Annotated in this window: 114 protein-coding genes, 3 tRNA genes and 1 pseudogene (1 of these 118 only partly in view); 52 read left to right on the top strand and 66 right to left on the bottom strand. The window is 71.4% G+C overall.

The genetic code is table 11. From position 1 onward, the window contains the following. On the top strand, positions 1–98 hold the 3' end of the coding sequence (locus tag PVE36_RS00590) for a sugar-binding domain-containing protein (RefSeq protein WP_277453907.1). Its footprint begins 871 nt before the window's first position; 98 of the gene's 969 nt are visible here — the last part of the coding sequence; the start codon falls outside the window, past its left edge; its stop codon occupies positions 96–98. Positions 99–194: 96 nt separating this feature from the next. Then, the gene (gene ugpC, locus PVE36_RS00585) at positions 195–1289 is read left to right on the top strand and encodes a sn-glycerol-3-phosphate ABC transporter ATP-binding protein UgpC (protein ID WP_277453906.1); all 1095 of its coding nucleotides are present in this window, start codon (positions 195–197) and stop codon (positions 1287–1289) included. Here ugpC and PVE36_RS00580 read toward each other — a convergent pair. Beyond that, positions 1282–2313 carry a hypothetical protein gene (locus PVE36_RS00580; RefSeq protein ID WP_277453905.1) on the bottom strand — a complete coding sequence of 344 codons (1032 nt, stop codon included), beginning with the start codon at positions 2311–2313 and terminating at the stop codon, positions 1282–1284. The two genes, ugpC and PVE36_RS00580, sit on opposite strands and share 8 nt — an antisense overlap. 272 nt (positions 2314–2585) lie before the next feature. Between PVE36_RS00580 and PVE36_RS00575 the strand changes: the two genes are divergently transcribed. Then, on the top strand, positions 2586–3905 hold the full coding sequence (locus PVE36_RS00575) for an HNH endonuclease signature motif containing protein (protein ID WP_277453904.1): 1320 nt from the start codon (positions 2586–2588) through the stop codon (positions 3903–3905). 180 nt (positions 3906–4085) lie between these two features. Here the strand turns inward: PVE36_RS00575 and PVE36_RS00570 are convergent, their stop codons facing one another. After that, a complete protein-coding gene (locus tag PVE36_RS00570) occupies positions 4086–5000 on the bottom strand; it encodes an oxidoreductase (protein WP_277453903.1) in 915 nt (304 codons plus the stop codon). A gap of 203 nt (positions 5001–5203) precedes the next feature. Continuing rightward, positions 5204–6109: a LysR family transcriptional regulator gene (locus PVE36_RS00565; protein WP_277453902.1), complete on the bottom strand. Its 906-nt coding sequence runs from the start codon at positions 6107–6109 to the stop codon at positions 5204–5206. 81 nt (positions 6110–6190) lie between these two features. On the opposite strand from PVE36_RS00565, the gene PVE36_RS00560 reads away from it, so the two are divergent. Next, positions 6191–6388 (top strand): hypothetical protein, encoded by a 198-nt coding sequence (locus tag PVE36_RS00560; RefSeq protein ID WP_277453901.1) that lies wholly within the window; start codon positions 6191–6193, stop codon positions 6386–6388. Positions 6389–6682: 294 nt separating this feature from the next. On the opposite strand, the gene PVE36_RS00555 is transcribed toward PVE36_RS00560, so the two are convergent. After that, on the bottom strand, positions 6683–6868 hold the full coding sequence (locus tag PVE36_RS00555; protein WP_277453900.1) for a PspC domain-containing protein: 186 nt from the start codon (positions 6866–6868) through the stop codon (positions 6683–6685). Between the two features lie 156 nt (positions 6869–7024). Here PVE36_RS00555 and PVE36_RS00550 point away from each other — a divergent pair, with 156 nt between their 5' ends. The 6 genes from PVE36_RS00550 to PVE36_RS00525 all read left to right on the top strand — a co-directional run bounded on the left by PVE36_RS00550 (position 7025) and on the right by PVE36_RS00525 (position 12260). Beyond that, on the top strand, positions 7025–7510 hold the full coding sequence (locus PVE36_RS00550) for a DUF2177 family protein (protein ID WP_277453899.1): 486 nt from the start codon (positions 7025–7027) through the stop codon (positions 7508–7510). A gap of 80 nt (positions 7511–7590) precedes the next feature. Next, positions 7591–9666, top strand: coding sequence for a neutral/alkaline ceramidase (locus PVE36_RS00545; RefSeq protein WP_277453898.1), 2076 nt, complete (start codon positions 7591–7593; stop codon positions 9664–9666). 142 nt (positions 9667–9808) lie between these two features. Then, complete coding sequence (locus tag PVE36_RS00540; RefSeq protein WP_277453897.1) at positions 9809–10396, top strand: 2'-5' RNA ligase family protein; 588 nt, start codon at positions 9809–9811, stop codon at positions 10394–10396. Positions 10397–10413: 17 nt separating this feature from the next. Further along, positions 10414–10824: an Rrf2 family transcriptional regulator gene (locus PVE36_RS00535; protein ID WP_277453896.1), complete on the top strand. Its 411-nt coding sequence runs from the start codon at positions 10414–10416 to the stop codon at positions 10822–10824. Between the two features lie 27 nt (positions 10825–10851). Further along, on the top strand, positions 10852–11559 hold the full coding sequence (gene ric, locus PVE36_RS00530; protein ID WP_277453895.1) for an iron-sulfur cluster repair di-iron protein: 708 nt from the start codon (positions 10852–10854) through the stop codon (positions 11557–11559). 92 nt (positions 11560–11651) lie between these two features. Further along, on the top strand, positions 11652–12260 hold the full coding sequence (locus PVE36_RS00525; RefSeq protein WP_277453893.1) for a class I SAM-dependent methyltransferase: 609 nt from the start codon (positions 11652–11654) through the stop codon (positions 12258–12260). 288 nt (positions 12261–12548) lie between these two features. On the opposite strand, the gene PVE36_RS00520 is transcribed toward PVE36_RS00525, so the two are convergent. Continuing rightward, a complete protein-coding gene (locus PVE36_RS00520) occupies positions 12549–12725 on the bottom strand; it encodes a hypothetical protein (RefSeq protein WP_277453891.1) in 177 nt (58 codons plus the stop codon). 90 nt (positions 12726–12815) lie between these two features. Then, on the bottom strand, positions 12816–13736 hold the full coding sequence (locus tag PVE36_RS00515) for a hypothetical protein (protein WP_277453890.1): 921 nt from the start codon (positions 13734–13736) through the stop codon (positions 12816–12818). 284 nt (positions 13737–14020) lie between these two features. Between PVE36_RS00515 and PVE36_RS00510 the strand changes: the two genes are divergently transcribed. The 7 genes from PVE36_RS00510 to PVE36_RS00480 all read left to right on the top strand — a co-directional run bounded on the left by PVE36_RS00510 (position 14021) and on the right by PVE36_RS00480 (position 20488). Next, positions 14021–15721, top strand: coding sequence for a sodium:solute symporter family protein (locus PVE36_RS00510; RefSeq protein ID WP_277453889.1), 1701 nt, complete (start codon positions 14021–14023; stop codon positions 15719–15721). Positions 15722–15736: 15 nt separating this feature from the next. Further along, entirely contained in the window at positions 15737–15868 is a 132-nt protein-coding gene (locus PVE36_RS00505; RefSeq protein ID WP_277453888.1) for a putative transporter small subunit, read from the top strand. A gap of 205 nt (positions 15869–16073) precedes the next feature. Further along, positions 16074–17258, top strand: a complete 1185-nt coding sequence (locus PVE36_RS00500) for a zinc-dependent alcohol dehydrogenase (RefSeq protein ID WP_277453886.1) — start codon at positions 16074–16076, stop codon at positions 17256–17258. An 89-nt stretch (positions 17259–17347) separates the two neighbouring features. After that, positions 17348–17857, top strand: coding sequence for a GyrI-like domain-containing protein (locus PVE36_RS00495; RefSeq protein WP_277453885.1), 510 nt, complete (start codon positions 17348–17350; stop codon positions 17855–17857). A gap of 96 nt (positions 17858–17953) precedes the next feature. After that, positions 17954–19174, top strand: a complete 1221-nt coding sequence (locus PVE36_RS00490; RefSeq protein WP_277453884.1) for a thiolase family protein — start codon at positions 17954–17956, stop codon at positions 19172–19174. Further along, positions 19174–19923, top strand: coding sequence for an enoyl-CoA hydratase/isomerase family protein (locus PVE36_RS00485; protein ID WP_277453883.1), 750 nt, complete (start codon positions 19174–19176; stop codon positions 19921–19923). Before PVE36_RS00490 ends, PVE36_RS00485 begins: the two co-directional genes overlap by 1 nt. A 97-nt stretch (positions 19924–20020) precedes the next feature. Further along, complete coding sequence (locus PVE36_RS00480) at positions 20021–20488, top strand: YbaK/EbsC family protein (protein ID WP_277453882.1); 468 nt, start codon at positions 20021–20023, stop codon at positions 20486–20488. Positions 20489–20572: 84 nt separating this feature from the next. Here PVE36_RS00480 and PVE36_RS00475 read toward each other — a convergent pair whose 3' ends face one another. After that, positions 20573–21331, bottom strand: a complete 759-nt coding sequence (locus tag PVE36_RS00475) for an SDR family NAD(P)-dependent oxidoreductase (RefSeq protein WP_277453872.1) — start codon at positions 21329–21331, stop codon at positions 20573–20575. 113 nt (positions 21332–21444) lie between these two features. Here PVE36_RS00475 and PVE36_RS00470 point away from each other — a divergent pair, with 113 nt between their 5' ends. The 4 genes from PVE36_RS00470 (at position 21445) to PVE36_RS00455 (ending at position 25138) form a co-directional block, all read left to right on the top strand. Continuing rightward, positions 21445–22392 carry a 5,10-methylenetetrahydrofolate reductase gene (locus PVE36_RS00470; RefSeq protein WP_277453871.1) on the top strand — a complete coding sequence of 316 codons (948 nt, stop codon included), beginning with the start codon at positions 21445–21447 and terminating at the stop codon, positions 22390–22392. 33 nt (positions 22393–22425) lie between these two features. Further along, entirely contained in the window at positions 22426–23265 is an 840-nt protein-coding gene (locus PVE36_RS00465) for an SMP-30/gluconolactonase/LRE family protein (RefSeq protein ID WP_277453870.1), read from the top strand. Between the two features lie 65 nt (positions 23266–23330). Further along, positions 23331–24500 carry an LLM class flavin-dependent oxidoreductase gene (locus PVE36_RS00460; RefSeq protein ID WP_277453867.1) on the top strand — a complete coding sequence of 390 codons (1170 nt, stop codon included), beginning with the start codon at positions 23331–23333 and terminating at the stop codon, positions 24498–24500. After that, the gene (locus PVE36_RS00455) at positions 24497–25138 is read left to right on the top strand and encodes an FMN reductase (RefSeq protein ID WP_277453866.1); all 642 of its coding nucleotides are present in this window, start codon (positions 24497–24499) and stop codon (positions 25136–25138) included. The genes PVE36_RS00460 and PVE36_RS00455 overlap by 4 nt, the downstream gene beginning before the upstream one ends. Positions 25139–25433: 295 nt before the next feature. On the opposite strand, the gene PVE36_RS00450 is transcribed toward PVE36_RS00455, so the two are convergent. Together PVE36_RS00450 and PVE36_RS00445 are read right to left on the bottom strand one after the other, a co-directional pair. After that, positions 25434–26921, bottom strand: coding sequence for a hypothetical protein (locus tag PVE36_RS00450; RefSeq protein ID WP_277453865.1), 1488 nt, complete (start codon positions 26919–26921; stop codon positions 25434–25436). Positions 26922–27091: 170 nt separating this feature from the next. After that, the gene (locus tag PVE36_RS00445) at positions 27092–27997 is read right to left on the bottom strand and encodes a nitronate monooxygenase (RefSeq protein WP_277453863.1); all 906 of its coding nucleotides are present in this window, start codon (positions 27995–27997) and stop codon (positions 27092–27094) included. Between the two features lie 40 nt (positions 27998–28037). On the opposite strand from PVE36_RS00445, the gene PVE36_RS00440 reads away from it, so the two are divergent. Together PVE36_RS00440 and PVE36_RS00435 are read left to right on the top strand one after the other, a co-directional pair. Continuing rightward, complete coding sequence (locus PVE36_RS00440; RefSeq protein WP_277453862.1) at positions 28038–28709, top strand: peptidylprolyl isomerase; 672 nt, start codon at positions 28038–28040, stop codon at positions 28707–28709. A gap of 3 nt (positions 28710–28712) precedes the next feature. Then, a complete protein-coding gene (locus PVE36_RS00435; RefSeq protein WP_277453861.1) occupies positions 28713–29048 on the top strand; it encodes an MGMT family protein in 336 nt (111 codons plus the stop codon). Between the two features lie 157 nt (positions 29049–29205). Here PVE36_RS00435 and PVE36_RS00430 read toward each other — a convergent pair whose 3' ends face one another. Both PVE36_RS00430 and PVE36_RS00425 read right to left on the bottom strand, forming a co-directional pair. Then, the gene (locus tag PVE36_RS00430; protein ID WP_277453860.1) at positions 29206–30711 is read right to left on the bottom strand and encodes a DHA2 family efflux MFS transporter permease subunit; all 1506 of its coding nucleotides are present in this window, start codon (positions 30709–30711) and stop codon (positions 29206–29208) included. A gap of 45 nt (positions 30712–30756) precedes the next feature. Beyond that, positions 30757–31344, bottom strand: coding sequence for a nucleotidyltransferase family protein (locus tag PVE36_RS00425; protein ID WP_277453859.1), 588 nt, complete (start codon positions 31342–31344; stop codon positions 30757–30759). 220 nt (positions 31345–31564) lie between these two features. Between PVE36_RS00425 and PVE36_RS00420 the strand changes: the two genes are divergently transcribed. The 5 genes from PVE36_RS00420 (at position 31565) to PVE36_RS00400 (ending at position 37131) form a co-directional block, all read left to right on the top strand. Further along, a complete protein-coding gene (locus PVE36_RS00420) occupies positions 31565–32218 on the top strand; it encodes a TetR/AcrR family transcriptional regulator (protein ID WP_277453858.1) in 654 nt (217 codons plus the stop codon). Further along, entirely contained in the window at positions 32215–33216 is a 1002-nt protein-coding gene (locus tag PVE36_RS00415) for an ABC transporter ATP-binding protein (RefSeq protein ID WP_277453856.1), read from the top strand. The genes PVE36_RS00420 and PVE36_RS00415 overlap by 4 nt, the downstream gene beginning before the upstream one ends. Beyond that, positions 33213–34811: a hypothetical protein gene (locus PVE36_RS00410; RefSeq protein WP_277453855.1), complete on the top strand. Its 1599-nt coding sequence runs from the start codon at positions 33213–33215 to the stop codon at positions 34809–34811. Before PVE36_RS00415 ends, PVE36_RS00410 begins: the two co-directional genes overlap by 4 nt. Positions 34812–34947: 136 nt before the next feature. Then, complete coding sequence (locus PVE36_RS00405) at positions 34948–36225, top strand: beta-propeller fold lactonase family protein (protein WP_277453853.1); 1278 nt, start codon at positions 34948–34950, stop codon at positions 36223–36225. Then, positions 36226–37131 (top strand): diacylglycerol kinase family protein, encoded by a 906-nt coding sequence (locus PVE36_RS00400; protein WP_277453851.1) that lies wholly within the window; start codon positions 36226–36228, stop codon positions 37129–37131. It begins immediately after the preceding gene. On the opposite strand, the gene PVE36_RS00395 is transcribed toward PVE36_RS00400, so the two are convergent. After that, positions 37128–37403 carry a WhiB family transcriptional regulator gene (locus tag PVE36_RS00395; RefSeq protein ID WP_277453850.1) on the bottom strand — a complete coding sequence of 92 codons (276 nt, stop codon included), beginning with the start codon at positions 37401–37403 and terminating at the stop codon, positions 37128–37130. The genes PVE36_RS00400 and PVE36_RS00395 overlap by 4 nt on opposite strands. Next, positions 37400–37867 (bottom strand): pyridoxamine 5'-phosphate oxidase family protein, encoded by a 468-nt coding sequence (locus tag PVE36_RS00390; RefSeq protein ID WP_277453849.1) that lies wholly within the window; start codon positions 37865–37867, stop codon positions 37400–37402. The genes PVE36_RS00395 and PVE36_RS00390 overlap by 4 nt, the downstream gene beginning before the upstream one ends. A gap of 148 nt (positions 37868–38015) precedes the next feature. Here PVE36_RS00390 and PVE36_RS00385 point away from each other — a divergent pair, with 148 nt between their 5' ends. Beyond that, positions 38016–38774 carry an SDR family oxidoreductase gene (locus PVE36_RS00385; RefSeq protein WP_277453848.1) on the top strand — a complete coding sequence of 253 codons (759 nt, stop codon included), beginning with the start codon at positions 38016–38018 and terminating at the stop codon, positions 38772–38774. A gap of 95 nt (positions 38775–38869) precedes the next feature. Next, the gene (locus PVE36_RS00380) at positions 38870–39553 is read left to right on the top strand and encodes a VOC family protein (protein WP_277453846.1); all 684 of its coding nucleotides are present in this window, start codon (positions 38870–38872) and stop codon (positions 39551–39553) included. 8 nt (positions 39554–39561) lie between these two features. Here PVE36_RS00380 and PVE36_RS00375 read toward each other — a convergent pair whose 3' ends face one another. Beyond that, positions 39562–40476, bottom strand: coding sequence for a pseudouridine synthase (locus PVE36_RS00375; RefSeq protein WP_277453845.1), 915 nt, complete (start codon positions 40474–40476; stop codon positions 39562–39564). Positions 40477–40594: 118 nt separating this feature from the next. Here PVE36_RS00375 and PVE36_RS00370 point away from each other — a divergent pair, with 118 nt between their 5' ends. Next, positions 40595–41617 (top strand): pirin family protein, encoded by a 1023-nt coding sequence (locus tag PVE36_RS00370; protein WP_277453842.1) that lies wholly within the window; start codon positions 40595–40597, stop codon positions 41615–41617. 14 nt (positions 41618–41631) lie between these two features. On the opposite strand, the gene PVE36_RS00365 is transcribed toward PVE36_RS00370, so the two are convergent. The 3 genes from PVE36_RS00365 to PVE36_RS00355 all read right to left on the bottom strand — a co-directional run bounded on the left by PVE36_RS00365 (position 41632) and on the right by PVE36_RS00355 (position 43919). After that, complete coding sequence (locus tag PVE36_RS00365) at positions 41632–42231, bottom strand: YetF domain-containing protein (RefSeq protein WP_277453841.1); 600 nt, start codon at positions 42229–42231, stop codon at positions 41632–41634. Between the two features lie 72 nt (positions 42232–42303). Then, positions 42304–43386 carry a ribosome small subunit-dependent GTPase A gene (gene rsgA / locus PVE36_RS00360; RefSeq protein WP_277453840.1) on the bottom strand — a complete coding sequence of 361 codons (1083 nt, stop codon included), beginning with the start codon at positions 43384–43386 and terminating at the stop codon, positions 42304–42306. Positions 43387–43439: 53 nt separating this feature from the next. Then, complete coding sequence (locus PVE36_RS00355) at positions 43440–43919, bottom strand: ATP-binding protein (RefSeq protein ID WP_277453839.1); 480 nt, start codon at positions 43917–43919, stop codon at positions 43440–43442. Positions 43920–44028: 109 nt separating this feature from the next. Between PVE36_RS00355 and PVE36_RS00350 the strand changes: the two genes are divergently transcribed. The 3 genes from PVE36_RS00350 (at position 44029) to pheA (ending at position 46341) form a co-directional block, all read left to right on the top strand. Then, a complete protein-coding gene (locus PVE36_RS00350) occupies positions 44029–44910 on the top strand; it encodes a DUF5926 family protein (protein WP_277453838.1) in 882 nt (293 codons plus the stop codon). A 62-nt stretch (positions 44911–44972) separates the two neighbouring features. Next, positions 44973–45380 (top strand): DUF4446 family protein, encoded by a 408-nt coding sequence (locus tag PVE36_RS00345; RefSeq protein ID WP_277453837.1) that lies wholly within the window; start codon positions 44973–44975, stop codon positions 45378–45380. Positions 45381–45405: 25 nt separating this feature from the next. Then, entirely contained in the window at positions 45406–46341 is a 936-nt protein-coding gene (pheA, locus tag PVE36_RS00340) for a prephenate dehydratase (RefSeq protein ID WP_277453835.1), read from the top strand. On the opposite strand, the gene PVE36_RS00335 is transcribed toward pheA, so the two are convergent. From PVE36_RS00335 to PVE36_RS00315, 5 genes are read right to left on the bottom strand one after another with little or no spacing between them, the layout of a single operon-like run. After that, positions 46289–47278, bottom strand: a complete 990-nt coding sequence (locus tag PVE36_RS00335; protein ID WP_277453834.1) for an alpha/beta hydrolase — start codon at positions 47276–47278, stop codon at positions 46289–46291. The two genes, pheA and PVE36_RS00335, sit on opposite strands and share 53 nt — an antisense overlap. Then, complete coding sequence (locus tag PVE36_RS00330; protein ID WP_277453832.1) at positions 47275–48303, bottom strand: 1-acyl-sn-glycerol-3-phosphate acyltransferase; 1029 nt, start codon at positions 48301–48303, stop codon at positions 47275–47277. Before PVE36_RS00330 ends, PVE36_RS00335 begins: the two co-directional genes overlap by 4 nt. Further along, complete coding sequence (locus PVE36_RS00325) at positions 48300–49124, bottom strand: patatin-like phospholipase family protein (RefSeq protein ID WP_277453831.1); 825 nt, start codon at positions 49122–49124, stop codon at positions 48300–48302. Before PVE36_RS00325 ends, PVE36_RS00330 begins: the two co-directional genes overlap by 4 nt. Before the next feature lie 10 nt (positions 49125–49134). Continuing rightward, positions 49135–50151: a transglutaminase family protein gene (locus tag PVE36_RS00320; protein ID WP_277453829.1), complete on the bottom strand. Its 1017-nt coding sequence runs from the start codon at positions 50149–50151 to the stop codon at positions 49135–49137. After that, positions 50148–52742, bottom strand: a complete 2595-nt coding sequence (locus PVE36_RS00315; RefSeq protein WP_277453827.1) for a circularly permuted type 2 ATP-grasp protein — start codon at positions 52740–52742, stop codon at positions 50148–50150. Before PVE36_RS00315 ends, PVE36_RS00320 begins: the two co-directional genes overlap by 4 nt. A gap of 153 nt (positions 52743–52895) precedes the next feature. Here PVE36_RS00315 and PVE36_RS00310 point away from each other — a divergent pair, with 153 nt between their 5' ends. Beyond that, on the top strand, positions 52896–53492 hold the full coding sequence (locus PVE36_RS00310) for a helix-turn-helix domain-containing protein (protein WP_277453826.1): 597 nt from the start codon (positions 52896–52898) through the stop codon (positions 53490–53492). Between the two features lies 1 nt (position 53493). Next, positions 53494–54795, top strand: a complete 1302-nt coding sequence (locus PVE36_RS00305; protein ID WP_277453825.1) for an MFS transporter — start codon at positions 53494–53496, stop codon at positions 54793–54795. On the opposite strand, the gene PVE36_RS00300 is transcribed toward PVE36_RS00305, so the two are convergent. The 4 genes from PVE36_RS00300 to PVE36_RS00285 are packed head-to-tail and all read right to left on the bottom strand — an operon-like array spanning position 54764 to position 60219. Continuing rightward, positions 54764–55927 carry an acyl-CoA dehydrogenase family protein gene (locus tag PVE36_RS00300; protein WP_277453824.1) on the bottom strand — a complete coding sequence of 388 codons (1164 nt, stop codon included), beginning with the start codon at positions 55925–55927 and terminating at the stop codon, positions 54764–54766. The two genes, PVE36_RS00305 and PVE36_RS00300, sit on opposite strands and share 32 nt — an antisense overlap. Positions 55928–55951: 24 nt before the next feature. Continuing rightward, positions 55952–56791, bottom strand: a complete 840-nt coding sequence (locus PVE36_RS00295; RefSeq protein WP_277453823.1) for a CoA transferase — start codon at positions 56789–56791, stop codon at positions 55952–55954. Between the two features lie 5 nt (positions 56792–56796). Next, positions 56797–58971, bottom strand: coding sequence for a 3-hydroxyacyl-CoA dehydrogenase NAD-binding domain-containing protein (locus tag PVE36_RS00290; protein ID WP_277453822.1), 2175 nt, complete (start codon positions 58969–58971; stop codon positions 56797–56799). A gap of 27 nt (positions 58972–58998) precedes the next feature. Next, positions 58999–60219, bottom strand: coding sequence for an acetyl-CoA C-acetyltransferase (locus PVE36_RS00285; protein WP_277453821.1), 1221 nt, complete (start codon positions 60217–60219; stop codon positions 58999–59001). Between the two features lie 113 nt (positions 60220–60332). Here PVE36_RS00285 and PVE36_RS00280 point away from each other — a divergent pair, with 113 nt between their 5' ends. From PVE36_RS00280 to PVE36_RS00270, 3 genes are all read left to right on the top strand, one after another. Beyond that, a complete protein-coding gene (locus tag PVE36_RS00280; protein ID WP_277453819.1) occupies positions 60333–60920 on the top strand; it encodes a TetR/AcrR family transcriptional regulator in 588 nt (195 codons plus the stop codon). 224 nt (positions 60921–61144) lie between these two features. Continuing rightward, entirely contained in the window at positions 61145–61438 is a 294-nt protein-coding gene (locus PVE36_RS00275) for a YrhK family protein (protein WP_277453818.1), read from the top strand. 28 nt (positions 61439–61466) lie between these two features. Next, positions 61467–62015 (top strand): NYN domain-containing protein, encoded by a 549-nt coding sequence (locus PVE36_RS00270; protein ID WP_277453817.1) that lies wholly within the window; start codon positions 61467–61469, stop codon positions 62013–62015. 117 nt (positions 62016–62132) lie between these two features. On the opposite strand, the gene PVE36_RS00265 is transcribed toward PVE36_RS00270, so the two are convergent. Then, complete coding sequence (locus PVE36_RS00265; protein ID WP_277453815.1) at positions 62133–63020, bottom strand: crotonase/enoyl-CoA hydratase family protein; 888 nt, start codon at positions 63018–63020, stop codon at positions 62133–62135. 36 nt (positions 63021–63056) lie between these two features. Here PVE36_RS00265 and PVE36_RS00260 point away from each other — a divergent pair, with 36 nt between their 5' ends. Continuing rightward, positions 63057–63479: a hypothetical protein gene (locus tag PVE36_RS00260; protein ID WP_277453814.1), complete on the top strand. Its 423-nt coding sequence runs from the start codon at positions 63057–63059 to the stop codon at positions 63477–63479. A gap of 11 nt (positions 63480–63490) precedes the next feature. On the opposite strand, the gene PVE36_RS00255 is transcribed toward PVE36_RS00260, so the two are convergent. From PVE36_RS00255 to PVE36_RS00235, 5 genes are all read right to left on the bottom strand, one after another. After that, positions 63491–64675 carry a heparan-alpha-glucosaminide N-acetyltransferase domain-containing protein gene (locus PVE36_RS00255; protein WP_277453813.1) on the bottom strand — a complete coding sequence of 395 codons (1185 nt, stop codon included), beginning with the start codon at positions 64673–64675 and terminating at the stop codon, positions 63491–63493. A gap of 113 nt (positions 64676–64788) precedes the next feature. Further along, entirely contained in the window at positions 64789–66021 is a 1233-nt protein-coding gene (locus PVE36_RS00250) for a globin domain-containing protein (protein ID WP_277453811.1), read from the bottom strand. A gap of 164 nt (positions 66022–66185) precedes the next feature. Then, positions 66186–67454, bottom strand: coding sequence for a YeeE/YedE family protein (locus tag PVE36_RS00245; RefSeq protein WP_277453810.1), 1269 nt, complete (start codon positions 67452–67454; stop codon positions 66186–66188). 213 nt (positions 67455–67667) lie between these two features. Next, entirely contained in the window at positions 67668–68075 is a 408-nt protein-coding gene (locus PVE36_RS00240) for a TraR/DksA C4-type zinc finger protein (protein ID WP_277453808.1), read from the bottom strand. A 280-nt stretch (positions 68076–68355) separates the two neighbouring features. Then, positions 68356–68438, bottom strand: a tRNA-Leu gene (locus tag PVE36_RS00235). Positions 68439–68687: 249 nt separating this feature from the next. Between PVE36_RS00235 and PVE36_RS00230 the strand changes: the two genes are divergently transcribed. From PVE36_RS00230 to pknB, 7 genes and pseudogenes are all read left to right on the top strand, one after another. Beyond that, a complete protein-coding gene (locus PVE36_RS00230; RefSeq protein ID WP_277453807.1) occupies positions 68688–68822 on the top strand; it encodes a hypothetical protein in 135 nt (44 codons plus the stop codon). An 80-nt stretch (positions 68823–68902) separates the two neighbouring features. After that, entirely contained in the window at positions 68903–69859 is a 957-nt protein-coding gene (locus PVE36_RS00225; protein ID WP_346780604.1) for a DUF3662 and FHA domain-containing protein, read from the top strand. Positions 69860–69886: 27 nt separating this feature from the next. After that, positions 69887–70384: an FHA domain-containing protein gene (locus PVE36_RS00220; protein WP_277453806.1), complete on the top strand. Its 498-nt coding sequence runs from the start codon at positions 69887–69889 to the stop codon at positions 70382–70384. A gap of 1 nt (position 70385) precedes the next feature. Continuing rightward, entirely contained in the window at positions 70386–71615 is a 1230-nt protein-coding gene (locus PVE36_RS00215) for a Stp1/IreP family PP2C-type Ser/Thr phosphatase (RefSeq protein WP_277453805.1), read from the top strand. Further along, positions 71612–72988, top strand: coding sequence for an FtsW/RodA/SpoVE family cell cycle protein (locus tag PVE36_RS00210; RefSeq protein WP_277453804.1), 1377 nt, complete (start codon positions 71612–71614; stop codon positions 72986–72988). Before PVE36_RS00215 ends, PVE36_RS00210 begins: the two co-directional genes overlap by 4 nt. After that, on the top strand, positions 72985–74439 hold the full coding sequence (locus PVE36_RS00205) for a penicillin-binding protein 2 (RefSeq protein ID WP_277453803.1): 1455 nt from the start codon (positions 72985–72987) through the stop codon (positions 74437–74439). Before PVE36_RS00210 ends, PVE36_RS00205 begins: the two co-directional genes overlap by 4 nt. A 43-nt stretch (positions 74440–74482) precedes the next feature. Beyond that, a pseudogene (gene pknB / locus PVE36_RS00200) lies at positions 74483–76153 on the top strand (Stk1 family PASTA domain-containing Ser/Thr kinase); the annotation flags it as partial. Between the two features lie 286 nt (positions 76154–76439). Here the strand turns inward: pknB and PVE36_RS00195 are convergent. Further along, positions 76440–77096 carry an aminodeoxychorismate/anthranilate synthase component II gene (locus tag PVE36_RS00195; RefSeq protein ID WP_277453801.1) on the bottom strand — a complete coding sequence of 219 codons (657 nt, stop codon included), beginning with the start codon at positions 77094–77096 and terminating at the stop codon, positions 76440–76442. A 16-nt stretch (positions 77097–77112) separates the two neighbouring features. Beyond that, positions 77113–77952, bottom strand: coding sequence for a DUF881 domain-containing protein (locus tag PVE36_RS00190; RefSeq protein WP_277453799.1), 840 nt, complete (start codon positions 77950–77952; stop codon positions 77113–77115). Positions 77953–78036: 84 nt separating this feature from the next. On the opposite strand from PVE36_RS00190, the gene PVE36_RS00185 reads away from it, so the two are divergent. After that, positions 78037–78393 (top strand): cell division protein CrgA, encoded by a 357-nt coding sequence (locus PVE36_RS00185; RefSeq protein ID WP_277453798.1) that lies wholly within the window; start codon positions 78037–78039, stop codon positions 78391–78393. Positions 78394–78533: 140 nt separating this feature from the next. Here PVE36_RS00185 and PVE36_RS00180 read toward each other — a convergent pair whose 3' ends face one another. After that, positions 78534–79445: a rhomboid family intramembrane serine protease gene (locus PVE36_RS00180; protein ID WP_277453796.1), complete on the bottom strand. Its 912-nt coding sequence runs from the start codon at positions 79443–79445 to the stop codon at positions 78534–78536. Between the two features lie 4 nt (positions 79446–79449). Next, entirely contained in the window at positions 79450–79971 is a 522-nt protein-coding gene (locus PVE36_RS00175) for a peptidylprolyl isomerase (RefSeq protein WP_277453794.1), read from the bottom strand. A gap of 120 nt (positions 79972–80091) precedes the next feature. Between PVE36_RS00175 and PVE36_RS00170 the strand changes: the two genes are divergently transcribed. Together PVE36_RS00170 and PVE36_RS00165 are read left to right on the top strand one after the other, a co-directional pair. After that, positions 80092–81036, top strand: coding sequence for a hypothetical protein (locus PVE36_RS00170; protein WP_277453793.1), 945 nt, complete (start codon positions 80092–80094; stop codon positions 81034–81036). A 123-nt stretch (positions 81037–81159) separates the two neighbouring features. Beyond that, a complete protein-coding gene (locus PVE36_RS00165) occupies positions 81160–81516 on the top strand; it encodes an MmcQ/YjbR family DNA-binding protein (protein WP_277453792.1) in 357 nt (118 codons plus the stop codon). 45 nt (positions 81517–81561) lie between these two features. Here PVE36_RS00165 and PVE36_RS00160 read toward each other — a convergent pair whose 3' ends face one another. From PVE36_RS00160 to PVE36_RS00085, 16 genes are all read right to left on the bottom strand, one after another. Next, on the bottom strand, positions 81562–82395 hold the full coding sequence (locus PVE36_RS00160; RefSeq protein ID WP_277453791.1) for an alpha/beta hydrolase: 834 nt from the start codon (positions 82393–82395) through the stop codon (positions 81562–81564). A 152-nt stretch (positions 82396–82547) separates the two neighbouring features. Beyond that, a tRNA-Ala gene (locus tag PVE36_RS00155) sits at positions 82548–82620 on the bottom strand. A gap of 13 nt (positions 82621–82633) precedes the next feature. Further along, the gene (locus tag PVE36_RS00150) at positions 82634–82807 is read right to left on the bottom strand and encodes a DLW-39 family protein (protein ID WP_277453790.1); all 174 of its coding nucleotides are present in this window, start codon (positions 82805–82807) and stop codon (positions 82634–82636) included. Positions 82808–82827: 20 nt separating this feature from the next. Continuing rightward, positions 82828–82905: transfer RNA gene (locus PVE36_RS00145), tRNA-Ile, on the bottom strand. A gap of 72 nt (positions 82906–82977) precedes the next feature. After that, positions 82978–83334, bottom strand: a complete 357-nt coding sequence (locus PVE36_RS00140; protein WP_277455879.1) for a DUF3566 domain-containing protein — start codon at positions 83332–83334, stop codon at positions 82978–82980. A gap of 104 nt (positions 83335–83438) precedes the next feature. Next, positions 83439–86018 carry a DNA gyrase subunit A gene (gyrA, locus tag PVE36_RS00135; protein WP_277453789.1) on the bottom strand — a complete coding sequence of 860 codons (2580 nt, stop codon included), beginning with the start codon at positions 86016–86018 and terminating at the stop codon, positions 83439–83441. Positions 86019–86084: 66 nt separating this feature from the next. Next, positions 86085–88166, bottom strand: coding sequence for a DNA topoisomerase (ATP-hydrolyzing) subunit B (gyrB, locus tag PVE36_RS00130; RefSeq protein WP_277453788.1), 2082 nt, complete (start codon positions 88164–88166; stop codon positions 86085–86087). Between the two features lie 228 nt (positions 88167–88394). Beyond that, positions 88395–89270, bottom strand: coding sequence for a hypothetical protein (locus PVE36_RS00125; RefSeq protein WP_277453787.1), 876 nt, complete (start codon positions 89268–89270; stop codon positions 88395–88397). 2 nt (positions 89271–89272) lie between these two features. Beyond that, positions 89273–90124 (bottom strand): hypothetical protein, encoded by an 852-nt coding sequence (locus tag PVE36_RS00120; RefSeq protein ID WP_277453785.1) that lies wholly within the window; start codon positions 90122–90124, stop codon positions 89273–89275. Between the two features lie 137 nt (positions 90125–90261). Beyond that, positions 90262–91716: an aldehyde dehydrogenase gene (locus PVE36_RS00115; protein WP_277453782.1), complete on the bottom strand. Its 1455-nt coding sequence runs from the start codon at positions 91714–91716 to the stop codon at positions 90262–90264. Then, complete coding sequence (locus PVE36_RS00110) at positions 91713–91940, bottom strand: tautomerase family protein (protein ID WP_277453781.1); 228 nt, start codon at positions 91938–91940, stop codon at positions 91713–91715. The genes PVE36_RS00115 and PVE36_RS00110 overlap by 4 nt, the downstream gene beginning before the upstream one ends. A gap of 1 nt (position 91941) precedes the next feature. Further along, positions 91942–92727: a fumarylacetoacetate hydrolase family protein gene (locus tag PVE36_RS00105; RefSeq protein WP_277453780.1), complete on the bottom strand. Its 786-nt coding sequence runs from the start codon at positions 92725–92727 to the stop codon at positions 91942–91944. Beyond that, the gene (gene dmpG / locus PVE36_RS00100) at positions 92724–93791 is read right to left on the bottom strand and encodes a 4-hydroxy-2-oxovalerate aldolase (protein WP_277453779.1); all 1068 of its coding nucleotides are present in this window, start codon (positions 93789–93791) and stop codon (positions 92724–92726) included. Before dmpG ends, PVE36_RS00105 begins: the two co-directional genes overlap by 4 nt. Beyond that, a complete protein-coding gene (locus PVE36_RS00095) occupies positions 93788–94765 on the bottom strand; it encodes an acetaldehyde dehydrogenase (acetylating) (protein ID WP_277453778.1) in 978 nt (325 codons plus the stop codon). The genes dmpG and PVE36_RS00095 overlap by 4 nt, the downstream gene beginning before the upstream one ends. 11 nt (positions 94766–94776) lie before the next feature. After that, on the bottom strand, positions 94777–95571 hold the full coding sequence (locus PVE36_RS00090; RefSeq protein ID WP_277453777.1) for a 2-keto-4-pentenoate hydratase: 795 nt from the start codon (positions 95569–95571) through the stop codon (positions 94777–94779). Positions 95572–95712: 141 nt separating this feature from the next. After that, positions 95713–96528, bottom strand: a complete 816-nt coding sequence (locus tag PVE36_RS00085) for an IclR family transcriptional regulator (RefSeq protein WP_277453776.1) — start codon at positions 96526–96528, stop codon at positions 95713–95715. A gap of 64 nt (positions 96529–96592) precedes the next feature. On the opposite strand from PVE36_RS00085, the gene PVE36_RS00080 reads away from it, so the two are divergent. Continuing rightward, positions 96593–97354, top strand: coding sequence for an IclR family transcriptional regulator (locus PVE36_RS00080; RefSeq protein ID WP_277453775.1), 762 nt, complete (start codon positions 96593–96595; stop codon positions 97352–97354). 1 nt (position 97355) lies between these two features. Here the strand turns inward: PVE36_RS00080 and PVE36_RS00075 are convergent, their stop codons facing one another. The 6 genes from PVE36_RS00075 to PVE36_RS00050 are packed head-to-tail and all read right to left on the bottom strand — an operon-like array spanning position 97356 to position 102245. Continuing rightward, positions 97356–98465, bottom strand: coding sequence for a 2Fe-2S iron-sulfur cluster-binding protein (locus PVE36_RS00075; protein ID WP_277453773.1), 1110 nt, complete (start codon positions 98463–98465; stop codon positions 97356–97358). 37 nt (positions 98466–98502) lie between these two features. Beyond that, on the bottom strand, positions 98503–98829 hold the full coding sequence (locus PVE36_RS00070) for a phenol hydroxylase subunit P4 (RefSeq protein ID WP_277453771.1): 327 nt from the start codon (positions 98827–98829) through the stop codon (positions 98503–98505). Position 98830: 1 nt separating this feature from the next. Beyond that, positions 98831–100402 carry a YHS domain-containing protein gene (locus PVE36_RS00065; protein ID WP_277238323.1) on the bottom strand — a complete coding sequence of 524 codons (1572 nt, stop codon included), beginning with the start codon at positions 100400–100402 and terminating at the stop codon, positions 98831–98833. A 38-nt stretch (positions 100403–100440) separates the two neighbouring features. Beyond that, positions 100441–100740 (bottom strand): MmoB/DmpM family protein, encoded by a 300-nt coding sequence (locus PVE36_RS00060; RefSeq protein ID WP_277453769.1) that lies wholly within the window; start codon positions 100738–100740, stop codon positions 100441–100443. 14 nt (positions 100741–100754) lie between these two features. Further along, positions 100755–101759, bottom strand: a complete 1005-nt coding sequence (locus PVE36_RS00055) for a hypothetical protein (RefSeq protein ID WP_277453768.1) — start codon at positions 101757–101759, stop codon at positions 100755–100757. A 36-nt stretch (positions 101760–101795) separates the two neighbouring features. After that, positions 101796–102245, bottom strand: a complete 450-nt coding sequence (locus PVE36_RS00050; RefSeq protein ID WP_277453766.1) for a hypothetical protein — start codon at positions 102243–102245, stop codon at positions 101796–101798. Between the two features lie 293 nt (positions 102246–102538). On the opposite strand from PVE36_RS00050, the gene PVE36_RS00045 reads away from it, so the two are divergent. Next, positions 102539–103492, top strand: coding sequence for an AraC family transcriptional regulator (locus PVE36_RS00045; protein WP_277453765.1), 954 nt, complete (start codon positions 102539–102541; stop codon positions 103490–103492). Between the two features lie 114 nt (positions 103493–103606). Here PVE36_RS00045 and PVE36_RS00040 read toward each other — a convergent pair whose 3' ends face one another. The 8 genes from PVE36_RS00040 to dnaA all read right to left on the bottom strand — a co-directional run bounded on the left by PVE36_RS00040 (position 103607) and on the right by dnaA (position 111786). Further along, the gene (locus tag PVE36_RS00040; RefSeq protein ID WP_277453764.1) at positions 103607–104032 is read right to left on the bottom strand and encodes a heme-binding protein; all 426 of its coding nucleotides are present in this window, start codon (positions 104030–104032) and stop codon (positions 103607–103609) included. Further along, entirely contained in the window at positions 104032–104961 is a 930-nt protein-coding gene (locus PVE36_RS00035) for a catechol 2,3-dioxygenase (RefSeq protein ID WP_277453762.1), read from the bottom strand. The genes PVE36_RS00040 and PVE36_RS00035 overlap by 1 nt, the downstream gene beginning before the upstream one ends. A 2-nt stretch (positions 104962–104963) precedes the next feature. Beyond that, entirely contained in the window at positions 104964–105332 is a 369-nt protein-coding gene (locus tag PVE36_RS00030; protein ID WP_277453760.1) for a 2Fe-2S iron-sulfur cluster-binding protein, read from the bottom strand. Between the two features lie 122 nt (positions 105333–105454). Further along, positions 105455–106069 (bottom strand): DciA family protein, encoded by a 615-nt coding sequence (locus PVE36_RS00025; protein ID WP_277453759.1) that lies wholly within the window; start codon positions 106067–106069, stop codon positions 105455–105457. Beyond that, positions 106066–107274, bottom strand: a complete 1209-nt coding sequence (gene recF / locus PVE36_RS00020) for a DNA replication/repair protein RecF (RefSeq protein WP_277453757.1) — start codon at positions 107272–107274, stop codon at positions 106066–106068. The genes PVE36_RS00025 and recF overlap by 4 nt, the downstream gene beginning before the upstream one ends. A gap of 1 nt (position 107275) precedes the next feature. Continuing rightward, complete coding sequence (gnd, locus tag PVE36_RS00015) at positions 107276–108361, bottom strand: phosphogluconate dehydrogenase (NAD(+)-dependent, decarboxylating) (RefSeq protein WP_277453755.1); 1086 nt, start codon at positions 108359–108361, stop codon at positions 107276–107278. A 47-nt stretch (positions 108362–108408) separates the two neighbouring features. After that, positions 108409–109548, bottom strand: coding sequence for a DNA polymerase III subunit beta (dnaN, locus tag PVE36_RS00010; RefSeq protein ID WP_277453754.1), 1140 nt, complete (start codon positions 109546–109548; stop codon positions 108409–108411). 744 nt (positions 109549–110292) lie between these two features. Next, a complete protein-coding gene (gene dnaA, locus PVE36_RS00005) occupies positions 110293–111786 on the bottom strand; it encodes a chromosomal replication initiator protein DnaA (protein WP_277453753.1) in 1494 nt (497 codons plus the stop codon).

The following is a 111786-nucleotide window of genomic DNA, read 5'->3' as shown; positions in this document are numbered from 1 at the left end:
GCTCCGAGCGGGCCACCGCCGTGCGTGCAGCCGTCGAAGGGGGCCTGGTCACCGGGCTCCTCTGCGACTTCGCCCTCGCCGAGGAGCTGCTGCGATGACCGGCCGGCCCCGCCCCCTTCGCGCCCCTGTCCCCAACCACCCACGCCCCCACCCCGAACAACGGTTCGGCGCCCAGCGCCGGTGAAGGAGAGATCATGGCAACGGTGACCTATGACGGCGCCACCCGGACCTACCCGGGGCACCCGACGCCCGCGGTGGACGCCCTGGACATCGACATCGCGGACGGGGAGTTCCTCGTGCTCGTCGGCCCGTCCGGGTGCGGCAAGTCGACCTCGCTGCGGATGCTCGCCGGCCTCGAGGAGGTGACGAGCGGGCGCATCCTCATCGGCGACACGGACGTCACCGGGGCATCGCCGAAGGAACGCGACATCGCGATGGTCTTCCAGAACTACGCGCTGTACCCGCACATGTCAGTGGCCGACAACATGGCCTTCGCGCTGAAGATCGCCGGCAACGACAAGGCCGACATCGCCAAGCGCATCGACGAGGCGGCCAAGGTCCTCGACCTGACCGAGTACCTCGACCGCAAGCCGAAGGCCCTCTCCGGTGGCCAGCGCCAGCGGGTGGCCATGGGACGCGCCATCGTCCGGCAGCCGCAGGTCTTCCTCATGGACGAGCCGCTGTCGAACCTCGACGCCAAGCTGCGCGTGCAGACCCGTACCCAGATCGCCTCGCTGCAGCGCCGCCTGGGGGTGACGACCGTGTACGTCACGCACGACCAGACCGAGGCGATGACGATGGGCGACCGCATCGCGGTGCTCAAGGACGGCCACCTGCAGCAGTGCGCCACGGCCCGGGAGACCTACGACCGCCCGGCGAACGTCTTCGTCGCCGGCTTCATCGGCTCCCCGGCCATGAACCTCGTGAAGGTCCCGGTCGTCGACGGCGGGGTCACCTTCGGTGACCACCGGCTCGAGGTCCCGCGCGACGTGCTCGCCGACGCGGGCTCGCACGTCGTCATCGGCCTCCGTCCGGAGGACCTGGTCGCGAGCGACGACGGGTTCCCCCTCCGGGTCGACCTCGTCGAGGAGCTCGGCGCCGATGCCTACGTGCACACCACCCCCATGGGTGAGGACATCGACATCATCGGCTCGGACGGGGAGACGAAGCCCTTCGTGGCGCGCGTGGACGGGCGACGCCCGCCGATGCGCGGGGACACGCTACGCGTCCGGCCCGCCCCCGAGCACCTGCACGTCTTCCACGCCGACAGCGGCGAACGGCTCAACTGACGGGCGCCTCGAATCGCAGCACCGCGGCGACTCCATCGGTGACGGAGCCGTCCAGCACCTCGGCGTCGGCATCCGTCCGGGCACAGGCGGCGAGCAACTCTCCGTCACCCGAGGGGGCCTCGCCGTCACCGAAGAAGATGGTGTCGACGGCGCCGGCCTCGGCGGCCTGAGCGACGGCCCGCGAGCCCTCGACCGCCCGGTCGTGCGCCTTGGCCTCCTCGAATCGTTCACGGTGGTGGTGGTCGCGCTCAGCCGCGACGTCGCTGGCCAGCTCGCGCAGCGCGGCGGTGAGTGCCTCCTCGGCCGCCTCGTCGACGGTCCCTCCGCTGTCGGTCTGGTGGCAGATCCGAGCGAGTGCCTCGGGCAGCGCCTCCTGCACCGCGGTCCTGCCCTGCACCTCGCCGGCCAGGACCAGCACGTCCGGTGTCCAGTGCTTGGCCACCGACTGGAGGTGCTCGGCGATCTCCCGGGCGTTCTGCTCGACCGTCTCGTGCGCCCGACGCTGGATCTGCTTGTGGGACAGTGCCTGCCCGCGCGGCTTGTGGACGGACTCGACGGTGTCCGGCTCCACGACCTCCTCGGGGCCGGCAGGGTGCTCGCGATCGGCGACAGCGACCTCACGCCGGACCACGGCGCGGTTCTGATCCACGATCGCCACCAGCAGCCGCACCGAGTGCGCCCACTCCCGGACGTAGGCGCCCAGCTCGGGCTGTCCGGCGAAGTGGGCGGCGTCGCCGGCGCCGAGTGCGGCGTCCCACGGCTCGTTGAGGAGCACACCCGTCGGGTCGGCGACGAGGACACGACCGTCGGCCTGGACCTCCCCGCTCTGCTCCTCCTGGAGCGCCTCGTCGAGCGCGGTCACCACGCCCTCCGGTGCGTCCGCGTCCTCCAGCTGCCCACGCAGGGCGTCCCAGCGCAGCCGCACCTGCTTGCGTGCGTCCTCGCCGGGCGAGCGCGCCTCCAGGTAGACGGTGGCGAAGGGTCCTTCCGCGTCGTAGACCTTGCGGAGTGCCTGCAGTTTCATCTCGCTTCTTCCGTGTTGGGGGGGTCGTTGTGGTCGCCCTACCCGCGGCAGCGCGGCTCATGCGTGCGAGGAGCGGCCGGCCGGTACGGGTACTGGCATGCCGTCCACAGGTGGGCGTGCGCACACCTGTGGACTGGCCCTTCGACACCCGGTGGTTGAGGTGTGCATAGCGAGTCCCGACAGTGGTGGTTGAGGTGTGAGTTCGCGTAGCGAGCGAGCCTCGAAACCATGCCCCGGGCTGGGTTGTCGGTGGTCGCTGGCAGAGTCTCTTCATGGCGATGACAGCGCAGTGGGACGAGGGCTACGGGACTGCTCCCGGCCTGCGTGACGCGCTGCGGTCGTTGACGCAGGGCGCTGGTGGTGGCGGTGAGTTGTGGCGTCTGGGGGATGCGGAGGTCACGGATGCGTTGGCGGTGGTCGGGCAGGCACGTGCCCTGTTGGAGGTCGCCGAGGTGGACCTGGTCCGCGAGGGCTTGGCGCGGGGGTTGCCGGGGGAGTCGTCGTGGTCGCCGGCGGACTGGGTCACCCGCGCCGAGGGCCAGCGGGCGCCGGACCCGGGGGTGCGGCACACCGCGTCGGTGGTCCGGGTCGCGCAGGCCGGCACCCGGATGGCTGGCCCATCGGCGCTGAAGGCCACAGATGCCGTCAACGACCTGAGAGGAGCCTTCGAGGCCGGGGAGCTCCCGTTGGGCAAGGCCGACCAGCTGGCACGCTTCCATGCGCAGGTCGCGCCGGTCGCGGACGAGGAGATGCTTGAGGAGGACCTGGGCGCCCTGGTCGCGGCCGCGAAGGACGACGTGGTCGCCACCGGTCCGGAGGGGCGGCGTCGGGAGCGGGTGCGGGGGCTGGGCGAGAAGGAGCTGGCGGTGGCGATCACCCGCACGGGTCGGTTGCTGAAGCCGGAGAAGGAGAGCGAGGACGATGACCGTCGCGCCAAGCGCGGCCGCTCGTTGACCAAGAGCCAGGGCCCGGCCGGCATGTCGCTGTACCGGGTGGTGCTCGATCCCGAGGGCGCCGCGGTCGTCGACGCGGCCCTGGCCGCGCTGTCGGGGCCGGTCAAGGGCCCCGACGGTCAGGCGGATGAGCGGCCCGCGACCCAGCGGCGGGCGGACGCGCTGGTGGAGATCATCCGCCGCGGTGTCGCCTCCCCGGGCGCGGAGCCGAAGTGCGAGAAGGCGCAGGTGGTGGTCACCATCGGCCTGGACGACCTGCACCAGGGCACCCACGGCGCGGGGGTGACCGCCACCGGGCAGGTGCTGGCCCCGTCGGTGGTGCGCAAGCTGGCCTGCGACGCGGGGATCATCCCGGTCGTGCTCGGCGGCGACAGCGAGATCCTGGACCTGGGCCGCTCGGCGCGCTGGTTCACCCCCGGGCAGAAACGCGCCCTGTGGCTACGTGACGGCGGCTGCACCTATCCGGGGTGCACCATGCCCCCGCAGTGGTGCGACGCGCACCACGTGGCCTGGTGGTCCCGCGGCGGGGCCAGCGACATCGGCAACGCCGCCCTGCTGTGCGAGCGCCACCACACCAGGGTCCACACCCGAGACCTGCGAGCGAGCATCACCCCCACCGGCGTGACCTGGCACCTGTAGCGACCCCGCCCCACAGCCCTTCCCCAAGGAAGGGCTCGAAGGCATGCCCACGGGCGCCCCGATCCCAGGCTCCGAGGTGCTCCCGCCCCTCCAAGGGCGCCGGGGTGCTGCCGGCCCACGGCGAGCAGCTCCACGACTACGGGTCCGGGCCCGGAGGCGCTCAACACACCCCCTGGGGCTTTAACCCACGGCGAGCGGCGGCCGGACGCCGGTGAGCTCCTCGGAGATCTCCCACAGTCGTCGCATGGCCTCCGGGTCCCGCGAGGCACGGGACGGGGTGACCACACCGGGTCGTCCCCGCATCTGCCGGTAGCCAGTCGGACCGAGGTAATCGCCACCGACCACGGTGGGATCGGTCGCGGCACGGAGCGTGGGCAGCGCCCCCTTCGCCGCGCTGTGCCCTGCGGCGAGGGTGAAGCCCGAGACCACCGGCCGCGCGTACCAGGGCACGTAGCGGCCGAGGTCGGTGCTCGAGATGCCCGGGTGTGCCGCCACCGCGATGGTCTCCGCACCGGTCGCCTCGAGTCGCCGCTGCAGCTCGTGGGTGAAGAGGAGGTTGGCCAGCTTCGACTGCGCGTACGCCCCCATCCGGTCGTAGGAACGCTCGCTGTGCAGGTCCTCGAATCTCATCCACCCGGACCCGAGGCGGTGCGCCAGGCTCGAGACGGTGACCACCCGGGACCCCGGGGTGGCGACGAGCCGGTCGAGCAGCAGGCCGGTCAGGGCGAAGTGGCCGAGATGGTTGGTGCCGAGCTGCAGCTCGAAGCCGTCTTGGGTGACCCCGCGGGGCGTCATCATCACGCCGGCGTTGTTGATCAGCAGGTCGAGCCGGCCGGTCATCTCCCGGATCTGCGCTGCGGCGTCCCGCACCGACGCCAGGGAGGAGAGGTCCAGCCGGACCACCTGCGCCTCGGCGAGGTCAGCGGCGACGTCCGCCCCCTTCGCCATGTCCCGGCAGGCGAGGACCACCCGTGCGCCCCGCTGGGAGAGCTCCCGTGCCGTCACCGCGCCGAGGCCGGTGTTTGCACCGGTGACGACCGCGGTGCGCCCCGTCAGGTCCGGCATGTCCTCGCTCGACCACGATCCGTTGTCCATGTCCCCACCCTGTCACCACGGGAGTCGAACCCCGGGCGAGCCAGAGCACCGACTCGCTCGTCCCCGAGCCACCTTCCCGGCACTCGGGAATGGTCGGTAGCCCCCTATCTCCATGTATCGGCCAGATCGTAGATCGACTGAGACCGGACGAGAGGCGGGAAGGAGACCGAGTGCGCGCCCCACCCACGACCTGCTGTAGCCCCCTACTCCCCGGGGCCCGCCTCCGCGCGCTCCTCGATCAGCTCGACCGCCCGCTGGACGTAGTCCAGGTGGCTGCTCGTGTCCCGCACGTGCATCGCGATCCGCCGCTGCGGGACGGGGTCGACGACCGGTGCCGTGTGCACGTGGGGTGGGGTCTCCCCCTTCGCCAGCCTCGGCAGCATCGCGATGCCGACGCCCGCACCCACCATGGCGAAGGCGACGTTGTGGTCGTCCGACCGGGCCACGTAGCGCGGCTCGAACCCGGCGGCATGGCAGGCGTCCCGCACCACCCGGCCGGACGTGCGGTCGTACATGTCGTGGTCGATCCACAGCTCGTCGCGCAGCTCGACGGCCCGCACCTCCGTCGCGCCGGCCAGCGGGTGGCCGGCCGCCACCGCGACCCCGAAGTCGTCGATCGCCAGCTCCCGCCGCCGGTACCCGCTGAGGTCGAGCGGCATCTCGGCCGGGACCTCGTCGTCGATCTCGATGTCACGGGTGCGGTACCCGGGGGGCGCCTCGGGCGTGTGGATGTCGATGGCCCACTGCACGTCGGGGAACTCCTTCGTGAGGTCGGCGACGACGCCGGGCAGCCAGGCGCGGGCGAGCGAGGCGAAGGATCCGATCGACAGGGTGGGCGTCGGCCCCGCGTGCAGGTCCTCGATGAAGGCCTCCAGGCGGCGCGCGCTCTCGAACACCTCGGTCGACGCCTCGGCCAGGCGCTCGCCCACGGCGGTGGGCTCGATACCCCTCCCGCGCCGCTCGTACAGCGGCAGCCCGACGGCCGTCTGCAGGGCGATGATGTGCTGACTGACGGTCGCCGGGGTGAAGCCGAGGTTGGCCGCGGCGCCACTGACGGAACCGCTCGCGACGACGGCGCGCCAGATGGACAGACGGTGCAGATCGATCATGAATCGATCATAAGGCGTTACCTGATGTTCTTGTGGGAATCGCCGCTTGTGGTTGTTGAAGATGTTCGTGATACTTGAGTCATGAGCATCTTCACAACGATCGCAGTCCTGGCCGTCCTCCTCGTCGCGGGCCTCTCCCCGTGGTGGGTCGCCGGCCGTCACCTCACCCCCGGCACCGAGCGCGTCGCGCTGAGCGAGCTGGGCCTCTCCGGCATCGTCGCGACCCTCCGTCGCGGCGCCAACATGTACGTCCCCGCCACGATCACCGCCCGCAACTGAGGCCCGGCCTGACAGCGTCGTCAGGCCGACCTCCACCCTCCGGGCACAGCCCGGGACCCGGGCGCACCGCCCACCAGACCCTCTGGGCCGTCACACTCGTGACGGCCCATTCGTCATTCCGGTGACGACCGCGGAGCGCCTTCGTCCTCCGCGACAGCCCCTCGCCCCCGATGTTGGGGTCCGCGCCGACGGCGCCGCGATCCCCCAGGCGCACGCCGAAGGGGGCCGGGTTCACGTCACCCGGCCCCCCTTCGGCACGCCTCGACACCTCGGTCTCCCGAGGCCGCGACGCGGCTAGTTGTCGGACTTGGGCATGAGGATCCACAGCGCGATGTAGACGAGCTCCCCCACCCCGACGACGCCGAAGATGACGAAACCGAGGCGGACAAGGAAACGCGGCAGCCCGAGCCGGTCGGCGAGACCGGCGCAGACGCCTGCGATCCACTTGCCATTGCGTGGGCGTACGAGTTGACGCGACATGCCCCCGCTGTACCCGCAGGCCCACGGATCATGCGCGGCCCGCAGGGTCCGTCACCACCCACCGGCGGACATCGACTAACCTTGGACAAAGGTAGGACACGCTCGGGATCGGCACGCCGTGCCACCAACGACCCGGCGCCACGCTCGGGAGGGCCCATGACCGCCACGACGAATCCCCCGCTGGGAGCGCGATCCTGGCTCGCGGGCTGGGCCATGACCGCGATCGCCTTCGGCGTCCTCGACGGCGCCTGGCTCGGCGTCATCGCCCAGGGCACCTACGAGAGCGCCTTCGGCCCCTTGCTCGCCGACCCGATGAACGCCCCTGCGGCAGCAGCGTTCTACGTGATCTACACGCTCGGCATCACGCACTTCGCGACCGCTCCGGGACTGCGCAGCCGCAGCATCCGCACCGCGACCCTGCAGGGGGCCGCGCTGGGCCTGGTCGCCTATGCAACCTTCGACCTGACCAGCCTGGCCGTCATCGAGGGCTACCCCGTCGGGATCGTGCCCATCGACATGGCCTGGGGGGCCTTCGCCACCTCGGCCGCCGCCGCGGCGGCAACCGCCGTGCTGCGGGGACGGATCACCCGAGGCGGAAGGGACACGGCACCCACGGCCCCCGCGGCACCGACGCGCACTTGACGACCCCACCTCCTGCGGCCAATATTACTTGGCAGTAACTTTTGCGCGGTGCCACCGCGCAACCCGATGCAGGAGTCGCGATGTCGCGAAGGACCCGGACCCGACTGCTCACCGGCACGCTCGCGCTCGGGCTGGTCACCCCCTTCGCCGCGAGCGCCACGGCCGCGCCCGCGTCCGCCGACTACCTCGTCGGCGCCGGCCTGTACGACATCACGGGGGCCGCAGCGGAGACGGGCGCCTTCGGCTACGCCGCACAGCAGGAGATGCGGGGCATCCAGGACCGCCTGTACTCGCACGCCTACGTCATCGCCGACCCCGGCACCGACGAGCGGATCGTCTACGTCTCCGCGGACATGGGCGCGATGTTCCAGTCCGTGCGCGTCGAGGTGGTCAAGGAGCTGCGCGAGCGCTTCGGCGACACCTACACCGGCGACAACGTCATGCTCACCGCCACGCACACCCACGTCGGCAACTCCGGCCAGGCGCACGCGACGCTCTACCAGATCGCCGGTGCAGACGCCTCGGGGGCGGGCTACAGCACGCAGAACTTCCGCGCCGCCGTCGACGGCATCGTCGCCTCGATCGTCCGCGCGCACGACAACCTCGAGCCGGGCAGCGTCTCGCTGACCCGGGGCGACCTCGACGATGCCACCCGCAACCGCTCGATCCCGGCGTACGAGGCCAATGACGACGCCGGCGAGTACCCGACGGACGTCGACACCCGGATGACCCAGCTGGAGCTCACCGACGCCACCGGGGAACCGGTCGGGATGCTCAACTGGTTCGCCGTCCACCCAACGAGCTTCAGCAAGGAGTGGACCCACCTCAGCGCCGACAACAAGGGCTACGCGCGCTACCTCTTCGCGGAGAGGATGGGCACCGACCCGGCCTCGGACGACACCTTCGTCGCGAGCTTCGCCAACGCCGCGGAGGGTGACGTCGTCGCCGTCGACGGCAACTCCCACTCCGCCCCCGGCTACGAGGGCAGCGCGGACGAGCGGCTCAACGTCGAGCGGGCGGGCCGGCGGCAGTTCGACGCGGCGGTCCGCCTGTGGGAGGCGACGGGGGAGCCCCTCACCGGCCCCGTCGACAGCCGCTCCCGCTGGGCCGACTTCGGCGACTACACGGTCCGCGACGAGTTCACCAAGGGCGATCCGGAGCGCGACCTGTGCACCCCCGCCCGCGGTTTCTCCTTCGCCGCAGGTGGCGAGAACGGCCCCTCGAACATCCCCGGCATCACCGAGGGGATGACCCGCAGCAGCACGACCGGCGGCACGCTCGACACCATCGAGGGCTCGGCCCTGGGTGCCCTGCTCGGCGACGCCCTCGTCAACGCCCCCGTGCTCGACAGCTGCCAGGCGGAGAAGCCCGTGCTGCTCCCGACCGGCCACCTCGGCTGGGTCCCGACGAAGGTCCCCGTCCAACTGCTGCGCCTCGGCTCCCTCGCGATCGTCGGCGTGCCCGGCGAGCCGACGACGATGAGCGGCCGGCGCCTCGAGGCCACCGTGCAGGAGCGGCTCGCGGGCAGCGGCGTGGACACCGTCGTCGTCGCCGGGCTGGCCAACTCCTACACCGGCTACGTCACCACGCGCGAGGAGTTCGCGGCCCAGCACTACGAGGGCGCCTCGACGGAGTTCGGCCCCCACACGCTGGCCGCCTACCGGCAGGAGTACGCCGACCTCGCCTCCGCGATGGCCGAGGGCGAGCCCGTTGGCAACGGCGTGCGCCCCGAGGACCGGAGCGGCAGCTGGTACCCGGAGCGCCCCGGGGTCGTCCACGACGACACCCCGATCGGTCAGGACTTCGGTGACGTGCTCACCCAGCCGCGGGAGGCCTACGCGAAGGGGGAGACCGCCACCGCCGACTTCCGCGGGGCCCACCCGAAGAACGACCTGCGCACCAACGGCACCTTCCTGGAGGTCCAACGCCGGACCGGGAACGGCTGGAGGACCGTCCTGACCGACCGCGACTGGGACACGACGTACACGTGGGAGCGGGAGGGCATCGCCGCCTCGCGGACCACGGTCGAGTGGCGGATCGGCGAGCGGACCCCACCCGGCACCTACCGTCTCGTGCAGATCGGTGACCGGAAGGACGGCTGGACCGGCAGCGTGCGGCCCTACCGCGGTGCCTCGCAGGCCTTCACGGTGCGGTGACCGCTGCCGGTGGCTTCGAGGCTTCGCCCGCTGGGCGGACTCGCACCTCAACCACCGTTGGGCGAGGCCCACCGGTGGTTGAGGTGTGAGGGCCCCCGGGCCCGAGCCTCGAAACCACGCACCGATGGGGCAGGCTCGGGGCGTGACCGGCCACACCGTGCTGCAGCTCCCCGCGCCTCCGCTGGAGGCCTGGGTCCGCGAGCGCACCCGCTCCTACGACCCGGGGTTCGTCTCCGCCGACCCACGATTCGGCCACGCGCACGTGACGGCCCTGGCCCCCTTCGCCCCTGCGCCGTCGGCGAGCGACCTGGCCGAGGTGCGGCGGATCGCGGCGGCGACCGCGCCGATGGCGATCCGCCTCGCCGACCTCGGGCAGTTCCCGAACGGCATCATCCATCTGCGGCCCGAGCCGGACGGTCCCCTGCGTGACCTGACGGAGGCGCTGGTCGCGGCCTTCCCGGACTTCCCGCCGTACGAAGGGAGGTTCGGCCCGCGCGTCGACCCGCACCTGACGCTGGATGCCGCCTCGGCCACGGTCTCCCTCGAGAGCACCCGCATGCTGCTCGGTGACGTGGTGCCGGTGACGTGCACGCTCACGCGGCTGCAGCTCGCGTGGTGGGAGTCCGACCGGTGCCGCGTGCTGCACGAGTGGCCGCTGGGTCGGCCGAGGCGTGCACGCCCGTCGCCGGGAGGCGCCCTCGACGAAGCGCCCTTCCCACAGCACCCATAATCCATTAGTCTCTCACTATGAGACTAGAGGTCACGCGACGGGCCGAGCTGGCCGTGCAGGCGATCGCGGCCCTGTCCCCGACGGATGCCCGCCTCAAGGCCCCCGAGCTGGGCGAGGCGCTGGACGCCACCCCCGGTTTCGTCGCCCAGGTCGTGGGCCCGCTCGTCAAGGCCGGGTGGGTCCGGTCCACCCCCGGCCCGACCGGTGGCTACTCCCTCACCGACTCCGCGGCCCGCGCCAGCGTGCTCGACGTCATCGAGGCGGTCGACGGACCGACCGCCAACGGGCGCTGTGTCGCCGAGGACCGGGCCTGCGGCCACGGGCGCACCTGCGCCCTGCACGAGGCGTGGACCCGCGCCCGCACCACACTCACCACCACGCTGGCCGCCACCCCGGCGGTCGACGTCCACCGCAGGGGCACACCGTGAGGCCCCGACCACGAAGGGACAACGGACATGGCCGTCGCCACCACCGCAACCCTCGGTGACCTGGTCGCCGAGGACCCCCGCCGCAGCCGCGTGCTCGAGCAGCTCGGTCTCGACTACTGCTGCAACGGGCAGCGCCCGCTCGAGGAGGCCGCCCAGGCGGCCGGCCTCGACCTCGAGGACGTCAGCACGCGACTGGACCTGCCCGGCGAGCCGCCGGCCGTCGTCGCCCGTGATCTCGAGATGGCCGCGCTCGCCCACGACATCGTCGACACCCACCACGCCTACACGTGGGAGGAGATGCCGCGGCTGCAGGCGCTCGTAGACAAGGTCGCCGGAGTGCACAGGGAGCGCCACCCGGAGCTCGCCGTGGTCAAGGAGCTCTACGCTCGTGTGGTCGCCGAGCTCGAGCCGCACATGACGCGCGAGGAGCGGGTGATCTTCCCGGCCATCAGCCGCCTGGAGAAGACGCAGGCCCCGGTCCGGCTCTCCTCCGGCGACTTCTCCGATGCGCTGCGCGAGCTCATCGCGGAGCACGACGTCGTCGGCGACCTGCTCACCCGGATCCACGAGCTGACGGATGGCCACACCCCACCGCAGGACGCCTGCAACTCCTACCGCGCGATGCTCACCGGCCTGGCCGAGCTGGAGCACGACGTGCACGAGCACGTCCACAAGGAGAACAACCTGCTCTTCCCCCGGGTCCTGGAGATGCACGAACGACTCCGTGGGGCGTGAGACCGCACGCCACCGGCCGCCTGCATCGGCCGGTGGCGTGCCCACTCCGGCGCGCCGTCGGGCGGCGAGGACCTCACGCCTATCGTGGGTGCATGGTGCCTGAGACGAGTCAGTGGATGCGCAAGGTCGCAGAGGATCCGAACCACTCGACGTGGTACATCGAGCGCTTCCGGGCGATGGCCGCGCGCGGGGACGACCTGCACGGTGAGGCCCGCCTCGTCGACGCGATGGCCGCGCGGGGTGCCCGCATCCTCGACGCCGGTTGCGGCCCCGGCCGAGTGGGCGGCCGGCTCCACGAGCTGGGCCACGAGGTCACCGGGGCCGACGTCGACCCCGCCCTCATCGCCGCGGCGAAGGAGGACCACCCCGGTCCCGAGTGGCTGGTCAGCGACCTCGCCGTCCTCGACGTGCGGGCCGAAGGGGGCGAGCGCCGGCTCTTCGACGTGATCGTCTCGGCCGGCAATGTCATGACCTTCCTCGCGCCGAGCACCCGCGGCGACGTCCTCGCCGGCTTCGCCGAGCACCTGGCCGAGGGCGGGCGCGTGGTCATCGGATTCGGTGCGGGGCGCGGCTACGACTTCGCGGACTTCCGGGCCGACGCGACGGCGGCGGGTCTGACCGAGCAGGTCCTCCTCGGCGGGTGGGCGCTCGAGCCCTTCGCCGAGGACGGCGAGTACATCGTGGCGATCTTCGGCCGCTGATCCACCGCATCTCGTGGGGTCGTGCGCGCCACGACCGCAATCCCCATGGCGATCGACCGCGGCCGTGCGCAAGGCCATCCACGCCCCGAGCGCAGCCTCCTTTCGCAACTGCTTAGGCTCCTGCGAGTTCTGGGCGCCCCCCTTTCGCAAGTGCTTAGGCTCCTGCAAGGTCTGGGTGCCCCCCTTTCGCAAGTGCTTAGGCTCCTGCGAGTTCTGGGCGCCGCGGTCCGTTGCGGCTGAGTAGGGTCGCGACCATGTCAGCGACGGCGAGCGGGCGACGCCGCAGACTCAGCTCGTGGGATCGGTGCGCGACCTCGCAGAGGACCACTGATCGACGATCGCACCGACGACGATGCCCAACCCCCCGCCCATGGCTGCGCCGAGGGCGAGACCGGGCCCGCCGGCCACCGCCACACCGATGGCCGTCCCTGCTGCCGCCCCGTCGACCAGTCCTAGTGCGACCATGATGCCTGCTGGAGCCGGAGTCCTGACCATGCCACAGCCTGCTCCCGGCATTCACAGCCCGTCAAGGGGCTGCGGGTTAGCCGGACCGGGTCAGGCGGCCCCGACGGCTGGGCGCCCCTGCAGCATGCGCCAGGTGTAGGCCACGGCGATGTAGCCCACCGGGATCAGGACCAGGAAGCCGAGGCCGAGGGTGCACAGCGAGAGGATCCCGAGGCCGAGGAAGACCAGGAAGAGGAGCAGCACCGGACCGGCATTGGCCTTGGTGAACCGGAAGCTCGCCCCCATCGCATCCGTGGCCGAGTTGCCGTCCACGACCGCAAAGTTGGTGAAGGACAGCAGGAACGCGGCGATGATGCCCGGGATGATGCACAGGATCAGACCGACCATGCTCACCAGGGCGACGAGGATGGCCGCCAGCACCATGTGCAGCCACGGGATCCGGGTGAACATCGTGCCGATGCTCGCGCTCCCCGTGTCGACCACGTCGAGCGCGGCACGGATCAGAGCAGCGGCGATGACGAACTGGACGATCGCGCTGATGATGCTCAGGACGCCGCTGGCCGCGATCGCGCCGATCCCCGGCTCACGCACCTGCGTCGGCTCACCGGTGAACGGGTCGGCTGGGCCGGGGACGGTCGGACCGGTCTGCAGCAGGAGCTCGGAGACGAAGGAGAACCCGAGGGCGATGACACCGAGCAGCACCGTCATCCCGAGGAAGGGTCCGAGGTTCTGGGTGAACTTCCGCCAGCCGTAGGTCAGCGCCTCGAGGGGGCTGTAGGGCGTCGGGACGCCGCCCCACCCGGGTGGCTGACCGCCGTAACCGCCGGGTGGGCCACCGCCGTAACCGCCGGGTGGGCCACCGCCGTAACCGCCGGGTGGGCCACCGTAGCCACCGGGCGGCTGACCGCCGTAACCACCCGGAGGCGGATAGGGCGGTCCTCCGTACCCACCGGACGGGGGTGGTTGGCCCGGCCCGCCCGGAGGTGGCGGTGGCGGTGGCTGGTAGCTCATGGAGCACAGCCAAGCCCCAACTCGTCATGCGTGCAAGACCCACCTGCGGACGGTCGCCGTCGGGCGTAACCGACCGCGACCGGACTCACCGCCGGAAGTCCCGGAAAACGTGCTCACACGGGTGACGTTCCCCACATCCGACTAGGTGCATGAACATTCACTTTTCGTTGATGGCATCGGCTTCTCGGGCGGTTTGGAGCCGTTTGCCGTCATTGGCAATGCATATGCATCCGGGGTTACCTTCCGCATGCCACACCCCGACAACACCACACCGGAAGGAAGGCATGCCTACCGAGCCCCCATTGGGAATCGTGACCATCGTCGCGCTCCTGCTCCTCTTCTACGGACTGACGATGTACATGTCCGTCAGGATCAGCCGCGGCAAGGAGAACGCCGACGACTACATGACCGCAGGTCACGGCATCGGATTCGGCATCTCCGCCGCCTCCATGACGGCCACCTGGATCTGGGCGTCCTCGATGTACGCCTCCGCCACCTCCGGCTACCTCTACGGGATCTCCGGGCCGATCCACTACGGCCTGTGGGGCGCCCTGATGATCCTGTTCATCTACCCCTTCGGCAAGCGGATCCGCGCCGTCGCGCCGCGAGCGCACACGCTCGCCCAGGTGATGGCCGTGCGCCACGGCCGCTCGAGCCAGCTGATGCTCGCCGGGTCCAACGTCCTCGGCAGCGTCATCTCCCTGATGTCGAACTTCATCGCCGGTGGCGCGCTCATCGCGATGCTGTCGCCGCTGAGCTTCATCCAGGGCGTCCTCGCGATCGCGGGTGGCGTGCTCCTGTACACGATCTGGTCGGGGTTCCGCGCCTCGGTGCTGACGGACTTCGCCCAGGTCGTCGCCATGCTCGGTGCCGTCGTCGTCCTCGTGCCGACCTTGTTCTTCCTCCTCGGTGGGACGGACCTGCTGCGTGAGGGTGCCACCAACCTCACCCCGCAGCAGTCCAACTTCTTCTCCTCCGAGGCCTTCCTCATGCAGGGCGCCCCGTACATCGCGGCCGTCCTCGCCTACGCCATCGGCAACCAGACGATCGCCCAGCGACTCTTCGCCGTGCGCGAGGACCTCATCAAGCCGACCTTCATCACCGCGACCATCGGCTACGGCGCGACCGTCATCGGTGTCGGCATGCTCGGCGTCCTCGCCCTCTACGCCGGCGTCCAGCCGGCGGGCGGCGACCCGAACAACCTGCTGCCGCAGCTGGCCGCCAGCCACCTCGCGACGCCGCTCATCGTCGTCTTCTTCGTGATGATCATCGGCTCGCTCTCCTCGACGGCCGACTCCGACCTGGCCGCCCTCTCCTCGATCGTCATGACCGACGTCTACGGCGTGAGCGTCCGCCGCAGCGGGCGGACCGTCAGCCCGCGCACGATGCTGCTCATCGGTCGGCTGACGATGGTCCTGGCGACGGCAGCAGCGGTCGCGTTCGCGGCCCTGGAGCTGAGCATCCTCGACCTGCTCGTCTTCGTGGGCGCGCTCTGGGGCTGCCTGGTCTTCCCCGTCATCGCGTCCTTCTACTGGACCAAGGTCACCAACTCGGCCTTCACCGTCTCGGTGCTCCTCGCCCTCGCCGCGTTCCTCCCGGTCCGCTTCGGCTGGCTGCCGCGCACCACGGGCACGGACCTGGTCGTCGAGCTGCTCGGCGTCGTCGGGATCGGAGTGGTCATCGGACTGATGCTCTTCGGGTTCTTCGGGCCGAAGGTCGGCCTCGCCGGTGGCACCATCGCCGCCCTGGTCCTCGCCCCCTTCGCCATCGGCCTCATCGCGGACTACGCCGCGCTGTCCGGGTCGCTCGTGGCCTACGCGGTCTCGACGCTCGTCTGCGCCGCCATGACCCTCGCCTCCCGCGGGGAGCCCTTCGACTTCGACGTCATCGCCCGCAAGACGGGGGACTTCGACCCGGAGGACGAGGCCGCCGCATCCACAACCCGCCCCGTCGTCGACCCCGACGACGAGCCCGCGACCGTCTGAGAGGGGACGCCACCCATGTCCATCACCGCACTGACCATCTACATCCTCATGTGGCCGGCGATCGTCGGCGTCATCCTGGCCGTGATCGGCACCGGCTTCGTGCGCGAGATGCGCTCCGCGAGGCGGAAGGGCGAGGACCTCATCTGAGGCCCGGACCCCGCGCGCCGGTGGCCGTCACCCCTTCGGGTGGCGGCCACCGCCGTGCTCTCGGGGCGCACCGGGCCACCCGACTGCGTCGCCCCTTCCCAGGGAGGCGAGGACCGGACCCGTCCGGGCGAAGGGGGCGGCCCCCGGTTGGGGAGCCGCCGACCGGGTAGCGGGGTGGAGTACCCGACCCTCTCAGGAGGCAACCATGAAGGCCGTGACCTGGCAGTCCCACAACTCCGTCGAGGTGACGGACGTCCCCGACCCGCGGATCGAGCAGCCGACCGACGCGATCGTCCGCGTCACCTCGACCGCCATCTGCGGCTCGGACCTGCACCTCTACGGCGTCCTCGGCCCCTTCCTCTCACCGGGGGACGTCCTCGGCCACGAGGCCATGGGCATCGTCGAGGAGGTCGGCCCCGACACCGGGGACCTGAAGGTGGGCGATCGAGTCGTCGTGCCCTTCAACATCTCCTGCGGGCGCTGCTGGATGTGCGAGCGGGGGCTGCAGTCCCAGTGCGAGACCACCCAGGTGACCGAGCAGGGCATGGGCGCCTCCCTCTTCGGGTTCAGCAGCCTCTACGGCTCCGTCCCGGGCGGCCAGGCCGAGTACCTGCGGGTGCCGCAGGCCCAGTACGGTCCCGTCCGCATCCCGGACACCGGGCCGGACCAGCGTTACCTGTACCTCTCCGACGTCCTCCCGACCGCGTGGCAGGCCGCGCAGTACGCGGAGATCGGCGAGGGCGACACCGTCCTCGTGCTCGGTCTCGGTCCGATCGGCCAGATGGCCACCCGCTCCGCGAAGGTCCAGGGGGCCGGCCGCGTCATCGGGGTCGACCGTGTCGACGAGCGCCTGGCGATGGCCGCGGCACACGACGTGGAGACGCTCGACCTGCGCACCGTGGACGACCTCGGTGACGCCGTGCGGGACCTCACGCAGGGCCGCGGCGCCGACCGGGTCATCGACGCCGTCGGCATGGAGGCGCACGGCAACCCCATCGCCGAGACGGTCATCAAGGCGACGACTCGCACCCCGAAGCCGCTGGCCCGCGCGGCCATGAAGACCGTGGGCATCGACCGCCTCGAGGCCCTGCACAGTGCCATCGACTGCGTCCGGCGCGGCGGCACGATCTCGCTCAGTGGCGTCTACGGCGGCATGGTGAGCCCGATGCCGCTGCTGACGATGTTCGACAAGCAGGTGACGATGCGGATGGGTCAGGCCAACGTGCGGCGCTGGACCGACGAGCTGCTGGAGACGGTCTCCCGCGACGAGGACGTCTTCGACGTCGAGGGCCTGGCCACCCACCACCTGCCGCTGGCCGAGGCACCCGAGGCCTACCGCACCTTCCGGGACAAGGAGGACGGCTGCATCAAGGTGGTCCTCCAGCCCTGAGAGCGCGGCGCCGTCGGCTGGCATCCCGTCCGCGGCACGAGGATGATCGAGGCGACGACCATGCCGGACCCCGACGACAGGAGCACGCCGTGACCGAGCCCAGCTACCTCGACGAGCCACACACCGAGGTCACCTACCTCACCGCCGAGGAGACGCCGACCGTCGTGCGCGTCACCGAGGGGGTCGCGCCGCACGAGATGGGCGGGATCTTCGACGAGACCTTCTCCGCCCTGGTCCCGGGGCTGGAGGAGTTCGACGTCGCCGCGACCGGTCCCGCCTTCTCGCTGCACCACCGCAACCCCGGGGCGACGATGACCTTCGACGTCGGCTTCCCGGTGGACAAGGTGCTCAACGGCGAGCTCGAGGCGGGCGGCATCACCTTCTACGCCTCGAAACTGCCCGCCGGGCGGATCGCGACAATCTCGTACTTCGGCGGCTACGACGGACTGGGGCAGGCCTGGCAGGAGTTCATGAAGGCGGTCGCGCGCGCCGGGCACCAGCCGCAGCTGCCGTTCTGGGAGGTCTACGTGACCGAGCCGGGACCCGACGTGGACCCCAGCACCCTGCGCACGGACCTGGTGACGCTCCTGGCCCGCTGACGCGCCGACCCCCGCTCGTCGTCGTCGAGCCCCGCTGCGCGCGCAGCGTGCGTCGCGGACACCGAGCGGGGCTCGGCGTGGAGCGGGTGGGGTGGGATGGAATGCTGGCAGGAGACCCCCTTCCCCGACCAACGGAGAGACATCGTGGAGAAGATCGTCGTCGTCGACGGAGCCCGGACCCCCACCGGCAGCTTCGGCGGCATGTTCAAGGACGTCCCCGGCTACGAGCTCGGGGCGACCGCCAGCCGGGAGGCGCTGACCCGGGCCGGGGTGGCCGGTGAGGACATCTCCGAGGTCGTCATGGGCTGCATCGGCCAGGTCGGCCCGGACGCCTACAACGCCCGCCGGGTCGCGGTGACCGCCGGCCTGCCCACCAACGTCCCCGCCTTCACCGTCAACCGCCTCTGCGGCTCCGGCCTGCAGGCCATCTGGTCCGCCGCGCAGGAGATGCGGTGGAACGACCTCGACTTCACCCTCGCGGGTGGCGACGAGTCGATGACGCGGATGCCGTTCTACGACTTCGGCGCCCGCAGCGGCTACAAGCTGGGCAACCGGAAGCTGGAGGACGGCACCGTCCTCATGCTCACCGATCCCTTCCACGACATCCACATGGGTGTCACCGCGGAGAACGTCGCGACGAAGTACGGCGTCTCCCGCGAGGAGCAGGACGAGTTCGCGCTCGAGTCGCAGCGTCGTGCCGCGACTCCCGAGGCGCAGGCCGCCTTCGCCGAGGAGATCACGGCCGTCGAGGTCGGGGGTCGCAAGCCCTTCACCGCCGACACGGACGAGCACCCCAAGCCGGACACCACCCTGGAGACCCTGGCGAAGCTGCGCCCGGCCTTCAGCAAGGACGGCACGGTCACCGCCGGCAACGCCTCCGGCATCAACGACGGCGCCGGAGCCGTCGTCCTCGGCCGTGAGTCCGCCGTCAAGGAGCGCGGTCGGACCGGCCTCGTCAGCCTCGAAGCGGTCACCACGGCCGCCATGGAACCGGAGCTCATGGGCTACGCGCCGACGCACGCGCTCAAGGCGCTCTTCGCGAAGACGGGGCTGCAGCCCTCCGACGTCGGCGTCATCGAGCTCAACGAGGCCTTCGCCTCCCAGGCCGTCGCCGTCATCCGCGACACCGGCCTGGACCCGGCGCGGGTCAACCCCTACGGCGGGGCCATCGCGCTCGGCCACCCCGTCGGTGCGACCGGCGCCATCCTCACCGTGCGCGCAGCCAAGCACATGGTGCGCAACGACCTCGAGTACGGCATCGTCACCATGTGCATCGGTGGGGGCCAGGCCCTCGCCGCACTTTTCAGGAGGGTCTGATGACTGAAGTCACCTACACCGTCGCGGACGGGATCGCTCACATCGAGCTCAACCGTCCCGAGTCCGCCAACACGATCGACATGCCCCTCGCGCTCGCGCTCGGGGAGGCCGCGACCAACGCGGCCGAGGACGACACGGTGCGCGCCGTGGTCCTCAGCGGGGCCGGCGCACGATTCTGCGGGGGCGGCGATGTCGCCGCCTTCGCCGGCGAGGAGGAGCCGAGCAGCTACATCCGCGAGCTCGCCCTGACGGCGGACTCGGCCGTGCAGACGCTCGAGTCGATGGCCAAGCCGGTCGTCGCCGCCGTGCAGGGAGCCGTCGCGGGCGGCGGCCTGGGCATCATGCTCGCCGCCGACGTCATCGTCGCCGCGGAGGGCACGAAGTTCGTCTTCGCCTACCCGAACATCGGGCTGTCCCCCGACTGCGGGGCCTCGGGCTCACTGCCCCGGGTCCTCGGGCAGCGCCGGGCGCTGGCCTTCGCGCTGCTCGGTGAGCCGATGTCGGCCGCGGAGGCGGTCGAGCAGGACCTGGTGACGGAGATCGCCGCGGACCCGGGTGCCCGGGCGCGCGAGATCGCCGGGATGTGGGCCGCGGGTGCGTCCGAGGCCTACGGCCGGGCCCGCAGCCTGATGCGCGCGAGCGCGGACCTCATCCGCGAGGAAGTCGGCCAGGACGAGGCGAACATGATCAGCTGGCTGTCGATGAAGTCCGAGACGCGCGAGCGCTTCACGCAGTTCCTGCAGCGCTGACCGCCGCCGCGCCCGGTGGTGGACCGGTGCTCCACGGGCACTCCCGTGACGCACTCGTCCACCACCCGGTGCGCTGCGCGGGTCCTACGCTGGGGCCATGGATGGTGAGACCCGGGCGACACAGGCCCTCAGGGACAGCGGTATGGAGTACACGATCACCCGGCACGGGAAGGTCGGCTCCCTCGAGGAGGCCGCCGCGGCACGCGGTGTCGAGCCCGCGGACATCATCAAGACGCTCGTCGTGCGCCGGGGCGAGGACGACCACCTCTTCGTCCTCGTCCCCGGCGACCGGCAGATCTCCTGGCCGAAGCTGCGCGCCCACCTCGACGTGAACCGGCTGTCGTTGCCGGACAAGGACGTCGCCCGCGAGGTGACCGGCTACGAGAGGGGCACGATCACCCCCTTCGGGTCGCTCACCGAGCTGCCGGTCATCGCCGACAGTTCCATGGCCGGCCGGATCGTCTCCATCGGGGCCGGCGCCCACGGGGTCGCGGCCACCGTCGACGCGGACGCGGCCATCATCCGCCTCGGCGCGGACGTCGCCGACGTCACCGACCCCGCCTGAGGGCCGCACGACCCCAGGGAAACGGTGTGCAGACGCATTTCCCCAGGCAAATGCGCAGGAGGTGGGGGTGCGCGCGAGGTCAGGTCAGCGCGGGGCCATCCGCAGCGCGCCGTCCATGCGCACGACCTCGCCGTTGAGGTAGTCCTGCTCGACGAGCGACATCGCCAGCCGGGCGTACTCGTCCGGGCGGGCCAGGCGCTTCGGGAAGGGCACGCCGGCGGCCAGCCCCTCCCGGAACTCCTCCGAGACCGTCGCGAGCATCGGCGTCTCGACGATGCCCGGCGCGATCGTCAGCACGCGGATGCCGTGCTGGGCGAGGTCGCGGGCCGCGGGCAGGGTCAGGCCGATGATGCCGGCCTTGCTCGAGGCGTAGGCCGCCTGCCCGATCTGGCCCTCGTAGCCGGCGATGGAGGCGGTGTTGATGATGACGCCGCGGGCGTCGTCCGCCAGCGGCTCGGTCTCCGCGATCTGCTCCGCCGCGAGGGTGAGCACGTTGAAGGAGCCGACGAGGTTGATCTGGACGACCTTGGCGTAGGTGTCGAGGTCGTGCGGGCCCTTGCGGCCGAGGATGCGCATCGACGGCCCGATGCCGGCGCAGTTGATGACCGTGCGAAGGGGGACCCCGGCACCCGCCGCGGTGGCCACGGCCTCGCGCACCTGCCCCTGGTCGGTCACGTCCACCTCGACGTACTCCACGCCGTCGACGGCGGGCGCCGCGGCGATGGAGTCAGCCAGGTCGAAGGCGAAGACCTTGGCGCCCTGCTCCGCGAGCGCCGCTGCGGTGGCCGCCCCCAGCCCGGAGGCGCCTCCGGTAACGATCGCGGCGGTGTCCTTGACCTGCATGTCCGTGCTCCTGAAGTCCGTGGGTGCATTCGGTGCGAGCCTAACCGTGGCCGCGGGCGCCGGTGGCGAGACGGTACGACGCGGGTGCGGCCACGGGGGTTAACGTGCCCCCCATGCAGGATCAGCACCGCACCCTCGTTCCGGCCGCCTTCCCCGCACCGGCCCGCAACCCGCGCGAGGTCCTGCTCTTCGGCCTGACTCCCCCGCGCGCCGACACCACGCCCGAGCGCGTCACCGAGATCGCCGAGCGCACCCTCGCCCGGGTCGACGCCCTGCCGGTCGACGCGCTGGTGATCTACGACATCACCGACGAAGCCGACCGCAACCCGCAGCCGCGCCCCTTCCCCTTCGTCGAGATGCTCGACCCGGCGGCCTACCTGTCGGACGGCCTGACCGGGTGGGACAAGCCGGCCGTCATCTACCGCTACGTCGGCAAGTACTCCCCGGACGAGCTGCGCAGCTGGCTGCAGTCGGCGCCCGACAACGTCATGACGGTCTTCGTCGGCTCCTCGAGCAGCGACGCCACCGTCCGCACGAGCCTGCCGCAGGCCGTGGAGATCCACCACGAGACCCGTCCCGAGCTGCCCCTGGGCGCGGTGACGATCCCCGAGCGGCACATCGGGCGCGGCGACGAGCACCAGCGCCTGCTGCGCAAGCAGCAAGGGGGCTCGCAGTTCTTCATCAGCCAGATCGTCTACGACATCGGTGCCGCCAAGAACCTCGCCTCGGACTACCGCTACGCCGCCCGCGAGAGCGGCGTCGAAGTCGCTCCGCTCATCTTCACCCTCTCCCTGTGCGGCTCGGCGAAGACGCTGTCCTTCCTCGAGTGGCTCGGGGTCGAGGTGCCGCACTGGGTGCGCAACGAGATCCTGCACACCGAGGACCCGCTCGACTGGTCCCGCCAGCAGGCCCTCAACGCCGCCCGGGAGCTCGCCGACTTCTGCCGGTACCTGGGCATCCCCTTCGGCTTCAACGTCGAGTCCGTCTCCAGCCGCAGGGTCGAGATCGAGGCGGGCGTCGCCCTCACCCACGAGATCGCTGAGCTGCTCGAGCGCGACTGACCGGAGGCGCCCGTCGGCGCTAGCCTCGGGAGCATGCGCGCCGAACGCCTCACCGACGCCGTCGCCCACCACGCCGAGGGACCGTGCTGGTGGCCGGGCTGGGGCGGCCTGCGCTGGGTCGACATGACCGCCGGCGACGTGCTGCACCTGACCGACTCCGGCGCGGTGGGCCGCACCCACGTCGGTGACGTCGCGGCGATGATCCGGCCCCGGAGCGTCGGCGGCGCGGTCATCGCACTCGAGCGCGGCCTGGGGTTCGCGGACGAGGACTGGCGGGTGGACCCCCTTCGCCCGATGTGGACCACGGACGCCGTCCGGATGAACGAGGGCGGCGTCGCGCCCGACGGCAGCCTCTACGTCGGGTCGATGGCCTACGACCAGGCGAAGGGTGCCGCCCGCCTCTACCGCGTGCATCCCGACGGCCGCGTGGAGACCGCGCTGGAGTCGGTGACCGTCTCCAACGGCATCGACTTCGCCCCCGACGGCAGCCGCGCCTACTACAACGACACCCCGACCGGGGCGATCACGGTCTTCGACTGGTCGCCGGAGGGCGGGCTGGAGCACGGCCGGGTGTTCGCGGAGGTGGACGGCTTCCCCGACGGCCTCACCGTCGACGGCGAAGGGGGCGTGTGGACGGCCGTCTTCGGCGGCGGCCGGGTCGAGCGCCGGGCTCCGGACGGGACCCGCGACGCGGTGGTCGAGGTCGGGGCGCGGCAGGTGACCGCGTGCACCTTCGGCGGCGCGGACCTGGACGAGCTGTACATCACGACCTCCCGCGAGGGGCTCGACGAGGGCGAGGACCCCGCGGCCGGCTCGCTCTTCGTCGCGCGGCCGGGCGTGCGGGGGAAGGCGGTCACCCCCTTTGCGGGATGAGGGAATGCCTCCTGACCTGCTGCTGTTAGACTAGTTGACGGTTCAACCAAGCAGTGGAGGAAGCAATGCAGTTCGGACTCTTCTCCGTCGGCGACGTGACGACGGACCCCACGACCGGCCGCACGCCGAGCGAGGCCGAGCGCATCTCCGCCATGACGCAGATCGCGCTGAAGGCCGAGGAGGTCGGGCTCGACGTCTTCGCCACCGGGGAGCACCACAACCCGCCCTTCGTCCCGTCCGCGCCCACGACGCACCTGGCCTTCATCGCCGCGCAGACGCAGCACCTGAAGCTCTCGACCGCGACCACCCTCATCACGACGACGGACCCGGTGCGCATCGCCGAGGACTACTCCTTCCTGCAGCACCTCTCGGGCGGGCGGGTCGACCTGATGATGGGCCGCGGCAACACCGGCCCGGTCTACCCGTGGTTCGGCAAGGACATCCGCCAGGGCATCCCGCTGGCGATCGAGAACTACCACCTGCTCCGCCGCCTGTGGCGGGAGAAGAACGTCACCTGGAAGGGCCAGTTCCGCACGCCCCTGCAGGGGTTCACCACCTCACCCTTCCCGCTGGACGACACCCCGCCCTTCGTGTGGCACGGCTCGATCCGCTCCACCGAGATCGCCGAGCAGGCCGCCTTCTACGGCGACGGGTTCTTCCACAACAACATCTTCTGGAACATGGAGCACACCGCCCAGATGGTGGACCTGTACCGCCGTCGCTTCGAGCACTACGGGCACGGCTCCGCCGACCAGGCGATCGTCGGGCTCGGCGGCCAGGCCTTCATGGCCGCGACCGAGGCCGAGGCCAAGCGGACCTTCCGCCCCTACTTCGACAACGCGCCGGTCTACGGGCACGGGCCGTCGATGGAGGACTTCACCGCACAGACCCCGCTGACCGTCGGCACCCCCGAGATGGTCATCGAGCGCACGCTGTCCTTCGCCGACTCCGTCGGTGACTACCAGCGCCAGCTGTTCCTCATGGACCACGCGGGCCTGCCCCTCGAGATGGTCCTCGAACAGGTCGAGATGCTCGGCACGGAGGTCGTCCCGGTGCTGCGCGCGGAGTTCGAGCGGCGCCGTCCCGAGCACGTGCCGAGCGAGCCGCCGACGCATGCCTCGCTCGTCGCGCAGGGTCCGGACGGCCCGCACCGCAAGGTCGTCCCCTCCCCCGTCGCCATCGCCCGCGAGGAGGAGAAGGCCGAGCGCGAGCAGGCGAAGGCGGGCGCTCGATGAGCCGCCGCCTCCTCGTCATCAGCGCCGGGCTCTCCGAGCCCTCCAGCACCCGCCTGCTCGCCGACCAGCTCGCCGACGCCACCCGCGCGGCCGTCGGCGGGCGGGGCGAGTCGGCGCAGGTCGAGACCATCGAGCTGCGTGAGCTCGCCGTCGAGATGGCGCAGACGCTGGTCTCCGGCAACCGGCCGACTCCCGGCATGGTCGATGCGAAGCGGAAGATCGCCGCCGCGGACGGGATCATCGCCGTCACGCCGGTCTTCACGGCCAGCTACTCCGGGTTGTTCAAGACCTTCGTCGACCTGCTCGACCCGACCTCGCTCACCGGCACGCCGGTGCTCCTCGCCGCGACGGCCGGCACCCCCCGGCACAGCCTCGTGCTCGAGCACGCGATGCGCCCGCTGTTCGCGTACCTGCGGGCGGTCGTCGTGCCGACCGCGGTGTTCGCCGCCACCGAGGACTTCGGCGGTGACATCGACCTCGAGCGCCGCGTGCACCGTGCCGCCGGCGAGCTGGCCACCCTGGTCGTGGCCGAGCGCACCGGCGTCGCCGGCTTCGCGCCGACGGGCGAGGAGGACGTCGAGCCCCTCGGGCCGGTCACCGACTTCTCCGAGCTGTTGCGGGGGCACGACGGGGGCTGAGCCGGTCTCGGTGCGGCTCGTGGAGGTGACCCGCAGCCGGCACTCAGGCTGGTCCCAGCCAAGCGGGGCAGACTTCCTCGCAGAGCACGCGACGAAGGTTTACCTGTTTCCTCCTACGTCGTCGTCGTTCGCAGTCGGCCCCGCCACCGACCCTGGGGTGGTGGGTCCGACACACGTCGGATGTAGCCCCGTGCGACGGACCGCCACCCAGGCGGTCCCCCGTCCCACGGGGCTACATCCATGTCGGGCCACGGTCCGACTCGCCGCAGTCGATCACACCGCGGCAGGGGCAGGCTCAGCCGCGTCGCAGCCGCCGCGCGACGGACCCGGGCAGACCCGCGGCGGCCGCCACGCCGAGCACCGCCTTCGGCTCGTAGCCCACGCGCCAGAGGCCCCCGTGGGCCGCGGCCTCGCTGAAGAGCTCCTCGGGGTGCGAGCGCACCGGCGCTTCACGCACGAGGTCACGCACGAGCAGCGCCGCCATCAGCGGACGGACCGTCTCCGGACGGAAGACCTCGACCCCGAAGTGGTGCGCCCCGCCGTACGCCGCGCCCAGCACCGGGTTCTTCGTCACCGAGCGCGTCCACGTGGCCGGTGCGACGTTGAAGGACACCCGCTGCCCCGCGCCCTCGGCGGCCACCCCGCGCCACCGCTGGAGCCGCTTGGCGATCGCGTAGTTGGGGCCCTGCTGGGGCACGAGCACGTCCGCGATCCCCGGCTGCCCCTCGTGCGCGTCCCGGTAGGCGGGGGCGAAGAGCCTGCCCCGACCCAGGGCCCGCAGGGGCGCCTGGAGCGACGCGATGGTCGGGCCCCGCGAGTCCCAGCGGGCGCGGGCGGCCGCGACGACCTCCGGCGGCACCACGAAGGCGTCCGTCGGCGTGGCCAGCCACCCGAGCGCGGTCCCGGCGTCGTCGGCGGTCAGCTCGTCCATGATCAGGTCCATCGCGGCACTGACGCGCACGTGCACCCCGGAGTCGGCGTAGGCGTGCATCCCGACAGCGAGGGGGTCGTCACCGCGCTCGCGACGGATCCACTCGAGCACCTGGCCGGGCTGGTGGACGACGTCGGCGCCGGAGTCGCCCGACCCGTCGACGGGGAAGGTCAGCGTGCCCGCGCCGCGGGTGGCCAGGCCCTTCTTGTGCCGCCAGGCACGACTGCGGGGCAGGTCGATCGCCATGACGTCGGCGCCCCAGGACAGCAGCGACTCGAGCGGCCCCATCTCGGCGCCGGCCCCGACGAGCAGCACCCGCCGGCCGGGCAGCGTCAGCCACTCCGGGTGGTCGATGACCTCGCCGACCGCCGTGGCGAAGGAGGGCTCGACGAGCTGGCGGTCGACCCAGGACGCGAGCTGCCCGCGCAGCTCCTCGCCCTCGAGCACCCGCCCGTCGAGCGGGACCCGCAGGGTGGTCTCCGGGGCGGCGGTGCCGCGCACGGTCTCGGTGCCGAAGGGGGCCGCACCGGCAGGCATCGTCGGCGTCGCCTCCTCGAGGGGCACCTCGGTGCCGGAGGGGTCGACGAGGACCATCCGGCGACGCATCGAGGCCAGGCCGTCGGTGGCTATCCGCGCGGCGCGGTCGGCGGAGCCGGCGCTGGCGGCGGTCACCGCGTGGACGAGGTCGACATAGTCCTTGCGCCACTCGCGGGAGCCGTCGATGCGCTCGGCCAGGGCCGCGTCGACGCCGCGCACGGAGTCGGCGAGGACCCCCTTCGTCGTCGTGGTCGTTGACCGTCTGCCCTGGTCGTCGGCCGGGAAGTGGACACCCGCGGAGGTCTCGTCGCTCATGGGCCCATCCTTGTGTCAGCGCTCACACGGGAGCAAGTTCCACCACGGGCCACCGCAGCTGCTTGGGCTCCTGCGAACACCCCCCGCAACTGCTTGGGCTCCTGCGAACACCTCCCGCAACTGCTTGGGCTCCTGCGAACTCCGGTGCGAGAACGGTCAGGGCCGCGGGGTCAGGGCCGAGACCACGTCGGCCGCGTCGACCTCCGAGCCGAGCCGGTCGACGCGGACGCCGGCGTAGAGCGGCGTGTACGCGGTGTCCCCTCCGCCAGGCCCGCGGCGTGCTCGGCGCGGGCCTGCTGCGTCATCTCGTCCTCGCGCCCCGCCCAGGCCTCGACGAAGTCCGTCGCCACCGCCCGGCCACCGAACTCCCGCGGCCAGTCCAGGCCCTGCGCGACGTCGTGGACGCGGGAGTACCTCGTGTACGCCGCCCTGCCGATCGCGGTGCGCGCCGCGTGCGGGCTGTCCGCCTCGCGGCAGGTGAGGAAGGCAGTGCCGCACCAGGCCCCGGCCGCCCCCGCCGCCATCACCCGGGAGACGTCGGCCGCGTCCGCGATGCCGCCGGCCGCCAGGACCGGACGGTCGGTCTCCTCGAGGGCGAGCGCGAGGATCTCCTCGGTGGCCATCTCGTTGCGGCCGTGTCCGCCCCCTTCGCCCCCACGGGCCACGATGACGTCGGCACCGGCTGCCGCGGCCGCGGCGACATCGGCGGCGTTGCCGACCTGGCAGGCCACGGCGAACCCCGCCTCGCGCAGCACCCGGGTCGGCTCGGCGAGCTCGCCGAAGGAGACCGAGACCAGCGCCGGCCGGGAGTCGCCCTCGAGCGCGAGGATCGCCTCGAGCTGGGTGCGCAGGTCCGGCACCCAGGCCATCAGACCGATGCCGAAGGGAGTGGCCCCCTCCCCCGCGATCGCCGCCTGCTCGCGGATCCAGTCGGGCGACGAGGAGCCGCGGGTGCCGATCATCCCGAACCCGCCGGCGATGGAGACCGCGTGGGCGAGACGGCCGCCGGCCACGCCGGCCATGGGTGCCAGGACGATCGGGGTACGGATGCCGAAGGTGTCGGTGAAGGCGCTCATGCCTCCCATGATGCGCCCGGGCCCCTCCTACACTCACCCCATGACCCCTCGCCTGCTCCCCCTCGTCGCCGCTGCCGCCCTCGTCCTCCCCGGGTGCAGCGGGTCCGGGAGCGAGGACGGCGAGGGCGGCGGTGGCGGTGGCAGCAGCAGCAGCAGTGGCGCCACCGAGTGCCCGCCGGCCGACGGGAGCGCGGAGCGGGTCACGCAGTTCGAGCAGGCGCCGCCGATGTGCATCGACGAGTCGACGGACTACGCGGCGACCCTCACCACGGACGCCGGCGACATCGAGGTCGACCTGCTCGAGGGGAAGGCGCCGACGACGGTCAACAACTTCGTCGTCCTGGCGCGCTACCACTACTACGACGGTCTGACCTTCCACCGCGTCATCCAGGACTTCATGGCGCAGGGTGGCGACCCCTCCGGTGACGGCAGCGGCGGGCCGGGCTACCAGTTCGACGACGAGCTGCCCGAGGCCGGTGAGTACGAGGTCGGGTCGGTCGCGATGGCCAACGCCGGCCCGGACACCAACGGCTCGCAGTTCTTCATCGTCACCGGCGAGGCGGGCGTCGGCCTGCCGCCGAACTACAGCCTCTTCGGCACGGTCACCGGCGGGATGGACGTCGTCGAGACGATCGAGGCCGACGGCTCGACCGGCGAGGGCCCGCCGGAGACGGTCCACACCATCGAGAGCGTGACGATCACCGAGGAGTGAGCCGTGGACGAGGTCCTGGTGGAGAAGGTGCTGCGGGCGGTCGAGCTCGTCCCGTCCGGCCGCGTCATCTCCTACGGCGACATCGCCGCCCTCGTCGGCACCGGCCCGCGCCACGTCGGCACGATCCTGCGCGAGTACGGCGGCGGCGTCGCCTGGTGGCGGGTGGTCAACGCCGCCGGTGACCCACCGAAGCACAAGCGCCAGAAGGCCTTCGACCACTGGCGCGGCGAGGGCATCCCGGTCAAGCCGAACGGCCTCGGCTGCCGGATCGCCGAGCAGCGCGTCGACCTCGAGGAGCTCGCGCGGGCACACGCAACCGCCGTGGCCGACCTGCGCTGAGGCACGGGGCAGCTCTCAGCGGACGATGAGGCAGCGTCGGCCGGCTCAGGCCGCCGTCCGCACTGACCACCTTGGGTGACGAGTACGCGCAGGTGGTGCGGACGGTGCGCCAAGGCCGACGTTGCCTCACCGTCCGCGGCACCAGACCCATGCGCCCTCAGCGTGGCCGCACGTGGCGCATCTGCTCCAGCGCGACCGCAGCCACGGCGCCGACGACGAGGACACCTGCAGGCAGGAGCATCGACTCGGCGAAGGCGGCCGACAGGGACTCGGCGACCTGCGGTGGGAGGCCGGAGGCCCCCTTCGCTGCTGCGCCCTCGGCTCCACCGGCGAACTGCTCCGCGGCTCCCGGCCCCAGGTGCGCGGCGATCCGGGCCGACATGACCGCGGCGATGGCCGCCGAGCCGATGACCGCCCCGACCTGCCGGGTCGCGTTGTAGATCCCCGCTCCCGCGCCGGCCTGGTGCAGCGGGAGGTTGCGGTTGGCGGTCGTCGCGAGCGGGCCCCAGACGCAGGCGCCGGTGATGCCGATGAAGGCGACGGCGATGAGGACCGCCCACAGCGGGGAGTCCGGTGTCATCAGCGCGGCGAGGACGAAGAGGGTGACCGCGAAGCCGCCGAGACCGACGGTGGGCAGCACCCGCGGGTGGATCCGGTCGACGAGGTGGCCGACCCGGCGTGCGAGCACGATCGAGGCGATCGCCTGCGGCGCGATGACCACGGCCGCCCCGGTCGGGGTGAACCCGCGCACCGTCTGCAGCCAGACGAGGAGCGGGAACATCATCGCGGTGACGGCGAGGCTCATCATCGTGATGGCGACGTTCGACAGGGAGAAGTTGCGGTCGGTGAAGAGGGTGAGCGGCACGAGCGGCTCCTCCGGCCCGCGCGCCTGCCAGCCGACGAAGACCGCGAGCACGAGGACCCCGGCGCCGATGAGCACCGGGACGGTGACCGGTCCGACGATGCTGCCCCAGTCGTGACCCTCGCCCTCCTGCAGCCCGAAGATCACGAGGAAGAGCCCGACCGCGGAGAGCACGACCCCGACCCAGTCCATCGCGTGCGCGTGGGTGCGCAGGGAGGGCACGAGACGCACAGCCATGACCAGGCCGATGACACCGACGGGGACGTTGATGAAGAAGATCCACTCCCACCCCAGCGCGTCGAGGAGCAGGCCACCGAGCAGCGGGCCGACGAGAAAGGCCACGCCGGCGGTGGCGCCCCACAGGGCCATGGCCGACCCCCGTCGCTCCGGCGGGAAGGTCCGGGTGATCACGGCCATCGTCTGCGGGGTCATCAGCGAGGCACCCAGGCCCTGCACGACCCGCGCGCCGACGAGCCAGTGGATCGTCGGGCTGAGCCCGCACGCGAGGGAGGCGAGCGTGAAGACCGTCAGGCCGACGAGGTAGACCCGCTTGGGGCCGTAGCGGTCACCGAAGCGCCCGGTGATCAGCAGCGGCACCGCGTAGGCGAGCAGGTAGGCGCTCGTCACCCACAGCACCGGCTCGATCCCCGCGTCGAAGGACGACATCAGCGCCGGCGTCGCGATCGAGACGATCGAGACGTCGACGAGGATCATGAAGAAGCCGATGACCAGCGCCCACAGCGCCGGCCACGGGTTGTCCGGCAGCGGCTCCGGTGCCGTGCGCACCGTGCTGTCCGTCATGGGCACGACGGTAGCCGGGCGAAGGGGGTCCCCCACCACCGCCGGTCAGTCCCGGGCGTCCGGGGTGTCGACGACGGGGGTGTCGACGTCGCGCCCGGTGGCGAGGTCACCGCACTCGACCTCGACGGCGCCGTGGCGACGCAGGTAGGGCCCGGCACCGCGGTCGCCGGCGAGCTCCGCGAGCAGGGGCGCCCAGTGGTCACGGCCGATGAGCACCGGGTGGCCGGGCACGCCGTCGTAGACGGCGCGGCGCAGATCGGCCGGGGCGGCCCCCTTCGCCAGCAGACGGCGGGGGACGTCCGCCGTCACGTCGGGGAGGTCGACGAGGTGGACGAGCACAGCGTCGACGTCGGGGCGGGCGGTCAGGTGGCGCAGCCCGTGGGCGAGCGAGGCGCCGATCCCCTCGTCCCAGTCAGGGCAGAGCAGGTGCGGCACGTCGGGGACGAGCTCGGCAGCGCGGCCCCCGCAGGCCCCGAGGACGACGGTGACGTCCGCGCACCCGCCGTCACGGAGCACGGCGACCGCCCGGGCGAGCCACGAGGTGCCGTCGGGATCGGTCTTGAGCGCCTTGGGCATGCCCATCCGGCGCCCCGCCCCCGCCGCGAGGACGAGCCCGCTCACCGTCGCTGACATGGTCGCGACCCTACTCAGCCACACCGGACCGCGGCGCCCCGAACTCGCAGGAGCCCAAGCAGTTGCGAAAGAGGGGCGCCCAAGGCTTTGCAGGAGCCTAAGCAGTTGCGAAAGAGCGGCACCCACAACTCGCAGGAGCCTAAGCAGTTGCGAATGGGGGGTGGAGTGATCAACGCGGAGACCTTGACCGGACACTGAACCAGCGTTTAGTGTGCTGAACATGAGTTCAGTGGACGACCGGACGGCCCGGGCGCGGGTGCGGGATGCAGCGCTCGAGCTCTTCGCCGAGCACGGCGAGGACGCGGTGACGATGCGGCAGATCGCCGAGCGTGCCGGCGTGTCCGCGGCGCTCGTCGTGCACCACTTCGGGTCCAAGGCGGGGCTGCGCCAGGCGGTCGTCGAGCACGTGCGCGACCGGATGGACGAGCTCTTCGACCTCTCGACCGACAGCGGGCTCACCGGCGAGTGGTCCTCGATCGCCGAGGTGCTCCAGCAGGCCCTCCCCGAGGGCTCCCCCGTCATCCCCTACCTGCGCCGACTGATGATGACCGGCGACCCGCTCGCCACCGAGCTGCTCAGCGCCTGGCACCGCCGCACCGTCGAGACCTTCCGCGCCTGGGACGAGGCGGGACAGCTCCTCGCCGGGCCCGACCCGGAGACCCGCGCGGCGCTGGCGATGTCCTCCGACCTCGGCACCCTCCTGCTCGCCGACCACTGGCAGCAGGTCCTCGGCTACGACCCGCTCCACGGCGACGGCTTCGCCCGGTGGGCCGACGAGGCGATGCGTGTCTATGCCGCGATCTTGCCCACACCGGATACAGGGACAGACACCGCGATCGGGGACCGACCCCCTTCGTCGAAGGAGCGACCATGAGCGAGACCGCACCCGACCAGATCATCCACGCCGCCGACCTGCGCAAGGCGTACGGCAGCACCCGGGCCCTCGACGGGCTCGACCTCGACGTCGCGCCCGGTGAGGTGCACGGCTTCCTCGGCCCCAACGGCTCCGGCAAGTCGACGACCATCCGCGTCCTGCTCGGTCTCACCCGCGCCGACGGCGGCACCGTCACCGTCCTCGGCGGCGACCCGTGGCGAGCCGCCGTCGCGCTGCACCGGCGGCTCGCCTACGTGCCCGCCGACGTCATCCTGTGGCCGGGCCTGACCGGCGGGCAGTGCATCGACATCCTCGGTCGCGCCCACGGTGGCATCGACGAGCGACGCCGGGCCGAGCTGGTCGAGCGCTTCGACCTCGACACCCGCAAGCGGACGCGCGACTACTCCAGCGGCAACAAGCAGAAGGTCTCGCTCATCGCCGCGCTCGCCGCCGACGTCGAGCTGCTGCTCCTCGACGAGCCGACCTCCGGCCTCGACCCGCTCATGGAGCAGGTCTTCCAGGAGACCGTGCGCGAGCGCGTCGCCGACGGCACGACCGTGCTCCTGTCGAGCCACATCCTCGGGGAGGTCGAGGCCCTCGCCGACCGGGTCACCATCATCCGCTCGGGGCGGACCGTCACGACCGGGACGCTCGCCGAGCTGCGCCGCAGCACCAGCAGCCAGGTGCACGCCGTGACCGACCGGCCGCTCGACCTCGCCCCGGTCCCCGGCGTCACCGGGCTGGTGGCGAGCACCTCCGAGGGGCGCCCGGAGATCCGCTGCCACGTCGACGCGACGCAGATCGCCGACGTCGTCGGCCGGGTCCACGCCGCCGGGGTGCACACCCTGACGATCACCCCGCCGAGCCTCGACGACGTCTTCCTCGAGCTGTACCGCGACACGCCGGGGGACGGGTCCCCGACGAGGGACGTGCGACCCTCCCCGAGCCTCGGCGACCACGCCGGCGGCCCGACCAGCGAAGGGGAGCCGGTCCGATGAGCGCCCCGACGCGGACCCACGTCTCGGGGGTCGGCATCAACCTGGGCGTCCAGTGGCGCACCGGCTGGAAGGCCCTGGCCGCCTGGGTGCTCGGTCTCTACGCCATCGTCGCGCTCACGGCGGTGTCGATCACCAGCCTCTACGAGACGCCGGCCGAGCTGCAGGCCTACGCCTCCTCGACCGACACCCCCGCGCTGCGGATGCTCAACGGGGACGTCGCCGGCCTGGACACGGTCGGTGGGGTCCTGGTCAACGAGCTCGGCTTCGTCGTCGCCTTCGCGCTCCCCGTGCTGGCGATCTCGCTCACCGGACGCGGGACGCGGCGCGAGGAGGAGGCAGGTCGCCTCGAGCTCCTCCTGGCCTCGCGGATGGGTCGGCAGGCCCCGCTCGTCGCGGCGGTCCTCCTCGGCCTCGCGGCCCTGGTCGTCCTCGGCGCCCTGACCACGGTGACCTTCGTCGCCGCGGGTGCCGACACCGTCGGGTCACTCCTCTACGGTCTGGCCATCCTGGCCTTCGGGGCCGTCTTCGTCGCGATGACGGCGGTCCTCGCGCAGGTCTTCGGCCACCAGCGCTCGGTGTGGGGCGCCGGTCTGGCGATCGCGCTGGCCTCCTACATCCTGCGCGGCATCGGCGCGGTCGACGGGACGTGGGTGGTGTGGCTCTCGCCGCACGGCTGGTACGACGAGGTGGCACCCTTCGGGGAGCCGCAGGGGACCCCCTTCGTCCTCGCCGCGGCGACGACCCTCATCCTGCTCTCGCTCGCCCTGCGCATGTCCGCCGGTCGCGACGTCGGCGGATCCCTCCTCGCCGCACGACCGGGTCCCCACCGGGCGACGTCGTGGCTGCGCACCCCGGTCGGCCTCGCCGTCCGGGAGCACCGTGGTGCCACCCTCGGGTGGGCACTGCTCGTCGCGATCCTCATGGGCACCTACGGCGGGCTGACCCAGACGGTCATGGACGCCTTCGCGGACAACCCGCAGCTGACCCAGTTCATCGCCGGGGGTGGCGACGCGCTCGTCGAGGCGATGACGGCGATGTTCGTCCTCATGCTCGCGATGCTCGTCGTCGGCTACGTCCTGCAGTCCCTCGGCTCGCTGCGCAAGGAGGAGACGACCGGCCGCCTGGAGCTGCAGCTGAGCGAGGCCCGCGGCCGGGTCCTCTGGCTGTCACCGCACATCCTCGTGGTCGCCCTCGGAGCCCTCGTCGTCGGCGGTGTCGGCACGGTGACGCTCGCCGTCACGACCGCCGCCTCCCTCGAGGACTCCTCGTGGATCGCCACCCTCGTGGCCGCGGGCGTGGGGCACCTGCCGGTCGTGCTGCTCTTCGCCGGGCTCTCGGTGGCACTCTTCGGCTGGCTGCCGCGGGTCCAGCCGGCGGCCTGGGCGGTCTTCGCCGTGGCCGCCGTCCTGGCCTACATGGGCCCCGGCCTCGACCTGCCCGAGGCGCTCATCGAGTGGTCCCCCTTCGGCCTCGTCGGCAACGTGCCCCTGGAGGACGTCGACGTGGTCGGTTCGCTCGTCGCGGGCGTCGGTGGGCTGGTCCTCCTCGCTCTCGGGGTCATCGGATTCACCCGCCGGGACGTCCCGCGCGGCTGAGTCCGCAGCCGACCCCACCGGGGACGGGCCCGGCCACACACCCGTCCCCATACGGGCGAGCACGGTGCGCCTCCATGACGACGGCCCCGCATGGCCTAGATTCTGCGGTGACGCTGTCCACATCGAGGTGCCCTCCGTGAAGATCAAGAACGACCCGGTCTACGTCCGGCGGCGGCGCGCCGTCATCGCCGTCCTCGTGGTCGCCGCCCTCATCCTCGCCCTGATCATCGGCAAGCTGGTCAGCGACGACGACTCCGCCGAGGCCTCGCCGACGAACGCGAGCGCGAGCACCAGCGCGAGCGCCACGGGCGAGCCCGAGCCCACCACGCCGGCCGAGGTCGAGTCACCGGCTCCGGAGGACTCCCCGGCCACCGAGCAGGGCGGGAAGGCCGACCCGGCCGAGTCCGACCTCGTGCGCGTCCAGCGCCTCACCGGGGAGATGACGCCGAAGTCGGTCGTCGCCTCGAAGAAGGGCCAGGTCTTCGCCCAGAACATGATGTACACGCACACCGTCAGCGTCTTCACCGCCGACGGCTCGCTGCAGAAGACGATCGGCGACGCGGTCGAGCTCGCCGACTTCGGGATCGAGGGTCACCCGGGCACCAGCCAGGGCTCCCCGGTGGAGATGGCCTTCTCCCCCGACGGCGAGACCGCGTGGGTGAGCAACTACTCGATGTACGGGGAGGGCTTCCTGCCCGAGGGCAAGGACGCGTGCGAGGGCCCCGAGGGCATCTCCAACAGCTACCTCTACAAGATCGACACCTCGTCCCTGGAGATCGTCGACGTCATCGAGGTCGGCGCCGTGCCGAAGTACGTCGCCGCCACCCCCGACGGCTCCCGGGTCCTCGTGTCCAACTGGTGCTCGATGGACCTCAGCGTCATCGACGTGGAGCAGGGCGAGGTCACCTCGACCATCCCGCTGGGCGGTGACAACCCGCGCGGCATCGAGGTCTCCCCGGACAGCTCCACGGCCTACGTCGCGCTCATGGGCGATGACCGCACCGTCGCGGTCGACCTGGCCTCGGGCGAGGTGGACGGCGACTTCACCGTCACCGGCGACGGGCCCCGCCACCTCGTGCTCTCCCCGGACGGCACGCACCTCTACGTCACCAACAACAACGACGCCACCGTCAGCGAGGTCGACACCGCGACGGGTGAGGTCACCCGGGTCGTCCAGGTCGGCAACCAGCCGCGCTCGATGACGATGAGCCCCGACGGCGGAGCCCTCTACGTCGTCAACTACAACGACGCCACGATGAGCAAGATCCTCACCGAGGACTTCGAGGTCGTGCAGACGGTGAAGACGGACCCGCACCCGATCGGCATCACCTACGAGCCGACCAAGGAGCGCGTCTGGGTGGCCAACTACGGCGGCTCGATCATCGTCTTCGACGACTCCCGTTCGGTCGCCTGAGTGCGCTCCGCCCTCATCATCAACCCGGCGAAGGGGGGATGGGAGCGGGCGCTCGAGGCGGTCACCTCGCAGGCGGAGGCGGCCGGCTGGCCGGCCCCGGCGGTGCACCTGACGACCCGCGAGGAGACCGGCCGCGCCCAGGCCGCGAGCGCGGTCGCGGCCGGTGCCGAGCTGGTCGTCGTCGCCGGGGGTGACGGCACCGTGCGCTCGGTGGCCCACGCCCTGGTCGGGACGGGCACGCAGCTGGCCGTCGTCCCGACCGGGACGGCGAACCTCCTCGCGCACAACCTCGACCTGCCGAGCGGGATCGAGGCGGCCGCGCACGTGGCGATCACCGGCAGCGCCCGACCCGTGGACCTCGGGCTCGCCCGCATCGACGACGAGGCGGGGGACCACCCCTTCGTCGTCCTGGCGGGGATGGGCCACGACGCGGCGACGGTCGCGGCGACCCGGCCCCGGCTGAAGGACCGGATCGGGTGGCCGGCCTACCTGGCCCCCGCCGCGGTGTCGGCCATGCGCCGACCGGTGCCGATGACGGTGCGCCACGACGACGAGCCGGAGCGGGACGTCCTCGCCTGGAGCGTCCTGGCCGCGAACTGCACGCGCGTGCGCGCCGGCGTGCTGGTGCCCGGCGGCCTCGTCGACGACGGGCTCCTCGACGTGCTCGAGGTCATCGTGCGCTGGCCGGTCCAGTGGGTCGGCGTGGCCGCGAAGGGGTGGGGCTGGCAGCGCGACGTCTCCGGGCTGCGGACCCGGCCCTCGACCGAGCTGACGGTCACCAGCGCGACACCGCTGCACGTCCAGCTCGACGGGGACGTCGTCGGGCCCGCCCGGCGGATGCACGTGCGCTGCGTCCACCACGCCCTGTCGGTGCGCACCTCCGCCCCGACCGGGCCGCTGCCCTAGGCCCCGCGGACGTCGTCGGCGCGACGCAGCTCGCGGCGCTCGTGCGGGGTCAGGCCGCCCCAGATCCCGTGGTCCTGCCCGGACCGCAGGGCGTACTCGAGGCACTGCGCGCGCACCGGGCAGTCCTCGCAGATCGCCTTGGCCCGGCTGACCTGCCACACGGCAGGGCCCGCGACGCCGACCGGGAAGAACAGGTCCAGGTCCTCGCCGAAGCATGCGGCGTCGTGGCGCCAGTGCCGGGTCTCGTCCGCCCGCCGGGTGAAGGGGTTCAACAGCAGCCGCACTCCCGACGGCTGACCCGCATCTCGCGCCCGCTGATCTCGTCGGGGCGGATGGAGGTCCAGAACGTCCCCTCCGGCTGCTCGTCCCACTGGTCGCCGAGCAGCTCCTCGAAGCGCTGACTGGTCTCCTCGTCGTAGACGGTGCTCGCGACGCCCTTGACCAGCACGCTCCACCCGGTGCCCTCGAGTGCGTCGAACTCGTCGACCTCGAACGCGACGGATGTCTGGTTGACCGCGGACGCCAGCGACGAGTCCCACCTGGCGCGGAAGGCGATGCTGCCGCCGTCGACGACGTGGTTGACCGGGAGGATGACCGTCTCCCCGGCGTCGTGGAAGGCGATCCGGCCGATCGGTGTCGACGCGATCCGGCGCAGGCAGTCCTGGTGGTCCAGCACCCCCAGCCCGCGGTGGTCCGTGGCGGCGGGGTCCCGTCCTGGCTGCTCGGTGGTTGTCATGGTGGGCCTCCCGGCTGCTGCACTCCTGGCGAAGTGGTCCTCTCGACTCATGGTCCGTCCAATTTACACGGCATGAGTCGTAAATAATAGGGTGGACGGCCGACTGAGCGGCGCCGGGCGCCCGGCGGCCGCGCGATACCGTCGGGCCATGACCTTCACGACCCTGATCACCGGCGCCAGCTCCGGCCTCGGCGCAGAGATGGCCCGCCAGTTCGCCGCACTCGGTCACGACCTCGCGCTCACCGCGCGCCGGACCGACCGCCTCGACGCGCTCAAGGCCGAGATCGCCGCCGCCCACCCGCAGCGCCGGGTCGAGACCTACGCCCTCGACGTCACCCGGGACGAGGACGTCACCGCGGTCTTCGGTCGGGCGAAGGGGGACTTCGGCCGCCTCGACCGCGTCGTCGTCAACGCCGGCCTGGGCAAGGGCGCGCCCTACGGCAAGGGCAGCCACTACGCCAACCGCGAGACGATCACCACCAACGTGCTCGGCGCCGCCGCGCAGACCGAGGCCGCGATGGCGATCTTCCGCGAGCAGCAGGCCGGGCACCTCGTGCTCATCGCCTCGATCACGGCGCTGCGTGGCATGCCCAAGTCGATGACGACCTACGGCGCGACCAAGGCCTTCGTCGCCTCGTTGGGCGAGGGCATCCGCTCCGAGATGCTCGGCAAGCCCGAGCTCGACATCGACGTCTCGGTCCTCTACCCGGGCTACATCCGCTCGGAGATGAACGAGAAGGTGGAGCAGAAGACGAAGTTCATGGTCGACACCGACGTGGGCGTGCGCGCGATGGTCGAGGCGATCGAGGCCCGCAAGGCCAGGGCCTACGTCCCGGCCAAGCCGTGGGTGGCCGTCGGCGCCGCGATGCGCGTGCTGCCGCTGAAGGTCGTGCGCAAGCTGCTCTGACCCGGGCGCCCTCCGCCGGGTCGATGTATCAGCGCGTGTCCAAGGGCTCGCTGATACATCGACCCGCCGTCAGCCGGTCGGGTCATGATGGCCGGATGGAGATCATCGGCCTGACCGTCACCGCACCCGACGTCGATGCCACGGAGGAGGCCTGGCGCCGACTCGGTCCATCGGGCGTCGCCGTCGAGGTGGTCGCCGGGGAGCCCGGGCTCGCGGCGGTCACGCTCGGTGTCGAGGACGTGGCTGCGACCGAGCGCCTGCTGCGGCGGCGCGGGCTGGCCGGTGACGCCGGTGGCCTCGACCTCGGCGGCACCGTGTGGCGGTTGGCCCCCACACCCGGGAGCGAAGGGAGCGGGCCCGCGCCGCGCGCGGAGGAGGCCGTCGGGGACTCCGCCCTCGCCGACCCCGTCGTCGTCGACCACGTCGTCGTGGTCACCGACGACGCGGAACGGGCGGCGGCGACCTTCGGGGCCCGGCTGGGTCTGGAGCTGCGGCTGGACCGGGACACCGGGCACGGCTTCCGCGGGCTGTTCTTCCGCTGCGGCGGTGCGGTGGTCGAGGTCATCGTGCCGAGCGACCCGCCGGAGGGACCGGACACCTTCGGCGGCGTGGCCTGGCGGGTGGCCGATCTCGAGGCGACGCACGCGCGACTGTCTGCGGCCGGGGTCGAGGTGTCCGAGGTACGGGAGGGCCGCAAGCCGGGCACCCGGGTGACGACGGTGCGCGACCCCGCCCTGGCCGTGCCCACCCTGCTGGTCTCCGCCGTCCCGCGCCCGTAGGAGTCACCTCACTCGAGCGGCAGCTGCCGTGCGCTGACGAACCGACGCTCGCCGCCGTCGACCGGGTCCACGAGCTCCACCGTGCTGGCGAGCAGCTGGAGCGGCCGGGAGAAGTCGTCGACCGAGACGTCCAGCACCTCCGGGTAGAGCGGGTCGCCCACGATCGGGATGCCGAGATCGTGGAGGTGGAGCCGTAGCTGGTGGGTGCGCCCGGTGTGCGGCGTCAACCGGTAGACCGCCAGGTCACCGGCGCGTGCCTCGACCTCGACGTCGGTCACGGCGTTGACCGGCGCGTCCGGCACCACCTGGGCCTGCCACACCCCGCGCGTCTTGTGGATGTGGTTGCGGACCGTGACGGGCAGCGCCAGATCATCGCGCCACGGAGCCAGGGCCAGATAGGTCTTGCGTACCCGCTGCTGCTCGAACATCGTCTGGTACGGCCCCCGCCACCGGCGCTCCGTCGCCAGCATGAGCACGCCCGACGTCACCCGGTCCAGCCGGTGCAGCGGAGAGAGCTCCGGCAGGCCGAGCTCGTCGCGCAGCCGGACCACGACGCTCTGCCGGACGTGCCGGCCGCGCGGGATCGTCGAGAGGAAGGGCGGCTTGTCCACGACGACGAGTCGCTCGTCGCGGTGGAGGACGCTCAGCTCACCGGGCACCTCGACCTCCTCGCGCAGGTCCCGGTGGAACCACACGAAGGTGTGCGGTCGGTACTCGTCGTCGGGCCGGACCGCGCTGCCGTCGTCGTAGACGAATCGCGCGTCGGCGAGCATCCCGTCCACGTCGACCTCGTCGGGGATCTTCTCCCGCAACCAGGCAGACACCGTCTGCCAGCGGGGTGGTCGCAGGCGGTCCCGGTCGGGCGTGCGCACCCACGCGGCGCTGAGTCCGTGGCGCGCAGCGAGCGGTGAACGTGGGGGCACGGTCGCGAGACTAGACGCTCGGGCACCGACCACGCTCCGGCCCTCGCCCACCCTCGCGGAATGTTTGATTTTCAACTACTGTTGGACATGGTGACACCGTCCACCGAAGGAGCGCACCATGCCCGCCGTGACCGTCGAGAACATCCTCACCCTGCCCCGGGTGAGCCAGCCGCTGCCCGAGACGGTCTCGCGCCCCGTGCTCTCGGTGACGACGGCACCGCAGGGCCACGAGGGCGAGGGCTTTCCCGTCCGGCGTGCCTTCGCCGGCGTCGACACGGCCCGGCTCGACCCCTTCATCCACATGGACCAGATGGGTGAGGTGGAGTACGCGCCGGGCGAGGCCCGCGGCACCAGCTGGCACCCGCACCGCGGCTTCGAGACGGTCACGTACATCATCGACGGGACCTTCGCGCACGAGGACACCCACGGTGGTGGCGGGCTGATCACCGACGGCGACACGCAGTGGATGACCGCCGGCTCCGGGCTGCTGCACATCGAGGCCCCGCCGGAGGACCTCGTCGTCAGCGGCGGCGTCTTCCACGGCCTCCAGCTGTGGGTCAACCTCCCCGGCCACCAGAAGATGACCGATCCGAAGTACCAGGACATCCGCTCCGGCGAGGTCGGCCTGCTCTCCAGCCACGACGGCGGCGCGCTGATCCGGGTCATCGCCGGCGAGCTCGACGGCCACGAGGGCCCGGGCATCACGACGACCCCGATCTCGATGATCCACACGACGATCGCGCCGGGCGCGCGCATGCACGTGCCGTGGCGCGAGGACTTCAACGGCCTGGCCTACGTGCTCTCCGGTCGCGGGCTCGTCGGCCCCGAGCGGCGCCCGATCCGCGAGGGCCAGCTGGCCGTCTTCGGCACCGGCGGCGCCCTCGAGATCGCCGCCGACGACCGGCAGGACTCCCGCAGCCCCTCCCTCGAGGTGGTCCTCCTCGGTGGCCGGCCGATCCGCGAGCCCGTCGCCGCCTACGGCCCCTTCGTGATGAACACCCGCGAGGAGCTGATCACCGCCGTCGAGGACTTCCAGGCCGGTCGCCTCGGCGTCATCCCCAAGGCTCCGCGGGTGCGTCCCGCCCTCGAGGTCGCCGAGGCCATGGCCAGGGGCGGTCGCCCCGGGCACGACGTGCTCTGACGTCCCCCGGGTCGTCAGCTGCTCTCGAAGAGCTCCGCCGGCACGCGATGGGCGTCCCGGACGCCGGCGAGCATGCGGGGCCCGATCAGCTCGCCGCGGCGGAGCACGGTGATGCGCCCGGTGGACTCGAAGACGACACAGGCGACCTCCCTGTGGTGGCGCACCCCGGCGTGACGCAGGGCCGCGTTGAGCTCGGAGCGGGTGACGTGCGCTGCCCGCAGGTTCTCGAGGAGGACGTCGTCGCCGGCCATGAGGACGACGGCGCCGGCGTTGACCCACCGGGCGCCACGGATGGTGCGTCGCAGCTCGCCGACGGCAGCCTCCATCGCGAAGAGGCAGGTCAGGCCGATGACCCCGGCGGCCAACGTCGGGGGATCGCCGAGGATCACCCGGCCCGCGACCGCACCGAGGGTGATGACGACGACGGCGTCGAAGGTGCCCATCCCGGTGAGGACACGGGCACCGAAGAGGCGCACGAGCATGAGGAAGGCGAGGTAGATCCCGACCGCGGAGAGCACCACGGAGATCGCGTGGCTGGGCTCGATCCACAACCGCTCACCGACCTCCGCCCAGTCGATCACGGACGGTCGGGCGGCGGGGAGGGCAAGGGGCATGGCAGTCGCATGGTACCGAGGTCCCGGCGGCTCCCGCCCGCGCGGAGGCCCGCGCCGCGGTGAGCCGGCTCGTCAGGCGAAGGGGTCCTGCCCCCGCTTCAGTGCCGCTCGGGCCTGCGCGGCCCGGTCCGTCGCGGCCCACCGCTTGCGGGCCTTCGCCCTCGAGGCCGGGTCGGACCGCATCGCGATCCACTCCGCCTCCCGCTGCAGCTTCTGCCGGCTGGCCCACCGGCGCTCCTCCAGCCGACCATCGGCGATGGCCTCCCGCACGGCGCACCCGGGCTCGCACTCGTGCGAGCAGTCGTTGAACCGGCAGGCCGACGTCAGCTCCTCGATGTCCGGGAAGGTGCGGGCCACCCCTTCGCCGTCCTCCTGCAGGCCGATCGATCGCAGACCGGGTGTGTCGAGGAGGACGCCGCCACCGGCGAGCGGGACGAGCTCCCGAGCCGTCGTCGTGTGCCGTCCCTTGCCGTCCTGGCGGGTGTCGGTCACCGCCTGGACCGCGCGTCCGGCGAGGACGTTGACGAGCGTCGACTTGCCGGCGCCGGACTGCCCGACGAGCGCGGTGGTCCCGAGCGCGAGCGCCTCGGCGACGTCGGCGATGCCCTCCCCGGTCTCGGCCGAGGCGACGAGCACGGTCACCCCGGGCGCAGCCGCCTCGACCTCGGCACGGGCTGCGTCGGGGTCGTAGGCGAGGTCGGCCTTCGTCAGCACGATGAGGGGCCGCGCCCCCGACTCCCAGGCGATGACGAGGTAGCGCTCGATGGACGACAGCCGCAGCCGGGTCTCGAAGGGGACGGCGACCAGGACGTGGTCGAGGTTGGCCGCCATCACCTGCGCGTCGGAGCGCTCCCCCGCGGCCCGGCGCACGATCGCGCTGCGGCGGGGCAGGACGGCCCGCACGACGTCCCCGTCGTCGCGCCGCTCCAGACCGACCCAGTCACCGGTCGTCGGCTGGTCCTCGAGCAGGCTCCCGGCGGGCAGTCGCACCAGGGCGAGGACGGGGCCCTCGGCGGTGTGGACGGTGACCCGGCCGCGGTCGACGCGACCGACCCGCCCCGGCACCAGGACGAAGTCCGCCGTCATCTCGTCGAAGGCGGCAGCGACGGCGTCGTCCCAGCCGAGGGGCGTCAGGCCGGTGGTCGTGGTGGTCATCCCTCGACAGTGGCACCGTGGCCCTCACGGGGCCACTGATTTTTCCGCCTGCCTCAGTGGCCGACGCGGCGGCGGGAGGGCCCGCCGAGGGCGGCCCAGACGGTCGTCTGCTTCTCGTCGCGCTGCACGCCCCACTCGTGGGCGATGCTGCGCACGATCCGCAGGCCGCGACCGGAGGTGGCCCACACCGCTCGGGCGGCGGGCACCGGCTGGGTGTCCGACCCGCCGTCGCTGACCTCGATCTCGACACAGTTGCCCCGCGCCTTCCAGTGGATGCGCACGGTGCGGTCCGCGAGCGGCGTGGCGTGGCGCAGCGAGTTGGTCACGAGCTCCGTGGTGACCAGCTCGGCCTCGCCGACGATGTCCTCGTCCACCCCGCGCGCCACCAGGTCGAGAGCCACGGCCTGCCGGATCCGGGTCACGGTCTTCAGCTCCCAGCGGGCCCGGATCGTGCGGGCCTGGCCGCGACCGATCTCCCCTCCGAAGCTGTCGACACCGCTCGTGGACGACGCTGCCGTGCCTGCCTGGCCCACCGTCGGACTCCCTTCGTCACCGATCATGTTCCTCCCCCGATCACCCCATTGTCCCCGTGGGGACGGTCCGGCCCAACTCGCCACGCACCGACGGCCTACGCTGACCCGCATGGGAAAGGCTTCGCGACGCAAGAAGGAGGCGCAGGGGAAGACCAAGGTCGCCCCGGCGCCACACATGGCACGCCCCTTCGCGGGACTGCCGGGCGAGGCCGACTGGGTCGCTGCCTACGAGATCCTCCCGGCGGCCACGGCCACCCTCACCCTCAGGGCCGACGCGGTCCCCGAGGGCGCACCGGAGACGGTCACCCTGGCCACGGTGCTGCCGATGGCCTGGCCCGCGCTGAAGCGTGACGACGGCAGCATCCTCGTCGCCAGCCAGTCCGGCTCCACCAGCGGGGACCCGAGCCGTGACCTGGCGCAGGCGCTCCTCACCGCCATCGAGGGCGAGCCGGGCGCACCGATCACCCGGCTCCCCCGAGCCACCGCCGAGACGCCGCGCCTGCAGGACCTCCTCGACACCGACGCCGACTTCGACGTCACGGTGCACGAGGGGTTCGACTTCTGGCTGGACGGCCAGGAGGTGACCGGCGAGGCCGCCGAGTCGCTCGAGCGCGCCAACGAGAGCGTCGTCCCGACGACACCGATCACCTCGGCCCCGGCCACCTACTGGTGCCGGATCGGGGAGCGCACCTACATCCGGCACGTGCTCCCGGACGACGAGGACGCGGCCACCACGGCCCTGGCCCGCCTCCACGCGAAGGGGGAGTCCCACCTCGGCGAGGACCGTCGCCTCCTCGGCGCCTTCCGCGCCGGCGGCCTGCTCGTGCCGGTCTGGGAGGTCCCGGCCGACAGCGAGGCGGCCGACCACGAGGACGCCGTCGCCGACTTCGCCGGCCGGTACGCGACGGCGCTCGCCGCCACCGAGGACCTCACCCCCGACGAGCGCAGGGCGCGCAACGGCCTGCTCTCCCGCCAGGTGACCCTGCGCTGAGCCCCTTGCGCAACCGCTTGGGCTCCTGCGGATCCCTGGCCCCGCGTCGCTAGGGTGACCGCATGACCGTGGTCGAGATCGCCCTGCTGTGCGGGCTCGTCGCCGCCCTGGCCGTCGCGACCCTGGCACTGCTGCGCCTGCGCGCGCTGAGCGATCGGGTGGTCGAGCTCGAGCGCCGGTCTCCCGTCGGGGAGGGCGACCTGGCCTCCCTTCGCCATGACATCGCCCAGGCGCTGCGGCACGTGGCCGTCGTGCGCTACGACGCCTTCGGCGACATGGGCGGGCGGCTGTCCTTCTCCGCCGCGATCATCGACGACACCGGCGATGGCCTGGTCGTCAGCAGCATCCACGGGCGCGGGGAGTCCCGCACCTACGCCAAGGGCGTCGTCGGTGGCGACGCCGACGCGACCCTCACCCCCGAGGAGCGCCAGGCGCTCGCCGCGGCCCGCACCGGCTCGGTCGACGCCTGACCTCCCCCACCCCACTGGAGACACCATGACCCGCTACGCCTACCTCGGCCCCGAGGGCACCTTCACCCAGCAGGCGCTGATGATGTGGGGGCCCACCGAGGACGCCGAGCAGGTGCCCTGCGGCTCCGTCGACACCGCGCTGGAGCAGCTGCGCGCCGGGGACGTCGACGCCGCCGTCGTGCCCATCGAGAACTCCGTCGAGGGCGGCGTCTCCGCCACCCTCGACGCCCTCGCCTCCGGTGAACCGCTCGTCGTCGTCGGCGAGGTGCTGGTGCCGATCACCTTCGTCGCGTGCGCCCGACCGGGGACGCGGCTGCAGGACGTCACGGCGATCGGGACCCACAGCCACGCGTGGGCGCAGGTGCGCGGCTGGGCCGACCACACCGTCCCGCACGCGGTCTACGTCCCCACGCTCTCGACCGCCTCGGCGGCCAAGGACCTCGCCGAGCACCCCGACGAGGTCGGCTACCAAGCCGCGGTGTGCGCCCCGGTCGCCGCCGAGCGGTTCGGGCTGGAGGTCCTCGCCCACGACATCGGCGACATGACCACCGCGGTGACCCGCTTCGTCATCGTTGCCCGTCCGGAGTGGCAGCCCGGTCCCACCGGCAAGGACAAGACGACCGTCGTGCTCTACCAGCGCACCGACCGCGCGGGTGGCCTGCTGGAGCTGCTCGAGCAGTTCGCCGTGCGCGGCATCAACATGACCCGCCTCGAGTCACGCCCGACGAAGGACTCGATGGGCTCGTACTGCTTCTCGATCGACTTCGAGGGGCACGTGCAGGACGAGCGGGTCGGCGCGGCCCTGATGAGCCTGCACCGGGTGTGCGCGGACCTGCGCTTCCTGGGCTCCTACCCGGCGGCCGCCGGCGCCGAGATCACCGTCGACCCGATCACCACGGACCAGGCCTTCAGGGACGCGCGTCGGTGGTTGGAGCGGTTGCGGGCCCTCGGGGACGGCTGAGTCGCTCCTCGCACCAGATCAGCAGCCGGCCCATCAGCGCCTGCGATTCCGGCAGCCGGGGGTTCGAGTGGTAGGAGTGCCACAGCCCCTCGGCGACGTCGAGCTCGGCCGCTCCACCCGCCGCCCGCCATCCGGTGTGGATCCGCGCGGCGTCGGAGAGGAAGAGGTCACGGGTGCCGGAGGAGAAGAAGGCCGGCGGCAGCGCCCCACCCGCCCAGTCCGCGTGCACCGGTGACACGAGCGGGTGCCGCAGATCGGCCCGCCCGGCGTAGGCGCGCGCGAAGCGCTCCTGCTGGCCGCGCCAGCGGATCCAGGCGTCGCGGCCCTCGTTGACGCGGTAGGAGTCGCCCTCGCCCGCGAGGTCGCCGAAGGGGGTCAGCGCCACCAGCCCCAGGGGCAGGGGGACGTCCGCACCCCCCGCACTCCGGGCCCGGAGGCGTTGCAGGACACCGAGGGCGAGGTTGGCGCCCGCGGAGACGCCACCGAGCAGCACCCGTGGGCCCCGCTCCGCCACCCCGGCGAGGTAGGCGTCGACGCAGACGTCGATCGCGACGGGGAAGCGGGCCTCGGGAGCGAGCGGGTACTCGACCGAGATGACCGGCCGGGCCAGCCCCTCGGCCAGCCGCAGCCCCGTCCCGTCGCGGGCGGACCCCCAGCAGAAGCCGCCGCCGTGGATCCACAGCACCCACGCGTCGTCGGCGACCAGGTCACCCGACTCCGCCGTCATCAGCAGGTGGCCGTCGGGGCGCTCGGTGACGTGCACGCCCCGGGCGGCGCGGTCGGCCTCGAACCCCACGAGCTGCTCGGCCGCCCCCTTCGTCCGCAGCCACCGGGTGACCTGCGGGGTGAGCGGCCACCGGTGGGGCCGGTTGTCCGCCGCGGCAGCGGCTGCGGCCGCCTCCGCACTCACCGTCGGTGGCAGCTGTGCGCGGCTCACGGGTGCTCGCGTTGCTCGATGTGGGAGCCGACCCAGTCGTTGAGCTCGTCCCACTCGGCATCGAGCCACTCGGCGACCTCGCCGGGCTCGGTGGGCACGTCCTCGCTGCGGTGGGTGATGCCGCGGAAGGTCAGCCGGTTGCGGAAGGGCACCGCCCTGATGACCGGCCCCGGCCCGGTGAGCATGTCCAGGCCCGTGTGGGCGACGACCATGACGTCGGCCTCGGGGGCGTTCTCCCGGATGGCCGCGACCCCGCGCGAACGGGCCTCGAGCACCCACGGGCGCGACTCGACCCGGTCCGCCCGCTCGTGCTCGCCGCGCGCACGCAGGCGCTCGACGAGGGCCTCGTGGCGGTCGGGCGCCCAGTTGCGTCCCTCGGGGAAGATGAGCATCGCGTCCTTGCTCGTGAGCGTCGACGCCAGGTCCGCGACCCCGCGGGTGCGGTCGTCGCCGGCGCCGGAGCGCGAGGGGACGAAGTAGGAGTCCAGGCGCTGCAGCACCATCGCGATGCCGGGGTCCCACAGCATCGCGTCGGCGAGGACGATCCGCGGGATCCGGCCGGCGGTCGACGCGAGCAGCCAGGCGATCGCCAGCGAGTCCGCCGGGCCGGCGTGCCGGGAGATGACGACGAGCGGGTGGCCCGGGCGGCCGACCGTGATGGCGCCCTCGACGTCGATCGTGAAGCCGACCATCTTGCCGGCGGTGAAGATCACGTTGTTCAGCGCCCGGCGGATCAGGGTGAGGTGGTCCTCGTCCCAGGTCGGGCTGGTGCCCCGCGGCGAGCGCAGCCGCAGGTACCAGCACTCGACGACGAGCCCGATGTCCTCCCACATGATGTAGAGCGCGAGGAAGAGGCACCGCAGCAGGGCCAGGCGTCGGTCCCACGGCCACAGCAGGAGCATGAACGGCGCCACGGCGACGAAGAGCAGCGAGAAGAAGATCCCGACGAGCGGGTAGATGCCCTGCAGGACCAGCCGCAGCCAGTACGGCGGCGCCGGGAGCGAAGGGAGCGAGCTGATCTTCACGAGGTGGTCCCCTGCAGGTAGGCACTCGTGGCGTCGAAGGCGCGGGCCATCCGATCCTCCACCTTCGCGACCGAGCCCTGACCGATGAGCGAGGCGGTCGGCGTGCGGTCGACCCCGCTGGGCAGGACGTGCAGCCGCACGTCGTCGGGGACCTCGGCGATCTCCTCGACGAAGCGGTGCCGCCGGGCGATCTCGAAGGCGACGAGCCCGACGTCCAGCGGGTTGCGTGGCACGCTCAGCGGCTGCTCGACCCGGCCGACCTGGAGCACGTGGACGACGGTGGCACCGAGCGCGATCGCCCTGCCCACCGGGATGGAGTGCACGAGGCCGCCGTCGTAGTAGTGGGCACCGTCGATCTCCACGGGGGCGAAGAGCCCCGGGACCGCGCAGCTGGCTGCGACCGCCGGCGCGACCGGGCCGGAGGTGAACCACCGCGAGGCCGAGCCCTCGATCTCCGCGGCGACGCACTGGAAGGGGACGGCCAGGTCCTCGATCCGCTCCACGCCGAGGTGGCGCTCGACGAGGTCGGGGATCACCCCCCTTCGCATCACGTGGGTGCGGTACTTGGCGAAGCGGGCCGCCTGGCGCACCGGGCTCTCGCCCATCTCGCCGGAGCGGACCACGTCGCGCCACAGCTCCTCGAGGCGGGCGACGCCCTCCGCCGTGGGGTCGGCCGCCACGAAGGCGCCGTTGACCGCACCGATGCTCGTCCCGATGACGAGGTCCGGTGTGACGTCGGCGGCCAGGAGCGCCTGGAGCATCCCGACCTGGGTGGCCCCGAGAACGCCCCCTCCACCGAGGACGAAGGCGGTCGTGGGCATGGTCGCCAGATTACTGGCCGTCGCCGGCGCCCGTCGCGCCGCTCTCCCGTGGGTCGCCCGTGCCCAGACGGATGACGTCGACACCGACGTCCAGCGTCGAGCCGCTGCCCTCGGAGAAGATGATGCCCTTCAGCGGGGAGACGTCGCGGAAGTCACGACCCCACCCGGTGACGATGTAGCGCGAGTCGGCGAAGTGGTTGTTCGTGGGGTCGATGTCCACCCAGTCGCCGTCCGGCGTCATCGCTGCCGCCCAGGCGTGCGAGGCGTCGGAGCCCTCGAGCTTGGCCTCGCCGGGCGGCGGACGGGTCTCGATGTACCCGGAGACGTACCGGGCGGGGATGCCGACGGCCCGCAGGCACCCGATGGCCAGGTGTGCGAAGTCCTGGCACACACCGGCCCGCCCCCGGAGCAGCTCCGGCAGGGTCGTCTTCACGCTCGTCGCACCCTTGGCGTAGGTGAAGTCGCGGTAGATGTCGGAGTAGAGAGCCACGAGGGCGCTGCCGAAGGGCCGGTCGGGCGGCAGGATCCCCGCCGCGTAGGCGATGACCTCCGGGTCCAGCTCCACCAGCGAGGAGGGCAGCAGGTACTGCGCCGCCTCTGCCCGGTCGATGTCCTCCCCCTCGGAGACCGCGGCGGCGGCCTCGGCGACGGTCCAGGAGTCGAGCCGCTGCATGTCCGGTGCCGGCCAGTCGATCTCCGCGATGCTGCGCTTGGACACCTCGAGGACGGTGTGTGGGGTGCGCACCTCGTAGAAGCTGGAGAAGTTGCCGAAGTGGTCGACGTGCTCGGTGTGGATGTGCGGCTCGGGCACGATCTCCACGTGGTGCTCGACGATGCGCTGCTGGGGCGTGCTCCGTGGGCGCAGCATCGCGCGGCCGTAGGAGTCGGTGACGTACTCCTCGTAGGTGTAGGTGGTGCGGTGGCGCACCTCGTACCGACGGCGGGTGTGGTGCTCCGGGCTGATCGTCGGCCCGGGGCCGGGCGTCGTCGGCTCGGGGGCGGGTGGCCGGCTGGGTGTCGAGCTCACCAGGTCCCCTCCCCGCTGCTCCACTGGACCCACTGGATCGAGCGGCCCTCCGCCTTGCGCTGGAAGTAGGCCTCGTCCAGGGCGCGGTGGACCTGGCGCAGGTCGGCACCGATGCCGGTGAGCGTGCGCGCGAGGGGCTGACGCCCGTCGGCGAAGAGCTCCTCGAGGTCGAGCCGGGCGATGCGGTCGACGAGCTCGCGCACCCACGGCAGCACGAGCTCGTCCTCGAGCAGCTCGAGGTCCTCGACGAGCCGGTCGACCTGGAAGCGCACCGAGCGCGGGTTGCTCCCGTCGCGCAGCAGCAGGTCCACGGCGGCCTGGAGGGGCGACAGTCCGCCGAGGCCGCTGGTCAGCCGGCGCCGGTAGGTGATGACCGACTCCGCCGCGAGCAGCGCCGCCTCGGTCGTCGTGCCCTCGACGACGGGGGCCCGCTCCACGGCGAGCACCGAGGTGATCAGCCGCGTCGTCTGCTGGGCGCGCTCGACCCGCTTGCCCGCATCGGCGAAGGCCCACGTGGGATCGCGGATCAGCGACTCGACGCCGATGCCCGCGAGCGCGAGGAGGCCCTCGAGGGTCCCCATGAGCAGCTCCTGCAGGTCGTCCTCGGGCACCGCGTGGCGCAGGGTGCGCTCGAGCCGGGACATGACCAGCCAGGTGTCGACCGAGAGGGTCTCGCGCACGGCCTGGGCCGCGATGACCGCGCGGTGGGTGCTGAAGGCGACCGAGCCGACGACCCGCGGGTCGAGGGTGAGGGCGCGCAGGTGCGGCAGCGGGTCCTCGCGCCGCGACTGCGCCTCCTCGCCGACGAAGCCGGGGCGGGCGGCGACGACGGAGGTGACCGCCTCCAGCAGGGCGAGCATCGCGGTGTGGCCGGTCGTGCCGGGACGGGCGGCGTGGTCGTCGACGAGGTTGTCGGCCACCCGCAGCAGGCGGGCGGCGAACTCGGCCCGCTCGCCGTACCGGCCCATCCAGTACAGGTCGGCCGCCACGCGTGGCGGCGGTGCCGCGGAGGCCAGCGCTGCCGCCCCGGCAAAGGGACTCGGGGCGGTCAGGCCCTCCCCTTCGTCCACGAGGGTGTCGTCACGCACCCACACGTCCTTGCTCATCGCGCCGGTGAGGCTGGAGATGGCACCGGAGTCGGGGCGCACGGCAACGCGGCCCAGGCCACCGGGCATGACGGCGTAGTCGTCCTCGTCGGCGACGGCGAAGGTACGCAGCACGACGTGGCGCGGCTCGAGCCCGCCGGCGGTGACCACGGGGGCGGTCGACATCGTCAGCGGGTCCTGCGCGGTCCACTTCCACGGCTCGGCCTGGATGCGCTGCGCCAGCTCCTCGCGCTCGTCGGCGGTGATCTCCCAGCCGAAGACCGCGTTGCCGCCGTTGGTGCCGTCCCCACGCGAGGCGGGCTTGACGACGAGGCTGGAGAGGTTGGTGATGATGTGGCTGAGGTGGCTGGGCTCGCCGGCCCACCACGTCTGGGTGGACTGGAGCGTCAGGTCCTCGTCGAGCAGGTACCGGCAGATCGCCGGGAGGTAGGGGATCAGCGCCGGGTTCTCCAGCACGCCCGAGGAGATCGGGTTGACCAGCGAGACGTGCCCGAGCCGGGCCGCCTCGACCATGCCGGGGAGCCCGAGGCGGGAGTCGCCGCGCAGGTCCAGCTGGTCGATGGCGCCGCCGTCCACCCGGCGCATGATGACGTCGACCGGGGACAGGCCGCTCGTCGTGCGCATCCAGATCCGGCCGTCGCGGCTGACGAGGTCCTCGGACTCGACGACGGGGACGCCGAGGACGGTCGACTGGAGGGCCTCGTCGTAGGCGGCGTCACTGAGGCTGCCCGGCGTGAGGATGACGATGCGCGGGACGTCGTCGGTCTGCGGTGCGGCGGCCATGAGGGCCTTGTGCACCTGGTAGAAGAAGCCGCGCAGGCGGGCCAGGTCCACGGTGCGGTGCAGGTCGGGGAGCACGCGGGCGATGATGCGGCGGTTGGCCATCGCGTAGCCGGCGCCGCTCGGGGCCTGTGTCCGGTCGGCGAAGACCCGCCACGTGCCGGTGCGGTCCCGGGCGAGGTCCATCGCCGGCATGACGAGCTGGCGCGGGCCGGGCAGCCGGATGCCGTCGGCCTGCGGGAGCCAGCCGTCGTGCCCGTAGACCGCCGTGCCCGGCAGGATGCCGTCGCGCACGAGGCGCTGCTCGCCGGTGAGGTCGGTGAGGACGCCGTCGAGGAGGGCCGCGCGCTGGCGCACGCCCTGCTCGAGCTTGGCCCACTCCGTGGCGCCGATGGTGAGCGGGAGCGGGTCGAGCTCCCACGTGCGCGGCTCGGTCGGGACGGTGCGGCCGTCGGCGACGTCCTCGTCGTCGGGTGAGACGCCCGCGCCGTAGGTGATCCCCTCGTCCTCGACGAACCGGCGGCTCGCGGCCCGGGCCGCGAGCATCCCGGACAGCCGGGCGGAGGCGATCGCCTCCGCGAGCGGCTCGGCCGCCTCACGGACACCGTCGAGCGTCACGACCTCGTCGATGCCCTCGGTGACCGTGACTTCGTCGCGGTACTCGTCGAGCGGGCTCGGGAGATCGCCGAAGGCCGGAGCGGACATGGGCTCGACACTAACGCCCGCAGGGAGGTCGGGAGCGCCCACCGACGCGCGCGGCGGCGGCCGGGACCGCCGCCGGGGGGTCGACCCGGGCCCCGGACCACAGATGCAAAGACCTCTTTGCATCTGTCCTCGTGCGCTTCTACGCTGGGCGCCATGGACCCCGCCCTGCCCGACGTCACCCAGCTCAGGGCACTCTCCCACCCGGTCCGCATGCGCATCCTGGGGATGCTGCGCACGCTGGGCCCGGCCACCGCATCATTGATCGCCCGCCGCCTCGGGCTCAACTCCGGCGCGACGAGCTACCACCTGCGCCAGCTGGCCGAGCACAGCTTCGTCGAGGAGGCCCCCGGCATGGGCACCCAGCGGGAGCGGTGGTGGCGGGCGGTCAGCCAGATGACCTCCGTCCCCGAGCCGGACGACCCGGACGACGAAGGGAGGGACGCCACCGACGCCTTCCACCACATGGTCGTCGGTCAGCAGGCACAGCGGATGCAGACCGCCGCCGAGCGCCGCGGCGGTGAGTCGCAGGAGTGGCGGGCCGTCACCTCGATCAGCGACGCCGCCCTCGCGGTCACCGCCCGGCAGGCACGCGAGATCCAGGGCCGCTTCGAGGCGTTGCTCCGGGAGGTCCTCGAGGAGCACGGCGGACCGCCCGGCCCGGTCGGCGAGGGTGAGCGTCGGTTCAACGTCGTCGTGTCGACCTTCGTCGACGCCGAGGAGCCGGCCTGGGACGCAGAGGACGGTGGTTGAGGTGCGAGGGACGAGCCTCGGAGCCACCCATCTGTCCCTTGACGCCGCCCGCCGCGTCCTGCTCCTGCTGACCATCACGCGGTGGCTGCCGGTCGGTCTGGTCGTCTCGCTCCACGTGCTGTGGATGCTCGAGCGCGGGCTGACGCTGACCCAGGCGCTCGCGGCCAGCGCGGCCACCGGCGCCTGCGTCCTCCTCCTCGAGCTGCCGACCTCCGGGATCGCGGACGCCCTGGGCCGCCGCCCGCTCCTCGTCGTGGCGGGAGTCGTCAACGTCGGGGCCGCGGTGGCCTTCCTGGTCGCGGACTCGCTCCTGACCTTCGCCGTGGCCGCGGCGCTGCTCGGCGTCTTCCGGGCCCTGGACTCCGGGCCGCTGGAGGCGTGGTTCGTCGACACCGTCCACCAGACCCATCCGGGCGCCGACGTCGACCAGGACCTCTCCCGGATGGGCACGACGATGGGCCTGTCGATGGGTGCCGGGGCCGTGGCCTCGTCCGTGCTCGTGGCGTGGCACCCCGTCCAGGGCCACTCGGCGCTGTGGCTGCCGATCCTCGTCTTCGTCGGGCTCAATGTGGTGCACCTCGTCGCCGTCCTGCTCCTGCTCCACGAGCCCGCGCGGATCGACCAGCGGGGCCTCGCGGCGGCGCGCGCATCGGTCGCCCGGGCCCCGGGCGTCATCCGGTCCGGGCTGCGAATGCTCCGCGACAACCGCGTGCTGCGCTACCTCGTGCTCGTCGAGCTCTTCTGGTCGACGTCGATGATCAGCTTCGAGGCGCTCATGCCGGCACGGATGGCCGAGGTCGTCGGCGGAGAGGCCCGGGCAGCCGTGATCATCGGGCCTGTCGCCGCGGCCGCCTGGGTCGTCTTCGCCGTGGGTGCCAGGGCGTCGGGGTGGCTGAGCCTGCGGATCGGTGTGGCGCGCACGGCCATCGTCGGGCGGGTCCTGACCAGCCTCGGCGCGATCTCCATGGGGCTCGCCCTCGGTCCGGTCGCCCTCGTCGTGACCCACCTGCTGACGTACTCGATGCACGGCTTCGGCGGTCCGGTCTACAACGCCCTGCTGCACCGTGAGGCCCGTGCGGACAACCGGGCGACGGTGCTGTCCATGGCCTCCATGGTCGCCTTCGCCGCGTTCACCTTGGGCAGCCCGCTGCTGGGGCTGCTCTCGGACCACACGTCCATCCAGGTGGCGATGGTCCTCGCCGGCGTCATCGGCCTCGGCGGCGCCTGGTGCATCCTGCCGGCCCTGCACGCCGAGCGGGACCGCGCCTCGCTCACAGCGTGCGCGAGATCAGCTCCTTCATGATCTCGTTCGTCCCGCCGTAGATCTTCTGCACCCGGGCGCCGGCGTAGAGGCGCGCGATGGGGTACTCGAGGATGTAGCCGTATCCGCCGAAGAGCTGCAGGCACCGGTCGATGACGTCGCACTGCACGTCCGTCGTCCAGTACTTCGCCCGGGAGGCGGTCGCCGCGTCGAGCCGGCCGTCGACGTGCAGACCGACGCAGTGGTCGAGGAAGGTGCGCGCCGCGAGCACGTCCGTCGAGACCTCGGCGAGGGTGAAGCGGGTGTTCTGGAAGGTGGCGATCGGCTTGCCGAAGGCCTCGCGCTCCTTGGTGTACGCCACGGCGAGGTCGACGGCCTTCTCCGCGGAGGCGACCGCCCCCACCGCGATGGCCAGGCGCTCCTGCGGCAGCTGGGTCATCAGCTGGTAGAAGCCCTGGCCCTCCTCCTCGCCGAGCAGGTTGGCCACCGGGACCCGCATGTCGGTGAAGGCGAGCTCGCGGGTGTCCTGCCCGTGCTGGCCGATCTTGTGCAGCACCCGCCCGCGCTCGAAGCCCTCGAGCCCGTGGACCTCGGCCACGACCAGCGACAGGCCCTGGGCGCCCTCGCCCCCGGTGCGGGCGACGATCACGACGAGACCGGCGTGCGAGGAGTTGGTGATGAAGGTCTTCGACCCGTTGACGACGTAGTGGTCGCCGTCGCGCCGGGCGGTGGTGCGGATGTTCTGCAGGTCCGACCCCGTGCCCGGCTCGGTCATCGCGATGGCGCCGACGAGCTCGCCGGTGGCCATCCTCGGCAGCCACCGCTGCTTCTGCTCCTCGGACCCGTAGGCGAGGAGGTAGTGGGCGACGATCGAGGAGTGCACGGAGTAGCCGAGGGCGTCGTCGCCGGCCCTGCCCTGCTCCCACAGGACGGCGGCCTCGTGGGCGAAGGACCCGCCGCCACCGCCGTACTCCTCGGGGACCGAGATGCACAGCAGCCCCGCGGAACCGGCGGCCAGCCAGGTCTCCTTGTCCACCTGGTGCTGCTCGGCGAAGCGCTCGAGGTGCGGCGTGACCTCCCGCTCGAAGAAGGTCCGGGCGAGCGTGACGACGTCGGCCACCTCGTCCTTCATCCACGACGAGACGTAGGGCTGGGGCTGGAGGATGTCGGGCATCGGTCTCTCCTGTGACGAAGGGGGTCAGTCGGCCACGGCGACGAGCGGCAGGTCGTGGGTGGTCGCCCACTGCTCCCACTCGCTCGCCGTCCGGCCCGCGAAGACCTCGGCGAGGCGCTGGGTGGTCAGCTCCTCGGCCGGCAGGTCGAGCGCCGCGAGCAGTGACCGCGTGAAGTGCGGCTCGAGCGCCGCGAGCGCGACGTGGCCCTCGGCCGCCGCGTAGACGGCGTAGACCGGCAGGTCCCCGGCGAGCATGCCCCCGGGGGAGGTGAGGCCGTGGGCGACCGGGCGGGACATCGTGTGCGCCAGATCGGACAGGGCGACCTCACGGCGCACGCCCTCCCCGGTCCGGGTCCGCTGGACGAGTGCCGCAGCACCCTCTGCAGCGGCCCGCTCGGCGCCCGCGAGGTCCACGACGAGTGTGGCCGGCATCCGTCCGTCCCGCACCATGCCCGTTCCGGCCTGGTAGGTCAGGTCGTGCCCGGGAGTCTCCGCCGCCTCCCCCGGATAGCCGACGATGTCGACCTGGCAGACCTGCGGGTGCCGCTCGTGCACCGCCTCGAAGTCGAGCCCGAGGCGCCGCAGCGCCGAGGGGCGCGAGGACGTGAGGAAGATGTCCGCCCCCGCGAGCAGCTCGTCGACCTCGGCGCGGCCGGCGGGGTCCTTCAGGTCGATCCGCACGACGTCCTGCCCGAGGTGCAGCTCGTCGAAGTAGGGCCTCGCGTACTGCTCCATCGGGTCGCCCGAGGGCGGCAGGACGGTCGTCACGCTCGCGCCCTGCCGGGCCAGCCGCGCGACGGCGGCCGGCCCGGGCAGGTTGATGGCGATCGAGACGACCCGCACACCGGCGAGGGGGGCGTCCACGTCGATCAGGCCTCGTCGACGAGGGTGCCCTTGGCTGCGCGCTCGGTCAGCCACGCGCTCGGGCGGAACCGCTCGCCGTACGCGTCGGCCAGCTCGTGGGCCCGCGCCACGAAGCCGGCCAGACCGCCTTCGTAGTTGGTCATGAAGGTCGCCGGGCCGCCGGTGTGCGGCGGGAACCCGATCCCGAAGATGCCGCCGATGTTGGCCGAGACCGTGTCGGAGAGGACGCCGTCCTCGAAGCAACCGGCTGTCTCGAGGGCCATGATGAACAGGTAGCGGTCCTGCAGGTCCGCGAAGGGGACCTCGGTCCCCTTCGCCCAGCGCTCGCGCAGCTCGGGCCACAGGACCTTCGGTCCCTCGGCCGGGTAGTCGTACATGCCCGCACCGGAGGCACGGCCCTTGCGGCCGAGCTCGACCATCGTGTCGATGAGCTCCTCGCCCGGGCCCTTCGCCACCGTCCGGCCCTCCGCGGCGGCGGCCTTGTCGGCCTCGGCGCGGATGTGCTGGGTCAGGGTCAGCGAGACCTCGTCGAGCATCGCCAGCGGCGGTGCCGGGAAGCCGGCCTGGGTCGCGGCGCGCTCGATCGTCTGCGGGTCGATGCCCTCGGCGAGCGCCGTGGCGCCCTCGAGGATCAGCGTGCCGAAGACCCGGCTGGTGTAGAAGCCGCGGCCGTCACCGACGACGATCGGGATCTTGCGGATCTGCTGGACGATGTCGATCGCCCGGGCGGTGGCCTCGTCGGAGGTCTGCTCGCCGCGGATGATCTCGACGAGCTTCATCTTGTCCACGGGGGAGAAGAAGTGCAGGCCGATGAAGTCCTTGGGCCGGGAGGTGAACTCCTGCAGGCTCGTGATCGGCAGCGTCGAGGTGTTCGAGCACAGCAGGGTGTCGGGTCCGACCACTGCTTCGACCTCGGCGAAGACCTTCTTCTTGAGGTCGTAGTCCTCGAAGACCGCCTCGATGACGGCGTCGACGCCCGCGAGGTCCTGCGCGTCGGCGGTCGGGGTGATCCGGGCCAGAACGGCATCCGCGTCCGACTGACTCTTCCGGCCCTTCTCGACCTGCTTGGCCAGGAGCTTCTCGGAGTAGGCCTTGCCCTTCTGCGCACCCTCGATCGAGACGTCCTTGAGGACGACGTCGATGCCGGCGCTGGCGGCGGAGTAGGCGATGCCGGCGCCCATCATCCCGGCGCCGAGGATGCCGACCGAGCCGACCGCGGACTTCTCGATGCCCTCCGGACGGAGGGAGCCGGAGCTGATCGCCTGCAGGTCGAAGAAAAAGGCCTGGATCATGGCCGTCGACTCGCGACCGGCGGCGAGCTCGGTGATGTAGCGCGACTCGATGCGGCTGGCGGTGTCGAAGTCGACCTGCGCGCCCTCGACCGCGGCGGACATGATCGCGCGGGGCGACTTCGTCGGCGCGCCCTTGAGCGTCTTGCGCAGGTTCGCCGGGAAGGCCGGGAGGTTGGCGGCGAACCGCGGCGTGCTCGGGGTGCCGCCGGGGATCTTGTGGCCCTTGACGTCCCAGGGCTTGACGGCCGCGGTCTCGTCGCCCCCGTGCTCACGGATCCACGCCTTCGCGGCGGGGACGAGCTCCTCGCGGGTGGCGACAAGCTGGTCGACGACCCCCTTCTCCAGAGCGACCGCGGGGGTGCGCTGCTGCCCCTGCAGCAACCAGCCCATCAGGGCCTCCTGGATGCCGAGCATCCGCACGAGGCGGGTGACGCCACCGCCGCCGGGGAGCAGCCCGAGGGTGACCTCGGGCAGGCCGAGCTTGATCTTCGGGTCGTCGACGGCGATGCGGTGGTGGGTCGCGAGCGCGATCTCCAGGCCGCCGCCGAGGGCGGTGCCGTTGATCGCCGCGACGACCGGCCGGCCGAGGGTCTCCAGGCGTCGCAGCTGGGCCTTGATGCCCTCGATGCCCTCGAAGAACTCGGCGGCGGTCTCCTGCGTCACCGACTGCAGGTCGGAGAGGTTGCCCCCGGCGAAGAAGGTCTTCTTCGCGGAGGTGAGGACGACACCGGTGATCTCGTCGCGCTCGGCCTCGAGACGCTCGATGGTCTCGGCCATCGAGCGCGTGTAGGTGTCGTTCATGGTGTTGGCGCCCGCGTTCGGGTCGTCCATGGTCAGGGTGACGATGCCCTCGTCGTCACGCTCGTAACGGATCATGTTCTCGCTCATTGGTTCCTGGCTTCCTTCTCCGCTGGTTCAGACGCGCTCGACGATGGTGGCGATGCCCATGCCACCGCCGATGCAGAGGGTGGCGATGCCGCGCTCGAGGTCGCGGCGCTCGAGCTCGTCGACGAGGGTGCCGAGGATCATCGCCCCGGTCGCGCCGAGCGGGTGGCCCATCGCGATCGCGCCACCGTTGACGTTGGTCTGCTCCTCGGTCCACCCCATGTCACGGATGAGCTTGAGGGCGACGGCGGCGAAGGCCTCGTTGATCTCGACGAGGTCGATGTCCTTGGCGCTCATGCCGACGCGGTCGAGGGCCTTGCGGCAGGCCGGCGCCGGGCCGGTGAGCATGATCGTCGGCTCGGAGCCGATGACGGCGGTGGAGACGATGCGGGCACGCGGGGTCAGGCCCATCTCCTGGCCGGCCTTCTCGTTGCCGATGAGCACCAGCGAGGCACCGTCGACGATGCCGGAGGAGTTGCCGGCGTGGTGGACGTGGTTGATCCCGTCCGTCGAGTGGTACTTCTCCAGGGCGACGTGGTCGAAGCCGCCCTGCTCGCCAATCGCGGCGAAGGAGGGCTTGAGGCCGCCGAGCGACTCCGCGCTCGTGCCCGGGCGGATGGTCTCGTCGCGGTCGAGGATGGTGATGCCGTTGGCGTCCCGGACCGGGATGACGGACCGGTCGAACCAGCCGTTCTCCCACGCGGCCGCGGCACGGGCGTGCGACTGTGCGGCGAAGCGGTCGACCTCGGCGCGGTCGAAGCCCTCGAGGGTGGCGATGAGGTCGGCCCCGATGCCCTGCGGGACGAAGCCGGTCTCGAGGTTGGTCGCCGGGTCCATGGCCCAGGCGCCGCCGTCGCTGGCCATGGGGACGCGGGACATCGACTCGACACCACCGGCGAGGAAGAGGTCCTCGAAGCCGGAGCGGACGCGGGCCGCGACCTGGTTGATGGCCTCGAGGCCGGAGCCGCAGAAGCGGTTGAGCTGCACGCCCGCGACCGGCTCGGGGTAGCCGGCCTTCAGCGCCGCGATGCGCGGGAGGACCGCGCCCTGGTCGCCGACCGGGGAGACGATGCCCATGACGAGGTCGTCGATCTGGGCGGCGTCGAGGCCGGGGTTGCGCTCACGGACGGCGTCGAGGAGGCCGACGGTCAGGTCGATCGGCTTGACCTCGTGGAGGGATCCGGACGACTTGCCCTTCCCTCGGGGCGTGCGGACGGCGTCGTAGATGACGGCCTGGGGCTGCTCGGGCATGAACCGGCTCCTTCTCGGATACGCGACGGCGATTCAGTCCGCACCCTACGCACGCGCTGAACACCTGTGCAATAGTCCCGGGTGTGACCCCGACAACGACGAAGGGAGGCCCCGTGACCCCACGAGTGGCGGGCCCGTCCGCCGATGCCAAGGAGCGCATCCTCACCGTCGCCCTCGGGCTCTTCGGCGAGCGCGGAGTCGCCGCGACGAGCCTGCGCGAGGTCGCTCGCGTCGCCGGTGTGGCCCCGGGCCTGGTCGTGCACCACTTCGGGGGCAAGGAGGGGCTGCACGGGTGCGTCGACGACCACGTCGTCGACCTCTTCCGCCGGGCGCTGGACTCGGTCCCGCTCGAGGGGCCCCCCGGCGAGGTCGTCGCGGGCCGCGACGAGGCGGTGACCCGCATGTTCGAGGCGAACCCCGAGGCGATCGACTACCTGCGCCGGGTCGTGGTCACCCCGGACCCGGGTGACGTGGGCCTGGCCCGCAAGCTCATCGCGGAGACGATCGCGCAGACGCGCACGCTGCGCGAGCACGGGATCGCGCGCAGCCGCATCCCGGTCGAGGAGCAGGCCGTCGCCGTCCTCGTGGGTCAGCTCGGTGACCGCCTGCTGCAGCCGACGCTCGCCCGGATGTGGACGATCGCCGGGGCGGACTCGCCGGTGCCCACCCTCAGGGTGACGATGCACGACCGGCGGGGCTGACCCCCTTCGTCAGTCGGCCGTGGCGTCGGCGCACGTGCACCAGTCCTCGGCACGCACCTGCGCCCGGACCTCCTCGACGTGCTCCCCGCAGCCCGACCAGGTCGTCTTCCCGCAGCTCGTGCATCGCACCGGTACGCACATGGCGGATCTCCCTTCCTCAGTGTCCCGCCGGCGTAGGCGGGTAGGACTGAGCAGGATACGCACCCGACCTCAGGAGGACACGCATGTGGGAAAAGAGCCGGGATGGGCGCTGGGACGTCTCCGTGACGCTCGGCCCGACGAACCTGCGAGTGAACGGCGCGTACGAGGCGCTGTCGATCGCCAACGATTTCCTCGCGGGGCTGCTCTTCCTGGTCGGCAGCATCCTCTTCTTCTGGAAGGCGACGGAGACGGCCGCCATCTGGTGCTTCACCGTGGGGTCGGTCCTCTTCGTCGTGCGACCGACCATTCGACTCGTCCGCCGGATCCACCTCGGGTCCGCCGGTGGTGGCGAGGATGAGGCCGCGCGCGACTTCTGAGCCGGCTCCCGCGCTATAGGGTCGGCCCATGGCCGATCGCACCACCTACCTCCTCGTCGACGGCGAGAACATCGACGCGACGCTCGGGGTCTCAGTCCTCGGCCGTCGCCCCCAGCCCGAGGAGCGTCCGCGCTGGAACAAGCTCCTCGAGTACACCGAGGCGGCCTGGGACCAGCCGGTCAAGGGGCTGTTCTTCCTCGCCGTCGCCGGTGACCTGCCCGCCTCCTTCGTCCAGGCGTTGCTCGCCATGGGCTACCGGCCGGTGCCGCTGCGGGGCGAGGGCAAGGTCGTCGACATCGCGATCCAGCGCACCGCCGAGGCGCTGATCGAGCGCGACGCGGACGTCATGCTTGTCAGCCACGACAACGACTTCACCCCGCAGATGGAGGACCTCGCCGAGGACGAGGACCGCCGGGTCGGCATCGTCGGGTTCGGCGAGTTCATGGCGGGTGGCCTGCGGGACGTGCCGGGCATGGAGTTCTTCGACCTCGAGTACGACATCTCTGCCTTCAAGAGCCGCCTGCCGCGGGTGCGGGTCATCGAGATCGACGAGTTCGACCCGCTCGAGTTCATCTGAGGGAAGGGGGTCCGCCCGGCTCCCCCCGTCGGCGCCCCGCGATCAGGTGGTCGACTTGTGCGACAAGACGCGATTCTTGCTGCACGAGATGACCACCCGATCGGACCGAGGGTGCCGTCAGGTTCCGTCCCGGGCGATCCACTCCTCGTAGAACCGCGGCATCTGCGACGCCCGGCTCGTGTACTGCGGCTCCCGCTTCTCCAGGAAGGCCGCCACGCCCTCCTTGCCGTCGCCGATGCTCGTCTCGAACATGGCCAGGGAGTCGATCCGGTGGGCCTCCACGGGGTGCTGGGTCGCGGCGTTGCGCCGCAGCATCTGCCGGGCGAGGGCGACCGCGACCGGCGAGCGCCCCTTCGTCCAGCGGTCGGCGAGCGCCCGGGCGGCACCGAGGAGGTCCTCCGGCTCGTGCGGCCCGGTGGCCACCCCCGCCGCGACGGCTGCGTCGGCGTCGAGGATGTCGGCGGACAGGACCAGGTCGAGGGCGGTCGGGAGCCCGACGATCCGCGGGAGGAACCAGGACGAGGCCGCCTCGGGGACGATCCCGATCCGCCCGAAGACGAAACCGACGCGCGCCCTCGTCGAGACCAGCCGGGCGTCCATGGCCAGGGTCATCGTCGCGCCGATGCCCACCGCGGCACCGTTGATCGCGGCGATGACCGGCTTGCGGCAGTCGTGGATCGCCAGGGTGACGCGACCGCCGGTGTCGCGCACGCCGTCGATGAGGGCGGGGTCGTCGAGCTGCTGCATGTCGTCGAGGGAGGGGGACATCGACTCGTCGAGGCCGAAGACGTTGCCCTCGGCGGTGAGGTCCATGCCCGCGCAGAACGCCTTCCCGGCGCCGGTGACGACCACCGCGCGCACGGCATCGTCGTCGTTGACCTCCCGGAAGGTCCGCTCGAGCTCGTCGGCCATCTCGACCGTGAAGGAGTTGAGCTGGTCGGGCCGGTCGAGGGTGACGGTGAGGACGCCGTCGTCGAGGTCGTGGCTGATCGTCGTGTACGTCATGGGTCCGACTCTGCCCCATCCACGTAGGGTCGGGAGATGACGGCACCCCTCCGGTCGCTCGCGCAGGCCCTGCTCGGCGCGGCCCTCGTCCTCACCGGCACCGGCCACCTGACCTTCGCCCGACGCGAGTTCCGGGCGCAGGTGCCACCGTGGGTCCCCCTCGACGTGGACACCGTCGTCCTGCTCTCCGGCGTCGTCGAGATCGTCGTGGGGGTGGCCCTGCTGGTCAGCTGGCGACAGCCGCGCCGCGCCGTCGTGGGCACCGGGGCGGCGATCCTCTTCGTCGCGGTCCTGCCCGGCAACATCGCGCAGCTGACCGAGCACCGGGACGCCTTCGGCCTTGACACCGACCGCGAGCGGGCGGTCCGGCTGCTCTTCCAACCCGTGCTCATCGCCTGGGCGCTGTGGTCCACCGAGGCGATCAGCCAGTGGCGAAGGGGGGCGCGGCCCGGCCGCTGACCCCGGCCGGCCTACCGGCGAGCCGGCGAGCGAGGGCCCACGGCGCGCACGCCCAGCCCCGACAGCTGACTGACCACCCACTCGAGGGGTCCACGCAGTCCCGCGAGCGCGAACCCCGCCCCCACCGCCAGCACGACGACGACCTGGGTGCCGAGGTAGCCAAGGGCGGTCCCGTCGTCGGTGGGGCCGGGCTCGGCCGGCCACGCCCGCGGGCTGAGCATGAGGATGTGCGCGCTGTACAGGGTCAGGGTCATGGCACCGGCGCCGAAGGCGACCGCCCAGACCCGCGGGGCTGTCGTGGTGACCACCAGAGCGACGCCGAGGACGAGCAGTGCCGTCCCGGTCGTGTGCGCCAGGTCCAGCGGTGTGCCCGAGTGGGGGGCGGAGATGGTGAGCCACCACCAGGTGTCGGTCGGCGTCGTGCCGTAGTAGCTCTGCTCGCGCACCGACTCCACCGGCCCTCCCGGCCCGCCGAAGGCGGAGGTCGTCAGTGCTCTCGTGGCCGCCTCGGTGGAGGTGAGGGCGGCCGAGGAGGTCCGGGCAAGCACCGCGAGGACCAGACCGCCCGTCGCCGCGCCCACGGTGACCCGACGGCTGCGCAGGTCGAGGCGCCCGAGCGCCATGCCGACCAGGAGGTAGGTCAGCCACGTGAAGGCTGGGTAGTAGCCCGTCAGCAGCAGGTCGGTGAGGAGGCGAGGGACGTCGTCGAGGTCGGCTGCGGCCGGGACGAAGCGCCCCGCCGGGCTGATCGTGCCCCTCAGCAGGTGGCTGATGGCCGGGGCGCACAGGCACCACAGAGCCGCGAGTGCCATCAGGGTGCGCGGACCGGCGGCGAGGAAGGGCAGCCCCAGCAGGAACAGGACCCCGTAATAGGCGAGGATCACGGCCACATCCGTGTCGAAGAAGGCATCGTCGCCCAGCCACAGTCCGATGGCCGCGATGGCCAGTGCCCGCACGGCCAGCCCGGCGGCGTCGGCCAGCAGCCGCTGCCCGCGGTGCCGCTCCCTGCCGCCGGTCGTCAGCGCCAACGACACCCCCGCGAGCACGGCGAAGAGGGCCGACGCCCGCCCCGAGGCCGCTTCGCTGAGCGCGTGGTCCCCCGGCAGCGTGTGCGTCGCCATCATCCCCAGCAGGGCGCAGCAGCGGGCGACGTCGATCCCCACCACGCGAAGGGAGGTGGTCCGACGAGGTGACATCGCCCGGGTCGACACCGGTTCATGCTGGCAGACGCGGCGGCGCGGCCGTGCTGCCCTCGCTCGGCGCACCGGGTCCCGGCGGCGCACAGGACGAGGCGGCCGGCCCCCTTCGCTCAGACCGCAGCCGACTCCGCGTGGGGCACCCAGGTGTCGGGCCCGAAGATCTCGTAGTGGATGTGCGACTCCGGCACCCCGTGGCCGGCCAGGCGCCCGCGCACGAGCTCCATGAAGGGCAGCGGTCCGCACAGGTAGACCTGCGCCTCCGGGTCGACGTGGGCGGCGTCGAGGTCGATCCGACCGCGCTGCACCGTCTCGCTCGTGGGCCGCACGCCCAGGTCCTCGTACCAGTGGTGCAGGCGGGCGTCGGGTATGCGCTGGACCAGCTCCGCGAGCTCCTGGCGGTGGGCGTGGCGGGCCGGGGACCGGTCGGCGTGCACCACGGTCACCGGCCGGTCGGAGCCGGTGCGGGCGAGGTGGTGGAGCATCCCGATGATCGGGGTGCAGCCGATGCCTGCGGACACCAGGAGGAGGGGGTCGGCCCGGTCCTCCAGCACGAGGTCGCCGAAGGGGAGGGAGCAGTGCAGCAGGTCCCCCTCGAAGACGTTGTCGTGGAGGAAGTTCGACACCTCGCCGGCGGGGACGGGGGTGCCGTCGACGACGCCCGCGGGGACGGCCTTGACCGTGATGCCCCACGAGCGGCTGTCGGGGGCCCGGGTGAGGCTGTACTGGCGGATCTGCCGGGCGCCGTCGGGCAGGGTGACCTGCACGGAGATGTACTGGCCGGGCTGCGCCTGCTGCAGCGGCTCACCGTCCCGGCGCGCCAGGACGAGGGCCACGGTGTCGGGTGACTCCTGGCGGCGCTCGATGACGACGAGGTCCTGCCACACCTCCTCCGGGGCCACGCCGAAGCGGGAGTACAGGCCCTTCTCGATCCGGATGAGCGTGTGGGCCATGTCCCAGTAGACCTCGTCCCAGGCCGTGACGACCTCGGGGGTGGCCGCGTCGCCGAGGACCTGCGCGATGGCCTCGAAGAGGTGCTGGTGGACGATCGGGTACTGGTCCGGCGCGATGCCGAGCGAGGCGTGCTTGTGCGCGATCCGGGACAGGAGCGCGTCCACGTCGGGCTGCTCCTCGCTGACGACGAGGGTGGCGTAGGCGGCGATCGCGCCGGCGAGGGCCCGCTGCTGGTCGCCCTGGGCCTGGTTGCCGCGGTTGAACAGGTCACGCTCCAGCTCGGGATGGGCGGCAAACATCCGCCGGTAGAAGATCGGCGTGATCTCGTCGATCCTCGACCCGATGATCGGCAGCGTCGACCGGACGGTCTCGGCGGCGGTGGCTGACAGCACGACTACCTCCTGCATCTGTGGCGCGGCCCTCGCGTCACCTCCGTCGCCGCGGTCCACCCCTGGTCGGAGCCGCTCTCCTGCAACGGGAATGTGCAGTCTGCACCCCCCTTCGAATAAACACCAAATCGGTCGTGTTTATTACTGGCGGGTCGCTCCGCCGCGGGTCAGCAGACGCCGTCGCCGGGCCGCGGCGTGGCCAGCCCGAGCCGGCGCCGGGCGCGCAGCCCGACCCACGTGCCGACGAGGGCGACGACCGCCCACACCCAGCCGGAGAGGCTGAAGCTGGCGATCCCGGCCAGGTAGGCACCGATGTTGCAGCCGAAGGAGAGCCGGGCGCCGTAGCCCATGAGGAAGCCACCGAGGAGGCCCGCGACGACGATGCGCCACGGGATCCGCCGCTGCACGACGAACTGCCCGCCGACGGCGGCGGCGAGGCCGGCGCCGACGATGATCCCCAGGTCGTTCAGGGTCGTCGCGTGGTCCAGGAGCGACCCGTTCAGGTCGGCGGCGTTGCCCGGGTCCTGCCAGTAGGACCAGGTCTCCGGGTGCATGCCGAGCGCCTGGGCGATCTTGGCGCCCCACAGGGCGAAGGCGCTGGTGACGCCCCACGCGCTGCCCTTGGTCATGAGCACGAGGGCGCTGAGGGCCGCGAGCACGACGCCACCGACCCACATCGGCCACGACCCGCGCACGATCCTCGCCAGGCCGCGTGCGGTGGGGACCGGCGCGACCGGCGGCGGGGTGCGTCGCCGCTCGACGAGGATGCTCGCGCCGGCGATGGCCGCGAGGACGAGCAGCGTGACCGCCAGGGCGCCCCCGTAGCCGAGGTCCTCGGCGAGGGAGTAGGAGCCGAAGGTCGGCAGGGTCTCGTGCCAGAAGTCGATGCGCCACGTGCCCGCGAAGGAGCCGACGACGAAGCTGGCGAGGGTGATGACGATCGCGCTCTGCCCGCTACCGACGTGGTACAGGACCCCGGAGGCGCAGCCACCCCCGAGCTGCATGCCGATGCCGAAGAGGAGGGCGCCGACCATCGTGCCGACCCCGATCGGGTCGACGCTCGGCTGCGGCGACACGCCGCCGAAGCCGGCACCCGTGGCCAGCACGACGGCGAAGAGAGCGGCGGTCGTCCCGAGCAGGACGGTGTGGGCGCGCAGGCCCCGCCCCTGGCCCACGGAGACGAGCTGTCGCCAGGCGGAGGTGAAGCCGAAGCGGGCATGGAACAGGGCCACGCCCAGACCGATGCCCAGGGCGAAGAGGACGGCCTGCTTCGCACCGTGGTTGGTGGCGAGGTACACCGACCCGAGGACGACGATGACGAGTCCCGTGGTCACGGCCAGCGAGTTGGGGGCGGTGGCGACGGGTGGCCCGTCGGTGGGTGCGGACGGACGCGGCCCGGCATCGGGAGCCGGGGCGGCGAAGGATGACGTGGTCATGGGCATGCTCGATCTGTGAAGGGGACGACTGACGGCTGACGGGTCTGCGCCGTCTGCCTAGAGGCTGTCGTCGACCACGACCACCGAGTGCGCGATGAGGCACAACCGGTAGGTCGGCTTCGTCCTGAGCTGGTCCACGGTGCAGCAGTGTGGACGCGGGCGCGCCCTCGTCGTCGCGGCGTTTCGCGACGTGAGACCGCAGCTGGAGGAGCGTCAGCTCCTCTCCTGCGACCTCTTGCACGACACGCACGACGTTGCACGCTGGAAGGCCTGCAGACGCAGCTTCCCGATCGGCTCACCGCAGGACTCGCACGTGCCGTAGGTGCCCGCATCCAGACGCTCCAGGGCCGACATGTTCTGCGCCAGACCCGCACGAGCCCCCTCGAGCAGGTTGACCTCGTGCTCCCGCTCGGCGAGCTTGCCACCGACATCGGCCTCATCGCGACCGTCAGCGCCGATCGGGTCCTCCACGACCCCACTGAGCTCGGCCTCGATCACCGCGATCTCCTCGGACAACCGCTCCACCTCGGCCGTCAGGTCTGCTCGCACCTGCCTCAGCTCCGCCTCGGTCCATGCCGCGTTGTCCTCTTCTGCCTCCGGGGCAGAGCTCACTGTGCTCACGATCCTTCACCTCCGGCCTCGCGGCCTGCGTCATCGCCCCCATTGGGTGGCTGAGCCCGTCTCTGTTCGCGCCATCGAGTACCCCCTCGGTCCGGGCGCAAACTGCGTCGGCGCTGCGAGTGCTCGGCCGACCCGAACTCGGGGCCCTCGCACGGGAGAGGACGTCCTCCGGGCCCCTCCCGGGCGTGCTGCCGGCCCGGAGGACGCCGAAAGCCGCCCGGAATCGATCCGGGCGGCTTTCGTCACCGAGTGGGTCCTGAGTTCGTCAGACCACTGTGTGTGCGAGAGGGGGGATTTGAACCCCCACGCCCTTGCGGACACTGGCACCTGAAGCCAGCGCGTCTGCCGTTCCGCCACTCTCGCGTGAGTGTCCCACCCGCGACGTCGCGCGTGAGCCGTCTCATTGTGCCCCATGACGCGCCCGATTCCCAAAGCGGGCCCGACGGGCGCCCGTGGGGCACTCGCGGTCCGTCCGCTCGCCGCCTCGAGCACGGCCTCCGGAACGTCCTCAGCGCGAGGCGCCCCGGGTCGCGGAGTCGCTCACGGTGATGTGCTGGTGCGCCCGGCTTCCTCGGCGCGCACACCCTCTTGGGGTCGAAGGGCCCCTGGGTCGTGCAGTACTGGCGGTCCATCGAGCACCTCTACGGCAACGGTGCCCTCATCGGTCTCGGCGCGGCCACCGGGACGATCGAGGCGAGCCGGCGCGGCCGCGGCGCCCGCGAGCGTCTCGGTTCGATCTCCTCCTGAGACCCCGGGTCCAGCATCCGGTCAGGGTCCGCCGTTAGGATCGGCGCACCCATGTCCATGAGGACGCCGACGGTGGCCGCGTGGAGACCGAGAGACCGAGCGAAGGGAGGACCGGCGACGTGAGCTTGTTCGAGCGCATGGAGCGCAAGCTGGAGCGCACCGTCAACGGTGTCTTCGCCCGCGCCTTCCGTGCCGAGGTCCAGCCGCTCGAGCTCGCCTCCGCCCTGCGCCGAGCCATGGACGACCGCGCCACGATGCTCGGCCGGGGCCGCACCGTCGTCCCCAACCTCTTCACGGTCGAGCTCGCGCCCGACGACTACGACCGGCTGACCGAGTTCGACGAGGAGCTCGAGGACGAGCTCGTCGCCGCCGCCGAGGAGCACGCCGAGTCCCAGCGATACCAGCCCGGCGGTCCCCTGCAGGTCCTCTTCGACCGGGACGAGGAGCTGGAGACCGGTGTCTTCCGGGTCCGGCCCGCGACCGCACGCCAGCGGGTCGACCGTGCCGAGGTGCGTGCCCACTCCGAGCCGGCGGTGGACGACGACGGCTACGACGAGTACTCCGGCAGCTGGGAGCGCGACGGCGAGCCTGAGGCGCCGCCCGCGTCCGGGCGGGCCCGGGGGAACCCCCCTTCGTCCCCGGCCCCACCACACCCACGGGCAGCGGTCGAGGACGATGACGCACCGACATCGGTCCAGCGCGCGGTGCCGCCGAGGCAGGCCCCGCAGCCGATGTCCGTGGACGACCGCCCCTGGCTGGAGATCTCCGGCGAGCGCTACCCCCTCATCAGCGCCATGACGGTCCTCGGCCGCGACGAGAGCGCCGACGTCGTCCTCGACGACCCGGGCATCTCCCGGCGCCACTGCGAGGTCCGCGTCACCCAGGACGGCCCCCGATTCGTCGCCCACCTGCGCGACCTGGGCTCCACCAACGGCACCTTCGTCAACGGTGAGCCGACGGACGCCGTCCGCCTGGCCGATGGTGACCGGGTCACCGCCGGTCGTACCCACGCCACCTTCCATGCCGGCCGTCGCTGACGGCCCCCACCCGAACGGAGCAGCGACGTGAGCGAGTTGACGGTAACCGTCCTGCGTCTCGGCCTGCTCGTGCTCCTGTGGGTGTTCGTGCTGTCGGTCGCCTCGGTCCTGCGCACCGACCTCTTCGGCACCCGGGTGGTCAACCGCCGCCCTGCGCCGGCGAAGAAGGCGCCGAAGGGGCGCCGCGGCGCGAGCGGAGCATCGGGCGGCGCCCGTCCCTCCCGCAACCCGCGCGTGCCCACCCACCTCGTGCTCACCACTGGCCCGCTGACCGGCACGTCGCTGCCGCTGCGCGACTCAGGGGTGCTCATCGGCCGCAATCCCGAGTGCACGCTCGTCCTCGACGACGAGTTCGCCTCCGGCCGGCACGCGCGCATCATCCGCGCCGAGGACGGCTGGTACGTCGAGGACCTCGGCTCGACGAACGGCACCTTCCTGGGGCAGTACCGTGTCGGCGACCCGGTCCCCGTCGAGACCGGGACCGCGATCCGCATCGGGCGCACCGTCATCGAGCTGAGGAAATGACGTGGCGCTGACCTTCCACTACGCCGCTCGCTCCGACGTCGGGCTCGTCCGCAAGGACAACCAGGACTCCGGGTACGCCGGCCCCCACCTGCTCGCCGTCGCCGACGGCATGGGCGGCCACGCCGGTGGCGACATCGCCTCCGCGACCGTCATCACCGAGCTGGTCGAGATGGACCACGACTCCCTCACCGCGGCGGAGGCCTCCCTCCGGCTGGGCAAGGCGATCACGGCGGCCAACGAGGAGATCTCGCGCACCTACGCCGACAACCCCGAGCTCGAGGGCATGGGCACGACGGTCACGGCGCTGATGCGGGCCCGCAACAAGTTGATCCTCGCCCACATCGGCGACTCCCGTGCGTACCTGCTGCGCGAGGGCCGCCTGTCGCAGGTGACGAAGGACCACTCCTTCGTCCAGACCCTCATCGACGAGGGCCGGATCACCGAGGAGGAGGCGAGCACCCACCCACAGCGGTCCGTCGTCACCCGCGTCCTCACCGGCGACCCCGACGACGAGCCGGACGTCGGTGCCCGCGAGGCGCGACGTGGCGACCGCTACATGCTGTGCTCCGACGGGCTGTCCGGATTCGTCGCCCTCGACACGATCGAGGAGATCCTCACGGCCGGCTCCCGCCCCGGCCAGGCCGCGGACGACCTCGTCTCCCTCGCCCTGCGTGCTGGCGCCCCCGACAACGTCACCGTCATCGTCGCGGACGTCGTCGACGTCACGAGCGCCCCCTCCACCCAGCCGCAGGTCGTGGGCTCGGCCGCCCTGCGCAGTCCCGGCAGGCGCGCCCAGGACTCGCCCGCCTCCCGGGCCGCGGCCCTGACCCGCGCCGACGACGACGAGGCGGTGGAGCTGGACGAGCAGGGCGGCTCCGGCCGTCGGTGGGTGCGTCGCCTCCTCGCGGCGGGCATCGCGGTGCTCCTCCTCGGGGCCGTCGCCTACGCCGGGTACGCCTGGACCCAGACCCAGTACTTCGTCGGCGTCCAGGACGACAACGTCACGCTCTACCGCGGCGTCGCGCAGGACCTCGGGCCGATCTCGCTGCACTCCGTCGTCGAGCAGACCGACATCGAGATGCACGAGCTGCCCTCCTTCTACCGCAGCGAGGTCGAGGAGACCATCTCGGTCAGCTCCCGCAGCGAGGCCGAGCAGCGACTGGACAGCCTGCGGGTCGCCGCGCAGAAGTGCAGCGACCTGCGGGCCTCGGGGGAGTCGTGCGGCGGATGAGTCGAGCGATCACGACCATCACCCCGGCCCGGGGCCGCAACATCGAGCTGCTGCTCACCGCACTGGCGCTCGGTGTCGTCGTCCTCGCCTACGTGAACGTCACCGTGGCCCAGGACGGCGAGATCCCGCCCGACCTCCTCGGCCACGCCGGAGTCCTCGGCCTGATCGCGCTCGGGGTGCACCTCGTGCTCCGCTGGCGGGCCAGCTTCGCCGACCCCATCATCCTGCCCGTCGTCACGCTGCTCAACGGCATCGGCCTGGTGATGATCCACCGCCTCGACCTCGCCGCGGGCGAGGACTTCACCTCCGGCCTGGCCTCACGGCAGGTGCTGTGGACCGGTCTCGGCGTCGCCATCGCGCTGGTCGTGCTCGTCACACTGCGCGACCACCGGACGCTGCGCGGACTGACCTACACGTCGGGACTCCTCGCGCTCGTCTTCATCGCGATGCCGCTGACCCCGCTCGGTCACACCGTGTACGGCGCCCGCATCTGGATCAAGCTCGGGATCTTCACCTTCCAGCCGGCCGAGGTCGCGAAGATCCTGCTGGCGATCTTCTTCGCCGGGTACCTCGTGCAGACCCGCGACATGCTCGCCCTGGCGGGCCGCAAGTTCATGGGCCTCTCCTTCCCCCGCGCCCGCGACCTCGGGCCGCTGCTCATCGCCTGCGTCGTGGCGGCACTCGTGCTCGTGCTCGAGAACGACTTCGGCACGACGCTGCTGCTCTTCGGCCTCTTCGTCGCCATGCTCTACGTGGCGACGGAGCGGATCTCCTGGATCGTGCTCGGGCTCGGCTTCGCGGCGATCGGTGCCTTCATCGCGTACCAGTTCGCCAGCCACATCCAGACCCGCATCCTGTGCTGGACCGACACCTTCTCGCAGGAGGGCGCCGAGCAGTGCGGTCAGCTGGCCACGGGAATCATGGGCATGGCCGCGGGCGGGATCTCCGGCACCGGCCTGGGGCGCGGCCGTCCCTGGATGACGCCGCTGCCTGAGTCGGACTTCATCTTCACCAGCCTCGCCGAGGAGCTCGGCCTGATCGGCGTCTTCGCCATCATCCTGCTCTACGCCCTGCTCATCGAGCGCGGGCTGCGCTCGGCCATCGGCCTGCGTGACGGCTTCGGCAAGCTGCTCGCCACCGGCCTGACCTTCGTCCTAGCGATCCAGATCTTCGTCGTCATCGGGGGCGTCACCCGGGTCATCCCGCTGACCGGCCTGACCCTCCCCTTCGTCGCCTACGGCGGGTCCTCGCTGCTGACCAACTGGACCCTCGTCGCCATCCTGCTGCGCATCAGCGACCACGCACGCCGTCCCGAGCCGGAGTTCGACCCGGCCTCGATGGACGCGCCCACCCAGGTGGTGAAGACGCGATGAACCAACCGATCCGCCGCCTGTCGATGCTCGTCGCCGCGATGTTCGTGGCGATCCTGGCCTCCAGCACCTGGATCCAGGTGCTGGGCGCCCAGGACATCAACAACGCCGACGGCAACCGCCGCACCCAGCTGGAGAACTACGCCCGCGAGCGCGGGCAGATCCTCCTCGGTGGGCAGCCGATCGCGACGTCCGAGCCGTCACAGGACGACCTCCAGTGGCAGCGCGTCTACACCCAGCCCGAGCTCTACAGCCACGTCACCGGCTACTACTCCTTCACCTACGGCCCCGGCGGCGGTGTCGAGGGGGCGGCCGACGGGCTGCTCTCGGGGCGCGACGACAAGCTCTTCTACGACCGGATCACGGGCACCATCGCCGGCCGCACGCCCAAGGGCGCCAGCCTCGAGCTGACGATCCGACCCGAGGTGCAGCGCGCCGCCGAGGAGGCGCTCGGGGACCAGCGCGGCGCGGTCATCGCCCTCGACCCGCGCACCGGGGCGATCCTCGCGATGGTCTCGCACCCCGACTACAACCCCAACGGGCTGGTCAGCCACGACCCGAACGTCGAGAAGGAGACCTGGGAGAGGCTCACCTCCGCCCCGGGCAACCCCCTCGTCAACCGGACCATCGGCGGGAACCTCTACCCCCCGGGCTCGGTCTTCAAGATCATCACCGCCGCAGCCGCCCTCGAGGACGGCGAGTGGGACGCGGACTCGACGCTCCCCGGGCCGGCGAACCTCGACCTGCCGCAGACCGACGTCGGTCTGCCCAACCACGGTGGCCTGGCCTGCGGCCCCGGCGACGAGGTCGACTTCGACATCGCGATGCAGGACTCGTGCAACACCGCCTTCGGCTGGCTCGGCATGGAGCTGGGCGGGGAGAAGATCCGCGAGCAGGCGAACCAGTTCGGCTTCGGTGACGACCTCGAGGTCCCGATGGACGTCGCCCCCTCCACGATCCCGGAGGACCTCAGCCCCGCGCAGGAGGCACAGGTCGGGATCGGTCAGTACGAGGTGCGCGTGACGCCGCTGCAGGTGGCCATGGTCAGTGCAGCCGTCGCGAACGACGGGGACGTCATGAGGCCCTACATGATCCAGTCGGTCCTCGGGTCCGACCTGTCGACGATCGACGAGACGAACCCGGAGCAGCTCTCCGAGGCCATGGGCTCCTCCACGTCCGACGAGCTCACCGAGATGATGGAGCTCGTCGTCTCGAACGGCACGGGCACCCAGGCAGCGGTGCCCGGGGTCAGCGTCGCCGGCAAGACCGGGACCGCCGAGCACGCCCCCGACGCCTCGCCGCACGCGTGGTTCACCGGTTTCGCGCCGTCGGACAACCCCGAGATCGCCGTCGCGGTCGTCGTCGAGGAGGGCGGACGGGCCGGCAGCGAGGCCTCCGGCGGGGCCGTGGCCGGACCGATCAGCAGCGCCGTGATGAAGGCGGCTCTCCAGTGAGCACGACGACCACCCCGCCAGCCATCTGCACCCGGGAGACAGCATGAGCACGTCGGCACCCCGCCTGCTCGGCGGACGCTACGAGGTCGGGGAGCTCATCGGTCGTGGCGGCATGGCCGAGGTCCACCTCGGACACGACGCACGACTGGGGCGCCCCGTCGCGATCAAGATCCTGCGGACCGACCACGCCCGGGACGCGGCCTTCCTCGCACGCTTCCGGCGGGAGGCACAGTCCGTCGCCGGCCTCAACCACCGCTCGATCGTGGCGGTCTACGACTCCGGCGAGGAGCACCTGCGCGAGACGGGCGGCGCAGAGCTGGACATCCCCTACATCGTCATGGAGTACGTCGACGGCCTCACCCTGCGGGAGATGCTCAACGACACCGAGTCGGGGACGCTGGATCCGTACGAGGCCGCGCGGATCGTCCAGCACGTCCTCGAGGCCCTCGACTACAGCCACGACATGGGGATCGTCCACCGCGACATCAAGCCCGGCAACGTCATGGTCACCCACGCCGGCGACGTGAAGGTCATGGACTTCGGCATCGCCCGGGCCATCGCCGACACCCAGGCGACGATGACGCAGACCCAGGCCGTCATCGGCACCGCGCAGTACATCTCCCCCGAGCAGGCCCGCGGCGAGACGGTCGACAAGCGCAGTGACGTCTACTCCACCGGCTGCCTGCTCTTCGAGCTCCTGACCGGGCGCACCCCGTACACGGGCGAGCCCATCTCGCTGACCTACCAGCACGTCAACTCGGAGATTCCCTTCCCGTCGTCGGTGAACCCCGACGTCCCCTCCGACCTGGATGCCGTGGTCGTCCACGCGCTGACCAAGGACCGGGACGACCGCTACCCCGACGCCAAGGCGATGGCCGAGGACCTGGAGGCCTTCGCCCACGGACGACCGGTCAGCCCGGTGGCGACCTCCCGGCTCGAGGCGGCCACCGCGACCCTGCCGGCCGTCGCAGCCGCTCCGCGGGCCGGCGCGACGACGGCACCGCGCAGCGACCCCGACACCGCGTCCATCCCGGCGACGACCGAGCGCCGGCGGGGCTCCCGTCTCGGCTGGCTCTTCGCCGCGCTGCTGCTGATCCCGCTGCTCCTCCTCGGCTGGTTCGCCTGGGACGCCAGCAGGGGTGCACCCGAAGTCACCGTGCCCGGGGTCGTCGGCACCAACGAGGAGGCGGCCACCGCCGAGCTGACCGACCTGGGACTCGAGGTGGACTCCGTCAGCGAGCCCAGCGACGAGTCCGTGGGCCAGGTCATCGACCAGGACCCGCAGGAGGGCACGACCGCGCGTGAGGGTGACGAGGTCACCCTCACCGTCTCCGCCGGCCCCGAGGACGTGAGTGTCCCCAATGTCGTCGGGATGACCAGGTCCGAGGCCACGGAGGCCCTCGAGGGGGTGGGTCTGCAGGTCGGCGACGTCTCCGAGGAGGACTCTGCCGCGCAGGGCCCCGACGAGGTCATCTCGGTCTCCCCGTCGGTGTCGGAGACGGTGGAGAAGGGGGAGACCGTCGACCTCGTCGTGGCCAGCGGCCAGGTCGAGCTGCAGGACTACGTCGGTCAGGACATCTCGGAGGTGCGCTCCGAGCTCTACGACCTCAACCTCGAGGTCCGGGAGCAGCCCGAGGAGTCCCAGTCGGCGCCCGGCACGATCCTCTCCCAGAACCCCGCGGCCGGGAAGGTCGAGCAGGGCACCGAGGTCACCTTCGTCATCGCCGAGGAGCCCGCCTCGACCGTCACGGCACCCCCACGACCGAGACCGTCGAACCGACCGAGTCGGAGACCTCCACGACCGAGGAGTCCGAGCCTACGTCGACGGACACCGGATCGGAGACGTCGAGCCCGAGTGAGGACACGACCTCACCCACCGGGCCCGACACGGGGTCCTCCCCCGCAGCACGGGCTCACCGCCGAGCCCGTAGGGACAACCGGTGCACGGATTCGGCCCCCGCCCTCCGGCGGGGGCCGACTGCGTGCTCGCAGCGCTCCGGTCAGCCCTGCGCGACGACCCGGGCGACGCCCTCGACGTCACGCACGAGGGGGGACATGCCGTCACTGCGCGCGACCGCCCCGGAGTCGCCGGTCATCCCCAGCCAGTTGGCGAGGACCCGGTGGCCACCCTCCGTCAGGACCGACTCGGGGTGGAACTGGACCCCGTGCAGCGGCAGGCTCCGGTGCCGGGCGGCCATGATGACGCCGGACTCGGTGTGGCCGTTGGGGACGAGGTCCTCGGGGACCGTCGCCGGGTCGATCGTCAGTGAGTGGTAGCGCGTCGCGGTGAAGGGGGAGGAGAGACCGGCGAGCACGCCGTCCTCGTCGTGGAGGACGCGGCTGGTCTTGCCGTGGAGAAGCTCGGGGGCCCGCCCCACGCGCGCCCCGAGGACGACGCCGAGGGCCTGGTGCCCCAGGCAGACACCCAGCATCGGCTGGGCCCGCTCCGCGCACGCCTCGATCATCGCCATGGAGACGCCGGCGCCCTCCGGTGTGCCGGGCCCCGGCGAGACGAGGACCCCGTCGAAGTCCGCCGCGTCCCCGGGGGAGATGGCGTCGTTGCGCACCACCGTCGTCTCGGCACCGAGCTGCTGCAGGTACCCGACGATGGTGAAGACGAAGCTGTCGTAGTTGTCGACGACGAGGATCTGGCTCACCCGGCCAGTATGGACCTCACCGCTCGTCGGGCATGGCCCGGGCGTGCTCCAGACCGGTCTGGCCCGAGAAGGCGGGCAGCTCGCGCTGCTCGTCCACCGTCACCTCGTAGCCGAGACCGACGGCGTCGACGTACTGGCGATAGACGTCGACGGCGGGGTCCTCGTCGAGCGCCTCCTGCAGCCTCTCGGGGTCACCGACGGCGGTGATGGTGAAGGGTGGCGAGTAGACACGGCCCTGGAGGATCAGGGTGTTGCCGACGCAGCGCACCGCACTGGTGGAGATCACCCGCTGGTCCATGATCTGCATCGCCTCGGCACCACCGCGCCACAGCGCGTTGACGACGCCCTGGACGTCCTGCTGGTGGACGATCACGTCGTTGACGGTGAAGCCGGTGGGGATCTCGTCGGCATCGAGGTGGGCGTCGTCGAGGGTGACGCTCACTGCCTCGCCCGTGGCCGGGACCAGGCCCGCGTCGTCGGCCACGAGGGTGCTCCTGCGGTCGATCTCGCGCAGCCGCTCGCTCCCGGGCGCCGCCTCGCGCGTCAACCGCTCGATGTCCTCGCGCAGGACCTCGACCCGCTGCGCGGCCCGTTCGTTCTCACGGGTGCCCTCCTGGATGAGGCCCGGCAGGTCGGCGCTCTCCGCCCGCAGGTCGGTCCCGCGGGCGGTGGCGCTGGAGGTCGCGAAGAGCAGCCCGGCACCCAGCGCGATGACGGGGACGAGCGCGGACCACCCGGTGGGACGGTGGGTCAGCCACGCGCCGAGGCGCCCGACGCGGGGGCGAGGACCCCTGGGGGGCCCGTCGTCCGGGGTCGGGCCCGTCTCCTGCGCGCCAGAGGTCTCGTCATCGGCCACGGGTGTCCCACCCCCTTCGCTCGGTCGCACCGGTGGAGACCTCTACGCTAGGCCACGAACCTGACATCCTCGAAGGAGCACGCAGTGGCGAAGTCCGCCGATGACGCGAAGGACACCCCGGCGAAGAAGGCCTCGGCCACCGGGAAGGCGAAGGCCAGCCGGCTCTCGCGCTCCGGCGACCCGAGCAAGCGTGCCAAGGCGGACGCAGCCGTTGACGAGGCCGAGGCCAAGCAGCGGCACAAGGCCAAGGCGCAGCGGGTCGGCAACCCACCGTGGTTCGTGCCGGTGATGCTCTCGCTCATGATCATCGGTGGGTTGTGGGTCGTGACCTTCTACATCACCAAGCAGCAGTACCCCGTCCCCAGCTGGGGGATGTGGAACCTCGGCGTCGGCTTCGGTCTGGTGCTCGCCGGGTTCGCCATGACGACCAGGTGGAAGTAGCCGGTCTCCTCGCAACAACCCGAAGGCCCGCACGTGCGACGTGCGGGCCTTCGTCCGTGTTGTCCCCCGACCCCTGTGGACAACTCGTGTTGTCCACAGCCTTGTCCCCAGCTGGGGACAATTACACGTGTGTAACTCGCTCAGCCGAGAAGCATGGGTGCCCCCGGGGAGAGCGCGTACTTGGCCACCGCGAGGGCGAGCACCACGGCGAGGACACCGAGGATCCCCGCCCAGGCGATGACCGGGCTGCGCCGGGTGCGGGCCACGGTCAGGGCCAGCGCGACGATGGCACCGGCCACGAGACCGCCGAGGTGGGCCTCCCACGCGACGTTGGGGATGATGAAGCCGATGACGGCGTTGATGCCGACGATCGCGACCATGCTCGAGCTGTCGCGGCCGAGGTGCCGGTTGAGCACGATGACCGCGGCGAAGAGGCCGAAGACGGCCCCCGAGGCACCCACGAGCGGGGTGTTGGAGCCCGGCACGCCCCACGCGACCGGCTGGAAGAGCAGCCAGGCCACCGTCCCGGCGACGGCCGTCACGAGGTAGATCGCGAGGTAGCGCGCCCAGCCCATCATCTGCTCGAGGTAGCTGCCGACGATCCACAGGGCGAACATGTTGAAGCCGATGTGCATGATCTGGTTCGGGCTGTGGGCGAACGCCGAGGTGATGAACCGCCACGGCTCGATCGCGCCGAGCACCGGCGCGAAAGCGACCGCCTGGAACACCTGCGGGGAGATCTGCTCACCGATCCACACGAGCACGCAGATCGCGATGATCGTCATGGTCAGGTACGGCTTGTCGGCCCCGGCACGCCCGCCGAGGACGGTGACCGGGCGGCGTTCCCCCTTCGCCTGCTCCCGGAGGCAGTCCACGCACTGGACGCCCACCGCGGCGCTGCGCTGGCACTCCGGGCAGGCCGGCCGGCGGCAGCGCTGGCAGCGGATGTAGGAGACCCGGTCCGGGTGCCGGGGGCAGACCGGAACGTCGGAGCCACCGGCACCGTCACGCGGTCCGGTGGCTCCTCCCCAGCCCTGGGGCGGCTGGGTCACGGGATCAGTCCCGGATGATCTCGACGGAGTCGATGGTGACCGGCTCGGCCGGCTTGTCCATCGCACCGGTCGGGACGGCGGCGATCGCGTCGACCACCTCGCGGCTCGGGCCGTCGGAGACCTCGCCGAAGATCGTGTGCTTGCCGTTCAGCCACGGGGTCTCCCCGACGGTGACGAAGAACTGCGACCCGTTGGTGCCCTTGCCCATCCGCTTGCCGGCGTTGGCCATGGCGAGCAGGTACGGCTTGGAGAAGGTCAGGTCGGGGTGGATCTCGTCGTCGAAGGAGTAGCCGGGGCCACCGGTGCCCTGCCCCAGCGGGCACCCGCCCTGGATCATGAAGCCGGGGATGACCCGGTGGAAACCGAGACCGTCGTAGAACTTCGTGGGGTTGGAGCGGCCCGCGTCGTCGGTGTACTCCTTCTCACCGGTGGCGAGACCGGCGAAGTTGTCGACCGTCTTGGGGGCCTGGTTGGGGAACAGCTCGATGGAGATGTCGCCGTGGTTCGTGTGCAGGATCGCCTTCATGGGTAGTCATGGTAGTCAGCCCGTCCGACACGCGGACGCGGCGGGCCCCTGGACGGCTCTCGGTTTCGCTGACGGTGGATCCGGTGCAGGATGGGGGTAGTAGCCAATCGCGCAGGAGGAATGGTGTTCCAGACGAACAACAGGGTCGAGGACGGGCGCGTACGCGCCCATGAGACCGCCGAGACCGCTGCGGTCAAGGTCCACGAGATCATCGACAAGGTCGCAGAGCAGACCGAGCACGGCAGCGAGCGCGCCCACGAGCTGAGGGAAGCGGCCGCCGAGCAGGCGGCCGCCGCACGCGCGAACGCCACTGCCCGTGCCGAGGAGCTGCGCGCGGAGGCCGAGCAGGCCAAGAAGGACGCCAAGAAGAACGCGGGCAAGCGTCGCAAGGCCGCCGCGAAGGACCTGAAGAAGCGCAAGAAGAAGGCCGGCAAGGCCACGGAGCACGCAGGCGAGGACATCGCGGACGCCCGCGACCGGCTCGTCGGGACCGCGGGCAGCCTCGCGGCCGCCGGGCTCGCCGCAGGTCGCAAGGCCGCCGACGAGGCCGTCGTGCGTGGTCCCGAGGTCATGGCGGCGCTGCGCGACGAGCGCGACACCGGTGCCGCCCTCGACGCCGCCAAGGGCAAGAGCAGCAAGCCCGAGAAGAAGGGCCGCAAGCGCAAGCTGTTCCTGCTGGCCCTCATCGCCGGCGGCGTCGCTGCCGTCGCCGCCAGGACGAAGCTGGCCCCGAAGAAGGACCCGTGGGCCGTCCCGACCGGTGACCCCTACAAGGCGCCGACCACCGGCCGCGACTCGTCCGTCACGGGCGGCATCGCGGCCACCGGCGTGGCACCGGCGGCCGAGGCCGCCGACACCGCCCCGGTCGACCCGGCGCTCGACCCCGCTCTCGACCCGGGCCCGCAGGCCACCTCGGCCGAGGGCACCGACGCGTGGACCTCGGCCCAGGACTGGGCGGACAACGACTCGTCCGTCCCGTCCACCACGGACGCCACGGACCACGCCGACCTGGCGCCGGAGCACCTCGACGGCGACCTCCCGGTCGACCGCGACGACAAGCTCTGAGCGTCACCACCAGCACCACGCGAAGGCGGTGTCCTGAGGTGTGAGCGCCTCCCGGGCGCGAGCCTCGAAGGGGGCCGGTCCGCACCAGCGGGCCGGCCCCCTTCGCTGTGCCACGCTGGGCAGGTGGCCGCCGCCGACACCATCCGTGACCACGCCCTCTCCCTCCCGGGAGCGTGGCCGGACGAGCCGTGGGAGGGCGACCTCGTCGCGAAGGTCGGGCCCGCGGCGAAGGGCAGGATCTTCGCCTTCCTCGGCGCCCGGTCCGTCGGTGTCAAGGCCGGCGCCACCCGGGAGGAGGCCGACGAGTGGCTCGCCCGCTACCCGCACGATGCCGCGGTCATGGCCTACATCGGCCGCAGCGGTTGGAACACGCTGACCATCGGCGGAGCCATCCCGCTCGACGAGCTGCTCGAGGCGGTCGAGGACTCCTACGAGACGGTCGTGGCCAAGCTGCCCAGGAAGCACCGGCCCGTGCCGTGAGGGCACCGTCCGGTGGCCTGAGGGCCGCCGTCCACCTGCGTCTCGTCAGGCCAGGAAGGCCTCGACGAGCTGGGTGAAGTCCTTGGTGTGCTCGATCTGCACCCAGTGACCGCACTGGCCGAAGACGTGCAACTGGGACTGCTCGATGAGCTCGTGGAGGCGCATGGAGTTGCTCAGCGGGATGACCTCGTCGTCGCGGCCGTGGATGATCAGCGTCGGCTGCGTGATGGCGCGGATGTCCTGGTCGGGGATCGTCATCGCCTCGACCGAGTTCTGCCGCGGCGCCGGGAACATCGAGCTGTAGGCCTCGTGCACGCCCGGGCGGGTGGCGGCCTCGAGCCGGAGCCGGGCCAGGTCCTCGGTCAGGAGCGAGCGGTCGTAGGCGAAGACGTCCATGAGGTCGACCATGTTCTCCAGGGAGGGCTCGAAGCCCCACACCTTGTCCAGGCCCTCGGTGATCTCGAAGGGCACGCCCACCGCGCCCATGAGGACGAGCCTGCTCACCCGCTCCGGGTGGTGTGCCGCGACGTTGAGCGCGAGTGCGCCGCCGAAGCTGTTGCCCACGACCGCGGCCTTCTCGATGCCCAGGGCGTCCATGAGGCCGACGAGGTGCTCGGTCCACGTCGCCATGTCGTAGGTGACGCCCTCCGGACGCTCGGTGTAGCCGAAGCCGAGGACGTCCGGCGCGATGACGCGATGGGTGCGCGACAGCTCGGGCAGGACCACGCGCCAGTTCGCGTAGGCGCTCACGCCGGGGCCGGAGCCGTGGATCAGCAGGACGGGGTCGCCCTCGCCCACGTCGTGGTAGTTCGTCGCGATGCCGTTGACGTCGATCGTCTCGGCGACCTCGGGGTTGGTGGTGGTCTCGACAGTGCTCATGGGGGCCTCCTGGCTCGTGTCTTTCTCGCCAACGTAGGCCGACCGCCGCGCGGGGTGGGCACCCGGTGCGCAGGGCGGAACGCGGGGCAGGGACGACGAAGGCGGTGCCCTGAGGTGTGAGCACCTCCGGGCACCGCCTTCGTCCTACTCGGTGGAGGCGATCGGACTCGAACCGACAACCCCCTGCTTGCAAAGCAGGTGCGCTACCAATTGCGCCACGCCCCCGAGGGCTGGTGGATCAGGTCGGGCGCTCCGTCGCGGCCGCCCATGCTCCACCGCTCGCCGCGGCGGGAGTCCTCATCCGGGACGTCGCGGCGTGCAGATCCTTCTCGGACCGCTGCTGCTCGACCTTGCGCCGGGCGTACACCGCCCCGGCTGCGGCAGCGGCGGCGAGGGCGAGAACCTTCTTCATGATCTCTCCTTCGCCGCCCGTGGTGGGCCTACCTGGACTTGAACCAGGGACCTCTTCCTTATCAGGGAAGCGCTCTAACCGAGCTGAGCTATAGGCCCGCGTGCACCGTGGTGCGACGCCCGACAGTACCTCACTCCGGACGCCGATTCCAAAACGGCGTCCCGAGCCGGTCAGTCGTCGGTCAGGGTCAGGTGGATGCCGCCGACGAGGCTCGCCACGATGTTGTAGAGGAAGGCCCCGAGCGTCACGATCGCCGTCATGAGCACGACGTCGATGACGGCGACGATGATCGACAGCGACAGGACCCGGCCGAAGCCGACGAAGTCCATGATGTCGAACTCCGTGCCCGAGCCCTCGCCGAGGATCTGCCCGGCGAGCTCGTTGACCGTGTCGAAGACGCCCATGGCACCCATGAGCATCCACAGGACCGCCGTCATCACCACGAAGGCGATGCCCATGGCCACGGAGACCAGGAAGCCGACCTTCATGACCGAGAAGGGGTCGACCCGGGAGACCATGAGCCGCACCCGTCGACCGCCCCGGGGCGCGGGCCGGGAGGCGGCGGGGCCACCCTGGGGTCGGTTCGCAGAGCCGGGCGACGTCCGCATCGTCGTGGTGTCTCCTGGTGAAGTCACTCGTCGTCACCTCCGGGGGCGTCCCCCTGCTGGCCGGTATCCGCCGAGTCGCTCTCGACGGACTTCGCGTCAGGGTCCGACGCTACCTCCCCGTCCTCGATCTCCGTGTCTTCGCCACGGTCGACATTCCGGGCGACCGCGACGATCGCGTCGCCCTTGCGGGGCTTGGCGAAGTTCACGCCCTGCGTGTTGCGGCTGGTGCGGTTGATCTCGGTGACGGCGGAGCGGACGATGTTGCCCTTCTCCATCACGACCATGACCTCGTCGAGCTCGTCGACGACGAGGGCACCGACGAGCTGGCCGCCCTTGCCGGAGTTGGCAGCCGTCACGCCCTGGATGCCACGATTCTTGACAGTCCACTCGGAGGCCGCGGTGCGCTTGGCGACGCCGTTCTCGAAGACGACGAAGACGTCCGGGTCGCTGCCGTCGGGGATGACGTTGAGGGCGAGCAACGAGTCATCGCCGATGAACTGCATTCCCTTCACACCGCTCGTCGAGCGGCCCATGGGCCGGAGCGCCTCGTCCGTGGCGTTGAAGCGTGCCGACTTGGCATTGCGCGAGACGAGCAGCAGGTCGTCCTCCGCGTGGACCAGACCGGCGCCGATGAGCTCGTCGCCCTCGCGCAGCTTGATCGCGATCAGCCCGCCGGTGCGGGGCGAGTCGTACTCGCTCAGCCGGGTCTTCTTCACCAGGCCGTTCTTGGTCGCGAGCACGAGGTACGGCGCGACCTCGTAGTCCTTGATCGCGTAGACGGCCGCGATCTGCTCCTCCGGCTGGAAGGCGAGCAGGTTGGCCACGTGCTGGCCCCTGCCCTCACGCGCCGCCTCGGGGAGCTCGTAGGCCTTGATCCGGTAGACCCGGCCCATGTTGGTGAAGAAGAGCAGCCAGTGGTGGGAGGTCGTGGTGAAGAAGTTGCGCACGACGTCCTCGCCCCGCAGGGTGGCGCCGCGCACCCCCTTCCCGCCGCGCTTCTGGGCCCGGTACTCGTCCACCCGCGTGCGCTTGGCGTAGCCGCCGCGGGTGATCGTGACGACGACGTCCTCCTCGGGGATGAGGTCCTCCATGGCGACGTCACCGTCGTAGGGAAGGATCCGGCTGCGACGGTCGTCGCCGTAGCGGTCGACGATCTCGGTCAGCTCGTCCCGCACGATCTGGCGCTGCCGCTCGGGCTTGGCGAGGATGTCCTTGTAGTCGATGATCCGGGCTTCGATCTCGTCGTGCTCGTCGATGATCTTCTGCCGCTCCAGCGCGGCCAGTCGGCGCAGCTGGAGGTCGAGGATCGCCCGGGCCTGCACCTCGTCGATGTCGAGGAGCTGGATCAGGCCCTCGCGGGCCTCCTCGACCGTCGGCGAGCGGCGGATCAGCGCGATGACCTCGTCGAGCATGTCGAGGGCCTTGAGGTAGCCGCGCAGGATGTGGATCGCGGCCTCGTCCTTGCGCAGCCGGTACTCGGTGCGTCGGACGATGACGTCGATCTGGTGCTCGACCCAGTGCCGGATGAAGGCGGAGACCGGCAGGGTGCGCGGCACGCCGTCGACCAGGGCCAGCATGTTGGCACCGAAGGTGGTCTGCAGCTGGGTGTGCTTGTAGAGGTTGTTGAGCACGACCTTGGCCACGGCGTCGCGCTTGAGCACGATGACCAGGCGCTGGCCGGTGCGACCGGAGGTCTCGTCGCGGATGTCGGCGATGCCGGAGAGGCGGCCCTCCTTGGTCATCTCCGCGATCTTCTGCGCGAGCGTGTCCGGGTTGACCTGGTAGGGCAGCTCGGTGACCACGAGGCAGGTGCGGCCCTGGATCTCCTCGACCTCGACGACCGCGCGCATGATGATCGAGCCGCGGCCGGTGCGGTAGGCGTCCTCGATGCCGCGCGTGCCCATGATCAGCGCGCCGCTGGGGAAGTCCGGTCCCTTGATGATCCCCGTGATCGCCTCGAGGGCCTCCTCGCGGGTGCTCTCGTGGTGGTCGAGCATCCAGTGGGCGGCCTCGGCGACCTCACGCAGGTTGTGCGGCGGGATCTGGGTGGCCATGCCGACGGCGATACCGGCGGAGCCGTTGGCCAGCAGGTTGGGGAAGCGGGCCGGCAGCACGTCCGGCTGCATCGTCTTGCCGTCGTAGTTGGGGACGAAGTCGACCGTCTCCTGGTCGATGTCGCGCACCAGCTCCAGCGACAGCGGCGCCATCTTGCACTCGGTGTACCGGGGGGCGGCGGCCCCGTCGTTGCCGGCGGAGCCGAAGTTGCCCTGCCCGTCGATGAGGGGGTAGCGCATCGACCACGGCTGCACGAGGCGGACCATCGCGTCGTAGATGGCGGTGTCGCCGTGCGGGTGGTACTGGCCCATGACGTCACCGACGACGCGCGAGCACTTGTTGTAGCCGCGGTCGGGGCGGTAGCCGCCGTCGTACATGGCGTAGACGATCCGGCGGTGCACGGGCTTGAGGCCGTCGCGCACGTCCGGCAGCGCACGGGAGACGATGACGCTCATCGCGTACTCGATGTAGCTGCGCTGCATCTCCGCGTTGAGGTCGATCGGTTCGGTGCGGTCGTGCCGCTCGTCGGTGGTGGGGATGTCGGTCATGTGGTCAGGTCACCTCGGGGTCGTTGCCGAAGGGGGGCGAAGGCTGGGTGGTGGCGCGCGGGCGGATCAGATGTCGAGGAAGCGCACGTCGCGGGCGTTCTTCTGGATGAAGCTGCGCCGGGACTCCACGTCCTCGCCCATGAGGACGGAGAAGATCTCGTCGGCCGCGGCCGCGTCGTCGAGGGTGACCTGCAGGAGCACCCGGGACTCGGGGTCCATCGTGGTCTCCCACAGCTCCTGGTAGTTCATCTCGCCGAGGCCCTTGTAGCGCTGGACGGAGTTCTCCTTGGGCAGGCGCCACCCCTTCGCCTGGCCCTCGGCGATCATCGCGTCGCGCTCGCGGTCGGTGAAGGCGAAGCCGTGGTCGTGGTTGGACCACTTGAGGCGGTACAGCGGCGGCTGGGCGAGGTAGACGTAGCCGGCCTCGATCATCGGCTTCATGAAGCGGAAGAGCAGCGTCAGCAGCAGGGTGCGGATGTGCATGCCGTCGACGTCGGCATCGGCCATGAGCACGATCTTGTGGTAGCGCGCCTTGGTGATGTCGAAGTCCTCGCCGATGCCCGTCCCGAAGGCCGAGATCAGCGCCTGGACCTCCTGGTTGGCGAGGATCTTGTCGATCCGGGCCTTCTCGACGTTGAGGATCTTGCCGCGGATCGGCAGGATCGCTTGGTTCTCCGGGTTGCGACCGGCCTTGGCCGAGCCGCCGGCGGAGTCACCCTCGACGATGAAGACCTCGGAGACCGTCGGGTCCTTGGTCTGGCAGTCGGAGAGCTTGCCCGGCAGGCCGCCGGACTCGAGCAGCCCCTTGCGGCGGGTCGCCTCGCGGGCCTTGCGGGCGGCCATCCGCGCGGCGGAGGCCTGGATCGCCTTGCGGACGATGTCCTTGCCCTCGTTGGGGTGGGTCTCGAGCCAGTGGCCGAACTCGTCGGTCATCGCCCGTTGGACGAAGCCCTTGACCTCGGAGTTGCCGAGCTTGGTCTTGGTCTGCCCCTCGAACTGCGGCTCGCCGAGCTTGACCGAGATGACCGCGGTCAGCCCCTCGCGGATGTCGTCACCGGTGAGGTTGTCGTCCTTGTCCTTGAGCATGTTCTGCCGCCGGGCGAAGTCGTTGACCATCTTGGTCAGGGCGGAGCGGAAGCCCTCCTCGTGGGTACCGCCCTCGTGGGTGTTGATCGCGTTGGCGTAGGTGTGGACCGACTCGCTGTACGCGGTCGTCCACTGCATGGCGATCTCGAGGGAGAGCTCACGCTCGCTGTCCTCGTTCTCCATCGCGATCACCTCGTTGGTGATCGGCTCGGACTTCTTCGAGCCGACGAGGTGGTTGACGTAGTCGACGAGGCCGTTGTCGTAGCGGTAGGAGACCTTGCGGGCCTTCTTCGGCGCCGCCGTGGCCTCCTCCGAGTCGACGACCTCGGTGATGTCGTCGTCGACGCGGTCGAGGTCCTCGGCCTGCTCCTCCTCCGTGGGCTCCTCGATGCGCTCGTCGACGAGGTTGATCGTCAGACCCTTGTTGAGGAAGGCCATCTGCTGGAAGCGGGCGCGGATCGTCTCGAAGTCGTGGTCGACGGACTCGAAGATCTGGTCGTTGGGCCAGTAGGTGATCGTCGTGCCGGAGGCGTCGGTCTCCTCCTCCTGGCGAAGGGGGCCGGTCGGCACCCCGTGCTCGAAGGACATCCGGTGGGCGTGGCCCTTCTGGCGCACGGCCACGTCCATGCGGGTGGAGAGGGCGTTGACGACGGAGGAGCCGACGCCGTGCAGTCCACCGGAGACCTTGTACCCGCCACCACCGAACTTGCCGCCCGCGTGCAGCTGGGTCAGGACGAGCTCGACCGCGGAGACGCCCTCGGCCTCGTGGATGTCGGTGGGGATCCCGCGACCGTTGTCCTTGACCCGGATCGCGCCGTCCTCCATGAGGGTGACGTCGATGGTGTCGGCGTGGCCGGCCATCGCCTCGTCCACGGCGTTGTCGACGATCTCCCACACGAGGTGGTGCAGACCGCGCTCACCGGTGGATCCGATGTACATGCCGGGCCGCTTGCGCACGGCCTCCAGCCCCTCGAGCACCGTGATGGCACTCGCGTCGTACTCGGGTCCACCGGGGTCGGGTGTCGTCGGCTGGATCTCGGACGGCGACTGCTCGTCTGCCACGGTGCTCCTCGAGTGCGTGCACGGATCGCCGCGGGCTGACCCCACTGGGGCGGCGCCGCGGCCTCAACCCCCCGATCCTACCTCCCCGAGGCCCCCGGGGACGCATCTGAGGGGCCCGTGGCGGCCGTTCTGACCGCAGAACCCGTGGGTTGGCGACTCCCGGTACGCGAGCCGCACCGTCAGGCGCTCTGAGCGGCGCTCCTGACAGCGCCGCAGCGACCAGCGACCTCAGGCACACGACCCGGTCGGCAGATCCCCCCGGTGCTGCTCGATCACCGCGGCCACCGCGTCCATGATCGCCGTGCCCCGGGCATGGCTATCGGTGCGCACCTGCAGCGCCGCAGCGGTTCCCCCCTTCGCCCCGGGGACGATGCCGAGCTGCCGGACGACGTAACCCTCGGGGGTCGGGCCCCAACCGCCCTTGAGACGGGCACCGTCGATCCCGCCGAGGCCCCATCTGTGCCCACCGATGACCCGGCCCATCGCCTCGGTGACCGGGGACGCCCCGCGCAGGCAGGGGAGTGCGGCGGTGAACGAGGCCTGGTCGGCCAGGCGCCACGTCGACTGGCCGAAGGCGGAGTAGCCGGGGACGGTCACCTCGGGCGGGACCTCGGTGCGGGTGTCCCCGCCCCGCCGCAGCTCGCTCTCGACGGCGTCGGAGGCGCTCGCACCGGACCCCAGGCTCTCCCACAGGCGCTGGGCGGCCGCGTTGTCCGAGGCCGTCAGCGCCGCCGTGGTGTCCGCCGGGGCCGCGTGGCCGGAGCGCAGCACCGCCAGGGCGAGCGGGACCTTGATCGTCGACCAGGCGACGAGCGGCGTGGCCTCGCCGACGACCTCGGTCCGCCCGGGGGAGCCCACCGGGGCGAGCGCGACCGAGACCTCGGCCCCGTCGTGGGTACGCATGACCTCCTCGAGATCGACGACGAGCGCGCGCTCCAGCTCGGCCGACTCGGTCGGCGGCGTCGAGGAGGTCGTCGGCGACGGCGTCGTCGACGAGGACGGGGCGCTCGTCGAGGCCGTCGACGTCGGACCGCTTCCACCCGGGGTCGAGCAGGCAGCCACCGCCAGGCCCACGGTGAGGGTCCCGGCGAGGTGGCGCAGCACGGTCAGTACAGGACGACCACGGCGTTGTTGCCGCCGGTGCAGCGCGTGACCGCCTCACCCGAGCAGCTCATGGTGTACGCCTTGTTGGTCACCGGGGAGGTCACGCGCAGGGTGGCGGACCCGTTCGAGCCGCCCGCGACGTAGGCGTCGCGCACCGCGACGGCGAACTCGCAGGAGGTCACGTCCGTACCGGTGCCGGCGGCCACGCCCCCGGAGGGGCCTGCGCACTCGGAGACACCGCTCGGGGGCTCGCCCGTGCGCGCGGCCGTGGTCGAGCTCGACGAGCTGCTCGAGGACGTGCTCGACGATGACGAGGAGGGGGAGGAGGAGCTGGAGGAGCTGGTCGAGCTGTCGTCCGAGGACTCGCTCGCGCCGCCCTCCGTGGGCGAGCTGGTCGTGGTCACCGTCTGCTGGGCGACCGGCTGCTGGTCGTCGTCACCGAGGACCATGACGACGCCACCGACGACCAGGCCGCCCAGGAGGACGCCACCCACGAGCATGGCCAGGAGGCCGAGGAGGGAGACCCCCTTGCGTGGGGGCCGCTGGTCCGCCTGCGCTGGTGCCGAGGTGGTGTCCCAGGTCGAGGCCGACGCCGCGGTGCTCGGCTCGGGCTCGGAGGCCCACCAGCTCTCCGGGACGGCGCCCGTCGCGATGGTCGGCTCGTACGAGGGCTCGGCCGCGGGGCTCGGCTGGGTCGGCGTGTCCTCGCTACCGCCGACGCCCATGCGGGTGGTGTCGTCGGGGCCGCTCGTCGGGGGCCGCTCCGCCGCCGGACCCATGCGTCCGGACGGGCTCGGGTCGCCGAAGAAGTCGTTGAAGGCGTCGCCGCCCCGACCGTCCCTCGGTCCACTCATGGGAACTCCTCGTAGGCACTCGCGCTCTCGGAAGCAAGAGCAGCACCTCACGATGCCATAACGACCCGGGGGGTCGGCCAATCGCCGTTTCGGTGGGTGGACCGTCACATGCTTCTCGGGGCCGGTGACAACGGTGGTCAGGCCCCGGGCACCGTCCGGTCGATCTGCATGACGATCGCCTTGGGCTCGGTGAAGAACTCGCGGCTGAAGTCGCCACCCTCGCGGCCGACACCGGAGTCGCCGACGCCACCGAAGGGCGTGCGCAGGTCGCGGATGAAGAAGCAGTTGACCCAGACCGTGCCGGCGCGCAGGTTCGAGGAGACCCTGTGGGCACGGGAGAGGTTCTCCGTGAAGAGCATGGCGTTGAGCCCGTACCGGGTGTCGTTGGCCAGGTGCACGGCCTCCGCCTCGGTGTCGAAGCGGTTGACGACCACGACCGGGCCGAAGATCTCCTCGCAGTACTGCTTGGAGTCCAGCGGCAGATCGGTGAGGATCGTCGGCCTGACCAGCCAACGGCCGTCCTCGTCCACGCCACCGGTGACCATCGTCCCGCCCTGCGCCTCGACGTCCTCCAGGTAGGAGGAGACCTTGTCGAAGTGCTTCTTGCTCGCGAGCGAGGAGAACCTGGTCTCGGGGTCGAAGGGGTCGCCGATCGGCAGGGCCTCGGCGGCGGCGACGAAGCGCTTCATGAACTCGTCGTAGACGCCGGACTGGACGAACAGGCGCGAGCCGGCCAGGCAGATCTGCCCGGAGTTGCGGAAGATCGCCTCCACGGCCCAGTACACGGCGTTGTCGATGTCCGCGTCGTCGAAGACGAGGTTGGCGCCCTTGCCGCCGAGCTCGAGGGAGACCGGTGCCAGGTGCGTCGCCGCGGAGGCCATGACCGTCTTGCCGGTCGTGGAGGACCCGGTGAAGGTCACCCGGTCGACGCGGTCGTCCTCGGTGAGGGAGGAGCCCGCTGGCGCACCGTGGCCGTTGAGCACGTTGAGCACGCCGGGCGGGAAGCCGGCCTCGACGGCCAGGCGGCCGAGCAGCGTCACCGAGGCGGGGGTGTCCTCGCTCGGCTTGATGATGCAGGTGTTGCCCCAGGCGATCGCCGGAGCGATCTTCCACGAGGCCATCATCAGCGGGAAGTTCCACGGGGAGATGGCGGCGACGACGCCGACGGGGCCGAACTCGCTGTAGGTGTGGTGGCCCGAGGGCATCGGGTAGACCTCACCGGTGTGGTCGCGCTGGTGGTCGGCGAAGAAACGGAAGTTCCACACCGAGCGACCGACGTCGTGCTTGGCCTGGGCGAACGGCTTGCCCATGTTGGTCGCGTCGAGGGTGGCCAGCTCGTCGGCCCGCTCCTCCATGAGGTCGGCGAGCTTGTGGATCGCCGCAGCCCGCTCGGGGCGGGTCATCCGCGGCCACGGGCCCTCGTCGAAGGCACGGCGGGCGCTGGCGATCGCGCGGTCGGCGTCCTCGGCGGACCCCTCCGCGGCCTGGGCGAAGACCTCACGCGTCCAGGGGTTCCACACGTCGAAGCGCTCGCCGTTGAGCGACTCGACCTCGTCGTTGTCGATGATGTGGCCGAAGAACTGGGTGCTCACGACTGGTCTTCCTTCTCGTTGTCGGCCGTCCGGCCCGCGTGCCGCTCGGCGATGGTGGTGTCACCGGCAGCGAAGTGCTCGGTGGGGATCTCGTTGACGAGGACACGCACGTTGTCCTTGGGTGCCACGCCCGTGTCGACCATCGCCCGGGTCAGGGCGGAGATCATCGAGCGGATGGTTTCCGGCGAGCGGCCCTCGGTCAGGGTGACCTGGACGATCGGCACGTCACTCGCCCCCGTGGATGCGGACCGAGCCGAGGTTGGTGAAGTGGCAGGAGACCGATGAGCCGGGGGGTGCGAACTGCGCGTCGGTCATCCCACCGGTGAGGACGACCCAGCCGGCCTCGATGGCGTGACCGCGCTTGGCCAGGTCGTTGGCCGCGAGCGCGAGCGCCTCGCCCGGGTGCCCCTGGACGGCGGCGCCGGTCGCCGAGTCCACGACCTCTCCGTCGACCTCGACGAGGACGGCCTCGAGGGAGAGGTCGAGCTCGCTCGGGGGAAGGGAGACGGGCCCGGTGACGTAGGCACCGGAGCTGGCGTTGTCGGCGATGACGTCACCGGCGGCGAACTTGAAGTCCGTGTACCGGCTGTCGATGACCTCGGCGCCGCCGAGGACCTGGTCCACGGCGGCCATCGCCTGGGCGGCGGTCACGCCGGGTCCCTCGAGACGCTCGCCCATGACGAAGACGAGCTCCGGCTCGATGCGCGGATGGATCAGCTTCTCCTGGGGGACCGGGTCGCCGGCCGGCAGCACCATGGCGTCGGTCAGCCACGCGACGAAGGGGGTGTCCACCCCCATGCGCTGCTGCTTGGCCCGGGAGGTGAGGCCGAGCTTGATGCCGACGAGGTGCTCACCCCGGTCCAGGCGCCGCTGGAGGGTGAGGTCCTGGATCTCGTAGCCGGTGGCCACGTCCAGCTCGGGCCACTCGTCGGTGAACTTCACCCGGTCGCGGCGCTCTGCCTCGCAGGCGAGGAGTTCGGTCGCGACGGACTCGACGGTCCAGGCACTCATGCGCTCACCTTCCCGGCGTCGCGCAGCTCGATGGCCACGTCGATGATCATGTCCTCCTGGCCGCCGACGTAGCCGTACTCGCCGACCTTGGTCAGGATCTCGTGGGCCGGGACGCCGTAGCGCTCCGCGGCACGCTCCGCGTGGATGAGGAAGGAGCTGTACACCCCCGCGTAGCCCTGGGTGATCGACGAACGGTCCATGACCGGCATCCGGCGGATGATCGGGGTGACGACGTCCTCGGCCGCACCGAGGATGGTCCCCAGATCAATACCCGTCTTGATGTCGAGTCGCTCGAAGGCGGTCGCGAGGACCTCGGTGGGCGAGTTGCCGGCACCGGCGCCGAGGGCGCGGAGCGAGCCGTCGATCTGCCGGGCCCCGGCCCGGTAGGCGAGCACCGAGTTGGCCACGCCGAAGGACATGTTCTGGTGCCCGTGGTAGCCGACCTGGGCGTCCGTGCCGATCTCGGCGACGATCGCCGAGACGCGGTCGGAGACGTCCTCGAGGATGAGGGCGCCGGCGCTGTCGACGACGTAGACGCACTGGCAGCCGGCGTCGACCATGATGCGGGCCTGCTTGGCCAGGCCCTCGGGCGTGTTCATGTGGCTGAGCATGAGAAAGCCGACGGTCTCCATGCCGAGGTCACGAGCGGCACCGAAGTGCTGGATCGAGACGTCGGCCTCGGTGCTGTGCGTGGCGATGCGGGCGATCTGGGCCCCCATCTCGTGCGCCTCGTGCAGCTTCTCGACGGTGCCCAGGCCCGGGAGCATGAGCACGGCGATCCTGGCCTGCCGCGCCTCGGCGACGGCCGCCTTGACCAGGGCCATCTCGTCGACGGCGGAGAAGCCGTAGTTGAAGGAGCTGCCGCCGAGGCCGTCACCGTGGGTCACTTCGATGACCTGGACGCCGGCGTCGTCGAGGGCACGCACGGTGGTACGGACCTGCTCCTCGGTGAACTGGTGCGACTGCGCGTGCGAGCCGTCCCGGAGGGTGGTGTCGGTGATCCGCACGTCGACGTCACCGTCGAAGAGCACGGGCGAGGGGGCGGTGTTGGTGCTGTTGCTCATGCGGAAACCTCCTGGGCGGTCTGCGCCGCGTCCGAGGCGACCCAGCCGGAGTCGACCCCCAGGCGGTGCGCGACCATCATGTCGCCCACTCGGGCGGCGGCGGACGTGATGATGTCAAGGTTGCCGGCGTACTCCGGCAGGTAGTCCCCGCGTCCCTTGACCTCGATCGGGACGGTGACCCGGGCCATGCCGTTCCACAGGTCGCGGGCGTGGTCGAACTGCGGGTCGGTCCGCAGGTGGTAGCCGGGCACGTACTCCTGCACGCGCGCGACCATCGCGGCGATCGACTCCTGGACGCGGTCGTGGAGCGGTCCGGCCTCGGCGGCCTCCTGCGGGATGGCGCAGAAGACGGTGTTGCGCATCATCAGCGGCGGCTCGACCGGGTTGAGGATGATGATCGCCTTGCCGGTCTTGGCGCCACCGACGACCTCGAGCGCCTCGCTCGTGGTCTCGGTGAACTCGTCGATGTTGGCCCGGGTGCCGGGCCCGGCGGACTTGCTGGAGATCGACGCGACGATCTCGGCGTAGGGGACGTCGACGACCTCGGAGACCGCGGCGACGATCGGCGTCGTCGCCTGCCCGCCGCAGGTGATCATGTTGACGTTCTGCGCGTCGAGGTTGAAGTCGAGGTTGACCGGCGGGCAGAGGTAGGGGCCCACGGCCGCGGGCGTCAGGTCGACGGCGAGGATGCCCGCCTCCGCGTACTTGGGGGCGTTTGCCTCGTGCGCCTTCGCGGACGTGCACTCGAAGACGACGTCGGGCAGCTCGTCCTGGGCGAGCAGCCAGTCGACGCCCTCGTGGCTGGCCTCGAGACCGAGGGTCTTGGCCCGACGCAGGCCGTCGCTGGACGGGTCTACCCCGACCATGTAGCGCGGTTGTAGGACGTTCGAGCGTCGCATCAGCTTGAACATCAGGTCGGTGCCGATGTTGCCCGGCCCGACGATGGCGGCAGTCCCCTGGGTGCGCTGCGTCATGGGTTCACCTTTCACTTGTCTGCAAAGCGGGCGGTGACGCTGCCGAGACCGGCGAAGGTCGCGGTGAGCACGTCGCCCGGGGCGACCGGGACCATCGAGGTGACGGACCCGGGGAGGATGACGTGACCGGCCTCGAGGGTGGTGCCGAGGGCACCGACCGTGTTGGCCAGCCACACGAGGCTGGTGATCGGGGAGCCGAGGACAGCGCCACCGGCCCCGGTCCCGACGATGCGGGAGTTGCTGGAGAAGACGCAGCCGGTCAGGCGCAGGTCGACGTCCTGCAGGCGGGTCGGTGTGGAGCCGAGGACGAAACCGCCGGAGCTGGCGTTGTCGGCGATGGTGTCGACGAGCGTGATCTTCCAGTCCGCAACCCGGCTGTCGACGATCTCCAGCGCCGGCAGGACGTAGTCGACGGCGTCGATCGCCTGGGTCACGGTCACCCCCGGCCCGGTGAGGGGCTTGCGCAGGACGAAGGCGATCTCCGGCTCGATGCGCGGCTGGAGGTACCCCTGGAGCGGGATGGCCTGGTGCTCGAGGTGGGCGAAGTCGTCCATGAGGTGCCCGAAGTCGGGTTGGTCCACGCCGAGCTGCTTCTGCATCGCGGCGGAGGTCAGGCCGACCTTGTGGCCGATGACCGTGCGGCCCGCGGCGGTCCAGCTGGCCACCTGCTCGAGCTGGATCGCGTAGGCGTCCTCGACGCTCAGCCCGTCGAACTGCTCGGTGAGGGGAGCGGTGGGGACGCCGCTGGCATACGCCTGCAGCAGGACCCGGGCCGCGTCGGTCCGGGTGGTCGTGGACGTTTCCATGGTCGTCACGCTAGGACTGCCCTTCGTCGGAATCATGGGTCGTTCCCGTGCTGGGAACGAGCCGGCTTCTCGCAACTGCCCAGGCAGTTGCAGGTGTTTGGGCGCAACTGCCTAGGCAGTTGCGAATGTTCGGGCGACGAGTCAGAAGGAGTACTGCTTGGCGATGCGGTTGGCGGCCGCGGTCAGCAGCGGGACCACCCGACGCACATCGGGCTCGATGAGCGGGGTCGGGCCGAGCACGGAGATCGAGCCGACCGCCTGGCCGCGCACCCGGATCGGGGCGGCCACGGAGCTGGCATCCGTGAAGAACCCGGAGTGCAGCACGGCGTGGCCGGTACGGCGCACGTCGGCCAGGGCGGCGTCCCAGTCCTCGACCCGACGGATCGTGCCACGCGCCTTCGGCGGGAAGCCCGCCTCGCGCCGGGCGAACTCGACCCCGGGGTTGAAGGCGGCGATGGCCAGACCCGAGCTCACGCAGTTGGCCGGCTGGCGCCGTCCGCTGTGCCCGAGGATGCGTACCCCGTCCATCGACTCGATCCGCTCGACGAAGACGATGTCCGCGCCGTCGGGGATGCCGAGGTTGACCGTGTGGCCGGTCCGCTCGGCGACGGCGCGCATCACCGGCAGGGCGACGTGCCGCAGCCCGTTGCGGGCGTGCGAGAGCATGCCGAGCTCGTAGACGTGCAGCCCGAGGCGGTAGGCGCCGGTGGCGTCCTGCTCGACGAAGCCGCGGCCGGCGAGAGTCGTGAGGACCCGGTGGGCCGTGGACTTCGCGACGCCGAGGCGCCGGGCGACGTCGGAGACGCCGAGCGTGGAGTCGACGGCGAAGCACTCGAGGACGTCGAGGGCGGTGCCGACAGAGCGCAGCCCACCACCGCCACCGCGGCGCGGCGTCGAGGTGCACCAGGCGTCGTCGGTGACCGCTCCCATCGGGGGCTCATGCGTTGCTGTGCTCATCGTTGGGCACCTTCCGTTTGGTGATGGACTTCACTCTCGCCCCGGGGGAGGGCATGATCAAGGAATGCGTTCCGGTGAACGAAACGAGGGGCCGATCTCGGTGATCCAGCGGGTCACCGCGGTCCTCACGGCCCTCGAGAGTGCGCCGCGACCACTCGGGATCAGCGAGCTGGCCGAGCGCACGGGGCTGGCGAAAGGGACGGTCCATCGCCTCGTCGGTCAGCTCGAGGAGGAGCGGATCGTGCAGCGCACCGAGGACTCCCGGCTCGCTCTGGGGGTGCGGCTCTTCGAGCTCGGCTCGCAGGTGGCGCTGCCGCGCACGCTCACCGACGTCGCTCGCCCGCTCATGGACGACCTGCACCGGGCCACGGACCGGCAGATCCACCTCGCGACCCTCGACGGGGTCGACGTCGTGTACATCGCGATCGTCCACGGCGGGCTGCCGCTCTCCTCGACCATCGGCGGCCGGCTGCCGGCGCACGCGACCGGGGTGGGCAAGACGATGCTCGCCTACTCGCCGCGCTCGGTCGTCGACGCGCGCGTCCAGGCGGGACTGCCGGCGATGACCCCGCGCACGATCATCACCCCCGGCGGCCTCGCCCGGGACCTGCAGTCGATCCGCAGCGTCGGCACCTCCTACGACCACGAGGAGTCCCACGTCGGCATCTCCTGCGTGGCGGCCCCGGTCTTCGGGGCGGACAAGCGCATCCGGGCGGCGGTCTCGGTCACGGGCCACACGCCGCGCATGGACCTGGAGCGGCTTGGCGTCGCGGTGCGCACCGCGGCGTTCACCATCTCGCGGTTGCTCCGCGACGCCGGCCTGTGAGTCATCGCTTGATGAGCGGGCTCTTCAGCCCGGAGTCGTTCTTGTCCGACTCGTCGAAGAAGTCCTCACGGAAGATGTCGCGGGGGAAGAGCCGTCGGCTCATCAGCGTCTTCAGGGCAGCGTCGACCATCGGTGGCGGGCCACAGAGGTAACCGCGGCAGCCGATCAACCGCTGGTGGTCGGCCTCGATGACGTCGGTGACCATGCCGTAGGCGTAGGCGTCCGGGTCGTCACCGGAGGCCGCCACCTCCTCGGGGGTCTCGTCGGAGAGACAGGGTCGGTACGTGAACGCCTCGTACTCCTCGGCCAGGTCACGGAAGGCCTCGACGTCGTAGAGCCACGCCCGGGTGCGTCCACCGGCATAGAGGGTGAGGTCGCCCTCGTACCCGTCCGCCTCGAGGGCGTGGCGGACCATCGACTTCAGGGGTGCCACGCCCGTCCCGCCACCGACGAGGATCGCGTGCTTGTCGTCGCTCGTCCGGAGGACGAACCGGCCGTACGGACCCGACAGGCGCACCTCGTCCCCCTTCGCCAGACCGCCGAAGACCCAGCCGTCGGTGCCGCGACCACCCGGGACGTTGCGGATGTGGAACTCCAAACGCGTGGTCTCGTCGGGGGGAGAGGCGATCGACCAGGTCCGGTCCACCTCCTCGACCGGGGCCCCGTCGACCTCGGCGGCGGGGACGGTGAACTTCATGTACTGACCCGCGTTGAAGCCGATCTCGCGGTCGAGCTCGACGACGAGGCGCCTGGTCTGCTCGGCGATGTCCTCGAGGACGACGACGGTCCCGGTGAAGTCCTGGACCGGGTGGACCTCCATGTCCTCGTCGACGTCGAGATCGGCCTCCAGCGTCACGTCCTCGCGCGGCTTCGCGCAGCACGTGAGCATCTTCCCCTCGTCCCGCTCGAAGTCCATGAGGGCGAAGCTGCTCGCCTCACCCAGGTCGACCTCACCGTCGAGCTTGTCGACCTTGCAGGTGGCGCAGGTGCCGTGGGTGCAGCTGTGCGGCAACCACACCCCGGCGCGCAGGCAGGCGTCGAGGATCGTCTGGTCCTCGTCGCACTGGACCTCGCGGCCGACGGGCTCGACGGTGATCGTGTACTTGGTCATGGGTGCTCCTCGAGCGGGACGAAGGGGGAGGGCTGGGTCAGGCGGCCACGCGGGTGCCGATGACGTCCTTGTGGCGGACGCCGAGCTCGGACAGGGTCTGGCCGTCCTCGGGCTCGAAGGGGGAACCGTGCAGGGTCCACGTCCGCGGGGCGTCCGGGTCGTAGTCCGGGTCCTCCTGGGCGAAGGGCACGAAGACCTGGGCCTTGAAGTCACCCCACGTCATCTCCCGCGGGGCGCGGAACATCGCCGGGGAGGCGAACCACATGGTGTCCTGGAACCAGACGCTGACCAACTGGTCGTCGCCGTAGTTCTCCTGCGCGGACCGGGAGGGGAAGTCGTACTCCCCGATGCTCTTGATCGTCATGTCAGGCACCTGCCTTCGTCTCGCTCGGGGCGGCGGTGTCGGCAGCGGCCTCGCCCTGCCACGCCACCCAGTTCTGGTGGTCCCTCGAGCCGAGGTACTCGCCGGCGTCGCCGTCCTGCAGGCCGTACCACTCCAGCACGTCCGGGACGGTCGGGCCACCGCAGTTGCCAGCAAGGATCTGGTGCACGGGCAGCCACGCCTGGCGGTACTTCTCCGGCTCCCGCTCGAAGATCCACTGACACCCGTTGGAGCAGGTGTGGTAGATCTCGCCCTCGAACTCGGACTCGCGCTGGCACAAGGTCGTGGGGTCACCCGGCTCGGTGAAGAGCATCGGGACCTGGCAGACCTGGCACAGCTGGGGCAGACCGGGGGCGAAGTGGCGACCGCCGTTCTCGCGGTTCTTCGCCTCCTTGTCCCACAACGGCCGGAAGTACGTGTCGAAGGTGTCCGGGTAGGACTCGGAGAGCCAGTTCAGGTGCTCCTCGGAGGGCATCGTCGTGGTGAAGCCCGCCGCGAAGGAGAACTGGTAGAGGGTCCAGTACACCTGGTGGGAGAGCAGCTCCTTCTCCTGGATCGCGTCCTCCACGTGGCGCGGGGGCTTGATGCCGTAGAAGGCGAGGTCCTCGAAGAGGCCACCGAGCATCTGCTCCTCGAAGTACAGCTCGAAGGACTCCTTCCAGCTCATCACCTTGCGCGGGAGCATGTAGTCGAGCATCTGGGCGACGAGCGCGGTGACGCGGTAGGAGCGCCAGAACCACTTGTCGATCCAGCCCTGGACGAGCTCGACGTTGTCCTCGTCCTGCTCGAGGAGGAACTTGATCGCCTCCAGGCCCAGGGTCATGTGCCGCGACTCGTCCGACTGCGCCGAGAAGCCGAAGGTCATCGTCGGCAGGTCGCCGTTGAACGAGGACCCGGACATGAAGGGCACGAAGAGCAGGTTGGTCAGCAGGTACTCGAAGGAGAACCCGACCGCGATGAGGAACTCGAAGGGCCCGCAGGACATCGCGTCGTCGAAGAAGCTCTTCGGCACCGACAGGTACCAGACGCGGTCGAAGTGCTCAGGCCAGTTGTGCATCCCCGAGTAGAGCTTGTTGTAGTTGCTCAGGGTGTGGATCTCGGTCTGCATGTGCCGGATCTCGTCGATCGACTGGCACAGGGCCGCGAAGCGCGGGCCCGGGCCGGCGAAGTGCCGCGCGAGGTAGGCGAAGTGGCGGTGCGCGGCGTACTCCAGCGGCGTCACGCCCTGGAGGAAGATCTTCATCGCGTTGAGGTAGGACGCGTCCGTCAGGCTCAGGTGGCCCTGGCCCTGGGCGAAGCCGTCGAGGACGGCGTAGAGGCGCTTGTCCTTCTCGGCCTGGTACTTGCAGTAGGCGTCGATCGTCAGACGGAAGGGGTCCTCCCAGGCCGCCCAGTCGTGGATCTTGATGCCCTCGTAGTCCAGGTGCGGGAACATCTCGTCCTTGTCGACGTAGCTGGGCTCCCAGTCGAGGCCGCGTGTGAGCGCCTCGTAGCGGGCCTTCATCGACAGCTTCTTCGGCTTCTTGGTCTTCTTCTGCTCGGGTGCGAGAGTCATCTCGTCCTCCTGTGAACGTCGTTGTTCTGGTCAGTTGGTCAGTGGTCCCAGGCGATGACGATCTCGTCGTCGTCCCACTCCTGGATGTTCCCGAAGTAGGAGACGATCGACATCTGGAACTCGTGGGTCTCCCACTCGCGGCCGAGCTTCTCCTCGACGCTCTCCTGCAGCACGACGAGCCGGCCGGGCGCGGTGATCCGCACGAGGCCCGGTGTGTGGCTGATGCTGCACTCGGGGTTGTCCTCCTCGATCGCCTCGATGATCGGGCGGTTGTCCTCGGACTCCTGCAGGATCATCCCGACGTCCCGGGAGGTCTGGGTCTGCGTTGACTCGCTCATGTCGCTCTCCTTCCTCAGGCCTGCTCGGCCGCGTACGTCTGGCGCACCTCGGCCGCCTTGGCGGTCACGCGGTCCACGGCACCGACGGCCAGCAGCTCGTCGATCCGGGCCGCGAAGGGGGTGACCGCCGAGAGCGCCTCGTCCATGGCGAGGTTGCCGTGGTGGGCGATGAGGCCGGCGTTGGTCTCGCCGAGCTCCTCATCGGCGCGCCAGGCCTTGTGCAGCGCGTCGATCCACTTGCGGTTGTCGGTGAACCAGCTGGCCATGTGCTGGGAGAAGAGCGAGTACGCGGGTGCTCCGCCAGTGACCGCCTCGTCGTCGAGGTGGAGGTAGAGCAGGTCGTAGAGCAGCTGGTCGACGGCGTCGAGCTGCAGCAGGGCGACGCCCCAGTCCTTCTCGACGATCGTGTGCTCGGCCAGGCGGCGCAGGCCCTGCAGCGGTGCGTCCTCGAGCCAGTGCGTCTTGGCCTCGCCGAGCAGGTCCGCGGTCCCGCCGGCGAGAGCGATCCCCAGGCGGCTGAGGACCTGGGCGTTGCCGACCCGGTCGAATCCGGAGAACGCCGCGGCCTGGGTGACGGTCGACCCGTACCCGAAGCGGGCCATCCCGCACAGGATCAGCTGACCGGCGCTCTCGAGGTGGCGCAGCGGGAGGACGAGCTCACCGAGCAGGTCCTTCCACTCCTGCGGCAGGCGCTCCAGCAGGCCCCGGTCCTCGATGTACTGCAGCGAGGTCGCGAAGGCCTCGTGGTGGGTCGAGCGCGAGGTCACGTACGGGGCGTAGTAGTACTGCCGGGGGTCGAGGAAGGAGTAGGGGTCGCTCAGCCGGAAGACGCTGTAGGTCTCGTCGTAGAGCTCCTTGCCGGGGTCGTAGGTGGGCCGGTAGTGGAAGTGCTCCCGCGGCTGCACCCCGACGCTGCCCTCGAGGTAGCGCGAGGCCGGCTTGTCGCCGTAGCGGTTGACGAGGTGGGTGAAGGTCGAGCGCTGCGGCTCGATCACCTGGGTCTTGAGTTCGTACTGCACTGGACGTTCTCCTTGGGTCGGTCGGGCGAAGGGGGATCAGGTGGCGGAGGTCGTCGGGGAGGCCTCCATCCCGGCCTCCATGAGCTGGACCAGCAGGTCCGGCAGCGCGTCCGGCCCCTCCAGCTCACGGGCCTCCTCCTCGTCGAAGAGGTCCCCGACGAGCCGACCGAAGGCACGACCGTCGACGAAGGTCGTCGAGCAGCGGGCACCGTGGTCCTTGAAGGTGACGGTGAAGGCGAGCTCGTCCGGCAGGGGCTCGTCGACGAGGTCGAGGTGGTCGTGGTCGGCACCGAGCACGGCGTTGGCCTCGCACACGTACTGCTCGGCCAGCGAGCGCAGGGCCACGTGCCGGTCGGCGCCGGTCCCGGTGGCCACCCGACGGCTGATCCGGGTCTCGGGGAGGGTCGAGCGTCGTTCGGCCAGCTGCGGGACCTCGTCCTCGGGTGTGCCGACGAACTCGGCCACGCGGGTCATGAAGGGCGTCATTGCACTTCTCCTGGTTCGGTGGGGCGTGGAGACGAACGTAGGGCGGGGGCGGCGGGTCGGCGATCCGCTGGGCGAAGGGTCTGTCCGGCCAGCGCAATGACTGTCCGGACAGGGCTACCGAGGGGGTCGCCCCCCTTCGCGCCCCGTGTGGAGGTGCCGCAATGATCGGGGTGGGACGGCCGTCAGCAACGGGCCGTAGTGTCAGCGGAGGTTCCGCTGTGGGGAACGCCGCGTTCCGGGTCTGCGGCGGCTGCGCATCCTGCTGTGGACCACGGACTCGCTGAAGGAGTGCAATGGAGCATCTTCTGGAGTCGGCACCGACCTTCGACGACTGGGAGGGAGTGCACGACGCGGTCGCGAACGCCTATTTCCCGCACGACATGAAGCCCCGCTCGCGAGGAGCGGCATCGCACTGCGGACTGGAGGTCGTGGACCTGTCGGTGTGCCGTCTGGCGCACATGCGCTTCGGCGCGACGGTGGACATCGTCACCGAGCACCCCGGTGCGACCGCGATCAACATCCAGCTCGAGGGCAGCATGGAGTCGCGGCTGGGATCCGACAGCTTCACCACCACGCCCGGTGAGGCGATGGTCTTCCCCGCCGACACCCCGGCACGCATGCCCGCCTGGCCGGAGGGCCGGGCCGTCCTCGGGCTGCGCATCGACAGCGACTATCTCTCCCGGCAGGCCGAGCGGGTCTTCGCCCGCAAGCGCGTGCAGCTACCCCGCGTGATCGACCTGCGCGGGGCCGAGGGAGCGGCCTGGCTGACCCTCGCGCGCACGACCTTCGACAACGCCCGGCTGGCCGGCGGCAGCCTCTACACCAGGGACCAGGTGGCCGAGTCCGTCGCCAGCATGCTCGTGACGGGGTTGCTGCTCACGGCCGTCCCCGACGAGGAGTCCGCGACCTGCCCGACCGGGATGCGTCCGCGCCCCATCCGTCGTGTCATGGACGCCATCGACCTCGACCCCGCCCACCCGTGGGCGCCGGCCGATCTCGCCGAGATCGCGGGCGTGAGCGTGCGCCGGCTGCAGCAGTGCTTCCGCGAGCACGTCGGGTTGACCCCCATGGCCTACCTCCACGAGGTGCGTCTGGAGCGGGTCCACGACGACCTCGTCCACGGTCGCGGTGGCAGCGTCACCGACGTGGCCATGCGCTGGGGCGTGACCCACCTGGGCCGCTTCGCGGCCGCCTACCGCACCCGGTACGGCCGGCTGCCCAGCCAGACCCTGGCCGCCAGCTCCTGACCCGGGCTCCTGCGCCCACCCCTTCGCAACTGCTTAGGCTCTTGCACCACAGCAGGCGCTCCCCCTTCGCAACTGCTTAGGCTCTTGCGAAGGGGGTGGGCTCGGTCCCCGAGGTCAGGCGCCGACCGCGTCGGCGCCGGCGGCGGCGACCTGGGCGTCCTCCTCCGCGGAACCACCGGAGGCACCGATCGCGCCGACGAGCTGGCCGTCGACCCGGATCGGCACGGCCCCGCCGAAGGCGGCGACCCCCGGGCGGTTGGCGATGCCGCGGATGACGGCGTCCTCCCCGGCGAGTGCGGTGTAGAGGTCTGCGGTCGGTGCACCGCCGAAGCCGACGCTCGTACGGGCCTTGTCGATCGCGATCGGTCCGGAGTTGGCGAAGGCGCCGTCCATGCGCGCGAACGACAGCAGCGCGCCGCCGGTGTCGACGATCGCGACGTTCATCCGCAGGTCGTTGGTCTGCGCGTGGGCCAGTGCTGCGTCGAGCGCCGCCCTGGCCCCGGCGAGGGTCAGGACGGCGCTCGTGCGGACGTGCTCCATCAGGTGAGGACCGTGGTGAACCGCTCGTTGAGCTCGCGGGCGTGGTAGAAGATGCCCTGGCCGAGCTGGTCCACGGTCCACACGTTCGTCGGACGGTCCGGGAAGGCGACGTAGCCGCCGGCGAAGACCTCGTTGCGGTTGCCGCTGGGGTCGAAGAAGTACGTCGTCTGCCCGCGGGTGATGCCGTGGCGGGTGGGGGTGACGTCGACCGAGACATCGTCCATGGTGAAGATGTCCGCCGCGTGCCCGACCTGGCTCCAGTCGTCCAGACGGAAGGCGAAGTGGTGCAACTTGCCCTGCGGGCCGCCGATCACGGCCAGCTGGTGGATCTGGTTGTTGGAGGTCAGCCAGGTGCCGACGAGGTCGTGGTCGGCGTCGAGGCTGGTCTGCACCCGCTCGGTCGCGTAGAAGTCGAAGACCTCCATCAGGAGCTTCTCCATCAGCTTCGGGTCCTCGCAGGTGATGAGCGAGTGGTCGAGCGCGGGGACACCGACACCGACGAGGTGGCGCGGGAACGGGTCGGGGTTGTGCGTGCCGACCTCGGTGCCGATGGCGGTCTGCGAGTGGTAGACCTCGAAGACGTGGTCGCTGGTGGTGGTGAAACGGATCCCGTCACCCACCTCCGGGTTCTCCCCCTTCGACATGCGCTCGACGGTGAGGCCGAAGGCCTGCGCCTTCTTCTCGATCGCGTCGATGTCCGACTCGTGCTCGACCTTCCAGCCGTACTTGACGACGCCGACGCCTCCCTCCTCGAGGACGACGGAGTGGTGGTCCCACTCGTCCCAGCCCTTGTAGAACACGCGCTTGTTGCCCTCCGGGGAGGTGTCCTCGAGGGTCTCGTACAGACCCAGGGTCGACGCGTAGTGGTTCTTGGCCTCGGTCATGTCGGTGACACGCACGTGGGCGTACCCCATTCGCATGATGCCCATGTCTACTGCTCCTCCGGTGCGGTGCTGGCAGCCCTGGCGCGCTCGCGCGCCTTCGCGTTGAGCTGACCCAGCAAGGGGTTGACGAGGCGCAGGGATGCGTCTCGCATCTGGATGGTCAGGTCGTCACCGGGGACGGCACGGCAGCTCAGGCAGGTGCCGTCGGCTCGCTCCTCGTCGGTGATGACCGTCTCGGCCACGGGTCGACAGTAGGAGAACTCACCGTCGAGGACGTCGATCTTGCAGATCCCGCAGCCGCCGCGACGGCAGCCCACGGTGTACGCGTACCCGGCCTTCTGCAGGCCGGACAGCACGGTGTCACCGGGCTCGATCAGGATCTCGGTCCCCGATGGCTGCACGATGATCGTCGTCATCGAACACTCCTTCGTGGTCGTTCGCGGGCAGCGGCGCCCGTCTGACCATCACTCTCCACCACGAAGGGGGGATCGGCGCCGGTCGTTCCCACCCGCGGAACGTCCCGTCGTCGTGCGCCCGCTCACCCATAGGTGTCGCGGGGACCGCGGCCGTCGCTGGAGCGACGGGGGCCGCGCGACCAGGAGGGCGCGCTCGGCCCGTGCACCCGCAGCTCGTGCACGACGTCGGGGCCGGCGGCGTCGGTGATGCGCCCGAGCAGGGAGCTGGACAGCAGGCGGATCTGCGTGGCCCAGGCCGTCGAGTCGGCGCGCACGGACAGCACCCCGTCCTCGAAGCTGACCGGCTGACAGTGCTCGGCGACCTCCCGGCCGACGATCTCGTCCCACCGGCCCATGACGGAACCCGCCGCGACGTCGACCTGCCAGCCGCGGTTGTCGACGAGCCGGTCGACCTGGTCCCCGATGGTCATCGGATCACGTCCGCGGCTGCCCTTCGGCGCCTGCGGGTGCTGGCGCCGGCGCTTGGGGCGCGGCCTCATGCCCGGGCGCAGGCCCTTCTTCGCGGCCAGGGCTCGGGCGCGTGCGAGCGCGGTCGAGGCGGCGTCCTCGACACTCGGCTCTACCTCGTCGTCCTCCGGCGGGACGGGCCCCGTGACCGGCTCCGGGACGGACTCCGTGACCTCGACCGGATCCGGGTCGCCCCCGGTGCCACCCGGCGCGCCCTCGCTGTCGCTCATGACGCCTCGTCGACCTCACCGAGCGAGACGGTGTAGCGCCGACCCACCAGGGACTCGGGGACGTCCGCGGGGACCGCGGCCGTGATGAGCACCTGCTCGCAGTCGCTGACGAGCGCGGCCAGACGCTCGCGCCGGCCGCTGTCCAGCTCGGCGAAGACGTCGTCGAGGACCAGCACCGGGTCGTCACCGAGATCGCGGCGCAGCAGATGGTAGGCCGCCAGCCGCAGTCCCAGCGCGAAGGACCACGACTCACCGTGGGAGGCGTACCCCTTCGCCGGCATCGGCCCGAGGCCCAGCACGAGGTCGTCGCGGTGGGGACCGACGAGGTTGACCCCCCGCTCGACCTCCTGGTCGCGTACCCGGGCGAGCGACTCAAGGATCATCGAGCGCAGCTCGTCGACCTCGGGGACCTCCCCGGCCGCGATCGCCTCGGCTGCCTCGTCGTGCAGGGACGAGCGGTAGACCGCAGTGGCCTCGGACTGGTTGGCGCTGACCTCTCGGTAGGCCTCCTGGAGGTGTGGCACGAGGTCGCGCAGGAGACGCAGCCGGGCGTAGAGCAGCTGCGCGCCGACCGTGGCCAGGTGGTCGTCCCAGATCTCGAGGGTGCGCAGCGCGTCCTCGGCGGCGGCAGCGGGGTCGACACCCTCGGGGGACGCGGAGCTGCGACGCCGTCGGCCCCGCTTGGATCCCAGGAGCGAGGCGGCCGACTTCAGCAGCGCCCCGCGCTGGCGCACGATCTTGTCGTAGTCCGAGCGCACGCCGGCCCAGCGGGGCTGGCGCTGGACGAGCAGGTCGTCGAGGAAGCGGCGCCGCTCCCCGGGGTCGCCCTTGACCAGGGCGAGGTCCTCGGGGGCGAAGAGCACCGTCCGCAGGGTGCCGAGGACGTCGCGGGTGCGGGGAAGGGGGGATCGGTTCAGCTTGGCGCGGTTCGCCTTCCCGGGAGTGATCTCCAGCTCGACGAGGCTCTCCCGCTCGTCCCGCACGACGGCGGCCCGCACGATCGCCCGGTCGGTGCCGAAGCGCACGAGCGGCTGGTCGGTCGCGACCCGGTGGCTGGAGAGGGAGGCCACGTAGCCGATCGCCTCGACGAGGTTGGTCTTGCCCTGCCCGTTGAGGCCGACGAGGGTCGTCACCCCCGGCTCCAGGGCGAGCTCGGCGGCGGGGTAACTGCGGAAGTCGCCGATGCTCAGGTGGCGGACGTACACGTCACTCGGTCGACCCGGAACCGCTCGTCGGCCCGGGCGAGCCACCGGTGGTCTCCGTCCCGGAGGTGGGGCCGGCCGCCGCGGCGTCGCCCTTCGACGACTCGTGGGGTGCGGCCGCCGGGCGGACCTTCTTCTCCTCCTGGGCCTCGCTGGCGCCGGGGGAGGCCACCCCCTTCGCCGCCTCGGCCCGCAGAGCCTCGCCCTCGGCGACGGTCATGACCTGGTGCCCACCGAACTGACCGCGCAGCGCGGCCACGGCCTGCATGGCCGGGCTGACCTGCTGGCGGGAGGCGAATCGGGCGAAGAGCGCGGCCGAGATGACCGGCATGGGCACGGCGTTGTCGATGGCCTCCTCGACGGTCCAGCGCCCCTCGCCGGAGTCGGCGGTGAAGTCGCTGACGTCGGTCATCTCGGGGTTCTCCTCGAGTGCCTTGACCATGAGGTCGAGCAGCCACGAGCGCACCACCGTGCCACGGCTCCACGCCTTGAAGGAGCCCGGGACGTCGGTGACGATGCCCTTCTTCTCCAGCAGCTCGTAGCCCTCGGCGTAGGCGTGCATGAGCCCGTACTCGATGCCGTTGTGCACCATCTTCACGTAGTGCCCGGCCCCGACGTCGCCGGCGTGGACGAAGCCCTCGTCCCGCGGGCCCTCGGGTCGCAGCGCGTCGAAGATCGGCATCGCCTTCTCGACGTCCTCCTTCGCCCCGCCGCACATCAGCCCGTAGCCGTTCTCCAGGCCCCAGATGCCGCCGGAGACCCCGCAGTCGACGTAGCCGATGCCGTTGCGGGCGAGTTCCTCGGCATTGGGGACGTCGTCGGAGTAGCGCGAGTTGCCGCCGTCGATGACGAGGTCACCGGGGGAGAGGCGGGAGGCGAGGTCGGAGACGACGGTCTGGGTCACCTCGCCCGCCGGCACCATCACCCACACGACGCGCGGCGCCTGGAGCCGGTCGACCATCGCCTGGACGCTCTCGACGTCACTGATGTCGGGATCGGTGTCGTACCCGATGACCTCGTGACCGGCGCGGCGCACACGCTCTCGCATGTTGCCGCCCATCTTGCCGAGACCGATGAGACCGAGCTGCATGTCGGACCTTCCTTTGTCGACGGTGGGCGAGCGGTGGACGAAGGGGGTCAGCCAGCCAGTCGCACCGGCTGCAGGACGTAGCGGTAGGTGGTGTCGATCTCTGCCTCGAGCGACTCCTGGCCGGTCATCATCGCAGGCTTCAGCGGAGCCGTGAAGGACAGGCGGGTGAAGGTCGTGCCGAGCACGCCGAGGCCGTCGAGGAGGTAGCCGGGGTTGAAGGCGACCTCGATCTCCGGCCCCTCGACGGTGGCCTCGATGGCCTCGGACGCCTGGGCGTCGTCGCCGGTGCCGGCCTCGATGGTGACCTGGCCGTCGGCGAAACGCAGCCGCACCGGGGTGTTGCGCTCGGTGACCAGGGCGACGCGCTTGACGGCCTCGGTGAGCAGCTCGGTGCCGACGACGGCCTCGGTCTCGCTCGTCGTCGGGAAGATCTTGGAGACCTTCGGGTACTCGCCGTCGAGCAGGCGGCTGGTCGTGTGGCGCTGGCCGGCCTCGAAACCGACGAGGCCGCCGGAGCCACCAGCCGTGGCGGCACCGAGGGAGACCTCGATCGACCCGGCGGCACCGAGAGCCTTGGCGGTCTCGGCGAGGGTTCGTGCCGGGATGAGGGCGACGTGGTCGGCGTCGGAGGCGCGCGGCTGCCAGACGAGCTCACGCATGGCCAGCCGGTAGCGGTCGGTGGCCAGCAGGGTCATCTTCTCGCCCTCGATCTCGACCCGGACACCGGTGAGGATCGGGAGGGTGTCACCTCGGTCCGCGGCAATCTGCACCTGCTGGACCGCCTGGGTGAAGAGCGTGCCGTCGACGGTGCCGCTGCCCTCGGGGGAGGTCGGCAGGGTGGGGTACTCGTCCGCGGGCATCTGCAGCAGGGCGAAGCGCGAGCTGCCGCAGGTCACCTGGACCTTGGCGCCGTCCGTGGCGATGTCCACGGGCTTGCCGGGCAGGTTGCGGGAGATGTCGGCGAGGAGTCGACCGAGCACGAGGGAGGTGCCGGCCTCGCTGACCTCGGCTGCGACGGTGATCCGCGCTGAGACCTCGTAGTCGAACGTGGACAGGGTCAGCGACCCGTCGTCGGTGGCCTCCATGAGGACACCGGCCAGAACGGGGACGGGCGGACGGTTCGGCAGGCTTCGGGCCACCCAGGTGACCGCTTCGGCCAGCACATCGCGCTCGACGCGGAACTTCACGACAGACCTACCCTTCGACGCGCCGGGAGCGCGAGGTCACGGGATGACATGGAACCACGTCGCAACACGTGGGTTCCCTGACATTACGCGCTCGGGCCGCCTCGGGGGCAACCGAGGGCGTTCTTGTGATTCGTCGGGGTGCTCTCGTCCACAGGTGGGGTCCCAGCAATGCGTGGGGGAGGGAATGGATGGAGAGAGGACTCATCGTTGTCTTAGGCGGTGTGGATTCCGTGGACAACCGGCTCCGGCGCGCTCATGGCGCTGATCCCGCATGTGGACGGTCTGTGGACGGACGGTGCACAACGGGTACTGGGGTGTGGGCGAACACCATCCATCACCAGGTCGATCGCGTCGTACACAGGTTCTGCACACCCTGTGCACACGCTCGTCCGCAGGAAATCCCGCGCTGGGCGTCGATCTGAGGGCCGGTGGCGGTGCTCACGGGTGGCAGGTTGCTGGGGTGAGGCAGGCAGCACGGCGTGACGACCGCGGTTGTGGACGAGGTCGGGCGTGTTGCCTGCTGTCGTGCGGTCCCCAGGTACCCACAAGCTTGTCCACAGGCTGTGGATCTGTGGACAACGTGGGGGACCCGGGGTCCGATGCGGAGGTGTACCGATGCGGTGACGACCGCCAGGCGCGAGCACACAGGTGGGGAGAACCCTGTGGATATTTCAGGATGAGGTTCTATCCCCATGTCTTCGACACAGGACAGATTCGCGTATATGGCGCGATGGCGGCGGGCGGTCAGCCGGCCTGCTGCTTGATGCGGTTCGTCAGCTCGGTGACCTGGTTGTAGATGGCGCGTCGTTCGCCCATCAGCTCGCGGATCTTGCGCTCCGCGTGCATGACGGTGGTGTGGTCCCGCCCACCGAACTGCTCACCGATGCGCGGGAGCGACATGTCGGTGAGCTCGCGACACAGGTACATCGCGATCTGGCGCGCGGTGACGAGCAGGCGGGTCCGGGAGGGACTCTGCAGGTCCTCGATGTTCAGACCGAAGTAGTCGGCCGTCTGCGCCATGATCGTCGCGCTGGAGATCTCGCTCGACTGCTCGTTGGGGATGAGGTCCTTGAGCACGATCTGCGCCAGACCGATGTCGACCGGCTGCCGGTTGAGGCTGGCGAAGGCGGTGACGCGGATGAGTGCGCCCTCGAGCTCGCGGATGTTCGTGCTGATGCGGCTGGCGATGAACTCGAGCACGTCGGCCGGGACGGAGAGCTTCTCCTGGATGGCCTTCTTGCGCAGGATCGCGATCCGTGTCTCGAGGTCGGGCGGCTGCACGTCCGTCAGCAGGCCCCACTCGAAGCGGCTGCGCATGCGCTCCTCGAAGCCGGAGAGGAGCTTGGGCGCGACGTCGGAGGTGATGACGACCTGCTTGTTGGCGTTGTGCAGGGTGTTGAACGTGTGGAAGAACTCCTCCTGCGTCTGCATCTTGCCCTGGAGGAACTGGATGTCGTCGATGAGCAGGACGTCGACGTCGCGGTAGCGCCGCTGGAAGTTCGCGGCCTTGTCGTCGCGGATGCTGTTGATGAAGTCGTTGGTGAACTCCTCGGAGTTCACGTAGCGCACCTTCACGTGCGGGTAAAGGCTGCGGGCGTAGTGCCCGATCGCGTGGAGCAGGTGCGTCTTGCCCAGGCCGGACTCGCCGTAGATGAAGAGCGGGTTGTACGCCTTGGCCGGCGCCTCGGCGACGGCGACGGCAGCGGCGTTGGCGAAGCGGTTGCTCGCACCGATGACGAAGGTGTCGAAGGTGTACTTCGGGTTCAACCTCGTCAGCTCGACCTGCTCCGGCTCGGGCCGGCCGCGCCGGGGGCGCACGGGGGTCGGTGGCTCCGGGTCCTCGTCGACGAGACCGTCGTCCACGTCGTCGACGGGCAGCGTGGAGGAGAGTCCCTCCGGGCGCTCGGGTCGCGGCCCGGGCTGGTCCTGCTCACCCTCGATGCCCTGTGTCGGCGGGAGGGAGTCGTCCTCGGCCAGGTCGGGGTCGACCGTGACGGCCAGTCGGACCTCCCGCCCGAGCTGGTCGGACAGGGCCTGGGTGACGTGCATCCGAAGGCGCTGCTCGACGAAGTTCTTGGAGAAGTCGTCCGGTACGGCGATGAGCGCGGTGTCGTCGAGGAGGCCGACGAGCCGCGCCATGCTCAGGAAGGCCCGCCGAGTGACCGGGACGCCGTCGGCATCGAGGGTGTCGAGGGTCGTCCGCCACACCTGACCGAAGTCGACCTCGGCTTCGGCCAC

The organism is Janibacter sp. DB-40, from assembly GCF_029510815.1.
Lineage (GTDB): Bacteria > Actinomycetota > Actinomycetes > Actinomycetales > Dermatophilaceae > Janibacter.
This window is presented reverse-complemented; position numbering and strand designations above follow the sequence as displayed.

Bases quoted from the DNA above. Each gene is read 5' to 3' on its own strand.
- PVE36_RS00245 (WP_277453810.1), bottom strand. From the start codon at position 67,454: ATGACCACGTCATCCTTCGCCGCCCCGGCTCCCGATGCCGGGCCGCGT.
- PVE36_RS00550 (WP_277453899.1), top strand. From the start codon at position 7,025: ATGACCGCCACGACGAATCCCCCGCTGGGAGCGCGATCCTGGCTCGCG.
- PVE36_RS00490 (WP_277453884.1), top strand. From the start codon at position 17,954: ATGGAATGCTGGCAGGAGACCCCCTTCCCCGACCAACGGAGAGACATC.
- PVE36_RS00520 (WP_277453891.1), bottom strand. From the start codon at position 12,725: ATGGTCGCACTAGGACTGGTCGACGGGGCGGCAGCAGGGACGGCCATC.
- PVE36_RS00460 (WP_277453867.1), top strand. From the start codon at position 23,331: ATGCAGTTCGGACTCTTCTCCGTCGGCGACGTGACGACGGACCCCACG.
- PVE36_RS00560 (WP_277453901.1), top strand. From the start codon at position 6,191: ATGAGCATCTTCACAACGATCGCAGTCCTGGCCGTCCTCCTCGTCGCG.
- PVE36_RS00270 (WP_277453817.1), top strand. From the start codon at position 61,467: ATGGCCGATCGCACCACCTACCTCCTCGTCGACGGCGAGAACATCGAC.
- PVE36_RS00420 (WP_277453858.1), top strand. From the start codon at position 31,565: ATGAGTTCAGTGGACGACCGGACGGCCCGGGCGCGGGTGCGGGATGCA.
- PVE36_RS00175 (WP_277453794.1), bottom strand. From the start codon at position 79,971: ATGAAGGCGATCCTGCACACGAACCACGGCGACATCTCCATCGAGCTG.
- PVE36_RS00095 (WP_277453778.1), bottom strand. From the start codon at position 94,765: ATGACGCAGCGCACCCAGGGGACTGCCGCCATCGTCGGGCCGGGCAAC.
- PVE36_RS00080 (WP_277453775.1), top strand. From the start codon at position 96,593: ATGCGTTCCGGTGAACGAAACGAGGGGCCGATCTCGGTGATCCAGCGG.
- gyrA (WP_277453789.1), bottom strand. From the start codon at position 86,018: ATGACCGACATCCCCACCACCGACGAGCGGCACGACCGCACCGAACCG.
- PVE36_RS00210 (WP_277453804.1), top strand. From the start codon at position 71,612: ATGAGTCGAGCGATCACGACCATCACCCCGGCCCGGGGCCGCAACATC.
- PVE36_RS00440 (WP_277453862.1), top strand. From the start codon at position 28,038: ATGACCCCTCGCCTGCTCCCCCTCGTCGCCGCTGCCGCCCTCGTCCTC.
- ugpC (WP_277453906.1), top strand. From the start codon at position 195: ATGGCAACGGTGACCTATGACGGCGCCACCCGGACCTACCCGGGGCAC.
- PVE36_RS00150 (WP_277453790.1), bottom strand. From the start codon at position 82,807: ATGAAGAAGGTTCTCGCCCTCGCCGCCGCTGCCGCAGCCGGGGCGGTG.
- PVE36_RS00300 (WP_277453824.1), bottom strand. From the start codon at position 55,927: ATGCCCGACATCCTCCAGCCCCAGCCCTACGTCTCGTCGTGGATGAAG.
- PVE36_RS00455 (WP_277453866.1), top strand. From the start codon at position 24,497: ATGAGCCGCCGCCTCCTCGTCATCAGCGCCGGGCTCTCCGAGCCCTCC.
- PVE36_RS00500 (WP_277453886.1), top strand. From the start codon at position 16,074: ATGAAGGCCGTGACCTGGCAGTCCCACAACTCCGTCGAGGTGACGGAC.
- PVE36_RS00265 (WP_277453815.1), bottom strand. From the start codon at position 63,020: ATGACGTACACGACGATCAGCCACGACCTCGACGACGGCGTCCTCACC.
- PVE36_RS00030 (WP_277453760.1), bottom strand. From the start codon at position 105,332: ATGACGACGATCATCGTGCAGCCATCGGGGACCGAGATCCTGATCGAG.
- PVE36_RS00075 (WP_277453773.1), bottom strand. From the start codon at position 98,465: ATGACCAAGTACACGATCACCGTCGAGCCCGTCGGCCGCGAGGTCCAG.
- PVE36_RS00090 (WP_277453777.1), bottom strand. From the start codon at position 95,571: ATGGAAACGTCCACGACCACCCGGACCGACGCGGCCCGGGTCCTGCTG.
- PVE36_RS00465 (WP_277453870.1), top strand. From the start codon at position 22,426: ATGCGCGCCGAACGCCTCACCGACGCCGTCGCCCACCACGCCGAGGGA.
- rsgA (WP_277453840.1), bottom strand. From the start codon at position 43,386: ATGACCACCACGACCACCGGCCTGACGCCCCTCGGCTGGGACGACGCC.
- PVE36_RS00105 (WP_277453780.1), bottom strand. From the start codon at position 92,727: ATGAGTGCCTGGACCGTCGAGTCCGTCGCGACCGAACTCCTCGCCTGC.
- PVE36_RS00025 (WP_277453759.1), bottom strand. From the start codon at position 106,069: ATGAGCGACAGCGAGGGCGCGCCGGGTGGCACCGGGGGCGACCCGGAT.
- PVE36_RS00430 (WP_277453860.1), bottom strand. From the start codon at position 30,711: ATGACGGACAGCACGGTGCGCACGGCACCGGAGCCGCTGCCGGACAAC.
- gnd (WP_277453755.1), bottom strand. From the start codon at position 108,361: ATGCAGCTCGGTCTCATCGGTCTCGGCAAGATGGGCGGCAACATGCGA.
- PVE36_RS00545 (WP_277453898.1), top strand. From the start codon at position 7,591: ATGTCGCGAAGGACCCGGACCCGACTGCTCACCGGCACGCTCGCGCTC.
- PVE36_RS00510 (WP_277453889.1), top strand. From the start codon at position 14,021: ATGCCTACCGAGCCCCCATTGGGAATCGTGACCATCGTCGCGCTCCTG.
- PVE36_RS00390 (WP_277453849.1), bottom strand. From the start codon at position 37,867: ATGACAACCACCGAGCAGCCAGGACGGGACCCCGCCGCCACGGACCAC.
- PVE36_RS00035 (WP_277453762.1), bottom strand. From the start codon at position 104,961: ATGGGCATCATGCGAATGGGGTACGCCCACGTGCGTGTCACCGACATG.
- ric (WP_277453895.1), top strand. From the start codon at position 10,852: ATGGCCGTCGCCACCACCGCAACCCTCGGTGACCTGGTCGCCGAGGAC.
- PVE36_RS00445 (WP_277453863.1), bottom strand. From the start codon at position 27,997: ATGAGCGCCTTCACCGACACCTTCGGCATCCGTACCCCGATCGTCCTG.
- PVE36_RS00370 (WP_277453842.1), top strand. From the start codon at position 40,595: ATGCCCGCCGTGACCGTCGAGAACATCCTCACCCTGCCCCGGGTGAGC.
- PVE36_RS00525 (WP_277453893.1), top strand. From the start codon at position 11,652: ATGGTGCCTGAGACGAGTCAGTGGATGCGCAAGGTCGCAGAGGATCCG.
- PVE36_RS00205 (WP_277453803.1), top strand. From the start codon at position 72,985: ATGAACCAACCGATCCGCCGCCTGTCGATGCTCGTCGCCGCGATGTTC.
- PVE36_RS00275 (WP_277453818.1), top strand. From the start codon at position 61,145: ATGTGGGAAAAGAGCCGGGATGGGCGCTGGGACGTCTCCGTGACGCTC.
- PVE36_RS00070 (WP_277453771.1), bottom strand. From the start codon at position 98,829: ATGACGATCAAGAGCATCGGGGAGTACGACTTCCCCTCCCGGTCCGCG.
- PVE36_RS00505 (WP_277453888.1), top strand. From the start codon at position 15,737: ATGTCCATCACCGCACTGACCATCTACATCCTCATGTGGCCGGCGATC.
- PVE36_RS00345 (WP_277453837.1), top strand. From the start codon at position 44,973: ATGACCGTGGTCGAGATCGCCCTGCTGTGCGGGCTCGTCGCCGCCCTG.
- PVE36_RS00290 (WP_277453822.1), bottom strand. From the start codon at position 58,971: ATGAGCGAGAACATGATCCGTTACGAGCGTGACGACGAGGGCATCGTC.
- PVE36_RS00365 (WP_277453841.1), bottom strand. From the start codon at position 42,231: ATGCCCCTTGCCCTCCCCGCCGCCCGACCGTCCGTGATCGACTGGGCG.
- PVE36_RS00170 (WP_277453793.1), top strand. From the start codon at position 80,092: ATGGTGTTCCAGACGAACAACAGGGTCGAGGACGGGCGCGTACGCGCC.
- PVE36_RS00380 (WP_277453846.1), top strand. From the start codon at position 38,870: ATGGAGATCATCGGCCTGACCGTCACCGCACCCGACGTCGATGCCACG.
- PVE36_RS00485 (WP_277453883.1), top strand. From the start codon at position 19,174: ATGACTGAAGTCACCTACACCGTCGCGGACGGGATCGCTCACATCGAG.
- PVE36_RS00475 (WP_277453872.1), bottom strand. From the start codon at position 21,331: ATGCAGGTCAAGGACACCGCCGCGATCGTTACCGGAGGCGCCTCCGGG.
- PVE36_RS00350 (WP_277453838.1), top strand. From the start codon at position 44,029: ATGGGAAAGGCTTCGCGACGCAAGAAGGAGGCGCAGGGGAAGACCAAG.
- PVE36_RS00515 (WP_277453890.1), bottom strand. From the start codon at position 13,736: ATGAGCTACCAGCCACCGCCACCGCCACCTCCGGGCGGGCCGGGCCAA.
- PVE36_RS00575 (WP_277453904.1), top strand. From the start codon at position 2,586: ATGGCGATGACAGCGCAGTGGGACGAGGGCTACGGGACTGCTCCCGGC.
- PVE36_RS00555 (WP_277453900.1), bottom strand. From the start codon at position 6,868: ATGTCGCGTCAACTCGTACGCCCACGCAATGGCAAGTGGATCGCAGGC.
- PVE36_RS00315 (WP_277453827.1), bottom strand. From the start codon at position 52,742: ATGTCCGCTCCGGCCTTCGGCGATCTCCCGAGCCCGCTCGACGAGTAC.
- PVE36_RS00050 (WP_277453766.1), bottom strand. From the start codon at position 102,245: ATGACGCCCTTCATGACCCGCGTGGCCGAGTTCGTCGGCACACCCGAG.
- PVE36_RS00260 (WP_277453814.1), top strand. From the start codon at position 63,057: ATGACGGCACCCCTCCGGTCGCTCGCGCAGGCCCTGCTCGGCGCGGCC.
- PVE36_RS00425 (WP_277453859.1), bottom strand. From the start codon at position 31,344: ATGTCAGCGACGGTGAGCGGGCTCGTCCTCGCGGCGGGGGCGGGGCGC.
- PVE36_RS00310 (WP_277453826.1), top strand. From the start codon at position 52,896: ATGGACCCCGCCCTGCCCGACGTCACCCAGCTCAGGGCACTCTCCCAC.
- PVE36_RS00450 (WP_277453865.1), bottom strand. From the start codon at position 26,921: ATGAGCGACGAGACCTCCGCGGGTGTCCACTTCCCGGCCGACGACCAG.
- PVE36_RS00470 (WP_277453871.1), top strand. From the start codon at position 21,445: ATGCAGGATCAGCACCGCACCCTCGTTCCGGCCGCCTTCCCCGCACCG.
- pheA (WP_277453835.1), top strand. From the start codon at position 45,406: ATGACCCGCTACGCCTACCTCGGCCCCGAGGGCACCTTCACCCAGCAG.
- PVE36_RS00565 (WP_277453902.1), bottom strand. From the start codon at position 6,109: ATGATCGATCTGCACCGTCTGTCCATCTGGCGCGCCGTCGTCGCGAGC.
- PVE36_RS00065 (WP_277238323.1), bottom strand. From the start codon at position 100,402: ATGACTCTCGCACCCGAGCAGAAGAAGACCAAGAAGCCGAAGAAGCTG.
- PVE36_RS00255 (WP_277453813.1), bottom strand. From the start codon at position 64,675: ATGTCACCTCGTCGGACCACCTCCCTTCGCGTGGTGGGGATCGACGTC.
- PVE36_RS00085 (WP_277453776.1), bottom strand. From the start codon at position 96,528: ATGAGCACAGCAACGCATGAGCCCCCGATGGGAGCGGTCACCGACGAC.
- PVE36_RS00040 (WP_277453764.1), bottom strand. From the start codon at position 104,032: ATGGAGCACGTCCGCACGAGCGCCGTCCTGACCCTCGCCGGGGCCAGG.
- PVE36_RS00120 (WP_277453785.1), bottom strand. From the start codon at position 90,124: ATGAGTGGACCGAGGGACGGTCGGGGCGGCGACGCCTTCAACGACTTC.
- PVE36_RS00580 (WP_277453905.1), bottom strand. From the start codon at position 2,313: ATGAAACTGCAGGCACTCCGCAAGGTCTACGACGCGGAAGGACCCTTC.
- dmpG (WP_277453779.1), bottom strand. From the start codon at position 93,791: ATGAGCAACAGCACCAACACCGCCCCCTCGCCCGTGCTCTTCGACGGT.
- PVE36_RS00325 (WP_277453831.1), bottom strand. From the start codon at position 49,124: ATGCCCACGACCGCCTTCGTCCTCGGTGGAGGGGGCGTTCTCGGGGCC.
- PVE36_RS00045 (WP_277453765.1), top strand. From the start codon at position 102,539: ATGGAGCATCTTCTGGAGTCGGCACCGACCTTCGACGACTGGGAGGGA.
- PVE36_RS00410 (WP_277453855.1), top strand. From the start codon at position 33,213: ATGAGCGCCCCGACGCGGACCCACGTCTCGGGGGTCGGCATCAACCTG.
- PVE36_RS00535 (WP_277453896.1), top strand. From the start codon at position 10,414: ATGAGACTAGAGGTCACGCGACGGGCCGAGCTGGCCGTGCAGGCGATC.
- PVE36_RS00415 (WP_277453856.1), top strand. From the start codon at position 32,215: ATGAGCGAGACCGCACCCGACCAGATCATCCACGCCGCCGACCTGCGC.
- PVE36_RS00285 (WP_277453821.1), bottom strand. From the start codon at position 60,219: ATGCCCGAGCAGCCCCAGGCCGTCATCTACGACGCCGTCCGCACGCCC.
- PVE36_RS00570 (WP_277453903.1), bottom strand. From the start codon at position 5,000: ATGGACAACGGATCGTGGTCGAGCGAGGACATGCCGGACCTGACGGGG.
- PVE36_RS00160 (WP_277453791.1), bottom strand. From the start codon at position 82,395: ATGAGCACTGTCGAGACCACCACCAACCCCGAGGTCGCCGAGACGATC.
- PVE36_RS00385 (WP_277453848.1), top strand. From the start codon at position 38,016: ATGACCTTCACGACCCTGATCACCGGCGCCAGCTCCGGCCTCGGCGCA.
- PVE36_RS00480 (WP_277453882.1), top strand. From the start codon at position 20,021: ATGGATGGTGAGACCCGGGCGACACAGGCCCTCAGGGACAGCGGTATG.
- PVE36_RS00060 (WP_277453769.1), bottom strand. From the start codon at position 100,740: ATGAGCGAGTCAACGCAGACCCAGACCTCCCGGGACGTCGGGATGATC.